Origin of the sequence: Novosphingobium sp. PC22D, assembly GCF_002556635.1 — a bacterium.
Lineage (GTDB): Bacteria > Pseudomonadota > Alphaproteobacteria > Sphingomonadales > Sphingomonadaceae > Novosphingobium.
The window spans coordinates 56,298-162,963 of the sequence record NZ_MWMO01000008.1; the positions used below are offsets into that span (position 1 = coordinate 56,298).

Consider the following 106,666-nt stretch of genomic DNA (forward strand, 5'->3'; position numbering starts at 1 on the left):
CAGCTCGGGCCGCTCGACCGGATCACATCTTCACTTCGAAGTCCGGGTCAACGGTCGTCCGGTCAATCCGCGACCCTTCCTGGAGGCAGCAGGGCATGTTCGGAAAGCAGACGAAAGCAATGGCTAGATCCGTCCCCATGTCCGGTCGCTCGGGCGATTCGGCGACATTCTCGATCTTCGGCGGGGACACGGTGATCCGCGGCGACGTGACCGCGGAGGCCGACCTCCACGTCGATGGCCGCATCGAGGGCGACATCACCTGCAAGTCGATCGTGCAGGGCGAGGCCAGCGAGATTTCCGGCGCGATCGCGGCGGAAAGCGTGCGCATCTCGGGCCGCGTCACCGGCACGATCGCCGCACGCGAAGTCGTGATCCTCAAATCGGCGCGGATCGAGGGCGACGTGAGCTACGACGTGCTGACGATCGAGCAAGGCGCGCAGATCGACGGACGGCTCAGCCCCAGGGGCGCGGCGCCGGGCATCGCCCAGCGCGGTGACCAGGGCGAAGCGCGCCTGATCCTCGCCGCTCCCGCCGAATAGACCCGGCCGATACGAAAAGCGCCCGACATTCCGCCGGGCGCTTTCGCATTTTTCAGATAGCCGCTTCAGACGACAACGCGGCGTCCGCCGAAGCGGACGGCGCGAATCAGTTGCCGCCGTTCTCGGCCGCCTCGGCGGCGCGCTTGGCCTCGAGCCAGGCCGCGGCCTCGGCTTCCTGCGCGGCCTCGCTGGCGGCGCGCGCGGCGTCCTCACGCTCCTTGCGCAGTTCGTCGATGAGCGCCTGCTTGTCGTCGCCGAGCCGCGAATCATCGACCACCTCGTCGGCGATCCCCGCCTTCTTGGCCGCCTTGGCGACGACCGCGTCAAGCTCGCGCTGCGAGCACAGACCGAGCGTGACCGGGTCCTTTGGCTGGATGTTCTGGATGTTCCAGTGCGTCCGGTCGCGGATCGCGGCGATGGTGTTGCGGGTCGTGCCGATCAGCTTGCCGATCTGGACGTCCGAAACCTCGGGGTGGTGGCGCAGGATCCAGGCGATGCCGTCCGGCTTGTCCTGCCGCTTCGAGACCGGCGTGTAGCGCGGCCCCTTGGTGCGGCTGACGGTGACCGGCGCCTTGTGCATCTTGAGCGCATAGTTCGGATCGGCCTGGCCCTTCTCGATCTCTTCCATCGTCAGCTCACCGGCGCGAACGGGATCGCGGCCAGTATACTTGCTCGACGCAAGGTCGTCGGCCATGGCCTGAACCTCGAGAATATGTAGACCGCAGAATTCGGCGATCTGCTCGAAGGTCAGCGCGGTGGTGTCGACAAGCCAGGAGGCCGTGGCGTGCGGCATCAGCGGTGTCGGCTGGCTCATGGTTCTTCTCTCCAGCGGAAACAATAAGGGCCGCCCCTTCGCGGAGCGGCCACTGCACCCGATCACTTAGGCGATCCGGCCGGTTTCGACAAGCCTTGCAGCACTAATCTCGCCTTAATCCCTCGCTGCTATCCAATCCGACGAAGGCGCGGCCGGGGGGTGAACCATGCGCAAGTTGATTCTGGGGTCCTGCCTCGCGCTTGCCGCCTGCGGCGGCGGCGAGGATTTCGCGCTCGACGTCGCCATGCCGGCGACGACCGCTTATGCCGATCTGTCGCGTTTTTCGGGGTCGCAGCTCACCAACCTGCTCGGCCTGCCCGCAGTGAGCCGCGAGACGCCCGAAGAAGGCGAAGTGGTCTATACCATTGCCTCGCTCGACAGCGACGAGCCCGGCCGCATGGCGTTCCTCGTCGAGCCGGTCGATGCGGGCAAGTCGCGGATTCACGTCACGCTCGATCTGCCGGACATCACCATGACCGATCATGGGCAGAACAAGATCCTCAGCGAGCCGAAGAGCGAAGCCATGCTCCGCCAGCAGCTCGAGAACTGGGCCCGGGCGCGTTCGAGCGGCGAATCCGCGACGGGCGAGCTCGGCAAGCTCGACCTGTTCGTCGGCGCCATGGCGCTGGTCGTCTCGCCGAGCCGCCACGACAAGGCGCGCTCGCTCGCGGCGCTGGACGGCCAGCTCGCCGATTTTGGCGGGATGGGCGGCTCGATCGACGGTTTCGGCAGCGAAAGCCGGCCCGACCTCACCGCCAGGGAAATCGTGCCCGAAGACCCGACCTATCGGGGCCAGGACGATCCGTTCGACGACGGTGAAGCGGGCGGCTGGGGCGAGTGAGCCTTGGCCGCGATCGCGTCGGTCAGGTCATCGGCACGTAGCGGGGCAGCGCCTCGACCCGCTTGAGCCAGCCGCAGATCGCCGGATAGTCCTTGAGCCGGAACCCGCCCGCCTCGCAGACATGGGTATAGGCGTAGAGCGCGATGTCGGCGAGCGTCACCGTCTCGCCGACGAACCAGGCTTCGCCCGCGAGCTTTTCCTCCATGAGCCCCAACGCCGCCTCGCCGCCGGCGCGCTTGGCCATGATCTGCCCGCGCTGGTGCTCGGTGAGATTGGCCTCGCCGACGAAGTGCAGCCAGAAGCGCAGCGTCGCGACGTTGGGTTCGCGGTTGTATTGCTCGAAGAACATCCAGCGCAGCATGTCGGCGCGGTCGAAGGGGTCTTCGGGGATAAGGAACGAACCCTCGGCGAGAAACCAGCAGGCGGCGTTGCTTTCGGGCAGGAAGCGATGGCCGACCTGGAGCACCGGGATGCGCCCGTTGGCATTGACCGACTGAAGGAACTCCGGGCGGCGCGTGTCACCCTTCATGATATCGTACTGGCGCAGTTCGAGCGGCAAGCCGAGCATCGCCGCGGTCAGCTTGATCTTGTAGCAGTTCCCACTGCGCGGGTCCTCGTGGAGTATCAGTCGATCCATCGCGCCCTCCTTGCGGAACAGGCGTAACGGCGGCGCGATCAAACCTCCAGAACGATCTTGCCGATGTGCGCGCCCGCCTCCATCCGCGCGTGAGCGGCGGCGGCCTCGGCGAGCGGAAAGCAGCGGTCCATCACCGGCCTCAGCTCGCCCGAGGCGACCATCGGCCACACGTTCGCCAGCACTTCCTGCGTCAGCAGCGTCTTGAACGCATCCGAGCGCGGGCGCAGCGTCGAGCCGGTCAGCGTGAGCCGGCGCGACATCACCACGGCCATGTTGAGCTGCGCCTTCGCCCCGCCCAGCACCGCGATCGTGACATGGCGGCCGTCGGGCGCGAGGCACTTGAGGTTGCGCGGGACGTAGTCGCCCGAAACCATGTCGAGCACGAGGTCGACGCCCTTGCCCTGCGTGATCCGCGCGACTTCCTCGACGAAGTCGCTCGCCTTGTAGTCGATCGCGTGGGCCGCGCCGATCTCGAGCGCCCTGGCGCACTTGTCCGGTCCGCCGCAGGTCACGATCACCGTGATGCCGAACAGCTTGCCCAGCATCGTCGCCATCGTGCCGATGCCGCTGGTCCCACCATGGACGAGGATCGTTTCGCCCGAGGTCGCCCAGCCGCGCTCGAAGACGTTGTGCCACACGGTCAGCAACGTCTCGGGCAAGGCCGCGGCCTCGGCGAGCGAGAGCGAGTCGGGCACCGGCAGGCACTGTCCGGCCTGCGCGAGACAGTATTCGGCATAGCCCCCGCCCGCCACCAGCGCGCAGACGTTGGTATTGCGCATGTCCGCATCGACGCCCTCGCCGAGCGCCACCACCTTGCCGGCGACTTCCAGGCCAAGCAGCGGCGAGGCTCCGGGCGGCGGCGGATAGGCGCCCTGGCGTTGCAGTACGTCTGGCCGGTTCACGCCGGCATAGGCGACCTCGATCAGCACCTGCCCCGGACCGGGCCGGGGCGTGTCGACGCGGATCGGCTTGAGAACGTCGGACTCTCCGGGTGCGTCGAATCCGATGGCGGCGATTTCAGCGGGAATCACGACAGACATGCGGACTAGTTGCCACAAGGGTACGGGTTTGGCGAACATCTATTCAAGGCCGTTGACAGTTGCCGATCCGAGTCCGATGCTGCGATGCAATGGACGACGACGATCGACCGCGGCGGCGGTTGCCCGAGCAGAGCCTCGGAGCCGCCAGTCTCCTCGCTGGCGAAAGCCTCGATAGCTATTCGCTGGACGAGCTCGACGCACGTGTCCTGCTTCTCGAGACAGAGATCGCCCGTATCCGAGCTCACCGTGAGAAGGCGGCGGCGCATATGAAGGCGGCCGCGGAACTCTTCGGGCCAAGGTCCACGTGACCGGCCCGGGGGCCCACCTCCAAAAGTTCCCTCAGCTTCCTATATCGGAAGCGTTAACCGCTACGCACCACACTCTCACGAAAGACGAGGTGCCGTTTTCTCCCAACGAAAGACCGCTCAATGCCCAGTTTCGCGCAAAGCCTTGAAAAGACGCTTCATTCGGCGCTCTCGCACGCGTCGGACCGCAGCCATGAATATGCGACTCTCGAACACCTGCTGCTGGCACTGATTGACGATCCCGACGCCGCGCAGGTCATGCAGGCCTGCGGCGTCGACCTCGGCGATCTCGGCGACGTCGTGCGCCAGTACCTCGATCAGGAATACCAGTCGCTCAAGACCGAGGAAAAGGGCGACCCCGCCCCCACCGCCGGCTTCCAGCGCGTGATCCAGCGCGCCATCCTCCACGTCCAGTCCTCGGGCAAGGACACCGTCACCGGCGCCAACGTGCTGGTCGCGCTGTTCTCCGAGCGGGACAGCTACGCGGTCTACTTCCTCCAGCAGCAGGACATGAGCCGGCTCGACGCGGTGAGCTACATCAGCCACGGCATCGGCAAGGGCGGCCGCCGCATCGAGGACCGCACGCCCAAGGGCAGCGAGGAGCAGCAGCCGCAGGCCGAGGAGAAGTCCGAGACCAAGAGCGGCAGCAAGAAGGACTCCGCGCTCGACCAGTTCTGCGTCAACCTCAATGAAAAGGCGCTGGCGGGCAAGGTCGATCCGCTGATCGGCCGCGGCCCGGAGGTCGACCGCACGGTGCAGATCCTGTGCCGCCGCTCGAAGAACAACCCGCTCTACGTGGGCGATCCCGGCGTCGGCAAGACCGCCATCGCCGAAGGGCTCGCGCGCAAGATCGTCGAGGGCGACGTGCCCGAGGTGCTCGAGGAAGCGGTGATCTACTCGCTCGACATGGGCTCGCTGCTCGCCGGCACGCGCTATCGCGGCGACTTCGAGGAACGCTTGAAGCAGGTCGTCGCCGAACTCGAGAAGATGCCGCACGCGATCCTGTTCATCGACGAGATCCACACCGTGATCGGCGCGGGCGCGACCAGCGGCGGGGCGATGGACGCCTCGAACCTGCTCAAGCCGGCGCTTTCGGGCGGCACCATCCGCTGCATCGGCTCGACCACCTACAAGGAGTTCCGCAACCACTTCGAGAAGGACCGCGCGCTGCTGCGCCGGTTCCAGAAGATCGACGTGAACGAGCCGACCATCGAGGATACGATCAAGATCCTGCGCGGCCTGCGCTCGGCCTTCGAGGAGCACCACAAGGTCCGCTACACGCCCGACGCGATCAAGACCGCGGTCGAGCTTTCGGCGCGCTACATCAACGACCGCAAGCTGCCCGACAAGGCGATCGACGTGATCGACGAAGTCGGCGCGATGCAGATGCTGGTCGCGCCCAGCCGCCGCAAGAAGACGATCACCGCGCGTGAGATCGAGGCAGTGATCGCGACGATGGCGCGCATTCCGCCCAAGACGGTCAGTTCGGACGACAAGAAGGCGCTCGAAAGCCTCGAGAAGGACCTGAAGCGCGTCGTCTACGGCCAGGACAAGGCGATCGAGGTGCTCTCGACCGCGATGAAGCTCTCGCGCGCGGGCCTGCGCGATCCGGACAAGCCGATCGGCTCGTTCCTGTTCAGCGGGCCCACCGGCGTCGGCAAGACCGAAGTCGCGCGCCGGCTCGCCTCGATCATGGGCATCGAGCTCAAGCGCTTCGACATGTCCGAATACATGGAGCGCCACTCGGTCAGCCGCCTGATCGGCGCGCCTCCCGGCTACGTCGGCTTCGACCAGGGCGGCCTGCTCACCGACGCGGTCGACCAGAACCCGCACTGCGTGCTGCTGCTCGACGAGATCGAGAAGGCGCACTCGGACCTGTTCAACATCCTGCTGCAGGTGATGGACAACGGCCGGCTCACCGACCACCACGGCAAGACCGTCGACTTCCGCAACGTCGTGCTGATCATGACGACGAACGCGGGCGCTTCGGACATGGCGCGCCAGGGCATCGGCTTCGGTGACGTCTCCAAGGCCGACGCGGGCGACGAAGCGGTGAAGCAGATGTTCACTCCGGAGTTCCGCAACCGCCTCGATGCGATCGTGCCCTTCGCCTATCTCGGCAAGGAGACGGTCAGCCGCGTGGTCGACAAGTTCATCCTCCAGCTCGAGCTGCAGCTCGCCGACCAGAACGTGCATATCCAGTTCGATTCGGATGCGCGCGAATGGCTGGGCGACAAGGGCTACGACAAGCTCTACGGCGCGCGGCCGATGGCCCGCCTGATCCAGGAAAAGGTCAAGCAGCCGCTCGCCGAGGAGCTGCTGTTCGGCAAGCTGGCGCACGGCGGCGAGGTCCACGTTTCGAAGAAGAAGGACGAGGACGCGCTCTCCTTCGAACTAACTCCGGCCCCGCCGAAGCTCACGCGCAAGAAGAAGAAGCCGGCGGCCAAGAAGGTGACCAAGAAATCGCCGCCGCCTACCGAGACCAGCCCGGACGAGTAAGCTTCTCCCTCCGGGACAGGCACGATGGGGTGGAACCAGCGCGGTTCCGCCCCATTTTGCTTTCATGTCTCGCGAATTTGGCTGGATTCGGCCCGAGCCTTGGGGAATCCACGTCGTCCCTGCCGATTGCTGGATCGATCCGGCGCGTCCCGTCGAGCGGGCGCTGGTGACCCACGGCCACGCCGACCATGCGCGCGGCGGGCACGGCGAGACCATGGCGACGGCGGAGACGCTCGCGATCATGAAACTGCGCTACGCCACCGACGACGGCGCGGTGCCGGTGGCCTACGGCGAGACGATCGCCCTACCCGGCGGCGTCGCCGCGACCTGGGTTCCCGCCGGCCACGTGCTCGGCTCGGCGCAGATCCTGCTCGAGCACGCGGGCGAGCGTATTCTCGTGACGGGCGACTTCAAGCGCCGACCCGACCCGACCTGCGCGCCCTTCGAAATAACACCGTGCGACGTGCTCGTCACCGAGGCGACATTCGGGCTGCCGGTGTTCCGCCATCCGCCGGTCGAGCACGAGATCGCCAAGCTGACTGGTGCGCTGGCCGACAACCCCGAACGTTGCGTGCTGGTCGGCGCCTATGCGCTGGGCAAGGCGCAGCGGCTGATCGCCGAACTGCGCCGCGCGGGCCACTCGGACACGATCTATCTCCACGGCGCGATGGAGAAGATGTGCCGGCTATACGAAGAACACGGCGTCGATCTCGGCGATCTCGCGCTGGTGAGTGACGTCAAGAAGCCGAACCTTGCGGGCACGATCGTCGTATGTCCGCCCTCGGCGCTAAACGACCGCTGGAGCCGCCGCCTGCCCGAGCCGATCACGGCGATGGCCTCGGGCTGGATGCGGGTGCGCCAGCGCGCGCGCCAGCGCATGGTCGAGCTGCCGCTGGTGATCTCCGATCACGCCGACTGGGACGAATTGACGCGGACCGTGAGCGAGGTCGATCCGGTCGAGACCTGGATCACCCATGGCCGCGAGGAGGCGATGCTGCGCTGGTGCCAGCTCAACCAGCGCCGCGCCCGCGCGCTCGCGCTCGTCGGCTACGAGGACGAGGATGACTGAGGGGCGCGCCTGATGGAGGCCTTCGCCGCCCTGCTCGATGCGCTGGTCTATACGCGCAGCCGCAACGCCAAGCTGAAGCTGCTCGCCGACTACCTCGTGCGCACGCCCGATCCCGACCGCGGCTGGGCGCTCGCGGCGCTCACCGACGGGCTCGACTTTCCGGCGGTGAAGAGCGCGACGATCCGCAACCTGCTCACCGAACGCGTCGACCCGGTGCTCTGGTCGCTGAGCCGCGACTACGTGGGCGACAGCGCAGAGACCGCGAGCCTGCTCTGGCCCGAGCCCGCCGAAGCCCCCTCCCCGCCGACGGTCTCCGAAGCGGTCGACGCGCTGGCGAAGATGACGCGCGCCACCGTCATGAGCGAGTTGCCCGGGCTGCTCGACCGGCTCGATGCCGAGGGCCGCTACGCGCTGCTCAAGATGGCGACGGGGGCGATGCGCATCGGGATTTCGGCGCGGCTCGCCAAGACCGCGTTCGCGCGGGCCTTCGACGTGCCGGTCGAGGACGTCGAGGAGTACTGGCACGGCCAGCAGCCGCCCTACACGCCCCTGTTCGACTGGGCCGCGAACGGCGCCGCGCCGCCCTCGGCGGACGACATGCCGCTGTTCCGGCCCTTCATGCTCGCGCACCCGCTAGAGGACACCGTGCTCGACATGGCGGACTACGCGGCCGAGTGGAAATGGGACGGTATCCGGGTGCAGCTCGTGCGGGCCGGAGGGGAAACGCGAGTCTACTCGCGCTCGGGCGACGATATCTCGGCGACCTTTCCCGAAATGGCCGAGGCGCTCGATATCGACGCGGTGCTCGACGGCGAACTGCTGGTGCGCGGGAGCCATCAGGGGGGCGCGGCAGGCGGCGCGGCGAGCTTCAACGCGCTCCAGCAGCGGCTCGGGCGCAAGACCGTCTCGACGAAGCTGCGCGAACAGTTCCCCGCCTTCGTGCGGCTCTACGACGCGCTGATCGTCGAGGGCGAGGACTTGCGCGAGCAGCCCTGGACCGAGCGGCGCTGGCGGCTCGAGGCGCTGGTCCCCCGGCTCGATCCCGAGCGCTTCGACTTGAGCGAAGTGATCGCTGCGGAAACGTTTGAAGACTTGCGCGCGATCCGCGGCCGCGCGCGTGACGATGCGATCGAGGGGGTCATGCTCAAGCGGCGCGGCTCGCCTTACGTCGCCGGGCGCCGCGTTGGGCACTGGTACAAGTGGAAGCGTGATCCGCTTCTGATCGACTGCGTGCTGATGTATGCGCAGCGCGGCTCGGGCAAGCGCAGTTCGTTCTACTCGGACTACACCTTCGGCTGCTGGGACGGCGACCCCGCCGCCGGAGCCGAACTGCTGCCGGTGGGCAAGGCCTACTTCGGCTTCACCGACGAGGAGCTGAAATTCCTCGACCGGCACGTGCGCAATCACACGGTGAACCGCTTCGGGCCGGTGCGCGAGACCGACAAGAGCCTCGTCTTCGAGGTCGCCTTCGATTCGGTCCATGCCAGCAAGCGCCACAAGTCGGGCCTCGCGATGCGCTTCCCGAGGATCAGCCGCATCCGCACCGACAAGCCGGCGCACGAGGCCGACCGCATCGAAGCGCTCAAGGCGATGATCCGCGACTAGTTCTTGACCGCAATCAAATCGGCTGGGCTAATGCCGTCCTAGTGATCAGCCTCGCGGGAAATTCACCGGAGAGAGAGATTCGTGGCCACGCAGCCCAAGACCGAGACGCCCCAGACCCCCTTCGATCGCCTGGGCGGGCACGCGACGTTCCGCGCCATCTGCGAACGCTTCTACGACCTGATGGACAGCGACCCCGCCTATGCCGAACTGCGCGCGATGCACGCCGCCGATCTGGCGCCGATGCGCAAGTCGCTGCCGCTGTTCCTCGCCGGCTGGGCCGGCGGCCCGCGTGACTGGTTCGAAGCCAATCCGGGCCGCTGCATGATGAGCGTGCACAAGCCCTTCACGATCAACCGCGCGGTGGCGGCGCAATGGGCCGAAGCGATGCAGCGCGCGATCGCCGACGTCGATCCGCAGCCCGCCGACATGGCCAGGGCGATGGGCGACGTGCTGGCCGATCTCGCGCGCGGCATGGGCCGCGACTGACGCGACTGAACAGTCGCGCGATGCCGCGCCAGCCGCTAGGCTGCGGGCATGAACAGGCTCGATCCGCAACGCCAGCTTCTGGGCATGGCGATCGCCGCACTCGCCGGCTACGTCGACGCCGTCGGCTATCTCTCGGCAGACGGCTATTTCGTTTCCTTCATGTCGGGCAACACCACGCGCATGGGCGTGGATTTCGTCTCCAGCGGAGCGCGCGCGCTTATCCCGGCGATGCTGATCGCCGGTTTCGTCGGCGGCGTGACGACGGGCAGCGTGCTCGCGGCCAGGACCGGGCGTTGGCGCAAACCGGTGATCCTGCTGTCGGTATCGGTGCTGCTCGCGCTGGGCACGCTGATCGCCTTGGCGGGGCCGCATGGTCTGGCGCTGCTCGCGCTGGTCGTCGCAATGGGCATGCTCAACACCACCCTGCGCCGCGAACAGGACCCGATAGGCCTCACCTACATGACCGGCGCGCTGGTCCGTATCGGACAGGGGCTTGCCGCAAGGCTGAGCGGACAGGACCGGGTCGACTGGCTTCCCTTCCTGCGCTTGTGGCTGACGCTCGCGGCAGGCGCCGCTCTGGGGGCTTTCACCTACCTGCGCGCCGGCAGCCTGTGTCTGATCGCGGGAAGCATCTGGGCAATCCTCGCGGCCCTTTTCGCCTCGCGGTTCGTCCGACGCGCCTGAGGCGGCGGCAGACGCGGCATGCCGTCTGGCGCCGCCGCGCCTTCCTCGCTAGGGACCACCCGACTGCCCGAGCAAAGGACACCCCCTGTGCAATACGCCGACTTCGCGTTCACGACATTCCGCAACATGCTGGCCATGACGATCCATCTCATCGCCAAGGCCGAGGAAGCGGGCAAGGGCGCCGACCTGCTCGACGCCCGGCTCGCCGAGGACATGTTTCCACTCGCGCGCCAGATCACCATCGTCGGCTGGCAGGTCAACGACATGCTCAACCGCTGCGCGGGCACGCAATTCGCCCAGGCGGAGGACGATCCGCGGACCCTGGCCGAGGGCCGCGACTATCTCGCGTCGGTGGGCGCGCGGCTGGAGGGCATCGACGCCGGCGCCTGTGCCGCGGAAGACCAGACGATCGGTTTCGACCTGCCAATGGGCATCGGCTTCGAACTCACCGCCGGGCAGTACGTGCGCGACTGGGCGATCCCGCAGTTCTACTTCCACGTGATGACCATCTACGCGATCCTGCGCAGCCAGGGCGTCGATCTCGGCAAGCGCGACTACGTGCCCTATATGATGCAGTACCTGAAGCCGGGATCTACGCTCGGCTGAGCCGGAACTGCTTGTCGCGCGAAGTTGCGCCGCGCAACAATTCGAGCCTTGACGGGGCGACGCCAAGGCCGGTTGCGAGCAGACCGCGCACCGCCTCGTTGGCCTTGCCGCCTTCGGGCTTGGCGCGGACCTTGGCGAGCACCTTGTCCCCGGCGATCTCGAGCGCTTCGCTGCGCGCACCGGGGGTGACGCGCACGCTGATCACGCCCGCTTCGTCGACATGAGCGGCAAGCGCCTCGGCATCGGGAAGCGGGATGCGCGGCCGCGCCATCAGGCTCCGGCGCCGAGCGCGCCGGCGTGGCGCTTCCCGTTTTCGACGTAGCCCGCCACGCCGGCCCGATGCGCCGCCTTCTCGTCTTCGGACAAGTCGCGCGCGAACTTCGCCGGGCGGCCCATCCACATCTGGCCGGCGCCGATCGTCTTGCCGGGCGTGAGCATCGCCCCGGCCGCGAGCATGCCGTCCGATTCGATCGTGCAGCCGTCCATCACCACCGTGCCGAGCCCGACGAAGGCGCGGTTCGCGAGGGTGCAGCCGTGGACCATCGCCATGTGTCCGATCAGCACGTCCTCGCCGATCAGGGTGGGATAGCCGTCGGGCCGTCCCGGCTTCGGGCTGTCGCAATGGACGACGCTGCCGTCCTGGATGTTGGTGCGCGCGCCGATCACGATCCGGTTCACGTCCGCGCGGATCACGCAGTTGTACCAGATGCTGACGTCGGGCCCGATCTCGACGTCGCCGACGATCCGGCAGCCGGGGGCGATGAAGGCGGTGGGATCGATCCTCGGCGTCTTGCCGTTGATCGCTGCGATGGTGATGTCGGTGCGGTCGGTCATGGTTTCCCCAATAGCTTGTCCCAGCGGATATAAGGCAGGATCGATGCGTGATCATCGGTCCAGACGCGGTCCGCCGGCGGTGCGAGCCGGTCCCATCGCGCGTCTTCGCGCATCGCGGCAAGCGCGGCGAGGCGCGAAGCGTCGCGCGAGACGGCGATCCAGGAAGACGGCGTTTGCAACAGCCGGTCGTAAGGATTGTTGTTGCGGATGCGCGCCTCGACGCCCTCGGCCCTGGCGATGGCCGATACCACGGGTTCGAGGTCGATGTAGCGGTTCGAAATGTGCAGCAACAGGATGCCGTCGGGCGCGAGCGCGCGCAAATAGACTTCGATCGCGTCCTGCGTCACCAGATGGAGCGGAATGGCGTCCGAGCTGAACGCGTCGATGACGAGCACGTCGAAGCTGCCGGGCTTCACGCCCTCAAGCTCGAGCCGCGCGTCGCCGATCACCACGTTCGCACGCGGGGTGCATTGCGAGAGGTAGGTGAAGGTGCCGTTGCGCGAGAATTCGAGCACAGTGCGGTCGATCTCGAAGAAGGTCCAGCGCGCTTCGGGTCCGGCAAGGCAGGCGAGCGTGCCGGTGCCGAGCCCGACGACACCGACGCGCGCTCTCGGCCCGTAGAATCGCGGCACCGCATCGAGCACGATTTCCGCCCCCGAGCCGGGGCCGTAATAACTGCCGACGTCGCGCGAGTGCGCCGGGTCGGTCGACTGCTGGCCGTGAAGCGTGGTGCCGTGGACGAGCAGCCGCAGCCGGTGCTCGGGGTATTCACGCACGGTATAGACGCCAAAATAGCTGCGCGTGCGCTGGCCCGCGAGGCTCGTCTCGATCGTGCGCACGCCGCCTTGCGCGACCATCATCGCCACCAGCACCGCGACGAAGGCCCAGCGCCAGGGCACCAGCATCAGTCCCACGCCGGTGAGCACCACCGTCAAGAACACCCGGTAGATCACCTGCCCGTCCTCGACCGCGGCGTCGAGCAGCAGCCAGGTCAGGAACGCGGCGAGCAGCAGGAGCGAGCCGAGCGCGATGCGCGCCATGGCCGGTTCCATGTCGTCGAGGCCGCGCCAGTCGAGCCTGGCCGGCTGCGGCAGCAGCAGCGCGGCCATCACCACGAGCAGCGGATGCTCCCAGACCCAGTCGAACACCACCGGCGCGACCAGGGCGGTGAAAGCCCCGCCGAGTGCGCCCCCCACCGACATCACGAAGTAGAACAAGGTCAGATGCGCGGGGTCGGGGCGGCAATCGTAGAGCCGCGTGTGCAGCGCGACCGCGATCGCGAAGAGCAGCAGGCAGCTTTCCGCCGCGATCGTGAGCGTGCCCGTGTTGCTCGAAAGCATCGCGAAACTTCCGGCGAACAGGACGATCGCCGGCGCGGCGAAGGTCAGCGCGTGGGCGAGACCGCGCCGCTGGGCGAAGGCGACGACGAAGCTCAGCAGGTAGAGGCCGAGCGGGATCACCCAGAGCAGCGGCATCGCGAAGATATCGGTGGTCAGGTGCGTCGTCGTCGACAGCATCAGCCCCGAAGGCACCGCCGAAAGCGCCAGCCAGAGCGCGACACGCCGCCAGCCGACCGGCTCGCCCGAGGAGTCGGCCTCGGCGACGAAGGGGACGTCGGGCCGGCCTCGCCAGCGCCGCGACGACCAGCCGGCCAGCGCCACGAGCACGATCAGGAGGGCATAGCCCAGGCTCCAGGCGAAGCTCTGCGCATGCAGCGAGAGCAGCGGCTCGGCGACGAGCGGATAGGCGATGAGGCCGATGAAGCTGCCGATGTTCGAAGCGGCATAGAGCGACCAGGGCTCGCCCGCATGGGGATTGGCCGCGAACCAGCGCTGCATCAGCGGCGCCTGCGCCGAGACGGCGAAGAACACCGGGCCGACGGTGAGCACCAGCAGCAGCGGCACCCACAGCACTTCCCATCCCGCCTCGGGCGAAGCGAGCGGATAGAGCGCGATCGGCAGGACCGTCGCCGAGATCAGCAGGACGAGCAGGTGCAGCGCGGCCTGTCGGCGCACCGCCATGCGCGAGAGCCAGTGCGCATAGGCGTATCCGGCGAGCAGCAGCGCCTGATAGACCACCATCGCGCTGTTCCAGACGTTCGGCGCGCCGCCCAGCCGGGGCAACGCCATGCGCGCGACCATCGGCTGGACGAGGAACAGGAGGAAGCTGCCGACGAGGATCGTCGCGACGAACAGGGCGCGGCGCTGCGAGATCGGGATGATCAGCCCTCCGGGATCCATGCGGCGCGCTCGAGCGCGTAGACGACGTGCCGCAACAGCGGCGAATCGGCCGCCACTCGCGGATGGTCGAAGTCGCGGCCGGCCTGATACGTCATGGCAAGCCGCTCCATCACCGCGCGGCTGCGGCTGTTGGTCGCGGCCGTGATCGCCCAGATCGCATCGTCGCCGAGATGAGTGAAGCACCAGTTGCGCGTCGCTTTCGCGGCTTCGATGGCATAGCCCCTGCCCCAGCAGTCGCTCGCCAGCCGCCAGCCGATCTCGACCTTGTCGACGACCGGGCCGACGCTGCCGCGGATCGCGCCGCACCAGCCGATCAGCCGCGCATCGTCGCGGCGCTCGAGCGCCCAGAAACAGTGCCCGAGTTCGGCCTGGAGTCGCTGCATCCGCTCGACCAGCGCCTGCGTCTCGACATGGCTCAGCGGCGGACCGAGCGTCGCCATGACGAGCGGATCGCTGCATATGGCGTGGAACGCGGCGATGTCATCGGCCCTCCAGGACCGCAACCTCAGGCGCTCGGTCTCGATCATGCGCCGAGCAGTCTCGCCGCGTGCGCCGCGTGGTAGGTGAGCACGCCCGAGCATCCGGCCCGCTTGAAGGCCAGCAGCGTCTCGAGCACGAGCGCGTCGCGCTCGCCCGCGCCGGCGGCGACCGTGGCCTCGATCATCGCGTACTCGCCCGAGACCTGATAGGCGAAGACGGGAACCTCGAAGCGCTCCTTCACCCGTCGGACGATATCGAGATAGGGCAGCCCCGGCTTGACCATGACGCTGTCCGCGCCCTCGGCGAGGTCGAGCGCGACTTCGCGCAGCGCCTCCTCGCTGTTGCCCGGGTCCATCTGATAGGTCTTCTTGTCGCCCTTGAGCAGCCCGCGCGAGCCCACCGCGTCGCGGAACGGGCCGTAGAAGGCCGAGGCATATTTCGCCGCGTAGCTCATGATCTGGACGTTGGTGTGCGCGCCGGCCTCGAGCGCGGAGCGAATCGCGCCGATGCGCCCGTCCATCATGTCGGACGGCGCGATGATGTCGGCCCCTGCTTCGGCCTGGTTGAGCGCCTGGCCGACAAGCACGTCGACGGTATCGTCGTTGCGCACGTAGCCTTGCTCGTCGATCAATCCGTCCTGGCCGTGGATGGTGTAGGGATCGAGCGCGACGTCGGTCAGCAGGCCGATCTCGTCGCCCACCGCGTCGCGGATCGCGCGCAGCGCGCGGCACATCAGGTTGTCGGGATTGCTCGCCTCGCGCCCGTCCTCGCTGCGGCGCTCGGGCTGGGTATTGGGAAACAGCGCCAGGCACGGGATGCCGAGCCCCACCGCCTCGCGCGCGCGGATCGCGATCTGATCGACCGACCAACGCGAGACGCCGGGCAGCGAGGCGATCGGCTCCTCGACGGCGGTGCCGTCGGTCACGAACAGCGGCCAGATGAGGTCGGACGGATCGAGCCGGACTTCACGATGGAGCGCGCGACTCCAGGCCGTGGCCCGGACACGGCGCATCCGGACCTGGGGATACATGCCTGTTGTCATGCGCGGGTGCTTGCCGCAAATCGCATCGGGCTTCAATCGCTACCCGCGCGGCACCGCCGGTTCAGTCCTTCATCGCCACCGAAGTTGTGGACGCGGCCGCGGCAACCACCGCGCGCTGCGGCGACAGCCGGTCGATCTCGCGGGCCGGCGCGTGCGGTTGCTCGGCGGCGGGCGCCATGTCCGCGAGCGCGGCGCCGGGTTCGACCGCCATCAGCGCGGCGAGGCGCCGCTTGAACGCGGCCAGTTCGTTGCCGTCGATTCGCGGCTGCGAGACGAAGCGGATCGTCAAGGGATCGACCTTGCGATTGCCCTTGTAGGCCTCGAAGTGGAGGTGCGGACCGGTCGAAAGCCCGGTCGAGCCGACATAGCCGATCACTTGTCCGGCGCGCACCGTGCTCCCGGACTTCACCGCGATGCGGCTCATGTGCGCATAGCCGGTGGCGAGGTGCCCGCCGTGCTCGATCTTGACGTAGTTGCCGTGTCCGCCGTGCCGCCCCGAATAGGACACGCGGCCGTCGGCAACGGCATAGATCGGCGTGCCGTAGCGCGCGCCGTAGTCCACGCCCGAATGCATCCGGCGATAGCCCAGGATGGGATGACGCCGCATGCCGAAGCGCGAGGTGACGCGGCCGGAAACCGGCTGCCCCGGGGCCCGGCTGTAGGTACGGCCGACGCCCGAGGCCTCGAACATCTCGCCGTCCTTGCCCCAGCGCACGAGCTGCAGCTTGGGTTTGCCGTCGCGCTCGATCCCGGCGTAGAGCAGCTCGCCCACCTGCCGTTCGCCCTTGGCCGAGCGCCTGTAGGCGACGATCAGGTCGAAATCGTCATCCGCGCGGATGTCGCTTTCGAGGCTCAGGTGCCGGTCGATCGCGCGCAGGTAGTCCTGGATGCCGGCGATCGGCGCACCGCCGTTGCGGGCCGCGCGATAGAGGCTCGAGCCGACCTTCCCGCGAATCCGCAAGGGCGTCGCGTCGACAGCGATCGGATGGCGTACGAGCGCGAGGCCGCTCTCGCCGCGTTCGATCGAAAGGTCGAGATCGAAGCGGGCGCGGAAAGCCATCGATTCGAGCGCGCGGGGCAGACCCGGTCCTGGGCGCCGGCCAAGCGTGATGTCGAAGCGCGTTCCCGGCGTGATGTCGCCGGTCTCCATCGTCGCGCTCACGAGCTGGAGCACCCGGCTGCTGTCGCCCCCGCTCAGACCGGCGCGTTCGAGCATGCCGCCGAGACTGTCGCCACGGCCCAGGGTCGAGACGAGCTCGATAGAGGGCCGCTCGGGCGCGCTCCTGAGCGGCGTGACGAGACTGGTCGCGCCCATCCGGCGGCCGCTGTCGGCGCCGAGCGCGAGCGGCATGATCATCTGGCTGCGGAATTCGTCGCGTACGCGGTCGTCGACCGGCATCGACGTGGCGGCTTCCACCGCCGAGACGTCGGGCCAGAAGGCCAGCGCGACCGCGCCGAGGCCGACCAGCGTGCCGAGACCCCGGAACCAGCGCGCGCTGCCTATGTCCTGCGCGAGATCGGGCGCGAGGTCGATGCGATGGCACCAGCCTTCAAGCCGGTCCCGGAACCGCGTGACCGCATCGCGCCTCTTCGACGTTTCACCTTTAGGTAGATCTACGTGGTCTTGGCCAGGACCACCCCCGGAGGCGGCGCACGGCTCGTCGGCGATGGTGTAATCGCGCTGCGCATGACTTTGCGGTGACCTGTGCAAAAGTCCGACCCTCTTGGTCCTTTTGGACGCCCACCCCGGACGCTTCGACAATTTCCCCTGCCTTATCAAGGTTAACCGAGTTATAACGCTGTGGAGTATTCTGTGTCGGCGCGGCGAACCGCCTCTTGCTAGCGGCGAAAGGCAATGCCACATTCCCCGGCGAGATGGTCGAAATGCCGCCAGCCCGTTCGCGCAGCGGCCCCCCGGGCGGGGTCAAGGCCGTGCTTGGTCCGACCAATACCGGCAAGACCCATCTCGCTATCGAAAGGCTATGCGCCCATTCGAGCGGAGCCATCGGCTTTCCGCTGCGCCTGCTGGCGCGCGAGGTCTACGATCGGGTCTGCGCGATCAAGGGGCCGGGCAGCGTCGCGCTGATCACCGGCGAAGAGCGGATCGAGCCCAAGGACGCGCGCTGGCTGCTGTGCACCGCCGAAGCCATGCCGGTCGTGCAGGACAATCTCGCCTTCGTCGCGATCGACGAGGCGCAGCTTTCCGCCGACCGCGAACGCGGCCACATCTTCACCGACCGCCTGCTGAACGCACGCGGGCGCGAGGAAACGATGATCCTGGGCTCGGCGACGCTCGAACCGATGGTGCGCTCGCTCATCCCCGAGGCCGAAATCGTCAGCCGCCCGCGCTTTTCCACCCTGAGCCATGCCGGCGCGAAGAAGCTGAGCCGGATCCCGCCGCGCAGCGCGATCGTCGCCTTCTCGGCCGAGCAGGTCTACACGATCGCCGAGATGCTGCGGCGCTTTCGCGGCGGGGCCGCGGTTGTCATGGGTGCGCTCAGCCCGCAGACGCGCAACGCGCAGGTCGAACTCTATCAGTCGGGCGAAGTCGACTATCTCGTCGCCACCGACGCGATCGGCATGGGGCTCAACCTCGATGTCGAGCATGTCGCCTTCGCGGGTCTTTCCAAGTTCGACGGAGTGCGCCAGCGGCGGCTGACCACCGCGGAAATGGCACAGATCGCCGGACGCGCCGGGCGGCACCAGAAGGACGGCACTTTCGGCACGCTTACCGGCAGCGGCCACGATTCCGAATTTGCCGACGAGGAAGTCTACGCGATCGAGGAGCATCGCTTCCCGCCGCTGACCAGGCTGTTCTGGCGCGAGCCCGAACCGCGCTTCGACGATCTCGCGACACTCATCGCCGACCTCGAGACCCCGCCCGAAGAGCCGCAACTCACGCTCGCACCCGAGGCGATCGACCTTGCCGTGCTCAAGCGTCTCGCCGAGGACGCCGCGATTGCCGGCGATGTGCGGGGCCCCGGCCTCGTCCGCCGGTTCTGGGAAGCCTGCTCGCTGCCCGATTTCCGTCAGCAGGGCCCCGATACGCACGCGCGCTTCGTCGCCCGGCTGTGGCAGGATCTGCGACACGGCGAACTCGGCGCCGACTACGTCGCCCAGGCGATCGCGCAGCTCGACAATCTTTCGGGCGACATCCACACGCTGCAAGGCCGGATCGCGGCGATCCGCTCGTGGGCCTATATCGCCCAGCGCCCCGACTGGGTCCTCGCGCGCGACGAGATGGCGGCGCGCGCCCGAGCGGTCGAGGCGCGGCTTTCCGACGCGCTCCACGCCAAGCTGACCGAGCGCTTCATCAACCGCCGCACCGCGGTGCTGATGAAAAAGGTCGGCGCCGACGCGGCGCTGCTCTCGGTGCGGCTCGAGGACGAGGAAGTGCTCGTCGAAGGCGAGCACATCGGATCGCTGCGCGGCTTCGCCTTCCGCGTCGATCCCGGCGCGCGCCATTCCGACCGCAAGCTGCTGCTCGCGGCGGCCGAGCGTCACTTGCCCGCGCTGCTGGAGAAACGCGCCGCCGCGCTCGTCGACGAGATCGCGCGCGGCGAGGCCGTGCTGACGATCGAAGACGCGGAGATTCGCTGGGACGACCAGCCCGTCGCGCGGCTCGCCGCGGGGCGCACGCTGCTGAGCCCGCAACTCGTCGCCGAACGGTCGCTCGATGCGCTTTCGGCCGCTTCGCACGAACGCCTCATGGCGGCGCTCGGGGAATGGCTCGCGGCGCGCCTCACCCCGCTCGACCCGTTGCGCAAGCTCGATGCCGCCGCGCGCAGCGCCGAGGGCGGGCCCGAGCTGCGCGCGCTGCTGATCGCACTCGTCGAGGCGGGCGGCGCCTTGGCGCGCGAGCGGTCGGGACTCGAAAAGCTCGACAAGGAGCAGCGCAAGGCGCTCACCAGGCTCGGCGTGCGGGTGGGCGCGCTCGATCTCTTCATCCCGGCGATGCTGCGCCCGGCCCCGATCGCCGCCTGGCATTTGCTCTGCGAGGTCGCAGGGTGCCCGGTTCGCGAGGGCCCGCCCGACGAGACGATGCCCCCAGTCCTGCCGCTCACGCGCAATCAGCGCATTCCCGGCTACCGCAATATCGGCAAGCAGCTCGTACGGCTGGACATGGCCGAAAAGCTGCTGCGCGAGGCGCATGACTGCCGCACGAGGGCCAACCGCAAGCCGTTCGTGCTCGATCCCGCGCGCGCCGTCTCGACGGGCATGACCGACGCCAGCTACGCCCGGCTGCTGCGCCTCGGCGGCTTCCAGCCCAAGCCTTCGAAGCCGCTCCGCGAGGGAATGCACGGTCCGCCCGCTCCCGAGCTGTGGCGCTGGCGGCCGCCGCGCCGCCCCGCCGCGCAGGAGACTGCGCCAGTCGTCAGGCCCGACAACGCCTTCGCGGTGCTCGCGGATCTGGTCCGGTGACTTGCGGCGAGGCGGCAGGCGCGATGCGAATCGACAAGGTTCTGTGGTACCTGCGCCTCGCCAAGTCCCGCTCAACGGCGCAAGCGATGGCCGAGCAGGGCCACATCCGCCTCAATGGCCGCCGGGTCGAGCGCGCGCATGCGAAAGTGGCCGCCGGTGACGTCATGACCCTGCCGAGCCCGGCGGGAGTCCGCGTGATCGAGCTGGTAGCGCTACCTCACCGGCGCGGTCCGGCGCCCGAAGCACGCGCCTGTTACACAGAGCTTGACGGCACACGCCCGAATCCCATAGCTGCGGCGTTCGACAATCAGGCCTGAAGGGAAGAAGCAGCAATGACCTATGTCGTCACCGACGCATGTATCCGCTGCAAGTACATGGATTGCGTCGAGGTTTGTCCGGTCGACTGCTTCTACGAGGGCGAGAACATGCTCGTCATCAATCCGAGCGAATGCATCGACTGCGGCGTCTGCGAGCCCGAGTGTCCCGCCGAAGCGATCCTGCCCGACACCGAAGGCGGGCTCGAACAGTGGCTCGAGCTGAACACGAAGTATTCCGCCGAATGGCCCAACATCACGACCAAGAAGGACTCGCCGCCCGACGCCGACGACTTCAAGGGTGAAGACGGCAAGTTCGACAAGTACTTCTCGGCCGAGCCCGGCGAAGGCGATTGAGACGCCGCGCGCGCAGCAAACGCGACGCCGGACACCCCTGATCGTAACGGAAACGGCCCGCTGCGGCCGCGAGCACGCTTGCCTCTGGAAATATTGTTACGAAGGTGTTATATACGCCTTCCACTGCTCAGGTGTTCTACCTGTCTGGCAGACGTTTCATGAGAGGCAGGGTTCGGATCAATCGGTTGGAATAGCACTCTGACCGCTGGCTGCGGCGTCTTGATACGCCCCGGGTCGCACCCAGCCACGCTTTTGATCTCTCCTGCAGGTGAAAGGACGATACATGGCAGCCAAAGCCAACGCCTTCGATGTTGGAGACTACGTTGTTTACCCGAAGCACGGTGTCGGTCGGGTCATCGAGCTTCAAAGCCAGGAAATCGCTGGCATGCAGCTCGAACTCTATGTGCTGCGGTTCGAGAAGGAGCGCATGACGCTTCGGGTGCCCGTCAATAAGGTCGAATCGATCGGCATGCGCAAGCTGTCTTCGGACAAGACGCTGCGCGAGGCGCTCGATACGCTCAAGGGCAAGCCCAAGGTGAAGCGCACGATGTGGTCGCGCCGCGCCCAGGAATACGAAGCCAAGATCAACTCGGGCGATCTCGTCTCGATCGCCGAGGTCACGCGCGACCTGTTCCGCGCCGACGACCAGCCCGAACAGAGCTATTCGGAGCGTCAGATCTTCGAAGCCGCCTCGTCGCGCCTCGCCCGTGAACTCGCGGCGATGGAAAAGACCGACGAGCCGGCCGCGCTCAAGAAGATCCTCGCGATCCTCAACGAGCACGCACCCAAATATTACGAAAGCGCCGAGACCGCCTGATCGACAGGCACTCCTGACGCGCGACGGGCCGCTTCCTTCGGGGAGCGGCCTTTCTCGTTCCGGCGGATCTCGTCCCTGCGGGCGATTGTCGCGCGGGTACAGCGGTGGCACAAGAACCGCCATGCCGTCCCGCCCGATCCTGTCGCTCGCCCTGCTCTGCACCCTGCCCGCGCTCGGCGGCTGCCTTGCGAAAACCGCGCTCGACGTCGCGACCGCGCCGGTGCGCGTCGCCGGCAAGACGGTCGATCTCGCCACCACCAGCCAGTCGGAAGCCGACGAAAAGCGCGGCCGCGAGATCCGCCGGCGCGAGGAACGGCTCGGCGAATTGCAGCGCAGCTACGACAAGAACATGCGCCGTTGCGACGAGGGCTATCGCAACGCCTGCTTCAAGGCGCGCAACGACTACGCCGAGATGCAGGACATCCTGCCCACCGTCCCGCGCGAACCGCGCTGAGAGCGCGTCAGGTCGCGGCGCGCCGCAGGCGATCGTTGATCGCCGCGCCGATTCCGTCGCCCGGAATCGCGGCGACGGCGATGCTGTCGCGGTCCGATGCGTCGCCCTCGTGGAGCGCGGCGTAGAGCCGCGCCGCCGCCTCGGCGAGATCGCCCGATGCCGACAGGTTTGTGTCGCCGCCGATATCGCCGAAGCCGATCAGGAATTCCCCGGGCTCGGCCCGCCGCGCATCGAGCCGCACAGGCTTGCCCGGCGCATAGTGGCTGGCGAGCTGCCCCGGCGCCTCGATCGCGCCGCTGCCACCGCGCGTCTCTTCCTCGCCCAGCACCCCGGCGATCTGCGCGCCGGTCACCGGGCCTGGCCTCAGGATCTGCCAGCCGCCTTCGGGGCGTAGCGCGACGATCGTCGATTCGATCCCCGCCGCGCATTCGCCCGCATCGAGGATCAGGTCGATTCGCCCGCCGAGCGATGCCACGACGTGCCGCGCGCTCGTCGGGCTGATCGCGCCGCTGGCATTGGCCGAAGGCGCCGCCAGCGCCAGTCCGGCGTCCATCAGAACCGCGCGCATCACCGGATGCGCCGGGCAACGCAAGGCGACGGTCGCGAGCCCGGCGGTGACCGCCCCGGCAAGCCCCGCGTCGGGCCGCAGCGGCAGCACCAGCGTCAGGGCGCCCGGCCAGAAGCGTTCGGCGAGGCGCAAGGCCCGCTCGTCGAACACCGCCAGCGCGCGCGCCGCAGCAAGGTCGGGAACGTGGACGATCAGCGGATTGAACGAAGGCCGTCCCTTGGCGCGATAGATCCCCGCGACCGCCGCATCGTCGTCGGCGCGCGCGGCGAGGCCGTAGACGGTCTCGGTCGGCACCGCGACGAGGCCGCCGGCGCGCAACCGCGCCGCCGCGACCGCGATCGCATCCGGACCGGCATCGAGAACGGTGGGTCGGCTGGCGTCCGGCATGACCCGCCGCTATAGCCCGCCGCTGCAAATGCCAAGGAAAAGCGCGATGGGTCCAGCAGCCGACAGTTCAAGAGATCAGGGCGATCCGCTCGCCCGCATTGCCGACGCGCTGGAGCGCCTTGCTCCACCCCCGGCTCCGGCGGTCGACTGGCTGGCGAGCCCGGCCTACGTCTGGACCGATGGCGCCGCGCGGGGAGTTGCGCGGCTCGAGGCGCCCGATCTCGGGTTGCTGCGGGGGATCGACACGCAAAAGGCGCGCGTCGTGACCAACGTCACGCGTTTCGCGGCGGGCCATGCCGCGCACGACATGCTACTGTGGGGTTCGCGCGGCATGGGCAAGTCGGCGCTGCTGCGCGCGGCGATCCGCACCGCGCAGGCCGAGCATCCCGAGGCCATCGCCCTCGTCCAGGTCGGACAGGAGGCGCTTTCGCAAGTGAGCGGCCTGTTCGTGCTGCTCGGCCGGATCGACCGCCGCTTCCTCGTGTTCGTCGACGACCTCGGCTTCGAGGACAACGACGGCGCCGGGCCCCGCCTGCTGCGCTCGTGGCTCGAGGGCGGGGTCGAGGCGCGTCCCGCCAACGTGCGGCTCGCGGTAACCTCGAACCGCCGCGCCATCGTCGCGCGCAACATGTCCGAGCAGGACAACCCGATCAATCCGCGCGATGCCGTCGATGACCGCCTCGCGCTGGCCGACCGATTCGGCCTCTCGATCGGCTTCCACAATTGCAGTCAGGACGATTATCTCGCCATCATAGAGGGTTACGCCGCCGACTTTGGCCTCGTCTGGGAAGAGACCGACGCCCTCGAATGGTCCAAGCGGCGCGGCGCGCGCTCGGGCCGCGTCGCCTGGCAATATGTCGTCGAACTCGCCGGACGCGCGGGCAAGGCGCTTTGAGACCGGGCGCTGGCTAGCGGTCGCGGTTGAGCACGCGGTCGGCGCCGCCGGAAAATCCGGCTTCGAGTTCGCGCTGCTGGGTTGGATCGCGGATTTCCTCGAGCGGCTCCATGTGCCCGGTCTCGACCGCCGCGGGACCTTCGGAAGGCGCGGCCCCCGGAGCCTCGACCCGCCAGATCACGCCGGCCGTATCGTCGCTGACGAGCAGCGCGCCGGTCTTGTCCCAGGCGAGCCAGGTGGGCCGGCCGTGAGTCTTGCCCGGCTCGATGAGGAAGCCGCCGAGCACCGTCCTGGCCTTGCCCGCGGGGTTGCCGTTGGCGTCGAAGGGCACGAAGACGACATCGTAGCCGACCGGCGGCTTGCGGTTCCACGAGCCGTGCCGTGCGATGAAGGCACCGTTGGCGAAGCCCTCGCCCATGCGGTTGCCCGCGCCCGCGAAGACCATGCCGAGCACCGCGGTATGCGCGCCCATCGCGTATTCGGGCTTGCGCGTATATTCGAGCATGTAGGTTTCCATCGGCCACTCGACCCGCTCGTCGAACTGGTCCTTCCAGTAAACCCAGGGCCAGCCGTACTGCGCCCCGACCGGCACGTTGGTGAGATAGTCGGGCACGAGGTCGGGCCCGAGCATGTCGCGCTCCTGCACCGCCGCCCACATCTCACCGGTCGAGGGATTCCAGCCCAGTCCGTTCGGATTGCGCATGCCCGCCGCATATTGGCGACGACGGCCGGTGTCGGTGTCGATCTCCCAGATCGCCGCCCGGCCCTGCTCGGCCTCCATGCCGTCATCGGCGATATTGGTGGCCGAGCCGACCGCGACGTAAAGCTGCTTGCCATCCTCGCTGAGCAGCAGGTTGCGCATCCAGTGATCACCGCCCGCTGGAAGATCCATCAGCTTCTTCGGCGAACCGGTCAGCGTGGTCGGGCCGGGCTCGAACGCGAATTCGAGCACGGCGTTGTGGTTGGCGATGTAGAGCTTGCCGTCGCCCCAGGCCATGCCCGAAGGCGAGTCCATGTCGGCCTTGCGGAAATCGAAACGCTGCTCGGCGCTGCCGTCGCCGTCGGCGTCGCGCAACAGCACGATGGTGTTGGCCGATCCGCCCGAGGCATCGACCTTGCTCATGAAGAGCTTCATGAAGAGGCCCTTGAAGCCCGAGACATCGCGCGGCGGCGAATTGGTCTCGGCCACGAGCACGTCGCCGTTGGGGAGAGTCAGCATCGTGCGCGGATGGGCAAGCCCTTGCGCGAAGCGCGTCACCCGCAATCCGGGCGCCGCCTTGGGCGTTTCCACCTCCTCCCAGCCAACCGTCTCGGCGAGGCTGAAGCTCGGCACGCGGCGCGGTTCGGGCTCGACGAGCACCGGATCGCTGCCGACGGTGGCGTCGATCGGCCGGTCCGACGGGTTTCCGCGGAAAATATAGAACGCGAAACCGCCGAGGATCACGACGAGAATGGCCAGGGCGATGAGGAGCTTGCGCAGGATCGGTCGCATGGCTTCGAAATAGGCCGGGCGGCGCTTTGCGGCAAGCGCGCGGGTAGGCTAGTCGCAAACCATGTACCAATTCGCGCCCGATCCCGACCAGCCCAAGCCCCAGCTTTACGAATCGCTCGCCCGCGCAGCGGCCGCGATCGTCGATGGCGAGCCCGATCCCGTCGCCAACATGGCGAACATGGCCGCGCTCGTCTGGCAATTCGTGCCTCGCCTGAACTGGGCCGGCTTCTATCGCGCGATCGACGATGAACTCGTGCTCGGGCCCTTCATCGGCAAGCCCGCGTGCATCCGCATTCCGTTCGGCAGCGGCGTTTGCGGCACGGCGGCGGCGCTGGGCACGAGCCAGCGCGTCGCCGATGTCCACGCCTTTCCGGGACACATCGCCTGCGATGCCGAGAGCCGCTCCGAGCTTGTCGTCCCTGTGGTCCGCGACGGCAAGGTGCTCGCGGTGATCGATCTCGACAGCCCCGAACCCGCACGGTTCGACGAGGAGGACGCGTACGGCATCGAGCGGCTCGCGCTGGTCGCGGCGACCGCGATCTGAGCGCGAACCGCCTCGCGCGGCTGCTCCGAAACGGGACAGGTACACCGCGCGAGCTTGGTTTCCGGCGAGTTGTAATGCTAAATTTCGCGTTAACGTCCGGCTCCGTTCCGGATGAACTTTCGCGAAAGGACTATGCTCGATGCGTCTTCGCCCCTCCAACCGCACTGCGCTCGCGGCTGCGCTTGTCGCCACCGTGATCGGCGCCAGTCCGAGCCTGGCCCAGGAATACGACCGTTACGACGCGGACCGGCCCAGCTGGCGCCATGATGACTACCCCGGGCGCGACGAATGGCTCGCCGATTGCCGCGCGCGCGTCGCGCGGCGCGACGATGGCGTGGGCGGCGCGGTGATCGGCGGCGTGGTCGGCGGTATTGCCGGAAACCGCGTCGCCGGCAGGGGCAACCGCACGGCAGGCACGATCGCCGGCGCCGCGGTCGGCGCTGTGGCGGGCGCGGCGATCGACCGCGCCGAGGACGCCGGGCGCCGCGACGAGTGCGAGGTCTACCTCGACAACTACTATGCAAGCTACGAACGCTATGGTCGCGATCCCGGCTATCCGGGCTATGGATACGGCTATGGCAGCTACGGCGCCTACGGTTATCCCGGAGGCGGATATCCCGGTTATGGCCCCGGTTATGGCTATGCGTCCTACGGCTACGGCGCGGGCTGCTGCGGCGGCGTGCCGATGATGATGGTCCCGGTCCAGCGCAGCGAGCCCGAATGCGTCGAGACGGTCGAATATGTCTATGAAGACGTTCCCGCGCCGCGTCCGAAGGTTCGCTATGTCCCTGAAAAGCGGACGAAAATCGTGCCGGACAAGCGGGTCAAGATTACACCGGTCAAGTGACCCGAAGCCTTTACCGGCGGGTCAGATCGATCCGCCGGTAAGGCGCTGGCAAATCAGGTCGAGCTGGTCGAGCGAGGCATAGCGGATCGTCACCGAGCCCGACTTCGGGTCGGCGTCGGCATCTATCCGCACCGGCAATCCGAGAAACTCCTCGAGGTGGCCCTGTACGGCCGCGATGTCGGCATCGTTCTCGGGATCGCGCGCGGTTCGGGCCGCGCGGCGCACCGGCGCGTCACCCCTCGCCTTCTTGCGCACCAGCTTTTCGACGTCGCGCACCGACATCTGCTTGCCGATCGCGGCCTCGGCGATCTCTTCGGCGTCCGCGCAACCGATCAACGCGCGCGCGTGCCCCATCGACAAGGCGCCCTTCTCGACATGGTCGATCACGCTTTCGGGCAACGCGAGCAATCGCTGGAAGTTGGCGACATGGCTGCGGCTCTTGTCCACCATCTTGGCGATCTCGGCCTGGGTCAGCCCCTCGCTCTCGGCCAGACGCTGATAGGCGCGCGCTTCCTCGATGGGATTGAGGTCCTCGCGCTGGAGGTTCTCGATCAGCGCCAGCGCCATGACCTCGCGCTCGTCGAGACGGCGCACGATCGCGGGAATCTCGTGGAGCTGCGCGCGCTGCGCCGCCCGCCAGCGGCGCTCACCGGCGACGAGCTGATAGCGGCCGTTGTTCATCGGCCGCACGACGATCGGCTGGATTACCCCCCGCTGGGCGATCGAGCCGGCGAGCTCGTCGAGAGACTCTTCGTCGAAGTGGCGTCGCGGCTGATCGGGATGCGGCGAGATCTCGGCAATCGCCAGTAGCGCGAGGCCATCGTACAACGCGCCGTTACGCGCCGCCGTGCCGCCGGACGGCGATCCCACCGGCTCCTCGCGCCGCGTTTCGCCAAGCAGCGCGCCAAGCCCGCGTCCCAGGCCGCGCGCCTTCGCGGGCTTGGCATCGGCCGACCGGTTCGGCGCGGCACGAGCCGGTTCGTCGGTCATGCGGCCTTCCTTCGTTCGGGCAACCGGCCGATCAGCTCGCGCGCCAACGCCATATAGGCCCGGCTTCCGGCGCAGGCATGATCGTAGATCAGCGCCGGCACCCCGTGGCTCGGCGCTTCCGACAAGCGGACGTTGCGCGGAATCGTCGTTTCGAAGACGAGCTTGCCGAGACACGAGCGCACGTCTTCGGAAACCTGGTCGGTCAGCCGGTTCCGACGGTCGAACATGGTCAGAGCGATGCCGATGATGCCAAGATCGGGATTGAAGCGCTGCTGCACGCGCTCGACCGTCTGAAGCAATTGGCTGAGCCCCTCGAGCGCGAAGAATTCGCATTGCAGCGGCACGAGCAGCGTATCGGCCGCAGTCAGCGCATTGAGCGTCAGCAGCCCAAGCGACGGCGGGCAGTCGATCAGGCAGACGTCGTAATCCGGCGCCGTCGCGAGCGCCTGCTTGAGCCGATCGGCGCGATCCTCGACCCCGACAAGCTCGACCTCGGCGCCGGACAAGTCGACCGTCGCGGGAAGGATATCAAGGTTGGGAATGCTCGTCGGCATCGTGCACTGCGCCACGCGCATGCGATCGACCAGCACATCGTACGACGAGCTTTCGCGGTCTGCCGCGTTGATGCCGATCCCGGTCGAGGCATTGCCTTGGGGATCGAGGTCGATCATCAGCGTGCGCCATCCGGCGGCGGCGAGCGCGGTGGAAACATTGATCGCGGTCGTCGTCTTGCCGACGCCGCCTTTCTGGTTGGCGATTGCAACGGTTATCACGTCCGTTTCACCTTTTTTCTGCCGATCAGCGTACCAACGATGAGGCCGGCGCTCGGGTCTGTCAGGGACTGTTCCACGTGGAACTTATGCCGCCATCCACGAAGCTCTTGCAATTCTTGGGCTGCGGAGCGCCCTTTGGGCAACACCCAAGTCGTGTCGATTGTGGAAAAGCGCGCGGATAAGTCTAGCAGTTTTGGCATCGGCGCAAAGGCCCGAGCGGAAATGACATGCGACGGAAAGGTTTCCACCAGTTCGAGCCGCGATCCGGCCACTTGGACGCGGTCCAGACCAAGCTCTGACCGCATCCGTTCGAGCCAATCGATTCGCCGGTTACGCGACTCGACCAGATGGACGCGGAGATTCGGGCGCAAGATGCCGATCACCAGTCCCGGAAACCCCGCTCCCGACCCCAGATCGAGCCACGACCGCGTTTCACGTGGAACATGCGTCAGGAGCTGCGCGCTGTCCGCGAAGTGCCTTTGCCAGACGCTCTCCAGGGTTGGAGCGGCAACGAGGTTCTGCCGCGCATTCTCTTCACGGAGCCGGACTGCCAATAGTTCGAGCCGCTCGCGCGCCTGTCCATCGAAACCCGGAGCCGTCTCGAACCACGCGCGGGCCGCCTCCTCGGAATCGATCATGCGGCCTTGCGCCGAGCATGCACGAGAAGGGCCGCCATGGCCGCCGGCGTTATCCCGGGGACTCGCCCCGCCGCCGCCAATGTCCCCGGCCGCGAGCACTCGAGCCGCTCGACCATCTCGCGCGACAAGCCGGGAACGGCGTGGAACGGGAAGTCATCCCCCAGCAGGAGCGCCTCGTTTGCCTGGAGGTCGCGCAACTCCTTCTCCTGCCGTTCGAGGTACGGCGCATAGGCCGCATCCTCCGCCAATTCTTCGAGAATGGGCTGGTCGGTCTCCGCCATGTCGCCAAGCCATGGGCCAAGCCCCGCGAGATCCACTCCGCCAAAGCGCAGCCATTCGCGGATGGGCCGCGAGCCCGAATCGCCCCGGACCGGCAAGCCGGCGGCGGCCAGGTCACCGGCGCCGACGGGCGCAGCCAGCCGCGCCTCGATCGCCGCTCGCCGGGCGCAACGCCGGTCGTACCATTCGCGACGCTCCGCTCCGACCGCTCCCGCCGCCAGCGCGATCTGCGTCAACCGCGTCACGGCATTGTTCGCCCGGAGCCGCAAGCGGTATTCGGCGCGCGCGGTTAGCATCCGGTAGGGCTCGCTAACGCCATGGAGCGTGAGATCGTCGATCATCACTGCCATGTAGCTGTTCGCCCGGTCGAGCGCGGGGCCGTCACGACCGAGCACACCGGCCGCCGCGTGCATGCCCGCCACGAGGCCTTGCGCAGCCGCCTCTTCATATCCTGTCGTTCCGTTTATCTGGCCCGCGCAATAGAGGCCGGGAAGATGGCGCAGCTCGAGACTGGGACGCAAAGCGCGCGGATCGATGTGGTCGTATTCGACGGCGTAGCCGGGCACGGCCATTTCGACGTGTTCCAGCCCTTTCATCGTGCGGAGCATCTCGAGCTGCACGTCGGCCGGCAGCGAGGTGCTGATTCCGTTGGGGTAGACCAGCGGCGTATCGAGTCCCTCGGGTTCGAGAAAAATCTGGTGGCCGTCCCGATCGGCGAAGCGGTGAATCTTGTCCTCGATCGAGGGGCAATAGCGCGGGCCCTGCGCGCCGATGGCGCCCGAGAACAATGGCGAGCGGTGAAGATTGGCGCGAATGACGTCATGGCTGCGCGCATTGGTCCGGGTGATCGCACAGAAGACCTGCGGACAGGCGCGCCGCGTGCTCATTGGCGACATGGTCCAGACCTGGCGATCGGAGGGCTGCTCGTCGAGCCGCGCCCAGTCGATCGTGCGGCCATCGAGCCGGGGCGGCGTACCTGTCTTGAGACGAGCCATCGGCAAGTCGGTCTCGCGCAACTGGGTCGCGAGCCGCTGCGCCGATGCCTCGCCGATGCGTCCGCCGACGATCCGCTCCTCGCCCCGAAACAGTGTCCCTCCGAGGAAAGTCCCGGTGCACAGCACCACTGCATGCGATGCGATTTCACTGCCGTCCGCGAGGACGATCCCGGCGACACGCCCGCCTTCGATCCGAAGCGCCGCTGCCTCGCCCGCCACTATCGTCAGGTCGCCCTGTTGCCTCAGCATGGTCTGGACCGCGCGCTTGAAGAGGGTGCGATCGGCCTGGACGCGCGGACCCTGCACCGCGCTGCCCTTCGAGCGATTGAGCATGCGATAGTGGATCGCGGCGGCATCGGCGGCCCGGGCGATCAGCCCGTCGAAAGCATCGACCTCGCGGACGAGGTGCCCTTTGCCGAGTCCGCCGATCGCGGGGTTGCAGCTCATCGCGCCCACGGTCGCGGCGTCGAACGTGACGAGCGCGACGCGCAGGCCCATGCGCGCAGCGACGGCCGCCGCCTCGCATCCGGCGTGTCCGCCGCCGACCACCGTGATGTCGAAATCGGGCATGATGGGGTGGCCAATACGCGAGGCTTCGGCCCCGGTCAAAGCTCGCCTGTTCCACGTGGAACACTATTTTCCGATGCAGAACCGCGCGAACAGCGTGTCGAGCATATCCTCGGTCGACGCGCGGCCTGTAAGCGCATCGAAGGCCACGCGGGCAAGCCGCAAGTGCTCGGCCAGAACGAGCATATCTGGGCAGCCTCGGGCCGATTCCAGCGCGGCCAGCGCCTCACCGATCAAACGCCGCTGCCGTGTGTTCAAGGCCACACGCCCCGGCCTGGGCATTGCCGCCGACGCGGTCGCGACGAGATCCTGCCGCAGAGCGTCAACGCCCTCCCCTGTAACCGCCGAGACCCGATGCCGTGCCACCTGCTTCGTCACCGTGCTCGCCAGATCGACCTGCGGCTCGATCTCCCAGGCTCCTTCGGGCCCCTCTCCTTCCTCACCGAGCCAGAGCACCAGATCGGCCCGCGCCAGCTCCGCGCGCGCGCGGTCCATGCCGATTACCTCGATCTCGTCGCCACCCGCTTCGCGCAGACCCGCAGTATCGAGAAACTGGAACGGCACGCCCGAAATCGCGACGCTACGCACGATCACGTCGCGCGTCGTCCCGGCGCGGGCGCTGGTGATGGCCGCCTCGTCTTCGACCAGCGCGTTGAACAAGGTGCTCTTGCCCGCGTTGGGCGGGCCCGCGAGCGCCACGCGAAATCCTTCGCGCAAGGTCTCGGCGCGCGGCCCATCAAGCCAGTCGCGCAGATCGAGCGCCAGGGCTTCGAGCCCGCGCCAGTCAGGCTCGCCGCCCTCACCCACGTCGTCCTCGTCGCCGAAATCGAGCAGGGCTTCCACCGCGCCGGCAAGCGCCAGCAAGCGCCTTCGCCAGTCTTCGACCTTCCGGGAAAACGCGCCCTGCGACAGAGCCAGCGCGCTGGCACGCTGCAATTCGGTCTCGGCTTCGAGCAGGTCGGCCAGCCCTTCGGCTTCGGCCAGATCGATCCGGCCTTTGACGAAGGCACGGCGCGTGAACTCTCCGGGATTCGCCCGACGCAAGCCGGGGAGCGCGGCGAGTTCCTTTTCCACGGCGGCGACGACCGCCCTGCCGCCGTGGAGATGCAGTTCGGCAAGATCTTCGCCGGTCGCGCTCGCCGGCGCGGGAAACCAGAGTACCAGCGCCCGGTCGAGCGCACGCCCATCATGTGCAACCAAGGCGCGCAGGCCGGCCCGTCGCGGCTCCGGCAAAGTCTCGCCCGCAAGTTTGCGCAAAGCCCCGGCGGCACGCGGACCGCTGATGCGCACCACCGCGATCGCCGCGGGCGGCGCGCCGCTCGAAAGCGCGTAGATCGTATCGGTCATCGCAAAACCCGGCGCCGCGGCGCGCGCACGAAGCTCAGTCGTTGTCTTTCTTCGAGGTGGTGGTGCCGGCGCCGGTCATCGCCATCGCCGCGCCGCTCTCGAGGAGCTGCTGGAACAGCTTGAGCCCGAATTGCCCCATCGGCGCCGCCTGCTTGGCGATCTCGTTGAGCTGGTCGAAATTGCCGACACCCTGCATGGCATTGGCGATGGCATCGACGTAGACCTCGTTCGCCTTGGTCACGTCCGGCAGGCCGAGAAAGCGGCGCGCTTCCTCCGGGGAGCACTCCACTTCGACGTTGACTTTCATCGCGCGCGGCCTCCAACCAGGAAATCTGCATCATTGCTGACACATGCGCTTGGCAAAGTCCATCTCCCACGCCTAGTTGCATGAGATATCCCGCAAGCTGAGGAGAAAGACTCGCGATGACCTGCAACACGCAAATTCCCACGCTCGACGGTGACGGCGCGATTCCGGCCTATGTCGCGATGCCCGAGGGCACGCCCAGGGCGGCAATCATCGTCCAGCAGGAAATTTTCGGCGTGAACGCCGGCATCCGTCAGAAGGCGGACAAGTGGGCCGCCAAGGGCTACCTCGCGGTCGCGCCCGATTCGTTCTGGCGCCAGCAGCCGGGCGTCGAACTCGATCCCGCCGTTCCCGAGCAGTTCCAGGAAGGCGTGGGCCTGATGATGAAGCACGACTTCGATCTCGGCATCCGTGACATCGAGGCGGTGATCCACTGGATCCGCCGCGAAAAGGGCGTCGCCAAGGTCGGACTCGTCGGTTTCTGCATGGGCGGCCGGATCGCCTACATGGCAGCCGCGCGCACCGACATCGACGCCGCGGTCGGCTACTACGGTGTGATGATCGATGAGATGCTCGGCGAAAAGCACGCGATCGCCAATCCGCTCATGCTCCACATCCCCACCGCCGACGGCTTCGTGACGCCCGAAGCGCAGAAGGCGATGCACGAAGGGCTCGACGATCACCCGAAGGTGACACTCCACGACTACGAAGGACTCGACCACGGTTTCGCCGAGGAAATCGGCGATCGCCGCGACGAGGCCGGCGCCACGCTCGCGGATTCGCGAACCGAAGAGTTCTTCGCCACGCATCTCGGCTGATCCTTGGCGCTGCTCGCACCAAGATACTTCGTACCCCTCCTCATCGCGGCCCTCGCAACGCTCTGCGCGGCGGTGCCGGTGCTGCGGTGGGGATTGATCCTCGTCGGACCCGCGCTTGCCATCGCGATCTGGGACTTCTTCCAGGATCGCCACACGCTGCGGCGCAACTACCCCCTGATCGCGCGGATGCGCTGGCTCTTCGAGGACCTGCGCCCCTTCCTGCGCAGCTACATCGTCGAAAGCGACCGCGAAGGACGCCCGTTCACCATCGACGAGCGTTCGCTGGTCTACGCGCGAGCCAAGGGCGACATCGCCACGCATCCGATGGGAACCGAACTCGACGTCTATTCGGACGAGTACGAATGGCTCAGCCATTCGATCGCGCCCAATGCCGATGTGCCCGAATCCTGGCGCGTCGAGATCGGCGGGCGCGACTGCAAGACGCCCTATAATTCATCACTGCTCAATATTTCCGCGATGAGCTTCGGCTCGCTCTCCGCCAACGCCATCGCCGCGCTCAACAAGGGCGCCGCGATGGGCGGATTCGCGCACGACACCGGCGAAGGCGGCATCTCGGCCCATCACCGCAAGCACGGCGGCGATCTCATCTGGGAAATCGGCAGCGGCTATTTCGGCTGTCGCCTGCCAGACGGCGGTTTCGACCGTGACCTGTTCGCGCAGCAAGCGGCGGACGATCAAGTCAAGATGGTCGAGATCAAGCTGAGCCAGGGCGCCAAGCCCGGCCATGGCGGTGTACTTCCCGGACCCAAGGTAACTCCCGAGGTTGCCGAGGCGCGCAAGATCACGCCCTGGCAATCGTGCAATTCGCCCGCCGCGCACTCCACCTTCTCGACTCCGCTCGGCCTGCTCGAATGGGTCGCCGAGCTGCGCCGGCTATCGGGTGGCAAGCCGGTCGGCTTCAAGCTCTGCGTCGGCGCTCCGCACGAGGTCATGGCGCTGTGCAAGGCCATGCTCGAGAGCGATATCCTTCCCGATTTCATCGTCGTCGACGGCGCCGAGGGCGGCACCGGAGCCGCGCCGCAGGAACTGACCGACAATGTCGGGATGCCCTTGCGCGAAGGCCTCATCCTCATGCGCAACGCGCTTGTCGGCACAAACTTGCGCGACCGGCTCCGCCTCGGCGTCTCGGGCAAGATCCATTCGGGCGCGGGAATGGCGCGCGCCTATGCGATGGGCGCGGACTGGTGCAACGCCGCGCGCGCCTTCATGTTCTCGCTGGGCTGCGTCCAGTCGATGAAGTGCCACACCGGCGAATGCCCCACCGGGGTGGCGACGCAAGTGGCCTGGCGGCAGAAGGGCCTGGTCGTCGCGGACAAGGCCGAGCGGGTCGCCCGTTTCCACAAGTCGACGCTCAAGGCGCTCAACGAGATCGTCGTCGCCATGGGGCTCCATTCGCCCTGGGAACTGACAGAGCACGAGATGTTCCAGCGCATCGACAGCGCCAAGGCCGGCCCGCTCGACGAAGTGTACCAGTTTCTTCAGCCCGGCCAGTTGCTCGACGATCCCGCGAGCACCAAATACGCCCGCGCCTGGTCGAACGCACGCGCCGACAGCTTCCGCAAGGCGGCACGCTAGCGGCAAGGCCGATCTGATGGAGACCGACCATGTTCAAAGGCTACCGTATCGTCGTCCGCCAGCCCGGCGGACCGGAGGCGATGGAGCGCGAAGACACCGAATTCGCGGGCCCGGGACCGGGCGAGCTGCTGATGGAATCCGAGGCGATCGGGCTCAATTTCATCGATACCTACCACCGCTCCGGACTCTATCCGCTCCCCCTGCCCTTCACCATCGGTTCGGAAAGCGCGGGCACGATCCTCGCGGTGGGGCACGGCGTGACCGGATTCGCGCCGGGCGACCGCATCGGCTGTGTGCAGGGCGGCAGCGCCTACGCCACGCACCGGATCGTCAAGGCCGCACAAGCCGTGCGCCTGCCCGACGGCATATCGAGCGAGGTGGCCGCCGCGACGATGCTCAAGGGCTTCACCGCGAGCTATCTGGTCGAGGACATTCCCGATCTCAAGGCCGGCGACATCGCGCTCGTCCATTCGGCGGCGGGCGGCGTGGGATCGCTGCTCGTGCCCTGGCTGATGGACAAGGGCGTCGTGGTCGTCGCGCACTCCGGGTCGGCGGAAAAGGCGTCCCGGGTCGCCGCCACGCATTCGCTCTGCGTGCCGCTCGAGGAGCTGCCCCAGGCCTTGCGCGAGGCGACCGGAGGCCGCGGCGCGGACGTCGTTTACGACGGCGTGGGCGCGGCTTCATGGAACACCTCGCTCGCCTGCCTGCGCAAGCGCGGGCTGATGGTGTCCTACGGCAACGCCTCGGGCCCGGTTGCGCCGATCAATCTGATCGATCTGATGAAGGCCGGTTCGATCTCGGTGATCCGGCCGACGATGTTCGACTTTGTCGAGACGCCGGAGATGCTCGCGACCACCGCTGGGCGCCTGTTCGACCGGCTCGAACGCGGCGTCGTCTCGGCGCGGATCGGCCAGCGCTTCGCGCTCACCGACGCGCCGGCCGCGCATCGCGCGATCGAGGCGCGCGAGACGACCGGCTCCACCGTGCTGCTTCCCTAGAAAAGCGTCCCGACGCCGAGCTGCGGATCGACCCAGCCGTCGTAGATCATCTTGAACGCGACGTAGAGGATCACGGCCAGGCCGAAATAGGCAAGCCAGCGGTGGCGCTCGATGTACTTGGCGATAATGTTGGCCGCCAGACCCATCAGCACGACCGAGAGCAGCAGGCCCACAATCAGGATTCCGGGGTGCTCGCGCGCCGCGCCCGCCACCGCGAGCACGTTGTCGAGGCTCATCGAGACATCGGCCAGCGCCACCGCCCAGGCCGCGCCGACAAACGATCGCGCCGAGCGCAGACCCGAATCCTCGTCGCCCTCGATCTCGGGCGATCCTTTGCTCTCGCCGCTGTCGTCGCGCAGTTCGCGCCAGAACTTCCAGGCAACCCACAGCAGCAGGATGCCGCCGGCGAAGATGAGGCCGACGATCCCGAGCAGCCAGGTCACGATCAGGGCGAAGACGATGCGCAGCACCAGCGCGGCACCGATACCGATCATGATCACCTTGCGCCGCTGTTCGGCGGGAAGCCCCGCCGCCAGCGCGCCGACCACGATCGCATTGTCCCCCGCGAGCAGCAGGTCGATCATCAGCACCTGGCCGAAGGCGGCCAGCGCGGCGGGTTCGGTGATGTTCGAGAAATCCGAGACGATATGGTGCCAGATCTCGGCGGGGCCTCCCAGAGAAGCGGCCCCGGCGGCGGCTGACAGCATCGGTAACAAAAGCAAGAGTGCGGACCTCGCCTACTGGTTCATTGCGTCGAAGAAGTCCTCGTTGGTCTTCGAGTCCTTCATCTTGTCGAGCAGGAATTCCATCGCGTCGATCGTGCCCATCTGCATGAGGATGCGGCGAAGCACCCACATCTTGGAAAGCTGATCCTTGGGGACGAGCAGCTCTTCCTTGCGCGTGCCGGACTTGCCGACATCGAGCGCGGGGAAGATGCGCTTGTCGGACACCTTGCGATCGAGCACGATTTCCGAGTTGCCGGTGCCCTTGAACTCTTCGAAGATGACCTCGTCCATGCGGCTGCCGGTGTCGATCAGCGCGGTGGCGATGATCGAAAGCGAGCCGCCCTCCTCGATGTTGCGCGCGGCACCGAAGAAGCGCTTGGGCCGCTGCAGCGCGTTCGCGTCGACGCCGCCGGTGAGGACCTTGCCCGAACTCGGCACCACGGTGTTGTAGGCGCGGCCGAGACGCGTGATCGAGTCGAGCAGGATCACCACGTCGCGCTTGTGCTCTACGAGGCGCTTGGCCTTCTCGATCACCATTTCGGCGACCTGGACGTGGCGCTGCGCGGGCTCGTCGAAGGTCGAGGAGATGACCTCGCCGTTGACCGAGCGCTGCATGTCGGTGACTTCCTCGGGCCGCTCGTCGACGAGCAGCACCAGCAGGAACACTTCGGGATGGTTGTCGGTGATCGCCTTGGCGATGTTCTGCAACAGCACGGTCTTGCCGGTGCGCGGCGGCGCGACGATCAGCGCGCGCTGGCCCTTGCCTTGCGGGCTGATGAGGTCGATCACCCGCGCCGACTTGTCCTTCACGGTGGGATCGAGCGTGTCGAGCCGCAGGCGCTCGTCGGGATAGAGCGGCGTGAGGTTGTCGAAGTTGACGCGGTGGCGGACCACGTCGGGATCGTCGAAATTGACCTTGGTGAGGCGCGTGATGGCGAAATAGCGCTCGCCGTCGCGCGGGGCGCGGATCTCGCCTTCAACCGTGTCGCCGGTGCGCAAGCCCCATTTGCGGACCTGGTTGGGCGAAACGTAGATGTCGTCGGGCCCGGCGAGATAGTTCGCCTCGGGGCTGCGCAGGAATCCGAAACCATCGGGCAGCACTTCGATGGTGCCCAGGCCCATGATCTCCTCGCCGTCGTCGGCGACTTCCTTGAGGATGCCGAACATGATGTCCTGGCGGCGCATCGTCGAGGCGCCTTCGACGCCCAGTTCCTCTGCCATTTCGACCAGTTCGGCCGGAGTCTTCTTCTTGAGTTCTTTGAGGTGCATTACGCTCGATTCCGGATGGAATATAAAGGGAATGAATTCAGGTACGACCGGCAAGACAAATCTGGGCTTGGGGAAAGCACATCGGGCCAACGAAGTCGGCAGCCCGTGCCGGAAACGGTCGCGAGATAAGCGCTCCCCGCGAATTGGTCAACGCATCATCTGCGAAACGCTCCGCAGCGGCGACGGGGAGCCGCCCACGTCATGCAGGGCTTGCGCTGCCTAGTGACCGCCGGACTCGCTGCCACCCTGCATCATCCGGCCGACGACCTCGAGCTGCGAGGCCTTGTCCGACATTTCCTTGCCGCACCGCTCGGCATCGGCCTGCGCGACCTCGACCGTGTATTTCGACGAATTGAGGAGCTGCAACAGATAGGTCTGGAAATTGAAATCGACCGTGCGCCCCTCGAGCCGCCCGAGATAATACATGATCGCGCCGATCGATCCCGCATCGGGTTCCTCGTTCTGCGAGGCGGCGACGGCGAACACCGCCATGCAGCGCAGGTCCGCCTCCGCCTGCGGATCGAGCTTGGCGAGAGCGGAGGCGGCAAGCAGCGAAAACAGCATCGACGCGAACTCCTAGAAGGGCTTCACCACCGCGAGCACGACGATCACCGCGATGGCGACGCCCGGCACCTCGTTGAGCATGCGCAATTGCCGGCCTGACAGCTTGCGCTCGCCGCGCGCGAGCTTCTTCGCATAGCTCACCAGCCAGCCGTGATAGCCGCTCAGCGCGATCACCAGCAGCAGCTTGGCATGGAACCAGCCTTGCGCGAAGGCCCCGGTCGACCAGGCGAGCGTCAGGCCCAGGATCCACACGATGATCAGCGAGGGCGTCAGGATGATCTTGCGCAGCTTGGCCTCGCGCTCGACCCACAACCCGTTCTCGGGCGAATCCGTCGCCGCTTCCTGATGATAGATGAAATAGCGCGGGAGCATGAACAGCCCCGCCATCCAGAATATCACGAAGATGATGTGGCCCGCCTTGATCCACGGGTACATCGTCATGAGAGTCTGTTCCATATCGCCTCGTCTAGCGCGTCCCGATCCCGAAAGTCAGCCCCTCGCGCCGCGCACGGTGGACAAGAGCCGCTCGACATGGGCAATCGGCGTCTCCTTGCCGATTCCGTGTCCGAGATTGAAGATATGGGGACGGCCCGCGAAGGCGTCGAGGATGCGCTGCGCCTGCGTGTCGAGCGTCTCGCCGCCCGCCAGCAGCAGCAGCGGATCGAGATTGCCCTGCACCGGCATGGCTTCGGGCAGATTGGCATGGGCCCAAAGCGGATCGATCGTCTCGTCGATGCCGAGCGCGCCGACGCCGGTCTCGCGCGCATAGGCGACGAGCTTCTCGCCCGCGCCCTTTGGGAAACCGATCACCGGCGTTTGCGGATGGCTTTCGGCGAGCGCCGAAACGATCGCCGCGTTGGGCGCGATGACCCAGCGCTCGAACTCGGCAGGCGCGAGGCTTCCCGCCCAGCTATCGAAAAGCTGCACCGCCTCGGCGCCGGCATCGATCTGGCCGCGCAGGTATGCGATCGTGACCGCCGTGATCGCCTCGATGATCGCGGCGAAGCCCTCACGGTCGCGATAGGCCATGGCGCGCGTCTCGTGCTGGTCGCGGCTTCCCTCGCCCGCCGTCATGTAGGTCGCGACGGTCCACGGGCTGCCGGCGAAACCGAGCATGGTCTGCTCGGGCGTGAGCGCGGCGCGAACTCGCCGCACGGTCTCGTAGATCGGCGTGAGCCGCTCGGGCACCGCGGTGAGGCTCGAAAGCGCGGCGTCGATCAGGCGCGGGCTCAGGCGCGGTCCCTCGCCCGCGAGGAAAGCGAGGTCCTGGCCCATGGCATAGGGCACGATGAGGATGTCGGAGAACAGGATCGCCCCGTCGAAGCCGAAGCGGCGCAGCGGCTGCAGGGTGATCTCGGCCGCGGCTTCGCTGTCGTAGACCAGCGCGAGGAACCCCCCCTTCTCGGCGCGCAAGGCGCGGTATTCGGGAAGGTAGCGCCCTGCCTGACGCATGAGCCAGACCGGTCGCCGATCGCTCTGCTTGCCGTGCAGGGTGTCGAGGAGAAGGCCGGGCATCGCGGATCCAATCAATAAAAATAGATATTTATAATAAGGTAGTGGGAGTCTGTTGGCCCTGTGGAAAGCGGGAACAGCGGCGCCATGCCCGAATTGTGCCGGGTTGAACAGACGGTTTGCCGGATGCGACTCCGTGAAGCCGTTGAGTCAATCAAGGCTTATGCGCGCTATCCCCAGGCTGTGCATGACGGCTTGCGCCTGTCCAGAAAGTGCCCGGGCAAATCGGGGCAGTGGGCACCGAATACCCGGGGCGAGTTGTCACCGGGTTCATCCCGTGTTTTATGCTCGCGCTATCCACAGACTTGCCGGGGCATGATCGGTCGGCTTGCCGATCCGCGCCGCGCGACCGCAACGAAGGCACGTCATGGCCCGCTACCACCTGCATCTCCTGTCGGACTCGACGGGAGAGACGCTCGAGATGATCGCGAAGGCAGCGCTCGCGCAGTTCGACGACAGCGACGTGATCCGCCATTTCTGGCCGATGGTACGCTCGCAGCAGCATCTCGAGCGGATCATGGGCGAGATCGCGGGCAATCCGGGGCTCGTCTTCTACACGCTTGTGAACAACGAGACGCGCGGCAAGCTGGAGGAGCGCTGCCAGTCGCTCGGCCTGCCCGCGATCGCGGTGCTCGACGGTGTCACCGATGCGCTGGAGGATCTGCTCGGACAGGAAGCGGCGGGGCGGCCAGGCCGCCAGCACCGGCTCGACGAAGCCTATTTCGCGCGCGTCGACGCGATCCAGTACACCATCAGCCATGACGACGGCGTGGGCTGGGAGGACTGGGAGAATGCCGATATCGTGCTCGCGGGGGTGTCGCGCACTTCAAAGACGCCGACGAGCATCTATCTCGCCAATCGCGGCTACAAGGTCGCCAATATCCCGATCGTCGTGGTCAGCCCGCCGCCCCCTGCTCTGTTCGACTTGCGCCGCCCGCTGGTGGTGGGCCTGACGACGGCGCCCGAGCGGCTCATCCAGGTCCGGCGCAACCGCCTGCTGTCGCTGAGCCAGTCGCCCGACACCGACTATGTCGACAACGACAAGGTTTCCGATGAACTCAAATATGCCCGGCGCATGTTCGCCGACAATTCCTGGCCTGTGATCGACGTCACGCGCCGCTCGATCGAGGAGACCGCCGCCGCCGTGATCAACCTGCTCAACGAACGCAAGGCCGCCGGTGAACTCGGCCAGACGGGATCGAAACCGATATGATCGTGCTCGCGTCGAAGAGCGCGTCGCGCCGCGCGATGCTCGAGGCGGCCGACGTGGCGTTCCGCATCGTTCCGGCCGATCTCGACGAGCGCGCGCTCGAAGCCGGGCTGGCCGATGCGGGGCCCGCCGATGTCGCGGCGGCGCTGGCGCGGGCCAAGGCGCTCGCGGTTTCGCGCGGCGAGCCCGGACCGCTCGTGCTCGGCAGCGACAGTCTCGTCGAATGCGGCGGGCGGCGTTTCGACAAGCCCGCGAACCGCGCGGCGGCGGCCGAGCACTTGCGTTGGTTCTCCGGCCGGACGATGCACCTCCACAGCGCGGCGGCGCTCGCGCGCGGCGGCGAGACCGTCTGGGCCGCGACCAGCCTGGCGAAGCTCCACGTGATCGAGATGAGCGACACTTTCATCGACGCCTATCTCGATGCCGAATGGCCCGAGGTCGGCGGATGCGTCGGCGTCTTCCGTATCGAGGGGCGCGGCGTGCGGCTGTTCCGCGCGATCGAGGGCGACTATTTCACCGTCCTCGGCATGCCGCTGCTCGCCGTGCTCGGCGCCTTGCGCGAACACGGGGAGATCGCCGCATGACCCGGCCCTATGCGGACGTGATCGGCGATCCGATCGCGCAATCGAAATCGCCGCTGATCCACGGCTTCTGGCTCGACCGGCTCGGCATCATCGGCGGCTACGAGCGCTGCCACGTCCTCACGGAGGCTCTCGATAGCTACTTCGCCGATCGCAGGGCCGACCATGCCTGGCGCGGCTGCAACGTGACCATGCCGCACAAGCAGGCGGTCATGCCGCTGCTCGACCGGATTTCCCCCGAGGCGGAGCGGATCGGTGCGGTCAATACCGTGGTCGCGCGCGATTCGGCTCTTGAGGGCCATAACACCGATGGCGTGGGCTTCATCGAACCGCTGCTGCCGCTGATTGCGGACAAGACTCGCCGCTTCGCCTATCTCGTCGGTTCGGGCGGCGCGGCGCGCGCGATTGCCGATGCGCTTACCGAGCACGGATTCACGCTGTCCTCCTTCAGCCGCGACCCGGCGAAGGCCGATCGCGAAATCGGCCGATACATTCCGGACAAGGGTCTGCTGTTCGGCATGGAGGCGCTTCATGGCGGCCCCCTCGCGCGGATTTCCGGCGGGGCCGACCGGATCAACGTGCTCGTCAATGCCAGCCCGCTCGGCATGGCGGGCTTTGCTCCGCTCGATATCGCGGCGGACGATCTGGCTGGAGACCTCGTCGTCTACGACATCGTCACGCATCCGGTCGACACGCCCCTGCTCAGCGCCGCGCGCGCGCAAGGTCTGCGCACGATCGACGGGCTCGCGATGCTGATCGGTCAGGCCGCCGCGGCCTTCGAGAAGTTCTTTGGCCAGCCGCCGCCCCGCGAGCACGATGCCGAATTGCGCGCGATCCTGACGACATGAGCGCGCCATCGCCCTTCATTCTCGGGCTCACCGGCTCGATCGGCATGGGCAAGTCCACCGTCGCCGCGATGTTTCGTGAACTCGGGGTGCCGGTGTTCGATGCCGACGCCGCGGTACACGCCTTGCAGGGACCGGACGGCGCCCTGCTTCCCGCGATCGAAGCCGCCTTTCCCGGCACCACGGGTCCGCAAGGGGTCGATCGCCCGAAGCTCGGCAATGCCGTCTTCGGAAATCGCGAGGCGCTCGCACGGCTCGAGGCAATCGTGCATCCGGCGGTCGCGGAGATGCGCGCCGACTTCATGCGGGAAAACGCGGATCGACCGTTGGTGGTCTTCGACATACCGCTGCTTTACGAGAAGACCGGCGACCGCGGTCTCGATGCCGTCGCCGTGGTCAGCGCGCCGGCCGGCGTGCAGCGCGACCGCGTGCTCGCCCGGCCGGGCATGACCGTGGACAAGTTCGCGCAGATCCTTGCGCTGCAGGTCCCTGATGAGGAGAAGCGCGCCCGCGCCGACTACGTGATCGATACGGGAACCACGATGCCGGCGACGCGCGAGGCGGTACACGCCCTGGTGGAACGGCTGACGGCGCGCGATTCATCCTCTTCGGGGCCTTGAACCGCGAGCCTTTCAGGCAGATATGAGTCAAAATGCGCGAGATAATCTTCGACACCGAAACGACCGGCATTGATCCCAGAAACGGGGATCGCATGGTCGAGATCGGTTGCATCGAAATGATCAATCGCGTCCCGACCGGGCAGACGTTCCATGCCTATTTCAATCCCGAGCGCTCGATGCCCGCCGAAGCCGAGGCGGTGCACGGATTGTCCGAGGCCTTCCTCGCCGACAAGCCGCGCTTCGCCGAACGGATCGACGAACTGCTCGAGTTCATCGGCGACAGTCCGCTGGTTGCGCACAACGCCGGCTTCGACTTCGGATTTCTCGACGCCGAATTCGCGCTTTGCGGCTATCCGCCCGTGTGCCGCACGCGGATGGTCGATACGATCGCGCTCGCCAAGGTGCGCCATCCCGGCGCCAAGCTTTCGCTCGACGCGCTGTGCAGCCGCTACGGCATCGACCGGAGCCACCGCACCAAGCACGGCGCGCTGCTCGATGCCGAGCTGCTCGCGCAAGTCTATGTCGAGCTGCGTGGTGGCCGGCAGATCGGCCTCGAACTCGTCGCCGAGGCCGGGCCGGCCCTCGTCGAAGTCGCGGCGGTCGCGCCGCGCAACCGTCCTTTCCGCGCGCCACGGCCGCATGCGGCGAGCGAGCAGGAGCTGGCGCGCCACGCCGCCTTCGTCGCGACGCTCGATGCGCCGCTGTGGAGCGCCTGAGTTTTAAAGTCAGGAGAAGACCGCTTATGGATATTCGCGTCTCGGGTCACCAGGTCGATACCGGTGAAGCGCTGCAGGTTCACGCGAACGAACGCCTCGCCGCCATCGTCGAGAAGTATTTCAACCAGGCGCTGTCCTCGCACGTGACGTTCGGGCGCGGACCGGCGAATGGCTTTCGATGCGACATCATCATGCACGTCATGCAAAATCTCGTGCTCAAGGCCACCGGCGTCGCGCAGGACGCGCACCACGCGCTCGACCAGGCGGCCGAGAAGATCGACAAGCAGCTTCGCCGCTACAAGCGCCGGCTCAAGGATCGTCACGAGCAGACCGCGCACGCGATGGCGATCGAGGACGCGGCCTACACGATCTTCGAGGAACGGATCGAGGCCGAAGAGAGTGCCGAGGATGAAACCGATGCGCCGGTCGTCATCGCCGAGACACGCGTCGACGTTCCCGAAGCGACCGTTTCGGACGCGGTCATGATGCTTGACTTGCGCAATACGGCCGCGCTTCTTTTCAAAAACGCTGGCACCGGGCGCCATAATATGGTTTACCGCCGCGGCGACGGAACGATCGGCTGGGTCGAACCGTCCTGAAGCGCGAACGGCGCTTCATTTCCAGGTCGGAGGAGAGGACGGATGCCGCGGGATTCCCGGGCATCCGGGGGTATATGCAAATTGGCAACCGGCCGTTGATACTGTCTTGAAACCGATGAACGCTCTTTTCTCACTCGTTCCCGAAGCCGTGTTGGCGACTTCGGAAAACAGCAAGGACGCGATCCTTGACCGCCTCTCGCGGCTGTTTGCCGAGGTTTACGATCTCGACATGCCGACGGTCCGTGCCGCGCTGCTCGAACGTGAGCAGCTCGGCAGCACCGGCTTCGGGCGACGGTTCGCGATTCCCCATGCCCGCATCGGCAAGCTCAACTGGCCGGTCGCGGCGATCATGCGCCTGTCCTCACCGGTCGACTTCGATTCGGCCGACGGCCAGCCGGTCGACATCGTGTTCGGGCTGCTCTCGCCCGAGGGTGCGGGCGCGAGCCATCTGCACGCGCTCGCCGCGATCTCGCGGACCATGCGCGACGAGCGGATGCACGAGGCGCTGGTGGCGGCTCCGGGACCGGAAGCGATCTACAGTCTCCTCAGCAATGTCATCGATCGCGACGCCGCCTGACGGCAGCGGAGCTGCGCCGCATTGGCGGGCGCTCGAAGGTCTCTATGCCTCGGCCCCGGTAAACGCGCTGTTCCGCTCCTCGCTCGAGATTCCCGGCGAAGGCCTCTCCCGCATCCGCTTCGAGGTCGAGCCGCAGTGCTTCCATGCCGCCGGCGCCGCGCACGGGACGATCTATTTCAAGATGCTCGACGACGCGGCCTTCTATGCCGCGAACACGCTCGTGACCGACCGCTTTTTGCTCACGACGTCTTTCAACCTGCACTTCTCCGCGCCGCTACATGCCGGGCCGGTCACCGCCGAGGGCCGCTGGATCAGCGGCAGACGGCGCGTGCTCGTCGCCGAGGCGTTCCTGCTCGATCGGGACGGCGAGGAAGTGGGACGCGGCACCGGCACCTTCATGCGCTCGCGGATCGCTCTGTCGAGCCTGGCGGGCTATGCCCAGCCCACGACCGGCGACGCCTGACATGGAGGATGCCCGCCTTCCCGCGCACCTGGAGGTTTCGGGCCTCATCCGCCGCGTCCAGGCGGAAGGCGGTTTCGCGACGGTCCTCAGCAAGGGCGAGCATGACGCCGGGACGATCATGATCGTCGTCACCGACAGCGGCCGCAACGGCCGCGCCTACGAACGCATGCCGCAACTCGACGGCAGCCGGACATGGACCGTCTCGAAGCGCGAGGACCCGGAAAATCCCGCCGAGTTCGCGGAATATCTGGCTCGGCGGGGCAATCAGGACCCCGACTTATGGGTCGTCGAGCTGGATATCGCAGATGGAGAACGGTTCATCGCACCCTAAGCTATGATCAGTTGACTGTCACGCAACTGGCTGTAGAGGCGCCCTCGCTCACGCGAAAGCGGCCGGGGCAGCATATCGGCTGACCGGCTAGCACGCAGACGGGGAGCCGTCGGCAGGCACGTTCGAACAATCAACGCCTCTGGGAGGCAGTTCGTTCCCGCCTGTGACGGACGGACTCACCGCACTTGATCATTTGGAAATGCGAATAAAGCTCAGACTTGCCAGCGCAAGCGCGCTGGCTGCTACTTTGTGCACCGCACTGATCAGCGCCACGGGTTCGGGCGCGGCCGCCGAGGAGAGGACTCCCGTCGCGGTCGAACAGGAACCCAGCACGCGGTTCGTTTCCGAGCCGGTCGTGCAGGCCGTTCCCGAATCGGCCGGGACCGCCGAGAGCGAAACCTCCGCGCCCACGACCGCGCCGATGACGGCCGAATCGCTGCGCGAACTGGTTGCCGCGCAATCGGTCCCCCAGGAACTCGACCGGCAGATGAATTGCCTCGCGGGTGCGATCTATTTCGAATCGCGCGGCGAATCGCTCGGCGGCCAGCTCGCCGTCGGCCGGGTGATCGTGAACCGTGCCGCCTCGCACCGTTTCCCGGACACCTACTGCGGCGTCGTCTTCCAGCGCTCGCAGTTCTCGTTCGTGCGCGGCAACGCGATGCCCGCCATCCGCAAGAACTCGGCCGCGTGGCGCAGCGCCGTCGCCGTCGCCAAGATCGCGGACCAGGCCGCCTGGGACAGCCCGGCCAAGGGCGCGCTGTTCTTCCACGCCGCACGCGTGTCTCCCGGCTGGCGCCTCACCCGCCTCGCCCGCGTGGACAACCACATCTTCTATCGCTGAGGTCTTGCCGGGTGCTGCTTGGCGGCACCCGGCCCGTGCCCACGCGGGGCTAGGCCGCGAGTCTCACCCACACAGGCGCGTGATCGCTGGCCTTCTCGCGGCCGCGGTGGGCCTTGTCGACGCCGCAATCCACGAGGCGGTCGGCCAGTTCGGGCGAGAGCAGCGCATGGTCGATACGAAAGCCGTGGTCGCGCTGCCAGGCGCCCGCCTGGTAGTCCCAGTAGGTCCACACGCCGCCGCGCGGGTTGTGCGTGCGCAAGGCGTCGGTCCAGCCGTCGCCGAGCAGGCGGGCATAGGCGTCGCGCGACTCGGGCTGCATCAGGGCATCGGCGGCCATCGCCGGCGGTGACCAGACGTCGCTATCGGTCGGGATGACGTTGTAGTCGCCAGTGACGATCGCGGGGACTTCCTCCCTCGCGATGGCCTCCATGCGCTCGCGCAGCCGCCGCATCCAGCGCAGCTTGTAATCGAACTTGGGCCCCGGCTGGGGATTGCCGTTGGGCAGGTAGATGCACGCGACGCGAATGCCGAAGACATCGGCCTCGATATAGCGCGAATGATCATCCTCGGGCTCGCCCTCGAGCCCGCGCCGCACCTCGACCGGGGTCTCGCCGTCAGCGAGAATGGCGACGCCGTTGAAGCTCTTCTGTCCGTGCCAGATCGCCTTGTAGCCGATCTTCTCGAAGGCATCGGCAGGAAAGCCCTCGTCCTGGCTCTTGATCTCCTGCAGACAGGCGACCTGGGGCCGCGTCTCCTCGAGCCACTCGAGCAAGCGCGGCAGCCGCGCCTTGACGCCGTTGATGTTGAATGAGGCGACCTTGATCGCGATACCGGTCACGTCGCCGCGCTCAGACGGCGAAACTGGTGCCGCAGCCGCAGCCCGAGGCGGCCTGCGGGTTCTCCACACGGAATGCCGATCCGCCGAGCGATTCAACGAAATCGACCACGCTGCCCGAGACGAGATCGAGGCTCACCGCATCGACCACGAGCCGCACCGCGTCGGTCTGCGTCACGTTGTCGTCGTCGTCGACCGTCTCGGCGAGGCCGAACTTGTACTGAAAGCCCGAGCAGCCGCCGCCCTCGACCGAAAGCCGCAGGATCGCTGGCTTGCCCTGCTTTTCGGCGATCGCGGCCACTCGCTTGGCGGCGGCGGGGCTGAGGGTTACGGTTTGCTGGTCCATAGCCGAAATGTAGGCGCCACGGGGCCTTGCGGCAAGCGCCCTGCACGTTGGAATTCGCGTGCCGCCCGCTCGTCAGGCGGTCTGGATGTAGCTGCGCATCGCCTCGGCTTCGCTCTCGATGGCATCGATCCGGTGCTTCACCAGGTCCCCGATCGAAACGAGCGCGATCATCGTCCCGTTTTCCATCACCGGCAGGTGCCGGAAGCGGCGGCGGGTCATCAGCGACAGCGCGGCGAGCACCGAGGTGCCGGGCTCCACCGTCACCGCGGGCGCGGTCATCACTTCGGCCACGGCCTTGTCGAGCACGCCCGGCCCATGTTCATGCAGCCGGTAGATCACGTCGCGTTCGGAGAAGATGCCGGCAAGCTTGTCACCGTCGAGCACGGGCAGCGCGCCGATGCGGCGTTCGGACAGCGTCGCCACCGCCTCGCTCACTTTCGTCGAGACCTGGCAGGTGAGGACGGGGTAGTCGCGGCCCTCGATAATACGACCTACAGTCATTCCATCGCTCCCATGTTTGTCGTGTTTCGCGAATGTAACACGAGCCGGCGGGCGCGCCAATCAGACCCGGGGCGCGAACGGGCCGTCCGTCCGGGGGGCTTGCGATAGGTCCGCACAATCGCCAATGACGGAACACGATGGTTCCACGCTCCCCTCTCGACGATCCGAACAACGCCGCCTTCGCCTGGGCGCGCTATCGCCGGATCATGCGCTGGATGATGCTTGCCACGCTGACGCTGGTGGGCGGCTCGATCTGGCTGCTCTATCGCAGCAACGGGCCCGTCTCGATCCATCTCTACATCGCCACCGCGCTCGGCCTCGGCTTCACCATGCTGCTCGCCTCCGCGCTGATGGGGCTGGTGTTCCTGTCGAGCGGAACCGGCCACGACGAATCGATCATCGATCCGCTGGAGGATGATCACGGCTGGAACTAGCGGTGGCGCGGTTCGGGCGGCGGTCCGACTCGTCAGCGGTTCCGGCCCGGGCCCGTTCTCGAAGCCTGCCTGCTCAGTCCTGCGCGGGTCGCAGTCGAAATTCCTCGACGGGCTGGCCGCCGATCAGGTGTTCCTGGATGATGCGCTCGAGCACCTCGGGCGTGCACGAGTGGTACCAGACGCCATCGGGCCAGACGACCGCGGTCGGCCCGGCAAGGCAGATCCGCAGGCAATCGGCCTTGGTCCGCGCGACGCCGCCGCCGCGTCCGTCGAGGCCGAGTTCCTTCAGCCGCTTCTTCAGGTATTTCCACGAGGCGGCGCCGACTTCGGGCTTGCAGCACTTGGCCTTCTGCGGTTCGGCGCAAAGGAAGATGTGGCGGCTGATGCCGCTGCCGCCCGCCTTGGCCAGCGCCTCGCTCGCCAGGGCGATTTCGCGTCGCGAGTTGCTCATGGCTCCAGCTTCCACGTATCGCAGCTCGTGGTCAATTCGGGCGAGAGCGGCGCGGGCCGGCCGCCCACGATATTGACCAGCGTGGCGCGCGCGAAGGCCATCGGCTTGCCGTTCTGGGTAACGAGCTGCGCCAGGGTCCGGCTGGTGCGCCCCACCGCCGCGACGCCGATGTGCATGTCGAGCTCGTCGAGCCCGGCTTCTCCCAGATATTCGATGTGCAGGCTGGCGACCATCGAGGTGCGCGTGCCGTCGCGCAGCGTCGTCTCGGTCGCGTGATGGAACTTGACCCGGCCGTGCTCGATGATCTGCGCCATCGCCGCGTTGTTGATGTGCAGATTGACGTCGAGGTCGCCGAACCGCGGCTCGATCGTGGTGTGATAGGGATAGCGCGCGGGATCGAGCAGCGCGGGATCGGGTCTGGCCATGCGCCTGGACGTAGGGTGCGCCGGCGCGGAGGTCCAGCCTCAGTCCTTCTTGCCCACGATCCTTGCGATCTCCGCGGCGACGAGCTGCTCGACCATCGGCGGCAGGTTCTTGTCGAGCCATTCGGCGAGCGCGGGGCGCAGCAGTTCGCGCACGAGGCCTTCGAGCGAGGTCTCGCCCGAACGGACGATCTGCGGCGGCGCGCCCGGCTTGGCGAGCATTGCCAGCGCGGCGAGCGATTCGCGCATGTTGGCCTGGGCCTCCGACGTGAGCAGCGGACCGGTCTCGCCGTCCTGGTCCTCGTCTTCGTCGAATTGATCCTCGAAGTCGCTGTATTCGGCCATCGCGCCGAGATCGAGCACGTCCTCTTCGGGGAAGGTCTCCGTCTCTTCGGCGGTCTTGGGATCGCTTACGCCTTCGGTCTCGCGGCGGTGCCGTTCCTGCGCCGCGCTGTCGCGGTTGTCGCGGGCGATGACCTTCTTGATCGAGTCGAGAATCTCCTCGACGGTCGGTTCTCCGGCCTGACGCATTCGCTTACCCCCTTGCGCGCGCTCGTTCACTGTTCCGGTATGTTCCCGTCCTGAACCGGCGTGTCAACGGTCCGAGTGGACCGGGCGACCGTGGCGCGATCATCGTCCCAGTCGAACCATTTCCCGCGTACGCGCCGATAGTTAACATCGGGATCATAAAGGCGCTCGAGCGAAAGGTCGAGGTCGCGCGCCTCGGCGCGACCCATCGCCGCCAGCAAGGTGAACCCGGCGACATAGGCGTTGCGCCGCGCCTGGACGAGGCGGACATTGGCGTCGAGCAATTCCTGTTCGGCATTGAGAATGTCGAGGATCGTGCGGTTGCCCACCGAGTTTTCGGCCCGCACGCCCTCCAGGCTGAGGTCGGCGGCGTCGACCGCGACCTGCTGCGAGCGGATCAGTTCGTTCGCCGCCATCCAGGAGGTATAGGCGGAACGGGTCTGCGCGATCACGTCGCGTTCGGTGGCGATCTCGGTCTCCAGCGCGGCGGAGGCCTGCGCCTGCGCCTGGCGGCGCTGCGCGGCCGGCAGGCCGCCCTGGAAGATCGGGATCGTGACCCTGGCGCCGGCCTGCGCGGTCTTTTCGGTCTGGTTGAACTGCGCCGAGGTCGGCCCGCCGAGCGTGTCGAAATAGTTGTTGTAGCCGCCCGAGGAATAGAGGCTCACCGTCGGCAGCCGGCCTGATCCGGCGACGTCGATGTCGTTCTCGGCGGCATCGACGCGCGCTTTGGCGGCGAGGATATCCGGGTTGTTCTCCAGCGCGATGGCGACCGCTTCCTGCGGCGTCTCGGGCAGGCCCGGCAGCGGCGGCGGCGGTTCGAGCGCCTCGGGCGCCTTGCCGACGAGTTGGATGTAGGTCTCGCGCGCGGCGGCGAGGTTGGCTTCGGCGGTCTGCAGGTCGCTCTGCGCGATCGCGCGCCGCGACTGCGACTGGGCGACGTCGGTGCGGGTGAGGTCGCCGATCTCGAAGCGGTCGCTGGTCGCTTGCAGGTTGACCTCGAGCACCTCGACGTTCTTGCGGTTGAGCCCGACGATCGCCGCGTTCTGGATCACGTCCATGTAGGCGGCGACGACTTGCGAGAAGATCGCGCTTTCCGTCCCGCGCACGTCGGCCTGCCCCGCCTCCACGCGGTTCTTGGCCGCCTTGACCTGGTTCTTGACCGCGCCGCCCGAATAGATCGGCACGCCGAGATCGACGCCGACCTGCAGCGCGCGTTCGGGCGCGGTGAAGCTGTTGGGGCTGCGCCTGACGAACTCGGAGTAGGTCGCATCGGCGCTGGCGTTGGGCAGGCCGCGCGCCCTGGCGATCGGCACGCCTTCGTCGGTCGCGCGTTGCTGCGCGCGCGCGCTTTCCAGCGTCGGATTGGTTTCGTAGGCGAGCACGAGCGCTTCGCGGAGCGTATCGGCGTGGGCCGATCCGGCGAAGGCGACGAGACCCGCCCCGGCCAGAAGGCCGGCGCGAAGCTGCCCCCAGGGCATGGTCAGAAGCTCCAGCGCCTTGGCGCGGCGAGTTCGGGAAGGACGGGAATGCCGATGTCGGCGAGCGGAAGCAGCGACACCATGCCCGCGGCCCTGCGGCCGACGGCGAGGCGGGTGATGCCGTTGACGACCTCGCCCGTCACGATCCGGCCGTGATCGGCGAGCCGCTCGGCGAGCGCATCGGGCAGGACCTCGATGGCGCCGTCGATCACGATCAGGGTGTAGCCGCCTTCGCCGGGGTGCGCGGCCTCGGCGGGAGGCACGGCGTCGAGCGAGCCCACGAGCGGGCGCAGCAGGGTGGCGAGGTAGCCTTCGCCGTCGCCAACGAGCAGCGCCTTGTCGCTCGCCTTCGGGTCCGCTTCGGCCAGCATCCGGCCGTGAACGAGCGGCGCGGCGAGCCAGCGTCCGTCGCCGAGCGGAATGGCGCGATCGATGTAGGCCGCGCCGCGCATGGCCTCAGGCACGAAGTCCTCGCGCGGCACCGCGGCCATCGCCGCCAGCACCCAGGGTTCGTTGACGCCGCTGGTCCGCAGCTGGCTGTCGATCATGGCGCGACGCGCCGCTTCCGATGAAACGGACGGCCGTGCTTCGGTCAAGGTCATCTTGCGCAGTTCCCTCATGCGCCCGCTTCGCGATAACGAGCCGATCTTTTCGATAGTCCGGCCTTCTATGACATGCGACCGGCGACGCCAAGCGCTTTGACGGAACGGCCCGGGTGTGCCTAGAGACGGATCGACGGACGACGGACCCGCTTCGACCGGGGCCGATCCGCGATCTCATGGACTGCGAAGGCGCGAGGAGCGAAGCAAAAATGGCTGAAATGGTGACGATCCGCGAGCAGGATCTGGTCGAAAGCATCGCCGATGCGCTCCAGTACATCAGCTATTTCCATCCGATAGACTACATCCGCGCGCTGGCCAAGGCCTGGGAGCGCGAGGCAAATCCGGCGGCCAAGGACGCCATGGCGCAAGTGCTCGCCAACTCGAAGATGTGCGCGCAGGGCCATCGGCCGATCTGTCAGGACACCGGCATCGTCAACGTCTTCCTCAAGTGGGGCCAGAACTGCCGCCTCGAATCGGACAAGTCGCTGCAGGAGGTCGTCGACGAGGGCGTGCGCCGCGCCTATCTCCACCCCGAGAACAAGCTGCGCGCCTCGATCGTCGCCGACCCCGCCTTTACCCGCCGCAACACCAAGGACAATACGCCTTGCGTGCTCTCGGTCGAGATGGTGCCGGGCGACACGGTATCGGTCGACGTCGCGGCCAAGGGCGGCGGCAGCGAGAACAAGTCCAAGTTCAAGATGATGAATCCCAGCGATTCGATCGTCGACTGGGTGCTCGAGATGATCCCGCAGATGGGCGCGGGCTGGTGCCCGCCCGGACAGATCGGCATCGGCATCGGCGGCACCGCGGAGAAGGCCGTGGCGCTGGCCAAGCAGTCGCTGATGGACGAGATCGACATGCACGAACTCAAGGAACGCGGGCCCAGGACCGACATCGAGAAGCTGCGCGTCGAACTCTACGACAAGGTCAACGCGCTCGGCATCGGCGCGCAGGGGCTGGGCGGGCTGACCACGGTGCTCGACGTCAAGATCCACGAATGGCCCTGCCATGCCGCGGGCAAGCCGGTGGCGATGATCCCGAACTGCTCGGCGACGCGCCACGCGCACTTCACGCTCGACGGATCGGGGCCGAGCTTCCTCGAGGTGCCCAAGCTCGACGAATGGCCCGATGTCACCTGGTCTCCCGACAAGGAAGCCAAGCGCGTCGATCTCGATACGCTGACGCATGAGCAGGTGATGAGCTGGAAGCACGGCGACCGCCTGTTGCTCAACGGCAAGATGCTCACCGGTCGCGACGCGGCGCACAAGCGCATCCAGGACATGCTGGAAAAGGGCGAGGAACTGCCCGTCGATTTCAAGGGGCGCGCGATCTACTACGTCGGCCCGGTCGATCCGGTCGTCGGCGAAGTGGTCGGACCCGCCGGGCCGACCACCGCGACGCGGATGGACAAGTTCACCGACATGATGCTCGACCTCGGGCTGCTGGCGATGATCGGCAAAGCCGAGCGCGGGCAGGGCGCGACCGACGTCATCGCCAAGCACAAGGTCGCCTATCTCATGGCCGTGGGCGGCGCCGCCTATCTCGTCGCGCGCGCCATTCGCGAGGCCCGGGTGCTCGCCTTCGAGGATCTCGGGATGGAGGCGATCTACGAGTTCACCGTGCAGGACATGCCGGTGACCGTCGCGGTCGATTGCGAGGGCAACAACGTCCATCGTCTCGCGCCGCTGCACTGGAAGGACAAGATCGCCAGGGAAAGCCTTCTGGCCTGACGGAGGGGGCATGTCGCCTGCCGGAAGCAGTGGCCCGGGCCGGCGCGGCGGGGCAATCGACCAATCGCCGATTCGCCCCGACCAGCGCGCTGGCGGCGGCGCGCGCGCGAGCCTATTCCGGCAGGTCATGAACCAAACCAACGAACGGCCGCAGGTGCCCACCCGGCTGGTACTGGCGTCGCTGATCGCGCTTTGGGCCTGTTACTTCATCGTTGCTACGCTGCGCTGGTACTATTTCGGCTACGGCCTCGACTGGCCGGTGGTCTCGCGGCGGCTGACGATCTGCATCATCTCGATGCTGCTCATGGCCGCACTCTGGCCGCTGTTGCAACTCCTCGACAACCGCTCGACCGCCACGCGCATCATCGTCGTGGTCATCGGTGCGCTGCCGGTCAGCCTCGCGCTGGGGGCGATCAACGAGGCGGTCTTTTCGGACATCAGCGAGAAGCTGGCGGCCGAAAGCACGCAGAGCGAGGGCAACGTGCGTATCCGGCGCGACGGCGAGGGCAACCTGCTGGTCGACCTGCCGCCCGCGCCCCCGCCGCCGCCCGAGGCGCCGCCGCCGCCCGAGGCGCCGCCTCCCGGCGACACGGTTTCGGTCGCGCCTCGGGCGCCCGGCGAAAGGGCCGGGGCGCCGCAGATCACGATCAAGCCCTCGAGATCGGAATACGACGAGGACGGCAAGCGCTGGGCGATGATCGCCGACACCGCCTTCGGCCGCTACTTCCTCGTGCTGGCCTGGGCGGCGCTCTATTTCGCGCTGGTCAAGGCCGAGGAGGCGCGCGCCGCCGAGCGCCGCGAGAGCGAGTTCCGCCGCGCCGCCGAGGCCGCCGAACTGCGCTCGCTGCGCTATCAGGTCAATCCGCACTTCCTGTTCAACACGCTCAACTCACTCTCGGCGCTGGTGATGACCGGGCGGCAGGACGATGCCGAGCAGATGATCCAGACGCTCTCGACGTTCTATCGCCATACGCTGTCGGGCGATCCCACCAACGACCTGCCGCTCGGGGACGAGATCGAGCTTCAGGAACTCTACCTGCAGATCGAGGCGGTGCGCTTTCCCGACCGGCTGCTGACGCGAATCGATATTGACGAAGCCGCAGCCGATGCAATGGTGCCCGGCATGATCCTGCAGCCCATCGTCGAAAATTCGGTCAAGTACGCCGTCGCGACCACCCGCGAGCCGGTGACGATCTCGATCGCCGCGATCTGCGAGGACGATGTGCTGGCGATCACCGTGGCCGACGATGGTCCGGGCCGTCCGAACAGCCAGGCCAAGGGCTGCGGCATCGGCTTGCAGAACGTGCGCGACCGCCTCGCGACCCGCTTCGGCGACGCGGCCTCGCTCACCTTTGGGCGGCGCGCGGGCGGCGGCTTCGCGACCACGCTGCGCGTTCCCCTGGTGCGCGGGCATGACTGAGCCGCTGCGCGCCCTGATCGTCGACGACGAACCGCTCGCGGTCGAGCGCCTGCAGGTGATCTGCGCGCGGCTCGACAACGTCTCGGTGATTGGCACCGCGAGCGACGGGCAGGCGGCGCTGCGGCTGATCGAGGCGCTCGGGCCCGACATCGTCCTGCTCGACATGACCATGCCCGAGACCGACGGGCTCGGGGTGGCGAGACAGCTCGGGACCACCGACAATCCTCCGGCGATCATCTTCGTCACCGCGCACGACGAATTCGCGGTCGAGGCCTTCGATCTCGATGCGGTGGATTATGTTCTCAAGCCGGTCTCGCCCGACCGCCTCGAACGCGCGATCGCGCGCGTGATCCTGCGGCGCGGCGCAAGCGAGGGCGAGGAAAGTGCGGCGCCGGAAAGCCGGTGGCTCGAGGAATTCTGGGTGCCGCACCGCTCGGAACTGGTGCGCATCGCGGCCGCGCAAGTGCAGCGGATCGACGCCGAGCGCGACTATGTCCGGCTTCACGTCGGCGGCCAGAGCTATCTGCTGTTGCAGACGATCACGAGCCTCGAAGAAAAGCTCGATCCCGACCAGTTCATCCGCATCCACCGCTCGACGATCCTGCGGCGCGATTACGTCAAGGGCCTGCGCCACGAAGGGCTGGGCGTGTGGTCGGCGGAGACCGAGGACGGCGAGGCCCTGCGCATCGGCCGGACCTATCTGCCCAACGTAAAAAAAATGGCGGGCCGCTAGACCCGCCAGTTTTTCTGGCACTTCTTCTTATGGGACCTCGGTCGTGGGGCGGGCGAGACCCCGCCGGCGGCGTCAGCCGCCAAGGCGGGCGTCCTCGACCAGCATCGCCATCGTCGTTTGGGCGCCGGCCTTGGCCTTGTTGTAGCAAGCCATGGTCTGCGGCGAATTCATGCGGGTGCTGGTGATCGAGACGTCGTAGCCGCAGGCCTTCTTGGCGGCGCGGTCGATACGGCGCTCGAGCGTCTTCTGGCCCTCGACGCTCGCCAGGTTCAGGTCGGCGTAGGAAACGGCGATGTCCTTGGCGAAGGCGGGCGCGGCCGAAAGGGTGACGGCGGCGGCGGCAAGGGCGGTCAGGGTCTGCTTCATCATGGTAACTTTCCTCCTCTGAATGAGCCGGTCCGGTGGGGGGTACCGACCGTCTCGATGATTGTGTTCTGACCGATCGCGGCGGGCGATTCACGCGGCCCTCGACCAAGTCCGTCGCGGCTCGACAAGAGGCGGCGCGGGGCGACGAACGACTTGTCGGGACGACGAACGACTTGGTGAAAGTTGCGTGACGGCGGACGGCGAATCGCGCATCGTTGCTTCGGGGATTGATCGCGCGAAGCCGCTGGCCTTGGCGGGCCCGGCTCAATACAACGAGCGGCAATGGCCATCGCCCTGCTGTTCTGTCTTGGAGTTCTCCATTTCGCCGCGCACAAGGCGGTGCTCGAAAGCGGGCATCGCCTGCTCGGCGACATGGACTGGTATCTCGGCCTGCTCGGCGGGCGCATCAGCCTGCTCGTCGAGTACGTCATGCTCGCGGGCGCGATGCTGATGACCGATGCCGGCTCGGTCGGCTGGGCCTGGGGCTATGCCGCCTATTCGGCGCTCAGCGGTCTTTCCGCCTGGCTTATCCTGACCCGGCGGGTGTAATGGGAACCATGCCCGCCACTTGCTCATTTCGAGCGGCATGACGGAAATCTCGGACACGATCTGGCTCGTCTACAACGAGGCCAGCGGCAGCAACGACGAACGCTCGCTCGCCGAACTGGAAGAGGCGATCGCGGCCGCGGGCTGCGAGATCGTGGGCCGCACCTGTTTTCCCGACGATCCGGCGCCCGGGCCGTCCGATCTCGATGCCGCCGGCGCGGGTGTGCTCGCGATCTTCGGCGGCGACGGAACCATCAGTTCGGTCATCCGGGGCGTCTACGGCTGGGGCGGCGCGGTGCTGCCGCTGCCGGGCGGGACGATGAACCTGCTCTCGCGACGGATGCATGGCGACGATGCCATGCCAAGCGAGATCCTCGCGCGCATCGGCCGCGGCAAGGCGCGCAAGACGCGCCCCTCGCTGATCCGCTCGCGCCATGGCGACGGGCTGACCGGCGTGCTGGCGGGGCCGGGCACCGAGTGGAACGAAGTGCGCGAGGCGATGCGCGAGGCCAACCTGCTCGAAATGCTGACCTCGACCACCGAGGCCATCGCCTGGTCGGCGAACGGGCCCAAGGTGGCCTGTCGCGACGTCGATTGCGGCCGGCCCGAGGGCTATGCGGCGATCACCATCAATCCCGAGGACGAGGGGCTTCACGTCAAGGGCTATTTCGCCGAGACCATCGGCGACTACGCGCGCCACGGCGTCGCGTTGCTGCAACACGACTTCCGTAACGGTCCCCATGACGATCTGGGCCGTCACGAGACGATCCGGCTGGTGTGTCCCGCGGGCGAGCCCATGGGACTGCTGATCGATGGCGAACCCTTCGACGGCGCGGCCGAGGAGGTGTTTCGGCTGGTCCCCAGCGAAATCGACATAGTGACGACGAGCGATGCACGGTAGGGTACAGGATATGCGGCAAGAGCCGGTGAAGCTATTTCACCTCAGCGACATCCATTTCGGCCTCGAGGACCCCAGGGCGCTCGAATGGGTCGAGGACTGCATCGCGTCGGAGCGACCCGACGCGGTGGTCATCACCGGCGACCTGACGATGCGCGCGCGCCATCGCGAGTTCAGGGCGGCCTGCGAATGGATCAGCGCGCTCGACGTGCCGGTCACGGTCGAGATCGGCAATCACGACATGCCCTATTTCAATCCCATCGAGCGCTTCTTCGATCCTTACAAGCGGTTTCGCGGCATCCGCTCGGTGGTCGAGGCCGAGCTGGACCTGGGCGATATCGCGATCGTCCCGCTCAAGACGACCGCGCGCGCGCAGTGGCGGACCAACTGGTCGAAAGGCTGGATCACGCGGCCCGCGCTCGCGAAGACGCTCGCCCACATCGACGCCTTGCCCGAGGGCACGCGCGTGCTGGTCTCGGCGCACCATCCGCTGGTCGAGGTCAATCACCACGGCAACGTGCTCACCAAGCGCGGCGGCCACGCGCTCGAGGAGCTGGCGAGGCGCAAGGTCCTCGGCGTGATGACCGGCCACGTCCACGATCCGTTCGATCTCGTCGAGCAGACGCCGAGCGGACCGGTGCGGATGATCGGCGCGGGCACCTTGTCGAAGCGCATCCGCTCGACGCCGCCGAGCTTCAACCAGATCCTGGTGACCGATCAGGCGGTGCTGGTCGAGGCGCGCAATCTCGAGCATGTCGCGACCCCCGACATGCAGATCGACGACGTGCCCGAGGACGCGATGCCGCCGCGCAAGCCCGGCGAGCCGGTCTCGCCGGTGGGCGCGGTGCCGCCGGTCGATCCGCCGGTCTACTGAGCGCGAACGAAAAAACCGCGCCGAAGGCCGGCGCGGTTTCTCCCTCATGATCTCGCCCCGCGGGGGGACGGAGCGAGCCTCCTCTAGTTGTAGTCGTGGTCGATCGATCCGACGCCGTTGATCGAGCTGCGCAGCTTCGCGGGCTTCTTGTGCAGCGTGACGTTGCCGACGCCGTTGACTTCGACGTCGACGAACCCGGTGGCGGCGATGCTGACCGATCCCGCGCCGTCGACGCGCACGGTGGCGTCCTCGACTTCGAGCTTGTCGAGATCGAGATCGCTCGCGCCCTCGGCCTTGACCCAGACCTGGCGGACCTTGCCGTCGGCATCGAGATCGATCGCGCCTTCCGATTTCAGCCGGAACTGGTCCTGTTGCATGCCCGACAGCGTGACGTCACCGGGCGCTTCCATGTCGAGCGCGGCGATCTGCGGCGCGACGATGGTGACGTCGAGCCCGTGGCGCAGCCGGCCGTCGCCCTTGAGCGAGAGGCGGCCGTTCTCGAAGACCAGCCGGTCGACGGCCTCGGCGGGACCCGAGACGACCATCTTCGATTCGGGGCCGCGGCTGAAGTGCAGTTCGACCGGAACTTCCATGGTCAGCGTCTGGCCGCCGTCGACCGTGAAGTCGCGCGACTTCTTCGGGCCCTTGTATTCCTCGCCCAGCGTCCAGGCGAACTCGGTCTCGCCGCGCAGCGCGCTGCGCAGGTCGTTACCGCCCGTGACGTAGGCGAGAGCGAAGGCGACGACGCACAGAGCCACGCCGCTGGCGAAGACGATGAGTAGCTTTCTAATCATGACATGCCTCCCTTTTCAGGCGTCGTCGGACTTGATGGCGGGCTCGATCACCCGATAGTGCAGGCGGCCGAACCAGAGCAGCGCGTTGATCACCCAGATCGACACGATCGTGAGCAGCGCGCCCGCCGCGATCGATCCGCCCATGAGGCCCAGGCCGGCGAAGATCGCCGCGAGCGCGCCTCCGGGAAAGCCCTGGAACGGGCCGACGATGAGCACGAAGCCGCCGCTCACGAAAATGGCGAAAATCGCGACGTAGAAGGCGAAGATCACCCCGATCACGCTGAGCACGATGGGCAGCAGGATCAGGATGTCGATCGTTGCCAGGCCCATGAAGCCGATGATCGCGGCAAAGGCCGAGGACGGCGAGCGGTCGGTCTGCCAGTTGCGCAGGCCCGCCTCGAAGCGAAGCTCGCGGGCGAGGCGGCTCGGATCGCCGAGCGCTTGTGCTACCTCCTGCTCCGAACGGCCTTCGGCCGCGCCGGAATCGAAGTGCGCTTCGTAGTCGGCGACGATCTCGGCAACGTCCTGGGACGTCATGCCTTTGAGCCCCGCCTTGAGGCGCCGGATGAACTCGTTACGCGTCATGGGCTTCCTCCGATTCTCCTGGAGCGGCCGCCTGCGGGCCGATCAGCCCGTCGACGGCGCGGGTGAACGCCCGCCATTCGGCGACTTGCGCCGCGAGCCTGGCGTGGCCGGTCTCGGTGATCTTGTAATACTTGCGCGGCGGGCCCGAGGGCGATTCCTCGAGATAGGTCGCGACGAGGCCCTCGGACTGCATCCGCCGCATCAGCGGGTAGATCGTCCCTTCGCCCATATCGACCGCGTCGGCGAGCTTGCTCGCGATCTCGTAGGCATAGCTGTCGCCACGCGAGAGAAGCGCGAGCACGCAGAGGCCGAGAACGCCTTTCTTCAACTGGGTCTCGATGACTTCGGACACGAATCACCTCCTGTGGATGAGAGGTGTCTATCGCAAGGTAGGGTGTAACGCAAGGTACCATGTGAAAAAAGATTCAGTGCCAATGCAAGGTATCTTGCAATTACGAGGTATCGTGCGGTGTCTTGCGCGGTTTGCCGAAATTTGGCCACGGTCTAGCGGCACCTCGGAGCCATGCTATCCATTGCCGCAGCCGCATTTCCGGACGATGCCGAGGTCGTTCTCGCGATCTGGTGGGAGTTCGTCGCGAGTTCGAGCGTCAGCCTCGATTTCCAGGGCAACGATGCAGAGTTCGCCGATCTTCCCGGCAAGTATGCGCGGCCCGACGGCGGCGTGCTTCTCGGCAAGGCGGGCGTCGACGTCGCGGGCTGCGTCGCGCTACGCAAGGTCGAAGCGACGATCTGCGAGATGAAGCGGCTCTACGTCAGGCCTGCCTGGCGGGGCACGGGCCTCGGTCGCGCTCTGGTCGGCGCCGTCATCGCCGAAGCGCGAAACGCGGGCTATGAAGAGATGCGGCTCGACGTAATGCCCCACTCGCAGGCCGCGCGTCGGCTCTATCGCGATTTCGGCTTCGGCCCGGCCGCCCCTGTTACCTACAACCCCGTGGCCGGTGCGCAGTTTCTCGGTCTGCGCCTCATCTGAAATCGCGCGCAAAGAACGTCGCCCGGAGCGAAGCGCGCAAAAGAGAAGGGGCCGCGGTTGCCCGCGACCCCTGGGTGCAGTCGGATGTTTCGAAGTCTTAGCGCTTCGAGAACTGGAAGCTGCGGCGGGCCTTGGCGCGACCGTACTTCTTGCGCTCGACCACGCGGCTGTCGCGGGTGAGGAAGCCGGCGGTCTTGACCGTGCTGCGCAGCGCGGGCTCGTACTTCGACAGGGCCTGGCTGATGCCGTGCTTGACGGCGCCGGCCTGTCCCGAGAGCCCGCCGCCCTTGACGGTGGCGACGACGTCGTACTGCTCGGCGCGGTCGGTGATCGCGAAAGGCTGGTTGATGACGAGGCGCAGCGTCGGACGCGCGAAGTAGACTTCCTGGTCACGGCCATTGACGGTGATCTTGCCGCTGCCGGGCTTCAGCCAGACGCGGGCGACCGCGTCCTTGCGGCGGCCGGTGGCATAGGCGCGGCCCTGCGCGTCGAGTTCCTGCTCGCGCAGCGGCGTGGTCGGGGCGGCGGGAACGGCCTCGATGGTCTCGGCGCCCTCGGGCGCGTCGCCGGTGAGATCCTTGAGTTCGGACAGGCTCTGGACGGTATCGGTGTCGGACATTACGCGCCCACCTTGTTCTTGCGGTTCATGGAAGCAACGTCGAGCGGCTGGGGCTGGGTGCCCGCGTGCGGATGCTCGGCGCCGGCATAGAGGTGCAGCGCGCGCATCTGGTCGCGGCCGAGCGGGCCGCGCGGGATCATGCGCTCAACCGCCTTTTCGAGCACGCGCTCGGGGAAACGGCCGTCGAGCACCTTCTCGGCGGTCACGCCCTTGATGCCGCCGGCATAGCCGGTGTGCTTGTAATAGGTCTTGGTCGCGCGCTTGTTGCCGGTAAAGCGCACCTTGTCGGCGTTGATCACGACGACGTGATCACCGCAATCGACGTGCGGGGTGAAGCTCGGCTTGTGCTTGCCGCGCAGCAGGTCGGCGATGACGACCGCGAGGCGGCCGACCACGAGACCTTCGGCATCGATCAGATGCCAATTCTTTTCCACCTCGGCCGGCTTGATCGACCGGGTGACCTTGGTAAGCGCCTTCATGGCTGGTCTATCCCTATGTATGTTCGCGTCGACCGAGCGTGCCGGATGATCGGCCCACGGTCGGGAAGGCGCGCCAATCGTCGAAACCGGCTCGCAAGTCAAGCGAAACAGGGGTTTTGCGCGGAGGTAAAATAATACCTCACGGAATCTCACCCGATCGGCGCGAGGGTCCAGCGCTCGGTTGCCACCATGTCGCGGCCGCCCAGCCGCGTGGTCACTCGACGCACGAAATCCGAAAGCAATCCCGTGCGATCGTCGGCATCGGCCTCGATATCGACGATGAACGCCGCGCCAGCGTTGCCCTGAGAGGAGGCGCGGCGCGCGCCCGTCGCCGGCCGGAAGAGATCGACGGGCCATTCGGTGCGAGTCGGACTGCGCGCGATCCCGTCGACGAAGGCGGAGGCGGTGCGCGCTTCGCTTCGGGACAGATCGGCCGAGCGGATCATCGCGCGCGCCGCCGCCTGCGCGCGCGGATCGAGCGTGGCGGCACGTTCGGTCTTTCCGGCGAGCAGCCGGCCCTCGGCATCGAGCCGCATCGGGAACAGCCCGGTATCGGGCCGGGCGCGCTCCAGCGCGGCGAGTGCTTCCAGCTTCGCGGGCACCTCGACCTTGACCGACAGCAGCTTGCCCTCGATCCGGTAGCCGCCGGAATCGGGAAGGAACCGGATCTCGTAGGTGCGCCGGGCGCGGACCAGCTTGCCGTCGAACAGTGTCCGCTCGACGGTCCGGGTCAGCAGCATCGGGCTTTCGGGCGGCGCGAAGGTCGTCGCCGGAGGGCCGGACTGCGCCGAGAGCGGCGTGGCGCAGGCCAGCGCCGCAACGAGGAGCAGTTCGCTCGCGAGACGCATCATGGCACCCATCAGGTCCCCAGCGCCGCGAGCCAGGCGCGCGTCGCCGGCGCCGCCGCGTCGCAGCGCCAGCCGACCACAGCCGGGTCCTCGTAGGGATGGAGTTCGGCGAGGCGGTCCACGGCCGCCGCCAAGAGATCGCCATTGGTCTTGAGCACGGCCACGACTTCGTCGGCGCTTTGGGTCTGCCCCTTCCAGACGAAAAGCGAGCGAACGCCCGAAACGATGTTGCCGCAAGCCGCAAGCTCGTGTTCGAGCATCCAGGTCACGGCCCGGCTCGCCGAATCAATATCGGGGAACGGCGCCCAGATCATCGCCGCGACGGCATCGGATACGGGCTCGGTCACAGGCGCCTGCCGAGGGCATGGGCGCCCCAGACCGTCGCGGCGACCAGCAGCGCGCCGGTCAACTGGTGCGCCGCGGCCAGCCAGAGCGAGACGCCCGACCAGACCGTGGCGATGCCCAGCAGGATCTGCGGCCCGAAGGCGCAATGGATCGCGACCGAGACGTCGCGGCGGTGCACGCCACGCAGGCGCCGGGCCATCACCACCAGCACGAACACGGTGACCCAGGCCCACCAGCGGTGGATGAAATGGACGAGGTAGGGATCGGAAACGAGCGCGCCCGCCGACCATTCCACGCCCTCGGGAAAGAGGCTGCCCTGCATCAGCGGCCAGGCGTCGAGGCTGAACCAGCCCGCGCCGGCGACGACGCCCGCGCGCAGCCCGGCGAGAAGCGCGCCGTAGAAGAGCTGGATCGCGAGCACCACGAGCGGGACGATCCCGGCGCGATTGAGCCGCGACGGCGCCTGGCCGTGTTCGAGCCGGCCGAGGTCGAGCGCGGTCCATACCAGCCCGCCCAGCGTCGTCAGCGCGACGAGCAGGTGCGCGGCGAGCCGGAAATGGCTGACCTTGACGTCGGCCGAAAGGCCCGAGGAAACCATCCACCAGCCAACCGCGCCTTGCAGCCCGCCGAGCGCGAGCAGGGCCAGAAGGCGCGGCTTGTAGCCGAGCGGTATCGTCCCGCGCATCCAGAAGAACGCGAGCGGCAGCGCGAAGGCAAGGCCGATCAGCCTTGCCAGCAGGCGGTGAACCCATTCCCAGAAATAGATGAACTTGTACTGCGCGAGCGTCATGCCCGCCGGACCGTTCACCTCGACATATTGCGGGATGCGCTTGTAGGCGTCGAACTCGGCCTGCCACTGCGCGTCGCTCAAGGGCGGGATCGCGCCGGTCACCGGCTTCCATTCGGTGATTGAAAGGCCCGATTCGGTCAGCCTCGTGATGCCGCCGACGACGACGATGGCGATGACCATGCAGGCGACGCAGATCAGCCAGAGCCGCATCGGCCGAATGTCATCGCTGGTCCCGATGATCGGGCGACTGTCGGATAAACTCATGCGGCGACGTCCTGCGCCCTCATGCCAGCGAGTTCAAGAGGGTGCGGTCGGGCTTGCAATTTGATGATATACTATTACACAGCCAAGACCATGCGCGATGCCCTGTCCCATCTCCGTGATCGGCTCGATCACACCGGCCTGCTGCTGTCGGGGCTGTGCGCCGTCCATTGCGTGCTCAGCGTCGTGATCGTCTCCGCGCTGGGCCTCGGCGGGCAATTCCTGCTCGACCCGCATATCCATGAGGTCGGTCTCGCGCTGGCGCTCGCGATCGGTGGTATCTCGCTCGGCTTTGGCGTCCTGCGCCACGGGCGGCTGGGACCTTTGCTCATCGGGGCGGCGGGTCTGGCGCTCATGGCGGCGGCCATCTCGGTTCCGCACGGCACCGGGGAGGCCGCGCTGACCGTCATTGGCGTGGCGCTGGTGGCCCTGGCGCACATCAGGAACTTGCGCCCGCAGACGTGAACGCTATCTGCGAGACTATGCCGCAGGATCTCCAGCTTACCGTCAACGGCGAATCGCACCGGATCGCATCGGGTGCCAGCATCGCCGATCTCGTCATGCGTCTCGACCTCGATCCCGCCAAGGTGGCGGTCGAGCGCAACGGCACCGTCGTGCCGCGATCGACGCTCGCCTCGGCCGGACTCGGCAACGGCGACGTGCTCGAAATCGTCCACTTCGTCGGCGGCGGCGATCATGCCGGTCCGGCGCCGGACACCTGGAGCGTGGCCGGGCGCACGTTCCGTTCGCGCCTGATCGTCGGCACCGGCAAGTACAAGGACTTCGCGCAGAACGCCGCCGCGCTCGAGGCGAGCGGGGCTGAGCTCGTCACCGTCGCGGTGCGCCGCGTCAACGTGTCGGACCCAAAGGCGCCGATGCTTACCGATTACATCGATCCCAAGAAGGTAACCTACCTACCCAACACCGCGGGCTGCTTCACCGCCGAGGAGGCGATCCGCACGCTGCGCCTCGCGCGCGAGGCGGGCGGCTGGGACCTGGTCAAGCTCGAGGTGCTGGGCGAGGCGCGTACGCTCTATCCCGACATGCGCGAGACGCTGAAGGCGACGGAAGTGCTTGCCAAGGAAGGCTTTTCGCCGATGGTCTACTGCGTCGACGATCCGATCGCGGCCAAGCAGCTCGAGGAAGCCGGCGCGGTCGCGATCATGCCGCTGGGCGCGCCGATCGGCTCGGGCCTCGGCATCCAGAACCGCGTGACGATCCGCCTCATCGTCGAGGGGGCCAGCGTTCCGGTGCTCGTCGACGCGGGAGTGGGGACCGCGTCGGATGCGGCCGTGGCGATGGAGCTGGGTTGCGAAGGCGTGCTGATGAACACCGCGATCGCCGAAGCGAAGGACCCGATCCGGATGGCGCGCGCGATGCGGCTGGCCGTCGAGGCGGGACGCGACGCCTACCTCGCCGGACGCATGGCGACGCGCAAGTACGCCGATCCGTCGAGCCCGCTGGCGGGTCTTATCTGAGGCTTACAGGGCCCCCACGCAGTGCCCCGCTGGCATGGTTAACGGCTTGGCAACGCAGCTGTGTTCAATTGGCGTCGCAGGGACGGGCAGGTCCTTGTGTCGCATAAGGTCACGAACATGGGTCACACGGGTACCGCGAGCCTCACGATCAGCGAGCTGCGCGAATTCGCGAGCTTCAACGCGAGCGAGCAACGCTACATCAAGTGCAGTCTCGATGTCGGCCTCGGCCGTCAGGACGCCGTCAAGCTCTGGGCGCGCGATGGCGACGAAGTCGCCGCGATTCGCGCGCAATACGCGGCCTATGAAGACCTGCGCGCGCTGCGTTCGATGATCCCCGACAGCGACGATTACGACGGCGTCGAGACCTTCATGGGCAAGCTCGTGCGCGTTTCCGCCTTCGACCTTTCGCAGAACAAGCTGGCGAGCTTCTCGGCCTATCGCTTCTTGTACGAGCGGCTGCTCGGTGCGAGCGTGCGTCAGTGGCTTCCCGGCGCGTTCTGCGGCGCTGCCGCGCTGCCGCTGATCCGCCCCGACCGGCGCAAGCTGCTGCTGCACTCGATCAGCGAGGCCGCCGCGACCGCGCCCGGCTGGTCGGACCGCGAGCCGAGCTTCTTTCCCGAATGGATCGAGAAGGAAGCCGCCTGAGGCGGCAGCCGACGGGAGGGCGTCCCTGCCGCTCCGCGCCCCGCCGCCGGGCGCTAGGCCGCCTGCGCCTCATGCGGTTCTTCGCGGGCGCCGGCGAGAACGCGCTGCACGAAGTCGAGCTTGGCGACGATCATATCGGACAAATGGAACGGGTAGAGGTCGGGCAGGCCCATGCTGCGGTTCATCGCATTCATCGCGAACGAAAGCGGCCCCATCGCCTCGGCGAGCGTCTTCGCGTCCGCGCTGTAGGGATCGAAGCCCAGCGACACGTCGAATTCCTTGCGCCGCCCGTATGGCGATGACGGTGCGAGATCGAAGCCGTCCGCGGTCGCCAGCACGTCGACCATGTGCAGGTAGTGCGCGAAGGTTTCGGCGAAATCCTCCCAGGGATGCATCGTCGCGTACTGGCTGACGTAGTCGTCGGTCCAGACCTTGCCGCGCTCGCCGTAGTGCTCTTGCATTGATTGCTGGTAATCGACGCGCTCGTCGCCGAACAATTCGCGGCATGCGGCCAGCGCGTCCTCGTCGGTTTCGACGAGCCGCGACCAGAAATGATGGCCGACCTCGTGGCGGAAATGGCCGAGCAGCGTGCGATAGGGCTCGCCCATCTTGTGGCGGATGCGCTCGCGCTCGGCATCGTCCGCCTCGATCAGGTTGAGCGTGACGAGGCCGCTGTCGTGCCCGGTCGCGATCTGCGGATTGCCCGCCTGCTCGGCCGCCGGATCGTAGAGGAAGTCGAAGGCGAGGCCCTGCACGCCCGGCCGTTCCTGAGCCTTGGTCTCCAGCGGCAGGCCGAGCTTGAGCAAGGTGTGGAACAGCCGGCGCTTGGCTTCCTCGATCTTGGCCCAGCGCGGCGGCACCGAGGGTTCGGTGATGTCGGGAATCGTGCGGTTGTGCCGGCAGGCGCGGCACATCGGGGTGTGGTCGTCGGTGGCGACGAGCCAGTTGCAGATGCCGTAGTCGTTGTTGTTGGCGCATACGACCACATCCGCCTTCTCGCCGTCGATGTCGCGCCAGACGGTCGCGTTGTCGGCGAGGAAGCGGAACCCGTCGAGCGCGGGATCGTAGCCCAGCGTCGCCCGGCATCCGGGACAGACCCGGACTTCGAAATGATTGAGGCGATGACAATTGGGGCAGGCGTAGGGGCGCATTTGACTTTGATCCGAAACGGCGCCCGGTCGCGGGCGATATCGGCCATGGGAACGTCATGCGCGGCGTTCCGTTCCCGTTTCGGCGCAGCGCCTGCCGCGCCTAGCTCTTGTACAGCGCGTCGAGCCGGGGGCCGTAGCGTTCCTTGAGCTTGTGGCGGCGGATCTTGAGGCTCGGCGTCATTTCCTCGTTCTCGATCGCGAAGGCCTCGTCGGCGAAGATGAACTGACGCACCTTCTCGACGACTGAAAGGTCGAGGTTCACCCGGTCGATCGCCGCGCGCACCGCGGCGCGGAATTCGGCGGTCGCGCTCAGCACCGCCATGTCCTGCGGCTGGCCGTTGGCCTGGGCCCAGACATCGGCCCATTCGGGATCGGGCACGATCAGGCCGACGAGATAGGGGCGCCGGTCGCCGCTCACCATCGCCTGGGCGATCTCGGGTTGCAGCGTGAGCATCGTCTCGACCTTCTGCGGCGAGACGTTGTCGCCCTTGTCGTTGACGATCATGTCCTTCTTGCGGTCGGTGATGCGGATGCGGCCCTTCTCGTCGATATGGCCGATGTCGCCGCTGTGCAGCCAGCCGTCCTTGAGCACCGCGCGCGAGGCCGCCTCGTTGGCCCAGTAGCCGTGCATCACCAGCTCGCCGCGCACGAGGATCTCGCCGTCCTCGGCGATCTTCACTTCGGTTCCGTGGAGCGGCGGGCCCACGGTGTCCATCTTGATCCCCGCGCCGGGCCGGTTGCAGCTAATCACCGGGCCGGCCTCGGTCTGGCCGTACCCTTGCAGCAGTGTCAGCCCCATCGACTGGAAAAAGCCGCCGAGACCCGGATTGAGCGGCGCGCCGCCCGAGACGAGCGCCTTGAGCCGCCCACCGAACTTGGCCCGTATCTTGGGCCGCAGCGTCCGGTCGAGCATCAACGAAAGCACGCTGTCGCCCGGGCGCCACTTGCGCCGAGCCTTGCGCGAGCCGATGCCGATCGCGCAGTCCATCAGCAGCTTGGGCACCTTGCCCTGCTTCTCGATCTGCTTGGCGATGCGCGTGCGCAGCACTTCGAACAGGCGCGGCACCACGACCATGATGGTCGGCTTCACCTCCTCGATATTGCCGGCGAGCTTGTCGAGCGCCTCGGCGTAGTAGATCTGCGCGCCGAGCCCGATCGGCAGGTATTGTCCGCCAGTGTGCTCGTAGGCGTGGCTGAGCGGCAGGAACGAGAGGAACACCTCGTCCTCCCACGCGAAGTCCTCGGCGATGATCCGCGCGCAGCCGTCGACATTGTGCAGGATCATGCCGTGGTGCTGGCGCACCCCGCGCGGCGCGCCGCCGGTACCGCTGGTGTAGATCAGGCAGGCGAGGTCGCCGCGCCCGATCCGGGCGATCCGTTCCCCGACCGCCGCTTCGGCCGCGAGCGCGTCGCCGAGGCCCAGCGCGTGCCAGTCGTGCACGGTGAAACCGCCGCCCTGCATCTGCCGGACCGGCTCCATCGCGATGACGAACTGGCACAAGTCGGTCTGCATCACCGCGGGCAGCAGCGCCTTGGCCAGCTTGGCGCTCGAGACGATCACCGCCCGCGCGCCCGAGTTCTCGAGGATGTGGACGTGATCGCGCGTGGTGTTGGTGGTGTAGGTCGGCACCGTCACGCAGCCCGCGGCCATGATCGCGAGATCGGACAGGCACCACTCGGGCCGGTTTTCCGAGACCAGCATGACCCGGTCGCCGGGTTCGAGGCCCATCGCGCGCAGCGATTCGGCCATGACGCACACGCGCCGCGCGGCTTCCTGCCAGCTCGTCGCCTGCCATGCGCCCTCGCGCTTGACCCACAGCATCGGCGGCGCCCCGCGCTCGGCGGCGCGCTGCAGGAACAGCGCTACGAGGTTGGGGCTCGCCTTGAAGTCGCCAATATCCATCCGGGCTCCCGCCTCTCCGTTGCGATCCCCCGGTGCGTCATTCGTGCGCGCCGTTGAGGGAGTTGGACCGCCGCCTGATCTGGGTGACATTGCCCGAAATGTCCATGGCCACGCCCTCGCTGCGCGGATCGGCGGCGCCCACCCACCGGCCCTCGACGCGCTCGATCGCGTTGGCCTTGAGACCGAGCGGCGCGACTTCGATCTCCTCGCCGAGCGCTCTGAGCGCCGGGACCATGGCCACCAGCTCTGTGCCTTCCTCGACCGTCGCCTTCTTCGTGCCCGGCGCGTAGATCAGGCCCATCGCGATCGCGTCCTGCGCGCTCATGTTCCAGTCGAGCACGCCGACCAGCGCCTTGGCGACCTGGGCGATGATCGTCGATCCGCCCGCCGCGCCGATCGCCATGCGCACCGAGCCGTCGGGCGCGTAGACGATCGTCGGCGAGAGCGAGCTGCGCGGCCGCTTGCCGCCCTCGACACGGTTGGCGGCGAGGTAGCCGTCCTTCGCCGGAACCGCGTCGAAGTCGGCCAGCTCGTTGTTGAGCATGAGCCCGCCAACCGCGATGCCGTTGCCGAAGTAACCGTTGATGGTGGTGGTGATCTGCTGGATGTTGCCCGCGCCGTCGGCGACCGTGAGGCTGGACGTGCCCTGGTCGGCCCATTCGGGCGCCGCGAGGCGTTCAGGCGCGCCCTCGGGCTTGCCCGCCGCGATCGTCGCGAGGCTGCGCTCGGGCGAAAGCAGCGCCGAGCGCGACGCGAGGTATTTCGGGTCGGTGAGCCCCGCGACCGGAACCTGGGTGAAACCCGGATCGGCGACGTACATGTTGCGGTCGGCATAGGCGAGCCGTTCGGATTCGGCGAGCAAGTGCCAGGCGACGGGCGATTCGCGGCCCAGCCCGGCCATGTCGAAGCGTTCGAGCTGCTTGAGGATCGCCAGCACGATCACGCCGCCCGAGGCGGGCGGGCCCATGCCGCAGATCCGGTAGACCCGATAGGTGCCGCAGACGGGATCGTGCTCGATCACGGTGTAGCCCGCAAGGTCGGCCGCGGTCATCGCCGAGGGCACTTTCTCGGCGCCGTTGAGCGCGGCGGCGATCTTTTCCGCGATGTCGCCGCGATAGAACGGCTCGGGTCCTTCCTCGGCCAGCCGTTCGAGCGTCGCGGCCATGACGGGCAGCTTGAGCGTGGCGCCTTCGGCGACCGCTTCGCCGCCGGGGAAGTAGGCTTCGCGGGCCCAGCCCGTCACATGGCGGCCATAGAGGTCTAGCCCGTTGTGCATCCGTGCCGAGACCACGAAGCCCTCGCGCGCCAGGCCGATCGCGGGCGCGAACAGCTCGGCCCAGGCCAGCTTGCCCCAGCGCCGGTGCGCCTCGGCCATGGCGGCCAGCGCGCCGGGAACGCCCGCGGCGCGCCCGCCGTGGTAGATGTCGCGGCCGGACAGCGGCTTGCCGTCTGTCCCGTAGAACCAGTCCGGCCCGGCCGCCCCGGGCGCGGCCTCGCGTCCGTCGAGCGTCTCGATCTTGCCGGTGGCGCCGTCATGGCGCACCGAGAACAGTCCGCCGCCGATCCCCGAGTTCTGCGGCTCGACGACGTTGAGCACGAGCATCGTCGCGATCGCGGCGTCGGTGGCGCTGCCGCCCTTGCGCAGCATCTCGACGCCCGCCGCGACGGCGCGCGGGTCGGCGGCGCTGACCATGCCTTCCCGCGCCGCAGAGGCCGGCGCCGTCGCCGAGGCAGGCGGAGCCGTGTCCGGAGCGGGGACGGTGGCGCAGGCGGAAAGGGCGAGGGGGCCGAGAAGGGCCGGGATCAGGCGTCGCATCATTGCGGGCGACGCTAGGCGGTTCCGACCGCCTCCGCAATCGAGCCGAAGCCGTCGCGCCGCATCAGGGCCTCCAGCCCCTTGCAGATCCGCCGCGCGATGCCCGGCCCCTGGTAGACCATGGCGCTGTAGAGCTGCACCAGGCTCGCGCCCGCGCGGATTCGCGCCCAGGCGTCCTCGGCGCTGGCGATGCCGCCCACGCCGACCAGCGGCACGGCGCCGCCGGTCGCCTTGCGGAAATCGACGAGCCGCTGCTGCGCGAGGTCGCGCAGCGGCGCGCCCGAAAGTCCGCCGGCTTCGTCGCGGTGCGGCGAGGTGAGCGGCGGCCGCGAAATCGTGGTGTTCGAGACGATCAGCGCGCCCAACGCCTTGTCGACCGCGATCCGGGCGATGGCGTCGATGTCCGCCGGCTCGAGATCGGGCGCGACCTTGAGAAAGACCGGCGGGCCGTCCTCGCCGCGCGCGTCCATCACCGCGTCGAGCAGCGCGGTGAGCGCGCCTTCGTCCTGCAAGGCCCGCAGCCCCGGCGTATTGGGGCTGCTGACGTTCACCGCCAGATAGCGGCCGAGCGGCGCCATCAGCCGCGCCATCGTCGCGTAGTCGGCGATCCGGTCCGCCGAATCCTTGTTGGCGCCGATGTTGATGCCCACCACGCCGGGCTTGCCGGCGCGCGCTTCGAGCCTGTCGACCGCGGCCTGCGCGCCGCCGTTGTTGAAGCCCATGCGGTTGATGACCGCGCGGTCCTCGCTCAGCCGGAACAGCCGGGGCCGCGGATTGCCCGCCTGGGGCAGCGGTGTGATCGAGCCGACCTCGGCGAAGCCGAACCCGCAGGCGAGCAGCGCGTCGGGCACTTCGCCGTCCTTGTCGAAGCCCGCCGCCATGCCCACCGGATTGGGAAAGTCGATCCCTGCGACGCGCGTGGCGATCGCGCCCGGCGCGGGCCGGCGCCCGGCCGGAACGGCCTTGAGCGCGCGCAACGCGAATCGATGCGCGACTTCCGCGTCGAGACGGAAGACGAGCGGGCGAAGAAACGAGTAGATCATGTGCCATCCTGCAATAGGAGTGCCGGGCGGCGGGCTCAAGCCTGTCAGCGCGAACATTTCGTGTAAAATTGCCTGATATCTCTGTAATTTCGCCAATGCCGAGTGTCGGTTTTTTACAAGATAATTTGTGCCCCAGCGCATATTAGACCCATGCGACCCGAAGGGCTCGTGGCGACTTTTCACGAGTTCCTTTTACCTTGGCGGTTCCCCTGCTCCTGCGGGGGAGCCGCCTTTTTTCGTCTCGCGAGGCGGCATTTTGCACGTCGTCGCGTCCTTTCCTTCTGCTTTCGGCGCGATTGCGCGCCCATCGCCGTGGCGCGGCCTTGCAACCCGGGCGACGGCGCACTAGGTGAAATCGGAAGAAATTGGTCCGATTAACCCCGCGGCGGAGATTCGATCCCAGATGCGCTTGTCCAGCATGGCAGACTACGCCGTTCTCGTGATGGCCGCGGCTTCGCGGCATTGCGGTCGTGCGCGCGTCTCCGCCACGCAGCTCGCCGAAGAGACCGGACTGCCCGCGCCGACCGTCCAGAAGCTGGTTTCGCGGCTCACCGCCGCGGGCCTGCTGCGTTCGGCGCGCGGTGCGGGCGGCGGGCTCAAACTGGCGCGCCCCGCCGCCGCGGTGTCGCTCGCCGATATCGTCGAGGCGGTGGAGGGACCGATCGCGCTGACGTCCTGCATCGAGCAGGGCCGCCATGACTGCACGCTGGAACAGGGCTGCGCGGTGCGTCCGCACTGGCCGCAAGTGAATGCCGCCCTGCGCGGCGCGCTGGCCAATGTCGCGCTGACGCAGCTTGCCGAGGAGCCGCAATGACCGACGAAACCACTCCCGTTAGCGACCAGGGCCTGCGCGATCAGGCCGCGCGCGATGCCGCGGCGCGCGTCGCCGACTACGAGCACGGCTGGTCGTCCGAGATCGAGCAGGAATTCGCGCCGAAAGGGCTGTCCGAAGAGACCGTCCGCTTCATCTCGGCCAAGAAGGGCGAGCCTGCGTGGATGCTCGAATGGCGCCTCAAGGCCTATCGCCGCTGGCTCGAGATGCCGATGCCGAACTGGGCCAAGCTGAATGTGCCGCCGATCGACTATCAGGAGGCTTATTACTACGCCGCGCCCAAGAAGAAGGAGACGATTCAATCGCTCGACGAGGTCGATCCCGAGATCCTGCGCGTCTACGAGAAGCTGGGCATCCCGCTCGAGGAGCAGAAGGTGCTCGCGGGCGTCGAGGGCGCGCGCAAGGTCGCGGTCGATGCCGTGTTCGATTCGGTTTCGGTGGCGACCACCTTCCGCAAGGAGCTTGAGCAGGCCGGGGTGATCTTCCGCTCGATCAGCGAGGCGATCCGTGAATATCCCGATCTGGTGAAGCGCTGGCTCGGCAAGGTCGTGCCGCAGCACGACAACTATTTCGCGGCGCTCAACTGCGCGGTCTTTTCCGATGGCACCTTCGTCTACATCCCCGAGGGGGTGCGCTGCCCGATGGAACTGTCGACCTATTTCCGCATCAATGCCGAGAATACCGGGCAGTTCGAGCGCACCCTGATCGTCGCCGACAAGGGCAGCTACGTGTCCTACCTCGAGGGCTGCACCGCGCCGCAGCGCGACGAGAACCAGCTCCATGCCGCCGTGGTCGAGCTGGTCGCGCTGGAAGACGCCGAGATCAAGTACTCGACCGTGCAGAACTGGTATCCGGGCAACGAGGAAGGCAAGGGCGGAATCTACAATTTCGTCACCAAGCGCGGCCTGTGCCAGGGCGCGCGCTCGAAAATCTCGTGGACCCAGGTCGAGACCGGCAGCGCGATCACCTGGAAGTATCCCTCCTGCGTGCTCAACGGCGAGGATTCGGTCGGCGAGTTCTATTCGGTCGCGGTCACCAACAACTTCCAGCAGGCCGATACCGGCACCAAGATGATCCACAACGGCAAGGGATCGCGCTCGACGATCATCTCGAAGGGGATCAGCGCGGGCAAGTCGAACAACACTTATCGCGGGCTGGTGCGCGTCGCCGGCAACGCGGGCGGGGTGCGCAACTTCACCCAGTGCGATTCGCTGCTGCTCGGCTCGCAATGCGGCGCGCACACCGTGCCCTACATCGAGGTGAAGAACCCCTCGGCGCAGATCGAGCACGAGGCGACCACCAGCAAGATCAGCGACGACCAGCTCTTCTACGCGATGCAGCGCGGGCTCGATACCGAGCAGGCGGTCTCGCTGATCGTCAACGGTTTCGCCAAGGACGTGCTGCAGCAACTGCCGATGGAATTCGCGGTCGAGGCACAGAAGCTGCTCGGCATCTCGCTTGAAGGGAGCGTGGGGTAATGAGCGAACGCAAGAAACTCGGCGTCAGCCGCGCCGCCGCGCCCAAGGTGGACGCGCGCACGGGCTTCGCCGTCACCGGCGCGCGGCTCGACAAGCTCAAGGAGTGGGCGCGCGAGCAGCGCCGCAATCCCACCGAGGCGCAGAAGGCGCTTTGGGAGCAACTTTCCGATTCGAAGGTCGGTGGAGTCAAGTTCACGCGCCAGGCGGTGGTGGGCTCGACCGTGGTCGACTTCGCCTGCCCCTCGCGCTGGATCGTGGTCTTGATCAGTCCGCCGGGCGCGAACGCCGAAGTGCTCTCGCTTCAGGACAAGAAGCTGACCGACGTCGGCGTGCGCGTCCTGCGCTTCAGCGAGGATGCCGTGCTCGGCGAGATGGCCCAGGTTATCGAGGCGATCGCCGCCGAAGTGACCAAGCCGTTCGACAAGCGCGCCGCGCGGCGTGGCGAAACCGTCCGCCAGCCCGACCCCACTTTCACGAGCGCCGAAGGATGACCATGCTCGAAATCGCCAATCTCCACGCCACCGTTGCCGACAAGCCGATCCTCAAGGGGCTGTCGCTCACCATCAACGCGGGCGAGGTCCATGCGATCATGGGCCCCAACGGCGCGGGCAAGTCGACGCTGGGCTACACGCTCGGCGGGCGGCCCGGTTACGAGGTGACCGAAGGCTCGGCCACCTTCGAGGGGCAGGACCTGCTCGAACTCGAACCGCACGAGCGCGCGGCGGCCGGTCTGTTCCTCGGCTTCCAGTACCCCGTCGAGATTCCGGGCGTCTCCTTTGTCCAGTTCCTGCGCGAGGCGGTCAATTCGCAGCGCAAGGGGCGCGGCGAGGAGCCACTGTCGGGCGGCGAGTTCCTGCGGCTCGCCAAGGACAAGGCCGGGCTGCTCAAGATGGACATGGACATGCTCAAGCGCCCGGTGAACGTGGGCTTCTCGGGCGGCGAGAAGAAGCGCGCCGAAATGGTGCAGATGGGCATTCTCGATCCCAGGCTGGCGATTCTCGACGAGACCGATTCGGGGCTCGACATCGATGCGCTGCGCGTGGTGGGCGAGGGGATCAACGCGATCATGCGCAAGCCCGACAAGGCCGTGCTGCTGATCACCCACTACCAGCGCCTGCTCGACGTGGTGCAGCCCGATTTCGTCCACGTCCTGGCGGGCGGACGCATCGTCAAGTCGGGTGGCCCCGAGCTTGCGCGCCAGCTCGAGGATGAGGGCTACGAAGCGGTGGTCGCATGAGCGAGACCCGAACCCTTCCCACCACGCGCGACGAGGCCTGGCGCTATGCCGACGGCGCCGCGCTTGCCGCGGCGAGCCCCGAGGCGCTGACCGGCTGGCACCGGCTCGACGTGGCGCCGGGCGAGACCGCGCGCCACATCGGCGATGCCGATGCGGGCGATATCGACCGGCTGCGCGTCCATGTCGGCGCGGGCGGCCGCTACGAGCATTTCGCCCTGCTGTGCGAGGGTCACTACACGCGCCGCGAGATCGAGGTCACGCTGGATGAAGGCGCGCACTTCGAGTTCGGCGGGGTCGTGCTCGGCGACGGCGAGGCGACGCGCGAATTCGTCACCCGCGTTGTCCATGCCCAGCCCGATGCGACCTCGAACCAACTCGTGCGGGCGGTCTCGCGCGACCGGGCGACCGCGAATTTCCTCGGCCGCGTCGAGGTCGCGCGCGACGCGCAGAAGACCGACGCCGGACAGAATTTCCGCGCGATCCTGCTGAACGAGGGCGCCAGCGCCAATGCCAAGCCCGAACTCGAGATCTTCGCCGACGACGTGAAGTGCGCCCACGGCGCCGCGATCGGCGCGATGGACGAGGCCGCCGCCTTCTACATGGCGGCGCGCGGTCTGCCGCCCGAAGTCGCCCGCGCGCTGCTGATCCGCGCCTTCATCGCCGATGCCTTCGGCGCGATCGACGACGAGGAGGCCCGCGACGCGATGATCGGACGCGCGCTCGCGGCGTTCGAGGCCGGCCATGACTGAGGCACCCGCCCTGGTTCACGATGCCGCCGGCCTTCGCGCGCAATTCCCCGGCATGGTCAATGCCGACGGCTCGCCCTGGCACTATCTCGACACCGCCGCGACGGCGCAGAAGCCGCAGGCGGTGATCGACGCGACGGTGCGCGCGATGGGCGCCGATTACGCGACCGTGCATCGCGGCGTCTATGCGCGCTCGGCCGAAATGACGCTGGCCTTCGAGGCGGCGCGGCGGCGCGTGGCGCAGTTCCTGGGCGGGCGCGAGGAGGAAATCGTCTTCACGCGCGGCGCGACCGAGGCGATCAACCTCGTTGCGCAGACCTGGGGTCTCGCCAACCTCGGGCCGGGCGACCGCATCCTGCTTTCCGCGCTCGAGCACCATTCGAATATCGTGCCCTGGCAGATGCTGGCCGAGCGTACCGGCGCCGAGATCGACGTCTGCCCGCTGACCGCCGATCACCGGATCGACCTCGACGCCGCCGAACGCATGCTGACGCCCGCGCACAAGCTCGTCGGCTTCGCGCACGTCTCGAACGTGCTCGGCTCGGTGCTTCACGTGGAACATGCCGCCGAACTGGCGCATGCGGTGGGCGCGAAGCTGCTGATCGACGGCTGTCAGTCCGCGCCGCGCATCGGGCTCGACATGGGCAAGCTGGGCTGCGACTTCTATGTCTTCTCCGCGCACAAGCTCTATGGCCCGACCGGCGTCGGCGCCTTGTGGGCGCGCGGCGAACTGCTCGAGAGCATGCCGCCCTGGCACGGCGGCGGCGCGATGATCGAGCGCGTGACCTTCGAGAAGACCACCTACGCGCCAGCGCCCCAGCGCTTCGAGGCGGGCACGCCGATGATCGTCGAAGCGATCGGGCTCGCCGCCGCGATCGACTGGCTCGCGGGCGTCGGGCTCGACGTCGCCGCCGAGCACGAACGCGTGCTCGCCGCCCGGTTGCGCGAGGAGCTGGGGCGGCGCAACGACGTCACGCTGTTCGGCCCCGCCGATCCGGCCGGCATCGTCAGCTTCGCGCTCGACGGCGTGCACCCGCATGACCTTGGCACGATTCTCGACGAGGAGGGCGTGGCGATCCGCGCGGGCCACCACTGCGCGCAGCCGCTGATGGACTTGCTCGGCGTTCCCGCGACCGCACGGGTCAGCTTCGGGCTCTACAACGACGAAAGCGATATCGATGCGCTCCTCGCGGGGATCGAGCGCACCAGGAGAATTTTTGGATGACCGACGACGAACGTCCCGACCGCGTCGTGGCTCCCTCGCCGTTCGAGCAGGAGCAGATGACGAGCAAACCGCCGCGCGCGCGCGTTTCCGACGCGCCGCTGCCCGAGGAAGCCGATGCCGGCGAATCGGCGGGCGACAAGCTCGCGCGCAAACGCGACTACCTCGATGGCTTCCTCAGCGAGCAACCCGCCGCCGAGGACCCGAACGGGCCGGGTGGCGCGCTCTACGAGGGCGTCATCCTCGCGCTCAAGGAGATTTTCGATCCGGAGATTCCGGTCAATATCTATGATCTCGGCCTGATCTACGGCGTCGACGTCACCGAGGACTCCGCGGTCACGGTGACGATGACGCTGACCACGCCGCACTGCCCGGTCGCCGAATCGATGCCCGGCGAGGTCGAACTGCGCGTCGCGGCGGTGCCGGGCGTGCGCGAGGCCGAAGTCAATCTCGTGTGGGACCCGCCGTGGGACATGGCCAAGATGTCCGACGAGGCCAAGCTCGAGCTGGGGATGCTGTGACCATGGCGACCGCCCCCGATCTCGCGGTGACGCTGGCCGACTATCGCGATCCGGTCGACGTCGCGGACCTCCTGCTGCTGCTGGAGGCCTATTCGTGCGACCCGATGGGCGCGGGCAAGCCGCTCGCCGCCGGGGTTCGCGAGACGCTGGCGGCGCGGCTCGCCGATTTTCCCGGCGCGTTCTCGATCCTGGTGCGCGAGGGGCGCGACCCGGTCGGCCTCGCCAACTGCTTCACCGGCTTTTCGACCTTCGCCGCGCGGCCGCTGGTCAACATTCACGATCTCGCGGTCCTGCCGGGCCATCGCGGCAAGGGCATCGGCCGCCTGCTGATGCGCGCGGTGGAGGACGAGGCGCGGGCGCGCGGTGCGTGCAAGGTCACGCTCGAGGTGCTCGCGGGCAATGCGCCCGCAAAGTCGCTTTACGAAACATGCGGTTTTTCCGCCTATTCGCTTGATCCGGAGACCGGGACTGCCCAGTTCTGGGAGAAGAGATTGTCATGACCGAAACCCAAACCCGCCAGCGCCCCGCCGCCGTCGCGCTCACCCCGTCCGCCGAAGCGCGGATCGCCGCGCTGATGGCCCAGGCCCCCGAAGACGCGATCGGCGTCAAGCTGTCGACGCCTCGGCGCGGCTGCTCGGGGCTCGCCTATTCGGTCGATTACGTCAGCGAGGAAAACGCCCTAGACGAGAAGATCGAGACGCCGGGCGGCCTGTTCTACATCGACGGCGCGAGCGTGCTCTATCTTGTCGGCAGCATCATGGACTGGCGCGAGGACGATTTCACCGCCGGCTTCGTGTTCGAGAATCCCAACGCGACCGGGAGTTGCGGCTGCGGTGAGAGCTTCACCGTCTGACGAGGGCGCCCGGCGCTTGTCGGAGCTTTCCCGCGCCGGCGCTCTGGCCGCCACGGCGCGCCGCACCGCCGGGCAACAAGCTTAAATCCGGATTACCGCCGCCGCAGCGCGGCGACGCAGGCGCCCTTGTCGACGTCCTGCCCGTCCGATGCGCGGCGCGCATCCACGTACGTGGCGAGCGGCTCGCGCGAACGCGAGGACGGGTAGAGATAGATGTCGAGCAGGCAGGCGGTGCCGGTGAACTGCAGCTTGCGCGCATCACCCTCGTGCACGTCGAGCCGCGGTGTGCCGAACAGCCGGGTCAGATCGCCCACGCTTGCGCCGATCACGCCTTCGAGCCCCGGCTCCATGCGGAACACCGGCTCGCGCGCGCCCGATTGCACCGGCGGACGGACCGGCTGGCGCGCGGGGCCGACGGCCGCTTCGCGCGGCGAACGGGGCGGCCCGGAGGGCGCCGAGACGCACGCGGCAAGCAAGGGGACGAGCGCGCCGACGGCGGCGAACGCGCGCAACTGGGAGACGATCGGGAGCGCCATGGACCGAGCGCATTGCGCGCCCGCGCGGTTCTGTCAATCTCCGCGGGGGGCTGCTCGCCTTGCGTTGCGTCCGGGCGCACTGTAGGCGCGGCACTGCAACATGAATTGAAAGAAACGGAGACCGATCCGCATGCATGATCCCGAATTCGATGTCCTCGCCATTGGTAACGCCATCGTCGACGTTATGGCGCCCGCCTCGGATGAACTGATATCGAAACTCGGCATGACTCGCGGCGGAATGATGCTGATCGACGACGATCAGGCGGAAAGCTTCTATGCCGCCATGGGCCCCGCGCGCGAGATCTCGGGCGGTTCGGCGGCGAACACGCTGGCGGGCCTGGCCGCGCTCGGCGCCAAATGCGGCTTCATCGGGCAGGTCGCGCAGGACCAGCTCGGCGAGGTCTTCACCCACGATATCCGCGCCGGCGGCATTGCCTTCGAAACCCCCTCGCGCCCGGGTGATCCCTCGACCGCGCGCTGCCTGATCTTCGTCACGCCCGACGGCCAGCGCACGATGAACACCTACCTCGGCGCCTCGCAGTTCCTGCCGCCCGAGGCACTCGACGAGGGCACCATCGCGAAGGCCGCGGTGCTCTATCTCGAAGGCTATCTGTGGGACCCCGAAGAGCCGCGCGCGGCGATGCGCAAGGCGATCGCCGCGGCGCGCGGGGCGGGGCGCAAGGTCGCCTTCACCTTGTCGGACGCCTTCGTGATCGACCGCCACGGCGACGATTTCCGCGCCATGATCGACGCGGGCGACATCGACATCCTCTTCGCCAACGAGAACGAGCTGGCCGCGCTGACCGGCAAGAACGCCTTCGAAGACGGCATCGCCGCGCTCGAGGACAAGCTGCCGGTGCTGGTCGTCACCCGCAGCGAGAAGGGCGCGGTGGCCGTGGCCGGCGGGGCCCGCGCCGAAGTTCCCGCGGAGCCGATCGCCAAGGTCGTCGACACCACCGGGGCGGGCGACCTGTTCGCCGCCGGTTTCCTGTTCGGCCACGTGCGCGGCCAGTCGCTCGAGCAGTGCCTCAAGCTCGGCGCGATCTGCGCCAGCGAGATCATCTCGCACTTCGGAGCCCGCCCCGAAGCCGATCTCAAGGCGTTGATCGCCGAGCGCGTGGCCTGAGTCCGCGATGGGGGAAGCCTGTCCGGCCCTGATCGACTTCGAGGCGAGCTGCCTTCCCGAGGACGGCGCGTCCTATCCCATCGAGGTGGCGCTCGCGCTGGTCGACGGCACCAGCCGGACATGGCTGATCCGCCCTTCGGAGAAATGGCGGTTCTGGACCTGGTCCGAGGAGGCCGAACGGCTCCACGGGATCAGCCGCGAGATGCTCGAGCGCGAGGGCTCCCCGCCCGAGCAGGTCCTGCGTGAAATGGCCGAGACGGCGGGCTGCTGCACGGTCTATGCGGATGCCGATCTCGATGCCTACTGGCTCGAGGTCCTCGCCGACGCGGCGGGGCATCCGGCGCCCTTCGCGGTGCACTACCTCGGCGAATACATGCTTCAGCAGGGCTGGACGCGGCCCCAGGTCGTCGCCGCGCTGGAAGAAGCGAAGCTGCATCTGCCCAACGAGCACGTCGCCCGCGACGACGCGAGCCGGCTGGCGCTGACGGTCAAGCTGCTGCGCGACGAGGCGGCTTCGCGCGCGACCTGAAGGCGGTCTCCCGCGAACGCCGCCTGCAGATCGCGGCAATGCGTTCGCAGATGCGGGCTTGCTTCGCGGTCGGACAACGCGAGGTTCGGGGGACCGGTCCCGAGGAGCCCGCGCCTATGACCACGCCGCTGGAAGATTGCCGCCCGTCCCCCCGCCTGCGCTTGTCGGCGCTGTGGGTCTCGCTGATGTTCTGCTACGTCTACGGCGACTATCTGGGACTGTACGTTCCCGGCAAGCTGGCCGCCGTCGCCGAGGGCCGGATGGCCTTCGGCCAGCTCACGCCCGCCTCGCACATGGCGGTCGCGCTGATGATGGCGCTGCCAGGCCTGATGGTCGCCCTCACCCTGCTGTTGCCCGCATGGCTGGCGCGGTGGAGCTGTGTCGGCCTCGGCCTCGTCTACGGGGGGATCATGGCGCTCACGATGATGGGCGGCGCGCCCGGCTTCTACCTCCTGCTCGGGACGATCGAGATCGCGCTGTCGGCCGCCATCGTGTGGCAGGCGCTGGCCTGGCCGCGTCAGCCCTGACGCTCGCGCTCGACTTCGCGCCAGCCGATGTCGCCGCGGCAGAAGCCGGAAGGGAAATCGATCCGATCGACCGCCGCATAAGCGGCGTCCTTGGCTTCGCCGACCGAGGCTCCGGTGGCGGTGACGTTGAGCACGCGCCCACCGCTTGCGACCAGCTCTCCGTTCCCGGTGCGCGCGGTGCCGGCATGGAAGACCTTGGCGCCGCCGTCCTGTTCGGCCTCGGCGATGCCCGCGATCGCGCCGCCCTTGTCGGGCGTGCCGGGATAGCCCCTCGCGGCCATCACCACGGTCAGCGCGCTGCGCGGCGAAAAGCGCGGCGGTTCGATTGCCCCCAGCCGGTTGGTCGCGCAGGCCGAGAGGACCTCGACGAGATCCGATTCGAGCCGCATCATCAGCACCTGGCATTCGGGATCGCCGAAGCGGCAATTGTATTCGATCAGCTTGGGGCCCGCGGCCGTCAGCATCAGTCCGGCGTAGAGAACGCCCGAGTAGGGACAGCCCTCGTCCTCCATCGCCTTGACGGTGGGGGCGATGATCCGGGTCATCACCTGCCGCTCGATATCGGGCGTGACGACCGGGGCGGGGCTGTAGGCACCCATGCCGCCGGTGTTGGGGCCGGTGTCGCCGTCGCCCACGCGCTTGTGGTCCTGCGCCGAGCCGAAGGAGACGATCGTGCCGCCGTCGGTCAGCGCGAAGTAGCTGGCTTCCTCGCCTTCGAGAAATTCCTCGATCACCGCCTCGGCGCCGGCTTCGCCGAACCGGCCCGCGAAGATCTCGCGCACCGCGTCCTGCGCTTCGCTCATGGTCATGGCGACGGTCACGCCCTTGCCGGCGGCGAGCCCGTCCGCCTTGACCACCACCGGCGCGCCGAAGCGATCGAGCGCGGCCATGGCCTCCGCCTCGCTTGCGGCGCGGACGTACCCGGCGGTGGGAATCCCCGCCTTCTCGCACAAGTCCTTGGTGAAGCCCTTCGAGCCCTCGAGCCGCGCCGCTCGGCCGCTCGGTCCGAACACGGGGATACCCGCGCCGCGTAGCGTGTCCGCGAGCCCGTCGACCAGCGGCGCTTCGGGGCCGATCACCACGAGGCCGATGCGATGGGTCTCGCAGAAGTCTACGATGCCGGCGTGATCGGTGAGGTCGGTCTCGAAGCAGGTGCCCAGGAGCCCGGCCTCGTCGGAGGTGTCGCGCCGGGCGTTGACCTCGGCGATGACCTCGCGGATGCCGGGATTGCCCGGGCTCGCCCACAGCGTCTCGCAGAGCGGGGATTGCGCGAGCTTCCAGGCCAGCGCATGTTCGCGGCCGCCCGAGCCCAGCAGAAGGATGTTCATTGCCCGTGCCTTTCGAAGACGACGATGACGAATACGGTCGTTCGGGGGGGCTGGTAGCGAAGGGAACCGCCGGGGACAACGCCGCCCCGCTTTCGGTCAGCGAGATATCCGCGCTGCTCAAGCGCACGGTCGAGGATCGCTTCGGCTTCGTGCGCCTGCGCGGCGAGCTTTCGGGGGTGAAGCGCGCCGCCTCCGGGCATCTCTACTGCTGCCTCAAGGACGACAAGGCGGTGCTCGACGGCGTCATGTGGCGCGGCGGCGCGCAGCGCCTCGCCTTCCGCCCGGAGGACGGCATCGAGGTGGTCGCGAGCGGCAAGCTGACGACCTATCCGGGCCGCTCGAAGTACCAGATCGTCATCGAATCGATGGAAATCGCGGGCGAGGGCGCGCTGCTGGCGCTGCTCGAGAAGCTGCGCGCGCGGCTCGCCGCCGAAGGGCTGTTCGACGCCGGACGCAAGCGGCCGCTGCCGTTCCTGCCGCGCGTGATCGGCGTCGTGACCTCGCCCACGGGCGCGGTGATCCGCGACATTCTCCACCGCCTCGCCGACCGTTTCCCGAGCCGCGTGCTGGTCTGGCCGGTGCTGGTCCAGGGCGAGGGCGCGGCGGCGCAAGTCGCGCAGGCCGTGCGCGGCTTTTCCGCGCTCGCGCCCGATGGCCCGGTGCCGCGCCCCGATCTCGTGATCGTCGCGCGCGGTGGCGGCTCGATCGAGGACTTGTGGTCGTTCAACGAGGAAGCGGTGGTGCGCGCGATCGCCGAGTGCACGATTCCCGTGATTTCGGCCGTCGGTCACGAAACCGACACCACGCTGGCCGACCACGCCGCCGACCGCCGCGCGCCGACGCCGACCGCGGCAGCCGAGATCGCGGTGCCGGTGCGCGCCGAACTGCTCGCCCAACTCGACGAACTCGCACTGCGCAAGCGACGCTGCGCGCTGCGTCCGGTCACGCTCGGGCGCGAACGGCTCGAAGCGCGCGCGCAGCGGCTGCCGCGTCCCGAGGCGCTGCTCCAGCAGGCGACGCAGCGGCTCGACGATGCCACCGAGCGCTTGCGCCGTGCCTTGCGCGACCGGGCCGCCGGGCAACGCGAGCGCCTCAGCTCGACGGCCGCCAAGCTGTCGCTGCCGCTGCTGCGCCAGCGCGCCGAGATGGCGCGCGAGCGGCTCGGGCGGGCGGGGCTCGGCCCGGTGCTGCTCGAACGACGCCTCGCCGCCGCGCGCCACGCGCTGGCGCCGATCGGACGGGTTCTGCCCCAGCTCGACCCCGACAAGCCGCTCGATCGCGGCTTCGTGCGCGTCACCGCGAGCGACGGCACGACACTCACCGCCAGGGCGCGTGCCGAAAAGGAAACGGCGCTGGTGCTCAAGTTTCGCGACGGCGATCTGCCGGTGGTCGTCGGCCCCGCTCCGCGCAAGCCCGCGCGGTCGAAGAGCGCGCCGCCGGGCCAGGGCGATTTGTTTTGAACCGGCGGCTCTGCTAGGTGTCGGGGCATGCTCATGACGTCCCCAGATCGCGCCGCCAAGCTCAGCTACGGACCCAACGGTTTTCGCATCCTCGCGACCGGCAACCACGTCGCTTGCGCGGTGACCGGGGAGCCGATTCCGCTGGAAGCACTGCGCTACTGGAGCGTCGAACGGCAGGAGCCCTACGCCAGCGCCGAGATCGCCACGAAGCGCCTGCTCGGCGAAGCGTGATGCGCGGCAGCCGGGCCCTCGGCGCACTGGCAGCCGGCGGTATCGCGGCGCTTCTCGCAGGCTGCGTGGCACCGTCCGAGCCTTCGTCGGCGAGCGCGGCCGCGTCACGCGCGCCCGCACCGGCACCTGCCCTCGCGCCGACCGCGGCTCCGCCGGCAAAGCCCGTCGAACCCGCGGTCTTCGCCTTCTCGGGGGAGATAGAGCAGGGCGGCTGGATCAAGGGCGTGGTCCCCGCCGGGACCCGCACGCTGCTGTTCGACGGCAACGAGATCGCATTCGGAGAGCACGGCGCGTTCTTCGCCGCCTTCGACCGCGACGCCGGCCCCAGCGCGGTGCTCGCCGCGAAGCTGGCGGACGGGCGCACCGTGACGCGCACGCTGACGGTCGCGCCGCGCGCTTGGCAGATCGAGCGCGTCAATGTCGCCCGGCGCAAGGGCGGGCCGACCGAGGCCTTCATGCGCATTCGCCGTCCCGAACTCGCGCGGATCGTCGCCGCGCGGGCGAAGCGGACAGGCGCCGAAGGCTGGCGGCAGGACTTCATCTGGCCGGTCAAGGGTCGCATTTCGGGCCGGTTCGGATCGCAGCGCATCTACCGGGGCGAGCCGGGCAGCTATCACGGCGGCACCGACATCACGACGGGAGCCAGCGGCACGCCCTTCGTGGCGCCGGCGGACGGAGTCGTCATCCTCGCCGCCGATCATCCCTTCACGCTCGAGGGCAACCTGTTGATGATCGATCACGGCATGGGCCTCAACAGCGCGTTCCTGCACTGCTCCGATATCCTCGTGCGCGAAGGCGAGCGGGTGACGCAGGGGCAGGTGATCGGACGGATCGGCAGCACCGGCCGCGCCACCGGGCCTCACCTGCACTGGGCGCTGAAGTGGAACGACGCGCGGATTGATCCGATTTTGCTGACAGGTCCTATGGATTAAGGCGCGCTGTCCGCGTTTTCGCCGCGCGGACCGTGCAAGACGCGATCGCGCACTGCTTGCCTCGCGGGCATGCCGGCCCCCGCTTCGCGGTTGCAACAAAAGCCAGAGTTTTCAGCCTAGAAGCGCAACTTTCATGTCCCCGCGCCGGGTGTGATGCACAAAAATAACACCACTCGCGAGTAACCCGCAGGATGGCGGGATATGCGCCGCCGGTGCAGATGTTGCGTGAAGGTCACAGTGGTCGCAAAACGTAACATCACCCCGTTCATTTGCTTTGCTGCCGCAAAAGCGTTCAGCCAATAAGGCGTATCCGTTCCGGTATTGTTACAGCCTCAACAGGGACAGGGGCGTAACCGGCGCAAGCCGAACCGGGGATCTGGCACGGGGGCAATAAGGCGGCGTCAGCCGCTGCCCTTCTATAAAGGGACTTAAACGTGAAAAAGACCACACTGACCGCACTGAGAGTCGGTTCGGCGCCGATGGTGCTTGGCATCGCCATGATGGCGAGCCCGGCCTTCGCGCAGGACGCCGCAGGCGAAGCGGAAATGCCCGCAGACGTCATCGTCGTTACCGGTTCGCGCATCTCGAACCCGAACCTCGAGCTTGCTGCGCCCGTCAACGTCACCACCGCCGACACCATCGACCTGCAGCAGAACAACGTCGCCGAGGAAGTCCTCCGCGAGATTCCGGGCATCGTCCCGTCGATCGGTTCCGCGGTCAACAACGGCAACGGCGGCGCCAGCTACGTCAACCTGCGTGGCCTCGGCTCGACCCGCAACATCGTCCTGCTTGACGGTGAGCGCATCGTTCCGGCCGACATCGTCGGCCGCGTCGACCTCAACAACATCCCGGTCGCGCTGGTCGAGCGCGTCGACGTTCTGACCGGCGGCGCCTCGGCGACCTACGGCGCCGACGCCATCACCGGCGTCGTCAACTTCATCATCAACGACGACTTCGAGGGCCTCGAGCTCAACAGCGGCTACCAGATCACCGAGCAGGGCGACGGTTCGACCTTCCGCGTCGACCTGACCACGGGCGCCAGCTTCGACGACGGCCGCGGCAGCGCGATCCTGGGCATCGGCTACCAGGAATCGGACCCGGTCTATCAGGGCGACCGTGACTTCTCGCTGTTCAACATCGGTTCGTTCACCGGCTCGGGCTCGGGTTCGAGCACCGCGGTCCCGACCCGCTTCAGCGGCGTTCCGGGCCTGACCGGCAACCAGCAGATCTCGCCCAACGGCGAAACGCTGGTTCCCTTCTACGAGCCGTTCAACTTCAACCCGTACAACATCTTCCAGACGCCGTTCGAGCGCTTCAACATCTTCGGCAGCGCCAAGTACGAAGTCGCCGACGGCATCGAAGTCTACACGCGCGGCATGTTCTCGAAGCAGACCGTTTCGACGATCATCGCGCCGTCGGGTTCGTTCGGCATCGCGGCGGAAATCCCGCTTTCGAACCCGTTCCTCCCGGCCGGCATCCGCAACCAGTTCTGTAACGGCATCGGCCTCACCGGCGCCGAGTGCGACGCGGCCGCCGCGGCGCAGGGTCAGGACGATCCGGCCTATCGCTCGGTCACCGTCAACGTGGCACGTCGTCTCGTCGAGCTCGGGCCCCGTCTTTCGGACTACACCACCACCCTGTTCGACTATCGCGCGGGCGTGCGCGGTGACATCACCGACACGATCAGCTTCGACATCTCGGGCAGCTACGGCGAATCCGAGAACGTCCAGGCGATCGGCGGCTACGCGCTCTACAGCCGCGTCCGTCAGTCGCTTCTGGCCGACGGCAACGGCTGCTTCGACGAATCGAACGGCTGCGTTCCGGTCAACTTCTTCACCCCGACCGCGACCGTCTTCAGCGACCAGCAGCTCGACTTCCTGTCGGACAGCTCGTCGGTCACCAATAAGTCGACGCTGGCCCAGGCCCGCGCCAGCATCAGCGGTGACTTCGGCTACGCCCTTCCCTGGGCGATCGACGCGATCAACTTCGCGGTCGGCACCGAGTTCCGCGAATACACCGGCAGCCAGGTTTCGGACTCGCTCGCCAAGAGCGGCGACCTCGGCGGCGCCGGCGGCGCGGCTCCGGACATCAACGGCGGCTACAAGGTCTACGAAGCCTTCGGCGAACTCGCGATCCCGCTGGTCCAGGGCAAGCCGTTCTTCGACGAGCTCAGCCTGAACGCCGGCATCCGCCAGTCGCACTACGAAGTCGACGCGCCGGGCACGCCGACCTACAACACCACGACCTGGACGGTTGGCGGTGCGTGGGCCCCGGTCCCCGACTTCAAGGTTCGCGGCAACTACAGCCGTGCGGTTCGCGCGCCGAACATCTCGGAGCTGTTCTCGCCGGTCAACACGCTGCTCACCAACCTGTCGAACGATCCGTGCGCCTCGATCAACGACGAGGGCGATCGCATCCGCGAAGCTCCGACGGGCGTGCTGCGCGATGTCTGCCTTGCGCAGGGCGCGACGGCGGCCAACGTCGGCGGCATCTCGCAGCCGATCGCCGGCCAGGTGAACTACACCGGCGGCGGCAACCTGAACCTCGGGCCGGAAACCGCCGACTCGTGGACCGTCGGCGTGGTCATCCAGCCGCAGGCCGTTCCGGGCCTGTCGCTCACGGTCGACTACTACGACATCCGGGTGAAGGACTACATCTCGTTCCCGACCCCGGGCGACGCGATCGCCGCCTGCTTCGACAATCCCGATCCGACGAGCGATGCCTGTCTTGCCATTCGGCGTAACCCGATCGACGGTGGCCTGAGCGGTGATCCGGCGACCACCCCGGGCCTCGCGCTCTCGCTCACCAACCAGGGCAAGATCAAGACTTCGGGCGTCGACTTCAACCTCAGCTATCAGCGCGACATCGGCTTCGCGAACCTGATCCTGAACGTGAGCGGCAACTGGACCGACAACTCGACCTTCCAGTCGGGCCCGGCCGCCGATTCGCTCGATTGCGTTGGCATCTATTCGGAAAACTGCACCTCGCTGCAGCCCCAATGGCAGTGGTCGGCGCGCACCACGCTGGCATTCGAGGCGATCGACGTCTCGCTGCTGTGGCGCCACATCGACGGCTTCGGCTATCAGTACCGCAACAACTCGCCCGACGACGACAATCCGCCGGCCTTCTCGGGCGTGCTCGACGAAAGCGCCGGTCCGGTCGCGGGCAAGGAAGTCGATTTCAACACCATCGACTCCTACGACTACTTCGACCTGACCACGCGCTGGAACGCGACCGAGAACTTCACGTTCACGTTCTCGATCCAGAACCTGTTCAACAAGAAGCCGCCGATCCTGGGTTCGGACATCGGTCCGACGGCCTACAACAGCGGCAACACTTATCCGTCGACCTACGATGCGCTGGGTCGCCGTTACGCGATCGCCGCGAAGCTCCGCTTCTAAGCGCTTGCGAAACCCGAAATGACGAAGGGCGGCTCCTCGGGGCCGCCCTTTTCATTTGTGCCGGAGTTCGGCTTGACCGGGGAGGCGCGCGGAAGTCGCTCAGCCGCTCAGGAGCTGGCGGGGAAGGTCGAGCGGTATGCCGAACGTCGCGGCGACCGCACGCGCCCAGGCCGCGACTTTCTCAAGCTCATCGCCGTGCGCCGCGCGTACTTTCTGGCGCTCGGCCTCGAACCGCGCGCGATCGAAGGCGCCGCCGGTCTTGCTGTCGCGGCCGATCGCGCGCGTTTGCGGCAGCGCGTCCTCGTCCGTGGCAAGCCCGAAGTGCGCCGAGCAGGCCGCGATCGCCGCCTCGGGCCGCATCACCAGGTCGCCCGCGCGCAGCGCGCGAAGGCGTGTGTCCGGGGACCCCAGCAAGCGCGCGAAGAATTGCTGCTGCGCGAGCCAGCCGACGGCCGCGACTTGCAGGTCGGATTGCAGGAACAGGTCCTCAGGGCTGAAGCCGAGATCGACGAACCCGTCGGTCAGATAGCCGCGCAATAGCTCGCGTCCCCAGAGGCGGCACCACAAACCTTTCTTGGCGACGGAGGCGAGGAAATCGTCGAGATCGGCATGGAGCAGCACGCCGCGCGCGTCGGGCGCGAGGCCGAGAAGCGCGGGGATCAGCGGATTGACGATGTTCGATGGCTTGACGACGACGGCCTGCTCGCCGGGGTAGGTCCGGCCAAGCAGCCGCAGCGTCGCCGACGCCAGAGCTTCCACCGCCTTGGGATCGCCCCCCCGCCGCCGGAAGCCGACGAGGTCGTTCAGCGCGACCGGCTCGGACAGGCTGCTCGAAACGCCCTCGCGGTCGAACGCGTGCGCGAGCATCGTCGAACCGCAGAAGGCGGAGTGGAACACGAAGTTCAGCCGGCCCGGCGGCGCGCCCTCGAACAGCGCGCCGAGGCGCGCGCGCGGCACATCGATGACGTTCGTGTCGCTGCCGAGATACTCGTCGGTGAGGAACGGGACCTCGCTGCGCCTGGCGCGGGGGACGAGCCGGAAATGAAAGCTGTCGGAGCCCGGGGCATAGCGATGCGCCATCCACTCCGGATCGCGAAGGCGCTGATCGGTCTGGGTCATCATGGCTGCCGATGTGTAGCGCCCCGACCGTCCCCTGCAAGCGCGCCGCACCCGCAAAACATCCGCGCTTCCGGAATTTGCGGGTTACACTCTCTGCTTCCGAAGGATATAGTGCAGTGCATCAAACCTTTTGGAGCGCGAGATCAAACATGCTCGAAATACTTGCAGCCGGACTTTTTCTGCTTTCCTCGGGCGCCGCGGAAGCGACCGATACGGCAGCGCCCGCGACCGAAGAGCCGGCCAAGCCGACCGGGGACGATCGCATCAAGTGCAAGCGCCTCTCGGTCACCGGTAGCCTCACCAAAAAGGAAAAGGTCTGCAAGACGATCGCCGAATGGCGCGGCATGCGCGAACGCAACAGCGAATATGCCCGCGATCTGGTCGACTACACGCGGGGGCGTCCCGCCGGCAATTGACGTCTGGCCCCGCCGTGGCGCAAGGTCCCCGCCGATGCCTTGAAGCTTGAGGTTTCTGCGAGGACATGATGATTCGGCACTGCGCCGCAATGGCGCTCTTGTTATCGACGCTCGCGGCGCTCGCCGCGGTTCCTGCCGGCGCGAAGGACAAGGATGACGATCCGGTCCCTGCCGCGGTCGAAAAACTGGCGGAATGCCGCGGGATTGCCGACGATGCGCAGCGGCTCGCCTGTTACGATCGCGAGGCGACGGCGCTTATCGCCGCGACCGAGGAAGGCTCTGTGCGGATCGTCGACAGCGAGGAAGTGAAGTCGATCCGCCGTTCGTTGTTCGGCTTCTCGGTACCGCGGATCGGCCTGTTCGGCGGCGGCAAGGAGAAGGGCGAGGAGGAGGAGGTCAAGCTCCTCCAGACGACGGTCACCCGGGTCCAGTCGCTGCCTCACGGCAAGTACCTGTTCACGATCGCCGAAGGCGACGCCAAGTGGCAGACCACCGACGCCCCGCTCGCGCTGCGCAAGCCCAAGGTCGGCGACGGCGTCGAGATCGAGCGCGCCGCGCTCGGCTCGTACTGGGTGCGGTTCGAAGGGCAGCGCTCGGTGAAGGGCAAGCGGGTCGAGTGAACGCAAGCCCGGCGCTGTCCGCGTCGCTCGGCTCGCCGCGACTCAGGCGAGATGCAGAGTTGCGGTTCCGGGCCGATGGTGATGAAACACGCCACGTTTCCCTTCGATGGTCTGACCGACGCGTTTGAAACACCCCCGCTCTCCGAGACGCTGGCCGAGGCTACTGGCCGCCGCCGTGCTTGCCGCGTTCCTCGTGTTCACCTGGCTGCGCAGCGAGCCGCCGCGACCGTCCAAGTCGCGCCTCCTGAAGGTCGAGCGCCTGGCACGCCCCTCGCGGGAGACGGTCGGCGGCAGCCTGGGCGCGTTCCGCCTCGACGGTATCTGGCACCTGACCAGCACCTGGTTCTACTTCGGCGGCTTCTCATCGATCGTGCCGCTGCCCGGGCACCGGCTGCTGGCGGTGTCCGACAGTGGCTACCGCGTGAGCTTCGTCACACCGGATCGCGGCCGACCGCGGCCGCTGATCGCCGATTCCGATCATATCTTCCCGGATGAACAGTACATCCGCGATGTCGAATCGACCACGATCGACCCGGTCCGTCGCACGATGTGGCACGGCATCGAAGGCGACAACGCGATCCTACGCACCGACTACGGCTGGTCGCGGGCCAGCAAGGTCGAACCCGAGGCGATCGCCGGGTGGGGGACCAATTCGGGGCCGGAAGCCATGGTCCGCCTGCGCGACGGGCGCTTCGTGCTGCTGCGTGAGGCCTTCACCGGCTGGCTGGAGCCGCGCCGGCACGCGGCGGTGTTGTTCGCGGGCGATCCGGTCGAAGGGGCCAAGGCGCAAGCCTTCGTGTTCGACGGCCCCGACCGCTTCGCGCCGACCGACATGGCGCAGATGCCGGACGGGCGGGTCCTGATCCTCATGCGCCGGTTGGTCTGGCCGATGCCGCAGCGCTTCGCGGGCCGCATCGCGATCGCCGATCCGCGCGAGATCCGCCCCGGCAAGCCCTGGCGCACGCGTACTGTCGCTTATCTCAACTCGTCGCTGCCGGTCGACAACTTCGAGGGCATGGCGATCGTTCCCGACGGCGGGCGGCTCTCCGTCTGGATCATTTCGGACGACAACTTCGGCGCTTTCCAGCGGACCCTGCTCTGGAAACTCAGCGTCGATCCGCGCAAGCTCTAGCGGCCTGCCGTTCGGGCCGGACGCAAAAAGGCGCGCGCGGAAAGCCGCACGCGCCGGTAATGCCTGGAAACCGCCCTTGCGGGCGAGGCGATCAGGCCGCCTGCTTCTTCTTGAGCTCGCGCTTCACCTTGAGCGCGCGCGGGCTGAGCTTGCTGTCCGAAGTCTTGAGCAGCCAGTTGTCGAGGCCGCCGTTGTGCTCGACCGAGCGCAGGCCGTGCGTCGAGACGCGGAACTTGAAGCTCCGCTCGAGACCGTCCGACAACAGGGTGACGTTCTGCAGGTTGGGCAGGAACACACGCTTGGTCTTGTTGTTCGCGTGGCTGACGTTGCAGCCGACCTGGCGGCCCTTGCCAGTCAGTTCGCAGATGCGGGACATGCTCTTTCTCGCTTAGAAAAGTCGTTGCCGTTGATACGGGAAGGCGCGCCCTTACCGATTCCCGGGGGCAAGGTCAAGTTGTACACAGGCGAGCGAAGCGCTAGCGCGCCCGGATGACTCGCTGGCCGCTTCCCGAATCGATGGCGCTGGCGCTCGCGCAGGCGCGCCTAGCCGCCGGGCGGGGCGAAGTGCCGATCGGCGCGCTGGTCGTCAAGGACGGGCGAGTGCTCGGCGCGGCGGGCAACGAAACGCGCGGGCTGGCCGATCCCTCGGCGCATGCCGAAATGCTGGCAATTCGCCGCGCCGCCACAGCGCTCGGCAACGAGCGGCTCGACGGCTGCGAGCTGTGGGTCACGCTCGAGCCCTGTGCGATGTGTGCCGGCGTCATTTGCCATGCACGGATCGCCCGCCTCTATTACGCCGCGCCCGACCCCAAGGGCGGCGGCGTGGAGCACGGCGCGCGTGTTTTCGATCATCCCCAGTGCCTGCATCGCCCCGAGGTCTATCCCGGCATCGGTGAAGCCGAATCGGCCGATCTGCTGCGCGGGTTCTTCCGCGAACGGCGCGACTGATCGGCCTGGCGGACGGTCTAGCGAACGGCTCGACGCACGGGCGCTGCGTGGCTATGCCCGAGGCATGAGCCCGCCCCTCGCCGAGATGCTTGCCGCGCCCGAACTGCTGCCCCACGCGATCGACGAGACGGGCACGCGGCTGCTGCTGCTGCAACTCGACGAAGCGACGATCCGCGAGGCGAGCTTTCTCGACCAGCGCGTGGTCGGCGCGCAGCCGCGCGGCTCGTGGCAGGCACTCGACGATGTGATCGCGGCGATCGATCCGGCCATGCCTGACGATGCCGACTATATCTTCCACCTAGGCCATGTCGGCTCGACGCTCGTCGCCCGCCTGCTCGGTGAACTTGGCGGCGTGCTCGCGCTACGCGAGCCGCAGATCCTGCGCCGGCTCAGCGAAATCGCGGCCAAGGGCGATCCGCCCGACGCGCTGTGGGACCCCGCCATCGTCGAAGTGCGGATCGCGGCGCTGCGCCGTCTGCTCGCGCGCCGCTTCCGGCCCGAGCAGCGCACGCTCGTCAAGGCGACGAGTTTCGTCAGCCAGATCGCCGACCGTCTGCTCGCACCCGGTGCGCGCACGCTTTTTCTCGAGGTCTCGCTCGAAAGCTACATGCGCACGATCCTCGCCGGAGAGAACTCGCGGGCCGAGGCGATGCTGCTCGCGCCGCAAAGGCTGGCGCGGCTGGCGAAGCTCGTGCCCGAGATGCCCTGGCGCGTCTGGACGATGAGCGAGGGCGAGAAGGTCGCGCTCGGCTGGCTGGTCGAGACGCTGAGCCTCGAGCGGGCCGCAGCGCGGATGGCCGGAGACGCGGTGCTGCGCGTCGATTTCGACCGCTTTCTCGATGATCCTGCGGCGGGGATCATGCGCATGGCCGGGCACTTGCGGCTGCCGCTGGCGGAGGGTGAGGCCGCGCGGCTTGCGGCGAGCCCCTTGATGACGCGCTATTCGAAGGCGCCCGAACACGAATACAGCGCGCAGCTTCGCCGCAACCTGCAACGGCAGGCGGGCGAGGAACACCGGGCGGCCATTGCCCAAGGACTGGCGTGGATCGAGGCATGCGCCGCGCGCGATGCATCGATCGCGCAGGCGACAAGACGGAACGCAAGCCATGTTCAAGCAGATTGAAGGCCTTCTCACGAGCGAGGAAGTGGCCGAGCTCAACCGCATCGCCGACAGTTCGGAGTTCGTCGACGGGCGCGTTTCGAACCCGCACAACCAGGCGAAGCAGAATCTCCAGCTCCACGATCCCAAGGTGATCGACGCCACCGCGCGCAAGCTGATCGATGCGCTGATGCGCTGCGAGGACTTTCGCAACTTCGCCTTCCCGCGCGTGATCGCGCCGCCGATCATCACCGCCTACCGACCCGGCATGAAGTACGGCCTTCATCCCGACGCCGCCTTCATGCAGCTCGGCAAGAGCCTGATGCGCTCGGACATCTCGTGCACCGTCTTCCTGTCCGACCCCGCGAGTTACGACGGCGGAGAGCTGCACATCTCGCTTGGCGAGCAGGACGTGCTGATCAAGATGCCCGCCGGCTCGGTCGTGCTCTATCCCTCGAACACGCTGCACCAGGTTCGCGAAGTGACGCGCGGCGAACGGCGCGTCGGCCTGACCTTCATCGAGAGCCGGATCGTCGATCCCGACAATCGCGAGTTGCTCTACGAACTCAACGAGGTCGCCGCGCTCGAGGGACTCAATATGGACTGGGAGAACTACGTGCGGTTGCAGCGCGTGCAGATGGGCCTCCTGCGCAAGTGGGCGGTGGGCTCGTGAACCGGGCCGCCCCCCGGGAAGGCGCCTAGAGCCCGCGCCAGATCTTGAGCGGCGTTTCGTCGGCGAGGCCGAAATGGGCGCGAGGGCACCGGGTCGGCCGAAAGCGCCGATCGTAGCAGACCCGCATGCCGCGCAGCCAGCCCGAGCCGCTCGCCTCGATGCCGACCTGCTCGGCGCGGAAGCCGGGATTGGCCAGGACGAAGGCCTTGCGAAGATCGCCCGCGGTCAGGCCTTCCTTGCGCGAGAGCCGGTCGGCGTCGGGCCAGCGCAGCGATCGCCAGAGGATCGCGCTCACCTTGTAGTACTTCTCCGGCGTCCTCGTCATGCAAGTGCCGTGCTTGAGCCATTCGTGTTCGAGCATCCAGGGCACCGGGGTCATGCACAAGTGCTTGCGGATCAGCTCTGGGGAGGGCCTGGGCCCGGTCGCGCACCACTGCGGATAGGGGCCTCGCGCCGCCTCGGGCCAGAGCCCGTGCAGCACGAAGCCGAAGCGGCCATAGCGCTTCGAGCACTGCATCGTGCCCTTGTTGCGCGCGAGGCGGCAATATTCGGGCGACCAGCTCGCGGACAGCGAATAGCCGCCGATCGCGGTCTTGCGGGCGGGCCCGTCGGGCGTGACCGGCCGCGAAGGCTCGAGCGTGCGGGGCAGGCGGCACTGATAGGCCTGGGCGAGCGCGGGTGTCGCCGGGACGAGCAGCAGCAGGCTCGCGGCGATAACGCCCGTGCGGCTCACAGCGGGGTGAAATCGAGGCCGATGTCGGCCGCCGGCGCGCTCTGGGTCAACCGGCCGACCGAGACGTAGTCGACCCCGGTGGCCGCGATGGCGCCGATCGTCTGCAGAGTGACGCCGCCCGAGGCCTCGATCGGCACGCGGCCCGCGATCAGGGCCACCGCCTCGCGCAGCATGGCCGGGGCCATGTTGTCGAGCAGCAGATGGTTCGCGCCCGCCGCCAGCGCCGGCTCGATCTGGTCGAGCCGATCGACCTCGCAGATGATCCGCTCCACCCCGGCCTCGCGCGCGCGGCGTACCGCCTCGCCGACGCCGCCCGCGACGAGGACGTGGTTGTCCTTGATCATCGCCGCGTCCCACAGGCCCATGCGGTGGTTCTGCGCGCCGCCCATGCGCGTGGCGTACTTTTCGAGGTGGCGCAGTCCGGGGATCGTCTTGCGCGTGTCGAGCAGGACCGCCTTGCCCCCCGTCGCCTCGACATACTGGCGGGTCATCGTCGCGATGCCCGAGAGATGCTGCACGGTGTTGAGCGCGCAGCGCTCGGCGGTCAGCATGGCGCGGGCATTGCCGGCAAGCCGCATGAGAGCAGTGCCCGCAGCGGCCATGGCGCCTTCCTCGGCGAGGATCTCGATCGTCATGTCGGGGTCGAGCCTGCGGAAGAAGGCCTCGGCGATCGGCAGGCCGGCGACGACGACCGCGTCGCGCGAATCCATCACGCCGCTGAAGCGCGTGTCGGGCGCGATCACGCTTTCGGCGGTGACGTCGTGGCCGCCGCCGGGCAATCCCTCGCCAAGGTCTTCCGCGAGGGTCGCCGAAACGAAGGCGTCGAGGTCGAAGCCGGGGAGAGTGAAGGCGCTCATGCGCGCTCTATTGCCGCTTCGCGAACGCCCCGCAAGGGCTCCGCCGCTCCGTCCGGCCTGCTCGCGCTCGCGTCGCGCGCGGACCTCACTTGCGCGGCGAGCGGGGTCTGCGCGTCTTGCTGTCGAACGACTCGCACTTTTCGCGCAAGGCATTGCGTCCCTTGGCGCGCTCCATGCGAATCCGCAGATGCAGCAGCGCCAGGACCAGGGGGACGCCGATCGAGATCACCGCGAGGTGGGTGAACTGCGAGGTCCGCTCGGTATCGCGATAATGCCCGATCGCAAAGGTCACCAGGAAGAGTGCGCTCGAGGCGTACATCACCCATTCGAATCCCGAACCAACGGTTCGTCCGCTGTACTGGCGTTGTGCGAAACGCCAGAACAGACGCCTAAAAGACGGTATCCTCATCCCAGTCATCGGCCTTTTTAAGGCCAACTATTGCTCCTGATTTTCTCTTTGTCGATGCCTGTTTCGGTGCATGTTCGCCGGTCGATGCCCCGCGCCATCGATCCCGGGACGAGCGCCGACCGGTTCGGGCGACGGCACCGCGCCCGAAGATCGACGGAAGTTCTCGCCGCGTGGCACCGTCTCGCCTTGCCGGCGCAGAGACGCGGCGAGCCTGTTCAATGCACGAAGCGCGCGATGACGTCGCGATACGAGCGGCTCACTTTCACTTGTGCTCCCGAATCGAGCACGAGGAAGCATTCGCCGTTGGTATGCGGTTTGACTTGGCGGACCTGGTTCAGATTGACGATCGTCGAGCGGTGCACCCGCTGGAAGATGCGCGGATCGAGGCGACGCTCGAGATCCTTCATCGTCTCGCGCAGGATCAGCGAATTGTCGGCGGTGCGGATGCACATATAGTCGCCGGCGGCTTCGATATGCTCGATCGAATCGACGTCGATGCGGAAGATCTGGCCCCGATCCTTGATGTTGATGAGCTTCTCGTAGCGGTCGGCGCTGGTATCGGGCTCGTCGGGGAGCTGCTCCATCGCGTCGGGCGCGACTTCGGCAAGGACGTTCTTCAGCTTCTCGGCCTCTTCGGCCGAACGCTTTTCGGCAAGCCGGGTGCGCACGCGCGCGAGCGTGTCGGCGAGCTTGTCTTCCTCCACCGGCTTCATCAGGTAGTTGACCGCGTTCGCCTCGAAGGCGCGGATCGCGTGTTCCTGATAGGCGGTGACGAAGACGAACAGCGGCGGTTCGATCTCCATGACGCCGGTGACGACGGAAAAGCCATCGAATCCGGGCATCTGGATGTCGAGGAAGACCAGGTCGGGCTTTTCGGTCTTGATCTTGCGGATCGCCTCGCGCCCGTTCGAGCACGTGTCGATCACTTCGACTTCGGGGAACTTCTCGAGCCGAAGCTTGAGGCCCTGGATCGCCAGGTTCTCATCATCGACGAGGATGGTGCGGATGGTCATTCGATGTGCTTCTCCAGCGCGTGAAACGCAGGTTGAAAGGAATTGTTTCAGCGAGCCGCGACGGAAACGGCACGGACAGGAACGCTTTCCTCCTCGTGCTGCTCGCGCAACTCGACCGGGATTTCGATAATGACGGCAAAGCCGCCATCGGGCGGTTCTATCGTTTCGAAACGGTGCTTGTCGCCGTAGGCCTGGGCCAGGCGGTCGCGGATATTCGACAGGCCCACGCCCGTCGATACGGGTTCACCTCCATCGTAGGTTACGCCCGAGAGCCTGTTGCTGGTCGCGCTGCTTTGCAAGCCGGGCCCGGTGTCCGAGACGGTGATGCGAAGCATCTGCCCGACAAGCTGCGTGGAGATGTCGATCTCCGCGCCGCTTTCCTGCGGACTGACCGCGTACTTGATCGCGTTCTCGACCAGCGGCTGGAGCAGCAGCGAGGGCAGCATCGCGTTCTCGGTGGCGGGATCGATGTCGAAATGGGTGCGCAGCCGTTCCTCGAAGCGCATGCGCTCGATATCGAGGTAGAGCTTCAGCGTCTCCACTTCCTGCGCGACGGTTACGCGCCCGGAAGGCTTGTTGACGAGGGTATAGCGCAGGAACGAGGAGAGCCGGCTGAGCATCGCGTTGGCGGGCTCGGTCTGCTTGAGCAGCACCAGCGTCGAGATCGAGTTGAGCGTGTTGAACAGAAAGTGCGGATTGAGCTGATAGCGCAGCATCGCGAGCTGCGCCTGCGTCGCCTGCGATTCGAGCTGGATGAGCTGGTCGTTCTGGTCCTCGACCTGAAGATAGAAATTGATCGCGTAGTAGAGCGCCGACCACGCGCCGAGCAGCGTCGCATCGAGATAGAACACGCCGATGAAGAGCTGCGCGAAGTTCGCCTCGCTCTCGGTGCGGTATAGCGAGATCACCCAGGCGTCGATGAAGGCGTGGAGCCCGACCGCGAAGGGCAGCACCAGCATCGTCACCCCCCAGGTGACGAGCGGGCGCTGGCCGATGAGCTGGCGATAGATCACCGCGAGCACCAGCGAGATCGAAAAGCCCGTCACCGTCGCGATCAGCACGAGCACGAGGAAGGCGGCGGGCTGGTCGTTGGCGATCGCCGACATCGCGCGCAGCAGCATCGCGCCGGCCCAGCCGGCAAGCTGGAGGCGCCAGAAGGCCTGGTTCTTGTTCGCGAAGAACGGGTTGGGCTGGATCGGGAGGACTGCCATCGGCCTATCTTCTAGCTCAAGCCGGGTAAAAGCGGAAATCGCGCGTCCGGGTCTCTCAGCCGCCGCGCGCCGTCTCGATCGCCTCGGCCAGCGCCTCTCGCCCGACTGCGCCGGTGATCACCTCGTCGCCCACGACCCAGCTCGGCGTCCCCGAGAAGCCGAGCTTGCCGGCGAGATCGACGTTGCTCGCAAGCTCCTGTTCGACGCGCGGCGTCTTGGCGGTCTTGCGGGCGCGATCGATGTCGAGCCCCGCGGTCCTCGCCGCCGCCTCGATCGCCGCGGGATCGGGCTGGCCGGCTTCGAACATGGCGCGATGGAAAGCGGCGTACTTGCCCTGCTCGGCGGCGGCGAGTCCCATGCGCGCGGCCTCCGCGCTTTGCGGGCTGAGGATCGGCAGCTCGCGGATCACGACCTTCAGGTCGGGATTTTCGGCGATCAGCGCTTCGACGTCCTCCATCGACCGGCGGCAGAAGCCGCAGGCGAAGTCGGTGAATTCGACCAGCGTGACCTTGCCCTGCGGATTGCCGAGGATCGCGCCGGGGAAGGGCCGCTCCACCTCGTCGCGGATGGCGCCCAGGCTGGCCCGGCTTTCCTTGCGGCGCAGGTTGTCCATCGCTTCGGGAATGATCTCGGGATTGGCGAGGATATATTCGCGCACCACGTCCTCGATCGCCGCGCGGTCGCGCGCGCCGGGGCCGGCCAGAACCCGCTCGGCGAACCAGCCCGCGATCGCGGCCAGCAGCACCAGCGCGATCACCAGTCCGATTCCCAGGGCGCTTTTGCCGCCCGTGCCTTCGACGCCGTTCATCGCCTTCGCCTATCGCCTATTCTTTTCGCGTTCAATCGCGGCCTTGGCCTCGAACTCGATGTCCTGGGCGCGCAGCCAGTCGGGCGAGCCCTGCGGCAATCCGAGCTGCGCGGTGCGCGCGCTCGAGAGGGCGAGGGCGAGCTGGCCGCTCATCACCTGCTGCTCGGCGCTGGCGAGCCGCGCCCGCGCCATGTCGCCGTTGGCCGCATAGACGACGCCGAGCTGGTACCAGGCGAAGGGATTCTCGCGGTCGCGCGCCACCGCCGCCTTGAGCACGCGCTGTGCCTCGGCGAAGTTCGCCGGGTCTTCGGTGGCGATGAGCGCGTGGCCGAACAGGGTGGCGATCAGCGGCTGGTTGCCGGTCATGCTGGTGGCGCGGCGCAGCGCGTCGATCGCCTCTGCGGGACGGCCCGCTTCGAGCAGGATCTGGCCCTGCAGCTCGAGGAAATAGGGATTGTCGGGCTCGGCCTGGAGTAGCGCGGCGGTCTCCGCCTGCGCTTTGTCGAAGTGCGCCTCGCGGTGATAGGCATAGGCGCGCGCATAGTGCGCGGGGATCGAGTTGTCGGTGACCGGGTAGGTCAGGTACACGTCGCGCGGCTCGGCCTGATAGCCGAAGAGCTTGGCCTTGACCCGTCGGAAGCGCTCCTCGATCCCCTTGTCGCTGGGATTGTTCCACGCGGGATCGGCTTCGTAGGTATCCTGAAGCGTGGCGATGCGGTCGCCGGTCATCGGGTGCGTGCTGTAGAATTCGTCCCCGTCGCGCGGCCTGTAGCCATACCGGTATTCGAGGTTCTGCAGCTTCTTGAAGAACTCGATCGAGCCCTTGCCCGAGATCCCGGCCGCCGAGAGATAGCTCGCCCCGGCGGCATCGGCCGAGGCTTCCTGCGAGCGGTTGTAGGCGAGGAACTTGCCCATCGCCGCCTGCTGCCCCGCCATCATCACGCCCATTGCCGCCTCGCCGCCGCCCGCCACGGCGGCGGCGGCGCCGAGCAGCAGTGAAAGCAGGCTGATCCGCGTCGCCGCTTGTCCGCCCGGATTGAGCACCGCGTGGCCGCCGGTGACGTGGCCGAGCTCGTGAGCGATGACGCCCTGCACCTCGTTGGCGGTGTCGGCCTCGTTGATCAGGCCCGAATTGATGTAGACCGCCTGCCCGCCCGCGACGAACGCGTTGACCGAGGAATCGTTGACGAGGACGATGTCGACGTCCTTGGGCCGCAGCCCCGCCGCGGTGATCAGCGGCTCGGACATGTCGCGCAGCAGCGCTTCGGTCTCGGCGTCGCGCAGGATCGATTGCGCCGCGGCCGGGCGAGCCGCGAGCGCGAAGAGGGCGAGGAACGCCAGGATGACGACGGGCATGCGTCTCGGGAACATGGGCGGCGTCAATTTGTCTCTCCGGCCTGAACCGCGCCTGAAGCGGCGGCCTGCTGCGTGCTTATGGTCTCGACGATCGACTTTGTCTCGTCGCGCGCGGCAAACCCCAGCGATTCGAGAAAATCGTCCCCGATCGCGAAGTCGGCGCCGACCCAGAGCGGCACGCCCGCCCGTTCGATGGCGGTCAGCGCGGCGTGCTCCTCCCTCGAAAGGCCCGGGCCCGGCGCCTTGCGGATCAGCACGCCCGCGATCCGTCCGGGAAAGCGCCGCACCGCCTCGGCATAGGCGAGCGCGTCGGACTGGGTGCTGTCGCCGATCAGCGCGAAGCGGGTCTCGGCGTAGAAACCGAGCAGGCCCGCGACCGACGCGCTCTTGTGCGCGCCATGGCTAGAGGGCAGCAAGGTCTGGCGGTTGAAGCCCCAGTCGCGCAGCAGCATCGGCCCGTGCGGCAAGCCATGCGCGGATTTGAACGCCAGCAGGTAGTCGAACAGGTTCCACGGGCTCGACGAGACGTAAAAGAACGGGCGGCGGCTCGCCGGATAGCGCGCCCCGGCACGCTCGCCGCCGAGCCGCGAGAACAGCGCCGCCGCGCCCGGAACCGGCTCGCGCTCGGCGGGCATGCGGGTGAGGAAGCGGCGCCAGTTGCGCCACAGCTCGTGCGCGCCGGTCTCGACGATGGTGTCGTCGATGTCGGAGATCACCGCGAGCCGGTTGTCGATGCCGGGCGCGAGCACGTAGCCGGAGATCTCGTGGCCCTCGCTCCCCGCGTTCCAGCGCAGGGTCACCGTTTCCCACGCGGTCCGGGCGGGCAGCGGCCATGCGTCTTCAAGCGCGACGTCGAACCGGCAGTAGCCCTCGCCGTCGGTCACGCAGGTCGCACTGGCGGTGTGCTCGCCCGATCCGGCGGTGAGCGTGATCGGCACGCCGGGCACTTCGCGCGAGGCATAGTGGCGCAGCAACGCGCGCAGCCGGGCGAATGTCGAGGTGTGGTCCCAGCGCGACTCGCCGCCGGCGAGCGCGCGCACCGTCAGGCTCAGCCGGTCGGCGTTGCGATAGCCGAAATAGGCAAGGAGCCGCGGCGGTCCGGCGTCGGCAGACATGGCCCCTGATTAACGGTGGCCGCGCGGTATTCCAAGCGGAAGCGCCGCCGCGCGCAAGACCGGCGCCCCGGGGGCTCAGCCGAGCAGCTTGCGCGCCGCGCGCTCGAACAGCGCGGGATCGTCCGCCACTTCGCCCACGAGGACGACTTCGCCGCTGTCGAGCCGCCGCGCGACGAGCAGCGTGAACTCCTCGCCCTCGCCCGACAGCGCGTCGATCGCCATCGGCGCCGTATCGCGCAGCCTGCGCAGCAGCGCCTCGCGCGGTTCGCGGTTCGGCGTGGCGTCGCGGCCCGCCTCGGCGCGCCGCAGGCGGCGCTCCTCGGCGACGATCGCCTTGAGCCCGCCCGGCGCCTGGCCGAGATAGTCTCCGAAGCTGCCCCGTTCGAGGCCGAGGCGCTGCGCGTGGCCGATCGCGGTCGCGTATTCGGTCAGGCGGGTCTTGTCGTAGTGCGCGCCGAACACGAGCTTGACCAGCGGCGTGAGCGGCGCGCGCTCCTGAACGGTAAGTCCCGCGTCCTCGACCATCGCCGCGAATTCGGCCGGCGCCTCGGCGGCGGCCAGCGCGAAGTCGTGCGCGCGGCCGAGCGCGGCGTAAAGCGCATGGCGCGAGCGGTCCTCGCTGCTCTGCGCCTCGGCGGCGAGCGCACGGGCGGCATGGAGCCAGTCGGCAAGCACCATCGCCGAAGCGTCGGGAATGTTCTCGGACGCCCCGGCGGGCAGCTCGGGGCCGCCGAAGCTGAGTCCGCACGCCATCTCATCCTGGTCGGGGCCGGCAGCGAATTCCGCCGGGCCATCGGCCCAGTCGGTCAGTTGCAAGGGGTCGTGGCGGCGCAGCGGCATGGGCTCGAGCGTCTGGTCCATTTCCAGCATGAGTTCGTCGGTCGCCTGCTGGTCGGCGAGTTCCTTCCAGTTGATGACGCCGTAGATGTAGTCGATCGTCGCGTCGTCGCTGGAAAAGGGCAGCAGGATGCCGCGGTACAGGATCGTGATCCCGCGCTGGTTGACGAACTCGGCCTCGAAACCGATCGGCGCCTGGTTCGCCAGGATCTGCATGTAGTGATCGGTGATTCGCGAAAGCAGCGAGCGGCTCGGCACGTCCGACAGCGCCCGGATCACGCCTTGCGCCCCGCATTCGCTGGCGAGGCGGTCACCGAGGAACGACACCTCGGGATTGTCGATGCCCCGGGTGAAATCGAGCAGCACGCTGTAGGGACCGAACTCGTCGAGCGTCTCGGGCTGGAGGGTCTCGATTCGCGGGAAATGGCAATCGTCGAGCAGGCTCGCCCAGAAGTTGTACGCGCGCACCTGCATGCGCCGCTCGTCCTGCGCGATCGGCGCCGGCGGCGAACCGGCGATGCTGTCGTCCTCGAGCCCGGAGGCCTCGTTCGACGGCCCGTCGTGGTCCGCAAATGGCCCGCGCAAAGTATCCATGTGGCTTTCCCGCCTTCCCAGTCGTGACTCGTTCTGGCCCAGTCGCGGATCTTTCTGGCGCAACATGGTAAATTAAACGCTAAGTCGCGCCGCGTTTCTTCGCGGAGGGCCGCCCGGGCCGCGAAACCGGCCCGGTCAGAACCCGATCACGCCTTCCCCCCGGCGCGGCAGCGGCAGCCCGAGGCGCAGGATCAGCGACGACGCGATCAGGAAGATCGAGGCGGTGTGAAGCGTGAAGGGCAGTCCGTTCCAGTCCGCCAACGCGCCCCAGGCCCACGAGCCCAGCGCCATGCCGCCGAAGGTGACCGCCTGGTAGATCGAGAGGCAGCGGCCGAGGATCTCGTCGGGCGAGCGAAGCTGCACCGCGGTGTTGATGCTGGTGAGGATCGCGACCCAGCCCATGCCGGCCAGAAACGAGGCGGGCAGGGCCAGGCGGACGCTGTCGACCTCGGCCAGGACGGTCATCACGAGCACGAACATCGCCGCCCCGAGCGCGACGATCCCCTCGAGCCCGAGCTTGCGCCGGATCACGCCGACGAAGGGCGCCGCCACGATCGAGCCGATGCCGAACATGCCCAGCAGCATGCCGAAATCGAGCTCATCGCCCCGCAGTTGTTCGGATACGATCGCGGGCAGGAGCGCCTGATAGGCGGCGAGGCTGAAGCCGAGGAAGGCGCCGCGCACCAGGATCGGGCGCAGCGGCTTCGACGTCGCGCAGAACCGGATGCCGACGGCGACGGCGGGAAGGATCGGGCGACGTTCGATCGCGCGCGCTTCGGGCCGCCACCAGATCAGCACGACGATCAGGCCGATGTAGCTCAAGGCGTTGATCGCGAAGGCGAAGGAGGTGTCCCACACCGAAATCAGCAGTCCGCCGAGCGCCGGGCCGATCGAACGGGCGATGTTGAACGAGATCGAATTGAGCGCGATGGCCTGGGGCAACTGGCGCGGATCGACCTGCTGGCGGACCGAGGCCTGCCAGGCGGGCGAATTGAGCGCGGTGCCGATGCCGACCGCGAGGGTGAAGCACAGCAGCATCGCCGGGCTGATCCAGCCCGCGTAGGTCAGCGCCGCGAGCACCGCCGAGACGAGCAGCATGCCCCACTGCGCCGCGAGCATCACGAGGCGGCGGTCGAAGTTATCGGCGATGGCTCCGGCGAAAACGCCGAACAGCATGATCGGAACGGTCGCCGATGCCTGCACCAGCGCGACGAGCTGGTGCGAGGTGGTCAGCTCGGTCATCAGCCAGGCGGCGGCGACCGCCTGGATCGTCGCGCCCAGGTTGGAAAACAGGTTCGCGATCCAGATCGCGCGGAATACGGGATAGCGGAACGGCGAGAACGCGCCGTGATGGGTCAGGTCGGAAACCGGATCGGGGCTATGGTCAGAGGCGTCGGCCACCTATGCCGGTTAGGATGCGCTCGCCTGTCCTGCAAGCCGTCAGAACATATAGCGCATCTTGATCGAAAGCCGTGCTCGCGTGCCGGAGACCTCGAACGCGGCCGCCTCGAAACTGGGCGGTCCCATCCGCACCGGCGCGTCGTTCGAAAATCCGTAGCCTTCGCGCGGCATCGTCAGGCGCTTGTCCAGCTTCCCATTGCCGTTTTCGTCGTGGATGATCGCGATCGCGTAGCGCCCCATGGCGACCGGGCCGAAATCGAGCCGGACGGTTTCGCCGGCGGGGATCGCCAGCCGGTGCGCGTCGGGATCGTCGTCGCAGTCGGGAAACGATTTCGGCCTAGCGGTCATGCAGGCCAGCACCTGCCCCTTGTCGGACCGCAGGCCGGTCACCGTCGCCACGACGTCCTCGCTTGCCGGGGCCGCGCCGGTCAGGCCGGGAACGGCCGCCGCGGCGATCAGGGCGCGGACAGCCCCGCGT

The 106,666-nt window shown here is 67.7% G+C and carries 123 protein-coding genes (3 of these 123 cut by a window edge); 64 read left to right on the forward strand and 59 right to left on the reverse strand.

Annotated elements, in window-relative coordinates; translation table 11 throughout:
* Window positions 1-127, forward strand: partial view of a M23 family metallopeptidase gene (locus B2G71_RS13115; protein ID WP_168176355.1) — the 3' end only. Its footprint begins 950 nt before the window's first position; the window shows 127 of its 1,077 coding nt (coding positions 951-1,077); its start codon lies off the left edge, out of view; the stop codon is at window positions 125-127.
* On the forward strand, window positions 120-539 hold the full coding sequence (locus tag B2G71_RS13120; protein WP_098106528.1) for a polymer-forming cytoskeletal protein: 420 nt from the start codon (window positions 120-122) through the stop codon (window positions 537-539). Before B2G71_RS13115 ends, B2G71_RS13120 begins: the two co-directional genes overlap by 8 nt.
* Window positions 540-645: 106 nt before the next feature.
* On the opposite strand, the gene B2G71_RS13125 is transcribed toward B2G71_RS13120, so the two are convergent.
* Window positions 646-1,353 carry a DUF1013 domain-containing protein gene (locus B2G71_RS13125; RefSeq protein WP_098106530.1) on the reverse strand — a complete coding sequence of 236 codons (708 nt, stop codon included), beginning with the start codon at window positions 1,351-1,353 and terminating at the stop codon, window positions 646-648.
* Window positions 1,354-1,519: 166 nt separating this feature from the next.
* Between B2G71_RS13125 and B2G71_RS13130 the strand changes: the two genes are divergently transcribed.
* Window positions 1,520-2,194: a hypothetical protein gene (locus B2G71_RS13130; protein ID WP_098106532.1), complete on the forward strand. Its 675-nt coding sequence runs from the start codon at window positions 1,520-1,522 to the stop codon at window positions 2,192-2,194.
* A 22-nt stretch (window positions 2,195-2,216) separates the two neighbouring features.
* On the opposite strand, the gene B2G71_RS13135 is transcribed toward B2G71_RS13130, so the two are convergent.
* Window positions 2,217-2,831, reverse strand: a complete 615-nt coding sequence (locus B2G71_RS13135) for a glutathione S-transferase family protein (RefSeq protein WP_098106783.1) — start codon at window positions 2,829-2,831, stop codon at window positions 2,217-2,219.
* A gap of 38 nt (window positions 2,832-2,869) precedes the next feature.
* Entirely contained in the window at window positions 2,870-3,871 is a 1,002-nt protein-coding gene (locus tag B2G71_RS13140) for an NAD(P)H-quinone oxidoreductase (RefSeq protein ID WP_098106534.1), read from the reverse strand.
* Window positions 3,872-3,960: 89 nt separating this feature from the next.
* On the opposite strand from B2G71_RS13140, the gene B2G71_RS13145 reads away from it, so the two are divergent.
* From B2G71_RS13145 to B2G71_RS13175, 7 genes are all read left to right on the forward strand, one after another.
* Window positions 3,961-4,179, forward strand: coding sequence for a DUF1192 family protein (locus tag B2G71_RS13145; RefSeq protein ID WP_098106536.1), 219 nt, complete (start codon window positions 3,961-3,963; stop codon window positions 4,177-4,179).
* 120 nt (window positions 4,180-4,299) lie between these two features.
* Window positions 4,300-6,675, forward strand: coding sequence for an ATP-dependent Clp protease ATP-binding subunit ClpA (gene clpA, locus B2G71_RS13150; RefSeq protein WP_098106538.1), 2,376 nt, complete (start codon window positions 4,300-4,302; stop codon window positions 6,673-6,675).
* A gap of 64 nt (window positions 6,676-6,739) precedes the next feature.
* The gene (locus B2G71_RS13155) at window positions 6,740-7,744 is read left to right on the forward strand and encodes a ligase-associated DNA damage response exonuclease (protein ID WP_098106540.1); all 1,005 of its coding nucleotides are present in this window, start codon (window positions 6,740-6,742) and stop codon (window positions 7,742-7,744) included.
* Window positions 7,745-7,756: 12 nt separating this feature from the next.
* The gene (locus B2G71_RS13160) at window positions 7,757-9,349 is read left to right on the forward strand and encodes a cisplatin damage response ATP-dependent DNA ligase (RefSeq protein WP_098106542.1); all 1,593 of its coding nucleotides are present in this window, start codon (window positions 7,757-7,759) and stop codon (window positions 9,347-9,349) included.
* Window positions 9,350-9,430: 81 nt separating this feature from the next.
* Window positions 9,431-9,835, forward strand: a complete 405-nt coding sequence (locus B2G71_RS13165; protein ID WP_098106544.1) for a group II truncated hemoglobin — start codon at window positions 9,431-9,433, stop codon at window positions 9,833-9,835.
* A 48-nt stretch (window positions 9,836-9,883) separates the two neighbouring features.
* Window positions 9,884-10,519 (forward strand): DUF1275 family protein, encoded by a 636-nt coding sequence (locus B2G71_RS13170; protein ID WP_098106546.1) that lies wholly within the window; start codon window positions 9,884-9,886, stop codon window positions 10,517-10,519.
* An 87-nt stretch (window positions 10,520-10,606) separates the two neighbouring features.
* Window positions 10,607-11,125 carry a DUF1993 domain-containing protein gene (locus B2G71_RS13175; protein WP_240530151.1) on the forward strand — a complete coding sequence of 173 codons (519 nt, stop codon included), beginning with the start codon at window positions 10,607-10,609 and terminating at the stop codon, window positions 11,123-11,125.
* On the opposite strand, the gene B2G71_RS13180 is transcribed toward B2G71_RS13175, so the two are convergent.
* The 6 genes from B2G71_RS13180 to B2G71_RS13205 form a co-directional block, all read right to left on the reverse strand.
* On the reverse strand, window positions 11,112-11,396 hold the full coding sequence (locus B2G71_RS13180) for a DUF167 domain-containing protein (protein ID WP_098106551.1): 285 nt from the start codon (window positions 11,394-11,396) through the stop codon (window positions 11,112-11,114). The genes B2G71_RS13175 and B2G71_RS13180 overlap by 14 nt on opposite strands.
* On the reverse strand, window positions 11,396-11,959 hold the full coding sequence (locus B2G71_RS13185) for a gamma carbonic anhydrase family protein (RefSeq protein ID WP_098106553.1): 564 nt from the start codon (window positions 11,957-11,959) through the stop codon (window positions 11,396-11,398). The genes B2G71_RS13180 and B2G71_RS13185 overlap by 1 nt, the downstream gene beginning before the upstream one ends.
* The gene (locus B2G71_RS13190) at window positions 11,956-14,199 is read right to left on the reverse strand and encodes a fused MFS/spermidine synthase (RefSeq protein ID WP_098106555.1); all 2,244 of its coding nucleotides are present in this window, start codon (window positions 14,197-14,199) and stop codon (window positions 11,956-11,958) included. The genes B2G71_RS13185 and B2G71_RS13190 overlap by 4 nt, the downstream gene beginning before the upstream one ends.
* The gene (locus tag B2G71_RS13195) at window positions 14,181-14,726 is read right to left on the reverse strand and encodes a GNAT family N-acetyltransferase (protein ID WP_098106556.1); all 546 of its coding nucleotides are present in this window, start codon (window positions 14,724-14,726) and stop codon (window positions 14,181-14,183) included. Before B2G71_RS13195 ends, B2G71_RS13190 begins: the two co-directional genes overlap by 19 nt.
* Window positions 14,723-15,721 carry a porphobilinogen synthase gene (gene hemB, locus B2G71_RS13200; RefSeq protein ID WP_098106558.1) on the reverse strand — a complete coding sequence of 333 codons (999 nt, stop codon included), beginning with the start codon at window positions 15,719-15,721 and terminating at the stop codon, window positions 14,723-14,725. The genes B2G71_RS13195 and hemB overlap by 4 nt, the downstream gene beginning before the upstream one ends.
* A gap of 61 nt (window positions 15,722-15,782) precedes the next feature.
* Window positions 15,783-17,432 (reverse strand): M23 family metallopeptidase, encoded by a 1,650-nt coding sequence (locus B2G71_RS13205; protein WP_240530152.1) that lies wholly within the window; start codon window positions 17,430-17,432, stop codon window positions 15,783-15,785.
* A gap of 173 nt (window positions 17,433-17,605) precedes the next feature.
* Between B2G71_RS13205 and B2G71_RS13210 the strand changes: the two genes are divergently transcribed.
* The 5 genes from B2G71_RS13210 to B2G71_RS13230 all read left to right on the forward strand — a co-directional run bounded on the left by B2G71_RS13210 (window position 17,606) and on the right by B2G71_RS13230 (window position 22,085).
* Window positions 17,606-20,143, forward strand: a complete 2,538-nt coding sequence (locus B2G71_RS13210) for a helicase-related protein (RefSeq protein ID WP_240530153.1) — start codon at window positions 17,606-17,608, stop codon at window positions 20,141-20,143.
* A 23-nt stretch (window positions 20,144-20,166) separates the two neighbouring features.
* Window positions 20,167-20,460, forward strand: coding sequence for a S4 domain-containing protein (locus tag B2G71_RS13215; protein WP_098106563.1), 294 nt, complete (start codon window positions 20,167-20,169; stop codon window positions 20,458-20,460).
* Between the two features lie 15 nt (window positions 20,461-20,475).
* Window positions 20,476-20,814, forward strand: coding sequence for a ferredoxin FdxA (fdxA, locus tag B2G71_RS13220; RefSeq protein ID WP_098106565.1), 339 nt, complete (start codon window positions 20,476-20,478; stop codon window positions 20,812-20,814).
* Window positions 20,815-21,097: 283 nt separating this feature from the next.
* On the forward strand, window positions 21,098-21,631 hold the full coding sequence (locus tag B2G71_RS13225; RefSeq protein ID WP_098106567.1) for a CarD family transcriptional regulator: 534 nt from the start codon (window positions 21,098-21,100) through the stop codon (window positions 21,629-21,631).
* Window positions 21,632-21,752: 121 nt separating this feature from the next.
* Window positions 21,753-22,085 (forward strand): hypothetical protein, encoded by a 333-nt coding sequence (locus B2G71_RS13230; RefSeq protein ID WP_098106569.1) that lies wholly within the window; start codon window positions 21,753-21,755, stop codon window positions 22,083-22,085.
* 7 nt (window positions 22,086-22,092) lie between these two features.
* Here B2G71_RS13230 and B2G71_RS13235 read toward each other — a convergent pair whose 3' ends face one another.
* Entirely contained in the window at window positions 22,093-23,040 is a 948-nt protein-coding gene (locus tag B2G71_RS13235; RefSeq protein WP_098106571.1) for an L-threonylcarbamoyladenylate synthase, read from the reverse strand.
* 46 nt (window positions 23,041-23,086) lie between these two features.
* Between B2G71_RS13235 and B2G71_RS13240 the strand changes: the two genes are divergently transcribed.
* Entirely contained in the window at window positions 23,087-23,935 is an 849-nt protein-coding gene (locus B2G71_RS13240; protein WP_098106573.1) for an ATP-binding protein, read from the forward strand.
* Window positions 23,936-23,948: 13 nt separating this feature from the next.
* On the opposite strand, the gene B2G71_RS13245 is transcribed toward B2G71_RS13240, so the two are convergent.
* Window positions 23,949-25,427 carry a sorbosone dehydrogenase family protein gene (locus B2G71_RS13245; RefSeq protein ID WP_098106575.1) on the reverse strand — a complete coding sequence of 493 codons (1,479 nt, stop codon included), beginning with the start codon at window positions 25,425-25,427 and terminating at the stop codon, window positions 23,949-23,951.
* A 61-nt stretch (window positions 25,428-25,488) separates the two neighbouring features.
* Here B2G71_RS13245 and B2G71_RS13250 point away from each other — a divergent pair, with 61 nt between their 5' ends.
* Window positions 25,489-25,971 carry a GAF domain-containing protein gene (locus tag B2G71_RS13250; protein WP_098106577.1) on the forward strand — a complete coding sequence of 161 codons (483 nt, stop codon included), beginning with the start codon at window positions 25,489-25,491 and terminating at the stop codon, window positions 25,969-25,971.
* 139 nt (window positions 25,972-26,110) lie between these two features.
* Window positions 26,111-26,818 (forward strand): glycine zipper 2TM domain-containing protein, encoded by a 708-nt coding sequence (locus tag B2G71_RS13255; protein WP_098106578.1) that lies wholly within the window; start codon window positions 26,111-26,113, stop codon window positions 26,816-26,818.
* A gap of 21 nt (window positions 26,819-26,839) precedes the next feature.
* On the opposite strand, the gene B2G71_RS13260 is transcribed toward B2G71_RS13255, so the two are convergent.
* The 6 genes from B2G71_RS13260 to B2G71_RS13285 all read right to left on the reverse strand — a co-directional run bounded on the left by B2G71_RS13260 (window position 26,840) and on the right by B2G71_RS13285 (window position 32,714).
* On the reverse strand, window positions 26,840-27,808 hold the full coding sequence (locus B2G71_RS13260; RefSeq protein WP_098106580.1) for a ParB/RepB/Spo0J family partition protein: 969 nt from the start codon (window positions 27,806-27,808) through the stop codon (window positions 26,840-26,842).
* Window positions 27,805-28,581 carry an AAA family ATPase gene (locus B2G71_RS13265; protein WP_098106582.1) on the reverse strand — a complete coding sequence of 259 codons (777 nt, stop codon included), beginning with the start codon at window positions 28,579-28,581 and terminating at the stop codon, window positions 27,805-27,807. The genes B2G71_RS13260 and B2G71_RS13265 overlap by 4 nt, the downstream gene beginning before the upstream one ends.
* On the reverse strand, window positions 28,578-29,219 hold the full coding sequence (gene rsmG / locus B2G71_RS13270; protein WP_098106585.1) for a 16S rRNA (guanine(527)-N(7))-methyltransferase RsmG: 642 nt from the start codon (window positions 29,217-29,219) through the stop codon (window positions 28,578-28,580). Before rsmG ends, B2G71_RS13265 begins: the two co-directional genes overlap by 4 nt.
* Entirely contained in the window at window positions 29,216-31,063 is a 1,848-nt protein-coding gene (gene mnmG / locus B2G71_RS13275; protein ID WP_098106587.1) for a tRNA uridine-5-carboxymethylaminomethyl(34) synthesis enzyme MnmG, read from the reverse strand. The genes rsmG and mnmG overlap by 4 nt, the downstream gene beginning before the upstream one ends.
* 63 nt (window positions 31,064-31,126) lie before the next feature.
* On the reverse strand, window positions 31,127-32,407 hold the full coding sequence (mnmE, locus tag B2G71_RS13280) for a tRNA uridine-5-carboxymethylaminomethyl(34) synthesis GTPase MnmE (protein WP_098106589.1): 1,281 nt from the start codon (window positions 32,405-32,407) through the stop codon (window positions 31,127-31,129).
* Between the two features lie 34 nt (window positions 32,408-32,441).
* Window positions 32,442-32,714: a DUF6489 family protein gene (locus B2G71_RS13285; protein ID WP_098106591.1), complete on the reverse strand. Its 273-nt coding sequence runs from the start codon at window positions 32,712-32,714 to the stop codon at window positions 32,442-32,444.
* A gap of 116 nt (window positions 32,715-32,830) precedes the next feature.
* On the opposite strand from B2G71_RS13285, the gene B2G71_RS13290 reads away from it, so the two are divergent.
* From B2G71_RS13290 to B2G71_RS13300, 3 genes are read left to right on the forward strand one after another with little or no spacing between them, the layout of a single operon-like run.
* Window positions 32,831-33,529, forward strand: coding sequence for a dienelactone hydrolase family protein (locus tag B2G71_RS13290; protein WP_098106592.1), 699 nt, complete (start codon window positions 32,831-32,833; stop codon window positions 33,527-33,529).
* A gap of 3 nt (window positions 33,530-33,532) precedes the next feature.
* Window positions 33,533-35,125, forward strand: a complete 1,593-nt coding sequence (locus B2G71_RS13295; RefSeq protein WP_098106594.1) for an FMN-binding glutamate synthase family protein — start codon at window positions 33,533-33,535, stop codon at window positions 35,123-35,125.
* Window positions 35,126-35,154: 29 nt separating this feature from the next.
* Entirely contained in the window at window positions 35,155-36,123 is a 969-nt protein-coding gene (locus B2G71_RS13300) for a quinone oxidoreductase (protein WP_098106596.1), read from the forward strand.
* On the opposite strand, the gene B2G71_RS13305 is transcribed toward B2G71_RS13300, so the two are convergent.
* The 5 genes from B2G71_RS13305 to hemE all read right to left on the reverse strand — a co-directional run bounded on the left by B2G71_RS13305 (window position 36,120) and on the right by hemE (window position 40,196).
* Window positions 36,120-36,830, reverse strand: coding sequence for a TerC family protein (locus B2G71_RS13305; RefSeq protein WP_206049400.1), 711 nt, complete (start codon window positions 36,828-36,830; stop codon window positions 36,120-36,122). The two genes, B2G71_RS13300 and B2G71_RS13305, sit on opposite strands and share 4 nt — an antisense overlap.
* Window positions 36,831-36,860: 30 nt before the next feature.
* Entirely contained in the window at window positions 36,861-38,117 is a 1,257-nt protein-coding gene (gene rho / locus B2G71_RS13310) for a transcription termination factor Rho (RefSeq protein ID WP_098106600.1), read from the reverse strand.
* Window positions 38,118-38,336: 219 nt separating this feature from the next.
* On the reverse strand, window positions 38,337-38,681 hold the full coding sequence (locus B2G71_RS13315) for a hypothetical protein (protein WP_098106602.1): 345 nt from the start codon (window positions 38,679-38,681) through the stop codon (window positions 38,337-38,339).
* 12 nt (window positions 38,682-38,693) lie between these two features.
* Window positions 38,694-39,137: a CopD family protein gene (locus B2G71_RS13320; RefSeq protein WP_098106603.1), complete on the reverse strand. Its 444-nt coding sequence runs from the start codon at window positions 39,135-39,137 to the stop codon at window positions 38,694-38,696.
* A gap of 33 nt (window positions 39,138-39,170) precedes the next feature.
* Window positions 39,171-40,196, reverse strand: coding sequence for a uroporphyrinogen decarboxylase (hemE, locus tag B2G71_RS13325; RefSeq protein ID WP_098106604.1), 1,026 nt, complete (start codon window positions 40,194-40,196; stop codon window positions 39,171-39,173).
* Window positions 40,197-40,560: 364 nt separating this feature from the next.
* On the opposite strand from hemE, the gene B2G71_RS13330 reads away from it, so the two are divergent.
* The 10 genes from B2G71_RS13330 to B2G71_RS13375 all read left to right on the forward strand — a co-directional run bounded on the left by B2G71_RS13330 (window position 40,561) and on the right by B2G71_RS13375 (window position 46,976).
* Window positions 40,561-41,406, forward strand: coding sequence for a pyruvate, water dikinase regulatory protein (locus B2G71_RS13330; protein WP_098106606.1), 846 nt, complete (start codon window positions 40,561-40,563; stop codon window positions 41,404-41,406).
* On the forward strand, window positions 41,403-41,987 hold the full coding sequence (locus B2G71_RS13335) for a Maf family protein (RefSeq protein WP_098106608.1): 585 nt from the start codon (window positions 41,403-41,405) through the stop codon (window positions 41,985-41,987). Before B2G71_RS13330 ends, B2G71_RS13335 begins: the two co-directional genes overlap by 4 nt.
* Window positions 41,984-42,832, forward strand: coding sequence for a shikimate dehydrogenase (locus B2G71_RS13340; RefSeq protein ID WP_098106610.1), 849 nt, complete (start codon window positions 41,984-41,986; stop codon window positions 42,830-42,832). The genes B2G71_RS13335 and B2G71_RS13340 overlap by 4 nt, the downstream gene beginning before the upstream one ends.
* Window positions 42,829-43,449 carry a dephospho-CoA kinase gene (gene coaE / locus B2G71_RS13345; RefSeq protein ID WP_098106612.1) on the forward strand — a complete coding sequence of 207 codons (621 nt, stop codon included), beginning with the start codon at window positions 42,829-42,831 and terminating at the stop codon, window positions 43,447-43,449. Before B2G71_RS13340 ends, coaE begins: the two co-directional genes overlap by 4 nt.
* Before the next feature lie 32 nt (window positions 43,450-43,481).
* Window positions 43,482-44,165 carry a DNA polymerase III subunit epsilon gene (gene dnaQ / locus B2G71_RS13350; protein WP_098106614.1) on the forward strand — a complete coding sequence of 228 codons (684 nt, stop codon included), beginning with the start codon at window positions 43,482-43,484 and terminating at the stop codon, window positions 44,163-44,165.
* Between the two features lie 26 nt (window positions 44,166-44,191).
* On the forward strand, window positions 44,192-44,764 hold the full coding sequence (raiA, locus tag B2G71_RS13355) for a ribosome-associated translation inhibitor RaiA (protein ID WP_098106616.1): 573 nt from the start codon (window positions 44,192-44,194) through the stop codon (window positions 44,762-44,764).
* 115 nt (window positions 44,765-44,879) lie between these two features.
* On the forward strand, window positions 44,880-45,341 hold the full coding sequence (locus B2G71_RS13360) for a PTS sugar transporter subunit IIA (protein WP_098106618.1): 462 nt from the start codon (window positions 44,880-44,882) through the stop codon (window positions 45,339-45,341).
* The gene (locus tag B2G71_RS13365; protein WP_098106619.1) at window positions 45,316-45,804 is read left to right on the forward strand and encodes a PaaI family thioesterase; all 489 of its coding nucleotides are present in this window, start codon (window positions 45,316-45,318) and stop codon (window positions 45,802-45,804) included. The genes B2G71_RS13360 and B2G71_RS13365 overlap by 26 nt, the downstream gene beginning before the upstream one ends.
* Window position 45,805: 1 nt before the next feature.
* Window positions 45,806-46,135, forward strand: a complete 330-nt coding sequence (locus tag B2G71_RS13370) for a DUF1491 family protein (RefSeq protein ID WP_098106622.1) — start codon at window positions 45,806-45,808, stop codon at window positions 46,133-46,135.
* Window positions 46,136-46,382: 247 nt separating this feature from the next.
* Window positions 46,383-46,976: a cell wall hydrolase gene (locus B2G71_RS13375; protein WP_346426939.1), complete on the forward strand. Its 594-nt coding sequence runs from the start codon at window positions 46,383-46,385 to the stop codon at window positions 46,974-46,976.
* A gap of 49 nt (window positions 46,977-47,025) precedes the next feature.
* Here the strand turns inward: B2G71_RS13375 and xth are convergent, their stop codons facing one another.
* The 3 genes from xth to B2G71_RS13390 all read right to left on the reverse strand — a co-directional run bounded on the left by xth (window position 47,026) and on the right by B2G71_RS13390 (window position 48,658).
* Window positions 47,026-47,799, reverse strand: a complete 774-nt coding sequence (gene xth / locus B2G71_RS13380; protein WP_206049407.1) for an exodeoxyribonuclease III — start codon at window positions 47,797-47,799, stop codon at window positions 47,026-47,028.
* A 25-nt stretch (window positions 47,800-47,824) separates the two neighbouring features.
* Window positions 47,825-48,157: an iron-sulfur cluster assembly accessory protein gene (locus B2G71_RS13385; protein WP_098106625.1), complete on the reverse strand. Its 333-nt coding sequence runs from the start codon at window positions 48,155-48,157 to the stop codon at window positions 47,825-47,827.
* 72 nt (window positions 48,158-48,229) lie between these two features.
* Window positions 48,230-48,658 carry a CBS domain-containing protein gene (locus B2G71_RS13390; protein WP_098106626.1) on the reverse strand — a complete coding sequence of 143 codons (429 nt, stop codon included), beginning with the start codon at window positions 48,656-48,658 and terminating at the stop codon, window positions 48,230-48,232.
* Window positions 48,659-48,795: 137 nt separating this feature from the next.
* Here B2G71_RS13390 and B2G71_RS13395 point away from each other — a divergent pair, with 137 nt between their 5' ends.
* A complete protein-coding gene (locus tag B2G71_RS13395) occupies window positions 48,796-49,092 on the forward strand; it encodes a hypothetical protein (RefSeq protein ID WP_098106628.1) in 297 nt (98 codons plus the stop codon).
* 73 nt (window positions 49,093-49,165) lie between these two features.
* Here the strand turns inward: B2G71_RS13395 and B2G71_RS13400 are convergent, their stop codons facing one another.
* Genes B2G71_RS13400 through B2G71_RS13420 form a run of 5 tightly spaced genes read right to left on the reverse strand, consistent with a single transcriptional unit; the run spans window position 49,166 to window position 52,573 of the window.
* Entirely contained in the window at window positions 49,166-49,543 is a 378-nt protein-coding gene (locus B2G71_RS13400; protein ID WP_098106630.1) for a ferredoxin, read from the reverse strand.
* On the reverse strand, window positions 49,540-49,968 hold the full coding sequence (locus B2G71_RS13405) for a thioesterase family protein (protein ID WP_098106633.1): 429 nt from the start codon (window positions 49,966-49,968) through the stop codon (window positions 49,540-49,542). Before B2G71_RS13405 ends, B2G71_RS13400 begins: the two co-directional genes overlap by 4 nt.
* Window positions 49,969-50,007: 39 nt before the next feature.
* Window positions 50,008-50,496: a DUF2497 domain-containing protein gene (locus tag B2G71_RS13410; RefSeq protein WP_098106634.1), complete on the reverse strand. Its 489-nt coding sequence runs from the start codon at window positions 50,494-50,496 to the stop codon at window positions 50,008-50,010.
* Window positions 50,497-50,522: 26 nt separating this feature from the next.
* On the reverse strand, window positions 50,523-51,971 hold the full coding sequence (locus B2G71_RS13415) for a TolC family outer membrane protein (RefSeq protein ID WP_098106636.1): 1,449 nt from the start codon (window positions 51,969-51,971) through the stop codon (window positions 50,523-50,525).
* Between the two features lie 2 nt (window positions 51,972-51,973).
* Window positions 51,974-52,573 carry a protein-L-isoaspartate O-methyltransferase gene (locus B2G71_RS13420; RefSeq protein WP_098106787.1) on the reverse strand — a complete coding sequence of 200 codons (600 nt, stop codon included), beginning with the start codon at window positions 52,571-52,573 and terminating at the stop codon, window positions 51,974-51,976.
* Window positions 52,574-52,782: 209 nt separating this feature from the next.
* On the opposite strand from B2G71_RS13420, the gene B2G71_RS13425 reads away from it, so the two are divergent.
* From B2G71_RS13425 to B2G71_RS13435, 3 genes are all read left to right on the forward strand, one after another.
* Complete coding sequence (locus tag B2G71_RS13425; RefSeq protein ID WP_098106638.1) at window positions 52,783-54,303, forward strand: fumarate hydratase; 1,521 nt, start codon at window positions 52,783-52,785, stop codon at window positions 54,301-54,303.
* 127 nt (window positions 54,304-54,430) lie between these two features.
* Entirely contained in the window at window positions 54,431-55,723 is a 1,293-nt protein-coding gene (locus tag B2G71_RS13430; protein ID WP_098106789.1) for a histidine kinase, read from the forward strand.
* Window positions 55,716-56,456, forward strand: coding sequence for a LytTR family DNA-binding domain-containing protein (locus tag B2G71_RS13435; protein ID WP_098106641.1), 741 nt, complete (start codon window positions 55,716-55,718; stop codon window positions 56,454-56,456). Before B2G71_RS13430 ends, B2G71_RS13435 begins: the two co-directional genes overlap by 8 nt.
* Before the next feature lie 72 nt (window positions 56,457-56,528).
* Here the strand turns inward: B2G71_RS13435 and B2G71_RS13440 are convergent, their stop codons facing one another.
* Window positions 56,529-56,825, reverse strand: coding sequence for a UrcA family protein (locus tag B2G71_RS13440; protein WP_098106642.1), 297 nt, complete (start codon window positions 56,823-56,825; stop codon window positions 56,529-56,531).
* 279 nt (window positions 56,826-57,104) lie between these two features.
* Between B2G71_RS13440 and B2G71_RS13445 the strand changes: the two genes are divergently transcribed.
* Genes B2G71_RS13445 through B2G71_RS13455 form a run of 3 tightly spaced genes read left to right on the forward strand, consistent with a single transcriptional unit; the run spans window position 57,105 to window position 59,140 of the window.
* Complete coding sequence (locus tag B2G71_RS13445) at window positions 57,105-57,371, forward strand: hypothetical protein (RefSeq protein WP_098106644.1); 267 nt, start codon at window positions 57,105-57,107, stop codon at window positions 57,369-57,371.
* Window positions 57,372-57,408: 37 nt separating this feature from the next.
* Window positions 57,409-58,269 (forward strand): diacylglycerol kinase family protein, encoded by an 861-nt coding sequence (locus B2G71_RS13450; protein WP_098106646.1) that lies wholly within the window; start codon window positions 57,409-57,411, stop codon window positions 58,267-58,269.
* Window positions 58,270-58,279: 10 nt separating this feature from the next.
* Window positions 58,280-59,140: a metallophosphoesterase gene (locus B2G71_RS13455; protein ID WP_098106648.1), complete on the forward strand. Its 861-nt coding sequence runs from the start codon at window positions 58,280-58,282 to the stop codon at window positions 59,138-59,140.
* Between the two features lie 83 nt (window positions 59,141-59,223).
* Here B2G71_RS13455 and B2G71_RS13460 read toward each other — a convergent pair whose 3' ends face one another.
* Genes B2G71_RS13460 through B2G71_RS13470 form a run of 3 tightly spaced genes read right to left on the reverse strand, consistent with a single transcriptional unit; the run spans window position 59,224 to window position 60,871 of the window.
* A complete protein-coding gene (locus B2G71_RS13460; protein ID WP_098106649.1) occupies window positions 59,224-59,934 on the reverse strand; it encodes a DUF2807 domain-containing protein in 711 nt (236 codons plus the stop codon).
* Window positions 59,935-59,949: 15 nt separating this feature from the next.
* The gene (locus B2G71_RS13465; RefSeq protein ID WP_098106650.1) at window positions 59,950-60,519 is read right to left on the reverse strand and encodes a DUF1700 domain-containing protein; all 570 of its coding nucleotides are present in this window, start codon (window positions 60,517-60,519) and stop codon (window positions 59,950-59,952) included.
* Window positions 60,509-60,871 carry a PadR family transcriptional regulator gene (locus B2G71_RS13470; protein WP_098106652.1) on the reverse strand — a complete coding sequence of 121 codons (363 nt, stop codon included), beginning with the start codon at window positions 60,869-60,871 and terminating at the stop codon, window positions 60,509-60,511. The genes B2G71_RS13465 and B2G71_RS13470 overlap by 11 nt, the downstream gene beginning before the upstream one ends.
* 171 nt (window positions 60,872-61,042) lie before the next feature.
* Here B2G71_RS13470 and B2G71_RS13475 point away from each other — a divergent pair, with 171 nt between their 5' ends.
* On the forward strand, window positions 61,043-61,510 hold the full coding sequence (locus tag B2G71_RS13475; RefSeq protein ID WP_098106653.1) for a GNAT family N-acetyltransferase: 468 nt from the start codon (window positions 61,043-61,045) through the stop codon (window positions 61,508-61,510).
* A 97-nt stretch (window positions 61,511-61,607) separates the two neighbouring features.
* On the opposite strand, the gene rpsI is transcribed toward B2G71_RS13475, so the two are convergent.
* The 5 genes from rpsI to B2G71_RS13500 all read right to left on the reverse strand — a co-directional run bounded on the left by rpsI (window position 61,608) and on the right by B2G71_RS13500 (window position 64,855).
* Window positions 61,608-62,129, reverse strand: a complete 522-nt coding sequence (gene rpsI, locus B2G71_RS13480; RefSeq protein WP_098106655.1) for a 30S ribosomal protein S9 — start codon at window positions 62,127-62,129, stop codon at window positions 61,608-61,610.
* Window positions 62,129-62,608 (reverse strand): 50S ribosomal protein L13, encoded by a 480-nt coding sequence (gene rplM, locus B2G71_RS13485; RefSeq protein WP_098106657.1) that lies wholly within the window; start codon window positions 62,606-62,608, stop codon window positions 62,129-62,131. Before rplM ends, rpsI begins: the two co-directional genes overlap by 1 nt.
* Window positions 62,609-62,757: 149 nt before the next feature.
* Window positions 62,758-63,468, reverse strand: a complete 711-nt coding sequence (locus tag B2G71_RS13490) for a hypothetical protein (RefSeq protein WP_098106659.1) — start codon at window positions 63,466-63,468, stop codon at window positions 62,758-62,760.
* Entirely contained in the window at window positions 63,468-63,803 is a 336-nt protein-coding gene (gene cutA, locus B2G71_RS13495; protein WP_240530154.1) for a divalent-cation tolerance protein CutA, read from the reverse strand. Before cutA ends, B2G71_RS13490 begins: the two co-directional genes overlap by 1 nt.
* A complete protein-coding gene (locus B2G71_RS13500) occupies window positions 63,800-64,855 on the reverse strand; it encodes a COX15/CtaA family protein (protein ID WP_098106661.1) in 1,056 nt (351 codons plus the stop codon). Before B2G71_RS13500 ends, cutA begins: the two co-directional genes overlap by 4 nt.
* A 63-nt stretch (window positions 64,856-64,918) precedes the next feature.
* Here B2G71_RS13500 and B2G71_RS13505 point away from each other — a divergent pair, with 63 nt between their 5' ends.
* The 3 genes from B2G71_RS13505 to B2G71_RS13515 all read left to right on the forward strand — a co-directional run bounded on the left by B2G71_RS13505 (window position 64,919) and on the right by B2G71_RS13515 (window position 66,975).
* A complete protein-coding gene (locus B2G71_RS13505; protein WP_240530155.1) occupies window positions 64,919-65,317 on the forward strand; it encodes a MerC domain-containing protein in 399 nt (132 codons plus the stop codon).
* Between the two features lie 17 nt (window positions 65,318-65,334).
* On the forward strand, window positions 65,335-66,330 hold the full coding sequence (gene thiS / locus B2G71_RS13510) for a sulfur carrier protein ThiS (protein ID WP_098106663.1): 996 nt from the start codon (window positions 65,335-65,337) through the stop codon (window positions 66,328-66,330).
* Window positions 66,331-66,447: 117 nt separating this feature from the next.
* Window positions 66,448-66,975, forward strand: a complete 528-nt coding sequence (locus tag B2G71_RS13515; RefSeq protein ID WP_098106795.1) for a hypothetical protein — start codon at window positions 66,448-66,450, stop codon at window positions 66,973-66,975.
* 53 nt (window positions 66,976-67,028) lie between these two features.
* Here the strand turns inward: B2G71_RS13515 and B2G71_RS13520 are convergent, their stop codons facing one another.
* The 4 genes from B2G71_RS13520 to B2G71_RS13535 form a co-directional block, all read right to left on the reverse strand.
* Window positions 67,029-68,126, reverse strand: a complete 1,098-nt coding sequence (locus B2G71_RS13520) for a putative zinc-binding metallopeptidase (protein ID WP_098106665.1) — start codon at window positions 68,124-68,126, stop codon at window positions 67,029-67,031.
* Window positions 68,127-68,226: 100 nt separating this feature from the next.
* Window positions 68,227-70,029, reverse strand: coding sequence for an AMP-dependent synthetase/ligase (locus B2G71_RS13525; protein WP_098106668.1), 1,803 nt, complete (start codon window positions 70,027-70,029; stop codon window positions 68,227-68,229).
* Between the two features lie 37 nt (window positions 70,030-70,066).
* On the reverse strand, window positions 70,067-71,722 hold the full coding sequence (gene ggt, locus B2G71_RS13530; protein ID WP_098106797.1) for a gamma-glutamyltransferase: 1,656 nt from the start codon (window positions 71,720-71,722) through the stop codon (window positions 70,067-70,069).
* A 137-nt stretch (window positions 71,723-71,859) separates the two neighbouring features.
* Window positions 71,860-72,888, reverse strand: a complete 1,029-nt coding sequence (locus B2G71_RS13535; protein ID WP_098106670.1) for a quinone-dependent dihydroorotate dehydrogenase — start codon at window positions 72,886-72,888, stop codon at window positions 71,860-71,862.
* 403 nt (window positions 72,889-73,291) lie between these two features.
* On the opposite strand from B2G71_RS13535, the gene B2G71_RS13540 reads away from it, so the two are divergent.
* Genes B2G71_RS13540 through B2G71_RS13580 form a run of 9 tightly spaced genes read left to right on the forward strand, consistent with a single transcriptional unit; the run spans window position 73,292 to window position 79,777 of the window.
* Complete coding sequence (locus B2G71_RS13540) at window positions 73,292-73,702, forward strand: SUF system Fe-S cluster assembly regulator (protein WP_098106672.1); 411 nt, start codon at window positions 73,292-73,294, stop codon at window positions 73,700-73,702.
* The gene (gene sufB, locus B2G71_RS13545) at window positions 73,699-75,198 is read left to right on the forward strand and encodes a Fe-S cluster assembly protein SufB (RefSeq protein ID WP_098106673.1); all 1,500 of its coding nucleotides are present in this window, start codon (window positions 73,699-73,701) and stop codon (window positions 75,196-75,198) included. The genes B2G71_RS13540 and sufB overlap by 4 nt, the downstream gene beginning before the upstream one ends.
* Complete coding sequence (locus tag B2G71_RS13550; protein ID WP_098106675.1) at window positions 75,198-75,689, forward strand: DUF559 domain-containing protein; 492 nt, start codon at window positions 75,198-75,200, stop codon at window positions 75,687-75,689. Before sufB ends, B2G71_RS13550 begins: the two co-directional genes overlap by 1 nt.
* 2 nt (window positions 75,690-75,691) lie before the next feature.
* The gene (gene sufC, locus B2G71_RS13555; RefSeq protein WP_098106799.1) at window positions 75,692-76,435 is read left to right on the forward strand and encodes a Fe-S cluster assembly ATPase SufC; all 744 of its coding nucleotides are present in this window, start codon (window positions 75,692-75,694) and stop codon (window positions 76,433-76,435) included.
* Entirely contained in the window at window positions 76,432-77,184 is a 753-nt protein-coding gene (locus B2G71_RS13560) for a SufD family Fe-S cluster assembly protein (protein ID WP_098106677.1), read from the forward strand. Before sufC ends, B2G71_RS13560 begins: the two co-directional genes overlap by 4 nt.
* Entirely contained in the window at window positions 77,177-78,406 is a 1,230-nt protein-coding gene (locus B2G71_RS13565; RefSeq protein ID WP_098106679.1) for a cysteine desulfurase, read from the forward strand. The genes B2G71_RS13560 and B2G71_RS13565 overlap by 8 nt, the downstream gene beginning before the upstream one ends.
* A gap of 56 nt (window positions 78,407-78,462) precedes the next feature.
* Entirely contained in the window at window positions 78,463-78,924 is a 462-nt protein-coding gene (locus B2G71_RS13570; RefSeq protein ID WP_098106801.1) for an SUF system Fe-S cluster assembly protein, read from the forward strand.
* A gap of 2 nt (window positions 78,925-78,926) precedes the next feature.
* Window positions 78,927-79,424: a GNAT family N-acetyltransferase gene (locus B2G71_RS13575; protein ID WP_098106681.1), complete on the forward strand. Its 498-nt coding sequence runs from the start codon at window positions 78,927-78,929 to the stop codon at window positions 79,422-79,424.
* Window positions 79,421-79,777, forward strand: coding sequence for an iron-sulfur cluster assembly accessory protein (locus B2G71_RS13580; RefSeq protein ID WP_098106683.1), 357 nt, complete (start codon window positions 79,421-79,423; stop codon window positions 79,775-79,777). The genes B2G71_RS13575 and B2G71_RS13580 overlap by 4 nt, the downstream gene beginning before the upstream one ends.
* Window positions 79,778-79,869: 92 nt before the next feature.
* Here the strand turns inward: B2G71_RS13580 and B2G71_RS13585 are convergent, their stop codons facing one another.
* On the reverse strand, window positions 79,870-80,313 hold the full coding sequence (locus tag B2G71_RS13585; protein WP_098106685.1) for a hypothetical protein: 444 nt from the start codon (window positions 80,311-80,313) through the stop codon (window positions 79,870-79,872).
* Window positions 80,314-80,443: 130 nt separating this feature from the next.
* Between B2G71_RS13585 and B2G71_RS13590 the strand changes: the two genes are divergently transcribed.
* The 3 genes from B2G71_RS13590 (at window position 80,444) to B2G71_RS13600 (ending at window position 82,495) form a co-directional block, all read left to right on the forward strand.
* The gene (locus B2G71_RS13590; RefSeq protein ID WP_098106688.1) at window positions 80,444-81,439 is read left to right on the forward strand and encodes an adenosine kinase; all 996 of its coding nucleotides are present in this window, start codon (window positions 80,444-80,446) and stop codon (window positions 81,437-81,439) included.
* A 7-nt stretch (window positions 81,440-81,446) separates the two neighbouring features.
* Complete coding sequence (locus B2G71_RS13595) at window positions 81,447-81,968, forward strand: hypothetical protein (protein WP_098106690.1); 522 nt, start codon at window positions 81,447-81,449, stop codon at window positions 81,966-81,968.
* 116 nt (window positions 81,969-82,084) lie between these two features.
* Window positions 82,085-82,495, forward strand: coding sequence for a DUF6326 family protein (locus B2G71_RS13600; protein ID WP_098106803.1), 411 nt, complete (start codon window positions 82,085-82,087; stop codon window positions 82,493-82,495).
* Here the strand turns inward: B2G71_RS13600 and purD are convergent.
* Window positions 82,486-83,823: a phosphoribosylamine--glycine ligase gene (purD, locus tag B2G71_RS13605; RefSeq protein ID WP_098106692.1), complete on the reverse strand. Its 1,338-nt coding sequence runs from the start codon at window positions 83,821-83,823 to the stop codon at window positions 82,486-82,488. The two genes, B2G71_RS13600 and purD, sit on opposite strands and share 10 nt — an antisense overlap.
* Here purD and xseA point away from each other — a divergent pair.
* The 4 genes from xseA (at window position 83,823) to B2G71_RS13625 (ending at window position 89,847) form a co-directional block, all read left to right on the forward strand.
* On the forward strand, window positions 83,823-85,283 hold the full coding sequence (gene xseA / locus B2G71_RS13610; RefSeq protein ID WP_098106694.1) for an exodeoxyribonuclease VII large subunit: 1,461 nt from the start codon (window positions 83,823-83,825) through the stop codon (window positions 85,281-85,283). The genes purD and xseA overlap by 1 nt on opposite strands.
* Window positions 85,284-85,310: 27 nt before the next feature.
* Window positions 85,311-85,514 carry a DUF2093 domain-containing protein gene (locus B2G71_RS13615; RefSeq protein WP_098106696.1) on the forward strand — a complete coding sequence of 68 codons (204 nt, stop codon included), beginning with the start codon at window positions 85,311-85,313 and terminating at the stop codon, window positions 85,512-85,514.
* On the forward strand, window positions 85,514-86,446 hold the full coding sequence (locus B2G71_RS13620; RefSeq protein WP_098106698.1) for a M23 family metallopeptidase: 933 nt from the start codon (window positions 85,514-85,516) through the stop codon (window positions 86,444-86,446). The genes B2G71_RS13615 and B2G71_RS13620 overlap by 1 nt, the downstream gene beginning before the upstream one ends.
* 434 nt (window positions 86,447-86,880) lie before the next feature.
* Window positions 86,881-89,847 (forward strand): TonB-dependent receptor, encoded by a 2,967-nt coding sequence (locus B2G71_RS13625; protein ID WP_346426940.1) that lies wholly within the window; start codon window positions 86,881-86,883, stop codon window positions 89,845-89,847.
* A gap of 99 nt (window positions 89,848-89,946) precedes the next feature.
* Here the strand turns inward: B2G71_RS13625 and B2G71_RS13630 are convergent, their stop codons facing one another.
* Window positions 89,947-90,966 carry a hypothetical protein gene (locus B2G71_RS13630; RefSeq protein WP_240530156.1) on the reverse strand — a complete coding sequence of 340 codons (1,020 nt, stop codon included), beginning with the start codon at window positions 90,964-90,966 and terminating at the stop codon, window positions 89,947-89,949.
* Window positions 90,967-91,115: 149 nt separating this feature from the next.
* On the opposite strand from B2G71_RS13630, the gene B2G71_RS13635 reads away from it, so the two are divergent.
* The 3 genes from B2G71_RS13635 to B2G71_RS13645 all read left to right on the forward strand — a co-directional run bounded on the left by B2G71_RS13635 (window position 91,116) and on the right by B2G71_RS13645 (window position 93,134).
* Window positions 91,116-91,382 (forward strand): hypothetical protein, encoded by a 267-nt coding sequence (locus B2G71_RS13635; RefSeq protein WP_098106703.1) that lies wholly within the window; start codon window positions 91,116-91,118, stop codon window positions 91,380-91,382.
* Between the two features lie 89 nt (window positions 91,383-91,471).
* Window positions 91,472-92,002, forward strand: a complete 531-nt coding sequence (locus B2G71_RS13640) for a hypothetical protein (RefSeq protein ID WP_141521571.1) — start codon at window positions 91,472-91,474, stop codon at window positions 92,000-92,002.
* Between the two features lie 175 nt (window positions 92,003-92,177).
* Window positions 92,178-93,134 (forward strand): esterase-like activity of phytase family protein, encoded by a 957-nt coding sequence (locus tag B2G71_RS13645; RefSeq protein ID WP_240530157.1) that lies wholly within the window; start codon window positions 92,178-92,180, stop codon window positions 93,132-93,134.
* A 91-nt stretch (window positions 93,135-93,225) separates the two neighbouring features.
* Here B2G71_RS13645 and rpmB read toward each other — a convergent pair whose 3' ends face one another.
* The gene (rpmB, locus tag B2G71_RS13650) at window positions 93,226-93,510 is read right to left on the reverse strand and encodes a 50S ribosomal protein L28 (RefSeq protein ID WP_098106707.1); all 285 of its coding nucleotides are present in this window, start codon (window positions 93,508-93,510) and stop codon (window positions 93,226-93,228) included.
* A 113-nt stretch (window positions 93,511-93,623) separates the two neighbouring features.
* Between rpmB and B2G71_RS13655 the strand changes: the two genes are divergently transcribed.
* The 3 genes from B2G71_RS13655 (at window position 93,624) to B2G71_RS13665 (ending at window position 95,854) form a co-directional block, all read left to right on the forward strand.
* Window positions 93,624-94,082, forward strand: a complete 459-nt coding sequence (locus B2G71_RS13655; RefSeq protein WP_098106709.1) for a nucleoside deaminase — start codon at window positions 93,624-93,626, stop codon at window positions 94,080-94,082.
* A 64-nt stretch (window positions 94,083-94,146) separates the two neighbouring features.
* Entirely contained in the window at window positions 94,147-95,205 is a 1,059-nt protein-coding gene (locus B2G71_RS13660) for a hypothetical protein (RefSeq protein WP_098106711.1), read from the forward strand.
* On the forward strand, window positions 95,189-95,854 hold the full coding sequence (locus tag B2G71_RS13665; RefSeq protein WP_098106713.1) for a Fe2+-dependent dioxygenase: 666 nt from the start codon (window positions 95,189-95,191) through the stop codon (window positions 95,852-95,854). Before B2G71_RS13660 ends, B2G71_RS13665 begins: the two co-directional genes overlap by 17 nt.
* A 25-nt stretch (window positions 95,855-95,879) precedes the next feature.
* Here the strand turns inward: B2G71_RS13665 and B2G71_RS13670 are convergent, their stop codons facing one another.
* Window positions 95,880-96,587 (reverse strand): ribonuclease T, encoded by a 708-nt coding sequence (locus B2G71_RS13670; protein WP_098106714.1) that lies wholly within the window; start codon window positions 96,585-96,587, stop codon window positions 95,880-95,882.
* Window positions 96,584-97,444: a carboxylating nicotinate-nucleotide diphosphorylase gene (gene nadC / locus B2G71_RS13675; protein WP_098106716.1), complete on the reverse strand. Its 861-nt coding sequence runs from the start codon at window positions 97,442-97,444 to the stop codon at window positions 96,584-96,586. The genes B2G71_RS13670 and nadC overlap by 4 nt, the downstream gene beginning before the upstream one ends.
* An 85-nt stretch (window positions 97,445-97,529) precedes the next feature.
* Entirely contained in the window at window positions 97,530-97,766 is a 237-nt protein-coding gene (locus B2G71_RS13680; protein WP_141521572.1) for a hypothetical protein, read from the reverse strand.
* Window positions 97,767-98,068: 302 nt separating this feature from the next.
* A complete protein-coding gene (locus B2G71_RS13685; RefSeq protein WP_098106720.1) occupies window positions 98,069-98,866 on the reverse strand; it encodes a LytTR family transcriptional regulator DNA-binding domain-containing protein in 798 nt (265 codons plus the stop codon).
* Window positions 98,867-98,913: 47 nt separating this feature from the next.
* Window positions 98,914-100,077, reverse strand: coding sequence for a histidine kinase (locus B2G71_RS13690; RefSeq protein WP_098106721.1), 1,164 nt, complete (start codon window positions 100,075-100,077; stop codon window positions 98,914-98,916).
* A gap of 55 nt (window positions 100,078-100,132) precedes the next feature.
* Window positions 100,133-100,885: a DsbA family protein gene (locus tag B2G71_RS13695; protein ID WP_098106723.1), complete on the reverse strand. Its 753-nt coding sequence runs from the start codon at window positions 100,883-100,885 to the stop codon at window positions 100,133-100,135.
* A 9-nt stretch (window positions 100,886-100,894) separates the two neighbouring features.
* Entirely contained in the window at window positions 100,895-102,256 is a 1,362-nt protein-coding gene (locus B2G71_RS13700; protein ID WP_098106725.1) for a M48 family metalloprotease, read from the reverse strand.
* Window positions 102,257-102,264: 8 nt separating this feature from the next.
* Window positions 102,265-103,356, reverse strand: coding sequence for a phosphatase domain-containing protein (locus B2G71_RS13705; protein ID WP_098106727.1), 1,092 nt, complete (start codon window positions 103,354-103,356; stop codon window positions 102,265-102,267).
* Between the two features lie 75 nt (window positions 103,357-103,431).
* Window positions 103,432-104,787 (reverse strand): hypothetical protein, encoded by a 1,356-nt coding sequence (locus tag B2G71_RS13710; protein WP_098106729.1) that lies wholly within the window; start codon window positions 104,785-104,787, stop codon window positions 103,432-103,434.
* Between the two features lie 135 nt (window positions 104,788-104,922).
* Window positions 104,923-106,188, reverse strand: a complete 1,266-nt coding sequence (locus B2G71_RS13715) for an MFS transporter (protein ID WP_206049402.1) — start codon at window positions 106,186-106,188, stop codon at window positions 104,923-104,925.
* A 39-nt stretch (window positions 106,189-106,227) separates the two neighbouring features.
* Window positions 106,228-106,666 carry the 3' portion of a DUF2141 domain-containing protein gene (locus B2G71_RS13720; RefSeq protein WP_240530158.1) on the reverse strand. It continues 11 nt past the right edge of the window, so 439 of the gene's 450 nt are visible here — the last part of the coding sequence; its start codon lies beyond the right edge, outside the window; the stop codon is at window positions 106,228-106,230.
* On the reverse strand, window positions 106,644-106,666 hold the final stretch of the coding sequence (locus B2G71_RS13725; protein ID WP_240530159.1) for a sterol desaturase family protein. It continues 700 nt past the right edge of the window; the window shows 23 of its 723 coding nt (coding positions 701-723); the start codon falls outside the window, past its right edge; the stop codon is at window positions 106,644-106,646. Before B2G71_RS13725 ends, B2G71_RS13720 begins: the two co-directional genes overlap by 34 nt.

Bases quoted from the DNA above. Each gene is read 5' to 3' on its own strand.
- B2G71_RS13195 (WP_098106556.1), bottom strand. From the start codon at position 14,726: ATGATCGAGACCGAGCGCCTGAGGTTGCGGTCCTGGAGGGCCGATGAC.
- B2G71_RS13420 (WP_098106787.1), bottom strand. From the start codon at position 52,573: ATGACCTTGACCGAAGCACGGCCGTCCGTTTCATCGGAAGCGGCGCGT.
- thiS (WP_098106663.1), top strand. From the start codon at position 65,335: ATGCCGCAGGATCTCCAGCTTACCGTCAACGGCGAATCGCACCGGATC.
- B2G71_RS13405 (WP_098106633.1), bottom strand. From the start codon at position 49,968: ATGGCCAGACCCGATCCCGCGCTGCTCGATCCCGCGCGCTATCCCTAT.
- B2G71_RS13705 (WP_098106727.1), bottom strand. From the start codon at position 103,356: ATGTCTGCCGACGCCGGACCGCCGCGGCTCCTTGCCTATTTCGGCTAT.
- fdxA (WP_098106565.1), top strand. From the start codon at position 20,476: ATGACCTATGTCGTCACCGACGCATGTATCCGCTGCAAGTACATGGAT.
- B2G71_RS13215 (WP_098106563.1), top strand. From the start codon at position 20,167: ATGCGAATCGACAAGGTTCTGTGGTACCTGCGCCTCGCCAAGTCCCGC.
- coaE (WP_098106612.1), top strand. From the start codon at position 42,829: ATGAGCGCGCCATCGCCCTTCATTCTCGGGCTCACCGGCTCGATCGGC.
- B2G71_RS13710 (WP_098106729.1), bottom strand. From the start codon at position 104,787: ATGGATACTTTGCGCGGGCCATTTGCGGACCACGACGGGCCGTCGAAC.
- B2G71_RS13370 (WP_098106622.1), top strand. From the start codon at position 45,806: ATGGAGGATGCCCGCCTTCCCGCGCACCTGGAGGTTTCGGGCCTCATC.
- sufB (WP_098106673.1), top strand. From the start codon at position 73,699: ATGACCGACGAAACCACTCCCGTTAGCGACCAGGGCCTGCGCGATCAG.
- B2G71_RS13225 (WP_098106567.1), top strand. From the start codon at position 21,098: ATGGCAGCCAAAGCCAACGCCTTCGATGTTGGAGACTACGTTGTTTAC.
- B2G71_RS13515 (WP_098106795.1), top strand. From the start codon at position 66,448: ATGGGTCACACGGGTACCGCGAGCCTCACGATCAGCGAGCTGCGCGAA.
- purD (WP_098106692.1), bottom strand. From the start codon at position 83,823: ATGAACATCCTTCTGCTGGGCTCGGGCGGCCGCGAACATGCGCTGGCC.
- clpA (WP_098106538.1), top strand. From the start codon at position 4,300: ATGCCCAGTTTCGCGCAAAGCCTTGAAAAGACGCTTCATTCGGCGCTC.
- rpmB (WP_098106707.1), bottom strand. From the start codon at position 93,510: ATGTCCCGCATCTGCGAACTGACTGGCAAGGGCCGCCAGGTCGGCTGC.
- B2G71_RS13335 (WP_098106608.1), top strand. From the start codon at position 41,403: ATGATCGTGCTCGCGTCGAAGAGCGCGTCGCGCCGCGCGATGCTCGAG.
- B2G71_RS13305 (WP_206049400.1), bottom strand. From the start codon at position 36,830: ATGCTGTCAGCCGCCGCCGGGGCCGCTTCTCTGGGAGGCCCCGCCGAG.
- B2G71_RS13620 (WP_098106698.1), top strand. From the start codon at position 85,514: ATGCGCGGCAGCCGGGCCCTCGGCGCACTGGCAGCCGGCGGTATCGCG.
- B2G71_RS13255 (WP_098106578.1), top strand. From the start codon at position 26,111: ATGCGTCTTCGCCCCTCCAACCGCACTGCGCTCGCGGCTGCGCTTGTC.
- B2G71_RS13435 (WP_098106641.1), top strand. From the start codon at position 55,716: ATGACTGAGCCGCTGCGCGCCCTGATCGTCGACGACGAACCGCTCGCG.
- rpsI (WP_098106655.1), bottom strand. From the start codon at position 62,129: ATGTCCGACACCGATACCGTCCAGAGCCTGTCCGAACTCAAGGATCTC.
- rho (WP_098106600.1), bottom strand. From the start codon at position 38,117: ATGCACCTCAAAGAACTCAAGAAGAAGACTCCGGCCGAACTGGTCGAA.
- B2G71_RS13135 (WP_098106783.1), bottom strand. From the start codon at position 2,831: ATGGATCGACTGATACTCCACGAGGACCCGCGCAGTGGGAACTGCTAC.
- mnmE (WP_098106589.1), bottom strand. From the start codon at position 32,407: ATGACCGATACGATCTACGCGCTTTCGAGCGGCGCGCCGCCCGCGGCG.
- B2G71_RS13505 (WP_240530155.1), top strand. From the start codon at position 64,919: ATGATATACTATTACACAGCCAAGACCATGCGCGATGCCCTGTCCCAT.
- B2G71_RS13170 (WP_098106546.1), top strand. From the start codon at position 9,884: ATGAACAGGCTCGATCCGCAACGCCAGCTTCTGGGCATGGCGATCGCC.
- B2G71_RS13430 (WP_098106789.1), top strand. From the start codon at position 54,431: ATGAACCAAACCAACGAACGGCCGCAGGTGCCCACCCGGCTGGTACTG.
- B2G71_RS13660 (WP_098106711.1), top strand. From the start codon at position 94,147: ATGAGCCCGCCCCTCGCCGAGATGCTTGCCGCGCCCGAACTGCTGCCC.
- B2G71_RS13395 (WP_098106628.1), top strand. From the start codon at position 48,796: ATGGTTCCACGCTCCCCTCTCGACGATCCGAACAACGCCGCCTTCGCC.
- B2G71_RS13145 (WP_098106536.1), top strand. From the start codon at position 3,961: ATGGACGACGACGATCGACCGCGGCGGCGGTTGCCCGAGCAGAGCCTC.
- B2G71_RS13465 (WP_098106650.1), bottom strand. From the start codon at position 60,519: ATGACGCGTAACGAGTTCATCCGGCGCCTCAAGGCGGGGCTCAAAGGC.
- B2G71_RS13445 (WP_098106644.1), top strand. From the start codon at position 57,105: ATGGCCATCGCCCTGCTGTTCTGTCTTGGAGTTCTCCATTTCGCCGCG.
- B2G71_RS13455 (WP_098106648.1), top strand. From the start codon at position 58,280: ATGCGGCAAGAGCCGGTGAAGCTATTTCACCTCAGCGACATCCATTTC.
- B2G71_RS13230 (WP_098106569.1), top strand. From the start codon at position 21,753: ATGCCGTCCCGCCCGATCCTGTCGCTCGCCCTGCTCTGCACCCTGCCC.
- B2G71_RS13360 (WP_098106618.1), top strand. From the start codon at position 44,880: ATGAACGCTCTTTTCTCACTCGTTCCCGAAGCCGTGTTGGCGACTTCG.
- B2G71_RS13525 (WP_098106668.1), bottom strand. From the start codon at position 70,029: ATGGATATTGGCGACTTCAAGGCGAGCCCCAACCTCGTAGCGCTGTTC.
- B2G71_RS13460 (WP_098106649.1), bottom strand. From the start codon at position 59,934: ATGATTAGAAAGCTACTCATCGTCTTCGCCAGCGGCGTGGCTCTGTGC.
- B2G71_RS13300 (WP_098106596.1), top strand. From the start codon at position 35,155: ATGTTCAAAGGCTACCGTATCGTCGTCCGCCAGCCCGGCGGACCGGAG.
- B2G71_RS13655 (WP_098106709.1), top strand. From the start codon at position 93,624: ATGACTCGCTGGCCGCTTCCCGAATCGATGGCGCTGGCGCTCGCGCAG.
- B2G71_RS13290 (WP_098106592.1), top strand. From the start codon at position 32,831: ATGACCTGCAACACGCAAATTCCCACGCTCGACGGTGACGGCGCGATT.
- B2G71_RS13390 (WP_098106626.1), bottom strand. From the start codon at position 48,658: ATGACTGTAGGTCGTATTATCGAGGGCCGCGACTACCCCGTCCTCACC.
- raiA (WP_098106616.1), top strand. From the start codon at position 44,192: ATGGATATTCGCGTCTCGGGTCACCAGGTCGATACCGGTGAAGCGCTG.
- B2G71_RS13440 (WP_098106642.1), bottom strand. From the start codon at position 56,825: ATGATGAAGCAGACCCTGACCGCCCTTGCCGCCGCCGCCGTCACCCTT.
- B2G71_RS13285 (WP_098106591.1), bottom strand. From the start codon at position 32,714: ATGAAAGTCAACGTCGAAGTGGAGTGCTCCCCGGAGGAAGCGCGCCGC.
- B2G71_RS13425 (WP_098106638.1), top strand. From the start codon at position 52,783: ATGGCTGAAATGGTGACGATCCGCGAGCAGGATCTGGTCGAAAGCATC.
- B2G71_RS13640 (WP_141521571.1), top strand. From the start codon at position 91,472: ATGGCGCTCTTGTTATCGACGCTCGCGGCGCTCGCCGCGGTTCCTGCC.
- nadC (WP_098106716.1), bottom strand. From the start codon at position 97,444: ATGAGCGCCTTCACTCTCCCCGGCTTCGACCTCGACGCCTTCGTTTCG.
- B2G71_RS13595 (WP_098106690.1), top strand. From the start codon at position 81,447: ATGGGGGAAGCCTGTCCGGCCCTGATCGACTTCGAGGCGAGCTGCCTT.
- B2G71_RS13125 (WP_098106530.1), bottom strand. From the start codon at position 1,353: ATGAGCCAGCCGACACCGCTGATGCCGCACGCCACGGCCTCCTGGCTT.
- B2G71_RS13210 (WP_240530153.1), top strand. From the start codon at position 17,606: ATGCCGCCAGCCCGTTCGCGCAGCGGCCCCCCGGGCGGGGTCAAGGCC.
- rplM (WP_098106657.1), bottom strand. From the start codon at position 62,608: ATGAAGGCGCTTACCAAGGTCACCCGGTCGATCAAGCCGGCCGAGGTG.
- B2G71_RS13600 (WP_098106803.1), top strand. From the start codon at position 82,085: ATGACCACGCCGCTGGAAGATTGCCGCCCGTCCCCCCGCCTGCGCTTG.
- B2G71_RS13635 (WP_098106703.1), top strand. From the start codon at position 91,116: ATGCTCGAAATACTTGCAGCCGGACTTTTTCTGCTTTCCTCGGGCGCC.
- B2G71_RS13250 (WP_098106577.1), top strand. From the start codon at position 25,489: ATGTACCAATTCGCGCCCGATCCCGACCAGCCCAAGCCCCAGCTTTAC.
- B2G71_RS13410 (WP_098106634.1), bottom strand. From the start codon at position 50,496: ATGCGTCAGGCCGGAGAACCGACCGTCGAGGAGATTCTCGACTCGATC.
- ggt (WP_098106797.1), bottom strand. From the start codon at position 71,722: ATGGTCAGCGCCGCCGACCCGCGCGCCGTCGCGGCGGGCGTCGAGATG.
- B2G71_RS13500 (WP_098106661.1), bottom strand. From the start codon at position 64,855: ATGAGTTTATCCGACAGTCGCCCGATCATCGGGACCAGCGATGACATT.
- B2G71_RS13180 (WP_098106551.1), bottom strand. From the start codon at position 11,396: ATGGCGCGGCCGCGCATCCCGCTTCCCGATGCCGAGGCGCTTGCCGCT.
- B2G71_RS13450 (WP_098106646.1), top strand. From the start codon at position 57,409: ATGACGGAAATCTCGGACACGATCTGGCTCGTCTACAACGAGGCCAGC.
- B2G71_RS13520 (WP_098106665.1), bottom strand. From the start codon at position 68,126: ATGCGCCCCTACGCCTGCCCCAATTGTCATCGCCTCAATCATTTCGAA.
- B2G71_RS13330 (WP_098106606.1), top strand. From the start codon at position 40,561: ATGGCCCGCTACCACCTGCATCTCCTGTCGGACTCGACGGGAGAGACG.
- B2G71_RS13415 (WP_098106636.1), bottom strand. From the start codon at position 51,971: ATGCCCTGGGGGCAGCTTCGCGCCGGCCTTCTGGCCGGGGCGGGTCTC.
- B2G71_RS13155 (WP_098106540.1), top strand. From the start codon at position 6,740: ATGTCTCGCGAATTTGGCTGGATTCGGCCCGAGCCTTGGGGAATCCAC.
- sufC (WP_098106799.1), top strand. From the start codon at position 75,692: ATGCTCGAAATCGCCAATCTCCACGCCACCGTTGCCGACAAGCCGATC.
- mnmG (WP_098106587.1), bottom strand. From the start codon at position 31,063: ATGCCCGATTTCGACATCACGGTGGTCGGCGGCGGACACGCCGGATGC.
- B2G71_RS13585 (WP_098106685.1), bottom strand. From the start codon at position 80,313: ATGGCGCTCCCGATCGTCTCCCAGTTGCGCGCGTTCGCCGCCGTCGGC.
- hemB (WP_098106558.1), bottom strand. From the start codon at position 15,721: ATGACAACAGGCATGTATCCCCAGGTCCGGATGCGCCGTGTCCGGGCC.
- B2G71_RS13550 (WP_098106675.1), top strand. From the start codon at position 75,198: ATGAGCGAACGCAAGAAACTCGGCGTCAGCCGCGCCGCCGCGCCCAAG.
- B2G71_RS13665 (WP_098106713.1), top strand. From the start codon at position 95,189: ATGTTCAAGCAGATTGAAGGCCTTCTCACGAGCGAGGAAGTGGCCGAG.
- B2G71_RS13475 (WP_098106653.1), top strand. From the start codon at position 61,043: ATGCTATCCATTGCCGCAGCCGCATTTCCGGACGATGCCGAGGTCGTT.
- B2G71_RS13560 (WP_098106677.1), top strand. From the start codon at position 76,432: ATGAGCGAGACCCGAACCCTTCCCACCACGCGCGACGAGGCCTGGCGC.
- B2G71_RS13590 (WP_098106688.1), top strand. From the start codon at position 80,444: ATGCATGATCCCGAATTCGATGTCCTCGCCATTGGTAACGCCATCGTC.
- B2G71_RS13340 (WP_098106610.1), top strand. From the start codon at position 41,984: ATGACCCGGCCCTATGCGGACGTGATCGGCGATCCGATCGCGCAATCG.
- B2G71_RS13245 (WP_098106575.1), bottom strand. From the start codon at position 25,427: ATGCGACCGATCCTGCGCAAGCTCCTCATCGCCCTGGCCATTCTCGTC.
- B2G71_RS13580 (WP_098106683.1), top strand. From the start codon at position 79,421: ATGACCGAAACCCAAACCCGCCAGCGCCCCGCCGCCGTCGCGCTCACC.
- B2G71_RS13120 (WP_098106528.1), top strand. From the start codon at position 120: ATGGCTAGATCCGTCCCCATGTCCGGTCGCTCGGGCGATTCGGCGACA.
- B2G71_RS13160 (WP_098106542.1), top strand. From the start codon at position 7,757: ATGGAGGCCTTCGCCGCCCTGCTCGATGCGCTGGTCTATACGCGCAGC.
- B2G71_RS13575 (WP_098106681.1), top strand. From the start codon at position 78,927: ATGGCGACCGCCCCCGATCTCGCGGTGACGCTGGCCGACTATCGCGAT.
- B2G71_RS13260 (WP_098106580.1), bottom strand. From the start codon at position 27,808: ATGACCGACGAACCGGCTCGTGCCGCGCCGAACCGGTCGGCCGATGCC.
- B2G71_RS13235 (WP_098106571.1), bottom strand. From the start codon at position 23,040: ATGCCGGACGCCAGCCGACCCACCGTTCTCGATGCCGGTCCGGATGCG.
- B2G71_RS13690 (WP_098106721.1), bottom strand. From the start codon at position 100,077: ATGGCAGTCCTCCCGATCCAGCCCAACCCGTTCTTCGCGAACAAGAAC.
- hemE (WP_098106604.1), bottom strand. From the start codon at position 40,196: ATGCCCGGCCTTCTCCTCGACACCCTGCACGGCAAGCAGAGCGATCGG.
- B2G71_RS13385 (WP_098106625.1), bottom strand. From the start codon at position 48,157: ATGGACCAGCAAACCGTAACCCTCAGCCCCGCCGCCGCCAAGCGAGTG.
- rsmG (WP_098106585.1), bottom strand. From the start codon at position 29,219: ATGATCGATTCCGAGGAGGCGGCCCGCGCGTGGTTCGAGACGGCTCCG.
- B2G71_RS13315 (WP_098106602.1), bottom strand. From the start codon at position 38,681: ATGCTGTTTTCGCTGCTTGCCGCCTCCGCTCTCGCCAAGCTCGATCCG.
- B2G71_RS13685 (WP_098106720.1), bottom strand. From the start codon at position 98,866: ATGACCATCCGCACCATCCTCGTCGATGATGAGAACCTGGCGATCCAG.
- B2G71_RS13240 (WP_098106573.1), top strand. From the start codon at position 23,087: ATGGGTCCAGCAGCCGACAGTTCAAGAGATCAGGGCGATCCGCTCGCC.
- B2G71_RS13130 (WP_098106532.1), top strand. From the start codon at position 1,520: ATGCGCAAGTTGATTCTGGGGTCCTGCCTCGCGCTTGCCGCCTGCGGC.
- B2G71_RS13570 (WP_098106801.1), top strand. From the start codon at position 78,463: ATGACGAGCAAACCGCCGCGCGCGCGCGTTTCCGACGCGCCGCTGCCC.
- B2G71_RS13400 (WP_098106630.1), bottom strand. From the start codon at position 49,543: ATGAGCAACTCGCGACGCGAAATCGCCCTGGCGAGCGAGGCGCTGGCC.
- B2G71_RS13190 (WP_098106555.1), bottom strand. From the start codon at position 14,199: ATGGATCCCGGAGGGCTGATCATCCCGATCTCGCAGCGCCGCGCCCTG.
- dnaQ (WP_098106614.1), top strand. From the start codon at position 43,482: ATGCGCGAGATAATCTTCGACACCGAAACGACCGGCATTGATCCCAGA.
- B2G71_RS13535 (WP_098106670.1), bottom strand. From the start codon at position 72,888: ATGATCTACTCGTTTCTTCGCCCGCTCGTCTTCCGTCTCGACGCGGAA.
- B2G71_RS13700 (WP_098106725.1), bottom strand. From the start codon at position 102,256: ATGTTCCCGAGACGCATGCCCGTCGTCATCCTGGCGTTCCTCGCCCTC.
- B2G71_RS13140 (WP_098106534.1), bottom strand. From the start codon at position 3,871: ATGTCTGTCGTGATTCCCGCTGAAATCGCCGCCATCGGATTCGACGCA.
- B2G71_RS13185 (WP_098106553.1), bottom strand. From the start codon at position 11,959: ATGACCGACCGCACCGACATCACCATCGCAGCGATCAACGGCAAGACG.
- B2G71_RS13490 (WP_098106659.1), bottom strand. From the start codon at position 63,468: ATGGGTGCCATGATGCGTCTCGCGAGCGAACTGCTCCTCGTTGCGGCG.
- B2G71_RS13630 (WP_240530156.1), bottom strand. From the start codon at position 90,966: ATGACCCAGACCGATCAGCGCCTTCGCGATCCGGAGTGGATGGCGCAT.
- B2G71_RS13320 (WP_098106603.1), bottom strand. From the start codon at position 39,137: ATGGAACAGACTCTCATGACGATGTACCCGTGGATCAAGGCGGGCCAC.
- B2G71_RS13695 (WP_098106723.1), bottom strand. From the start codon at position 100,885: ATGAACGGCGTCGAAGGCACGGGCGGCAAAAGCGCCCTGGGAATCGGA.
- B2G71_RS13365 (WP_098106619.1), top strand. From the start codon at position 45,316: ATGTCATCGATCGCGACGCCGCCTGACGGCAGCGGAGCTGCGCCGCAT.
- B2G71_RS13565 (WP_098106679.1), top strand. From the start codon at position 77,177: ATGACTGAGGCACCCGCCCTGGTTCACGATGCCGCCGGCCTTCGCGCG.
- B2G71_RS13615 (WP_098106696.1), top strand. From the start codon at position 85,311: ATGCTCATGACGTCCCCAGATCGCGCCGCCAAGCTCAGCTACGGACCC.
- B2G71_RS13540 (WP_098106672.1), top strand. From the start codon at position 73,292: ATGCGCTTGTCCAGCATGGCAGACTACGCCGTTCTCGTGATGGCCGCG.